The sequence below is a fragment of the Pseudofrankia inefficax genome (assembly GCF_000166135.1).
In the GTDB taxonomy this organism is placed as follows: domain Bacteria; phylum Actinomycetota; class Actinomycetes; order Frankiales; family Frankiaceae; genus Pseudofrankia; species Pseudofrankia inefficax.
Map to the genome: position 1 here is coordinate 5,557,202 of NC_014666.1, position 115,343 is coordinate 5,672,544.

Sequence of the window (115,343 nt, forward strand, 5' to 3'; positions counted from 1 at the left end):
CGCAGCGCGCGACAGCCGGGTGGCGCTGGAGGACAGCCTCGATCTCGCCCAGCTCGATCCGGAAACCGCGGACCTTGACCTGGTCGTCCGAGCGGCCGGACACGACCAGCTCGCCGGCCGTGGTCCAGCGGGCCAGGTCACCGGTGCGGTACATCCGCTCGCCGGTCGCGAAGGGGCTCGCGACGAAGCGGGCGGCGGTCAGCCCCGGCCGGGCCAGATAGCCGTGCGCGACGGCGGTGCCGGCCAGGTAGAGCTCGCCGACGACACCGGGCGGCACCGGCATGAGCGCGCCGTCCAGCACGTAGGCCTGGGCGTTGCGCAGCGGCCGCCCGATGGTCGGTCCGGCGACATTGGGCGCAGGAGCGGCGCCGGCGACATTGGGCGCAGGAGCGGCGGCGACATTGGGCGCAGGAGCGGCGCCGGCCCCGTCGGCCTCGCGGACCTGGCCCGTCGTCACCCAGACTGTGGCCTCGGTCGGGCCGTAGACGTTGGTCAGGCTCTCCGCGCGGGCGGCGAGCTCCCGGGCGACGTCGGCCGTCAACGGCTCGCCGCCGGCCAGGACCCGCACCCCCGGATAGGTCCCGGTGCCGGCGGCCAGGATGGACCGCCAGCGGGACGGAGTCGTCTGGGCGACCGTGACCGCGCCCGAGCCCAGCAGCCAGGCCAGCTGCGCGGGGTCGCGGACCGCGTCGCCGTCGACCAGCCGGATCGAGGCGCCGACCGTCAGCGGCGCGAGCAGCTCCACCGTGCTGATGTCGAAGCCCAGCGTCGTCATGGCCAGCACCCGGTCGTCCGGCCCGATCCCGACCGCCGCCGTGAACGAGGCCAGGAACTCGGTCAGCGACCGGTGGCCGACCAGGACACCCTTCGGCTGGCCGGTCGAGCCCGACGTGTAGATCAGGTACACGGGGCTGTCAGGGGCGATCCGCGGAGGCCACGGCCCCGCGGCTCGCGCGGGATCGGGCTCGGACTCGGGATCGGGATCGGGATCGGGCTGGTCGACGAGCACGAGCCTGGTGCCCGGCGAGACCGGCAGCCGGGGGGCGAGCGCCGCCGTGGTCACCAGGACGGTCGGCGCGGCGTCCTCGATCATGAAGGCGATCCGGGCGTCCGGGTAGTCCGGGTCGATCGGGAGGTACGCGGCGCCGGCCAGGCCGGTGCCGGCCAGCGCCACGACCAGGTCGGCCGCGCGGGGCAGGGCGATCCCGACGATCGAGCCCGGCCCGGCGCCCAGGCCGGCGAGCCGGCGCCCGAAGGCGTCGGCCGCGGTGGACAGCTCGCCGTAGGTCAGGGTCCGCGCGGCCGTGACCAGCGCGGTGCGGTCCGGGTCGCGCTCGGCCCAGGCGGCGAACCGCGCGGCCCACGGCTCGCTCGGCAGCGGCTCCGCGAAGCCAGCGGGGCTGGCTGGGTCGTTTGGGCTGGCTGGGTCGTTCCAGGTGGTCACGACCTGGTGGCGCTCGGCCGGGGCGAGCAGGTCGATCCGGCCGAGCGGCGCGTCCGGCTCGGTCAGCGCCGCGACCAGCAGCCGCTCCAGCCGCGGGCCGACGGAGCGGGCGAAACCCGCCGACACCGCGCCGGGCTGGTAGGTCGTCTCCAGCTCCAGCGGGCCGGCGGCGTCCTCGCCGCCCAGCTCGGCGACGACCATCAGCGGGGTCTGGGCCGTGCCGTTGTGCAGCGGCCGGCGCTCGCCGCGCAGGTCCCGGCCGGCACCGCGCAGGCCGGCGGCCGCCGGCGCGCGGACGGCGAACATCGTGGTGAACAGGCTGGAGACGCCGTCGGCTCGGTCCGGGTTGAGCGCGCGGACGACGTCGGCCAGGTCGGCGTCGGCGTGCGCGAACGCGCCCAGGCAGACCGCGCGGGTCCGCTCGACCAGCTCGGTGAAGCTGTCGCCGGGCGCCACCGCCAGCCGCAGGCAGACGGTGTTGCCGAAGTAGCCGATGACCCCCTCGGTCGCCGCCGCGTCCCGGTTGACGACGGGCGAGCCGACCGTGACGTCGGTCGCGCCGGTGACCCGGTGGACCAGCGCCGCGTAGGCCGCGAGCAGCACCATGAACGGCGTCGCGCCCTGGCTGGCGGCGAACGCCCGGACCGTCCCGACCAGGTCGGCTGGCGCGTGGTGGACGACCTGGCGGCCCGCGTCACGCCCGTCGGGCCCGTCGAGCTGGCGGTCGTCGGGGGTCGGCCGGGGAAGCCGCACCGCCTCGGCCAACGGGAGCAGCTGGTGACGCCAGTAGGCGAGGCCCCGCGCCTCGGCGGGCGGGTCGGTCACCGCTGCCGCGTCGAGGAACGAGACCGTGGCGCCGGGCTCGGCCCGGCCGTCGTACGCGGCCAGCAGGTCCGCGAAGAAGACGTCCCACGAGGCGTCGTCCCAGGCGATGTGGTGGGCGGCCAGCGCGAGCGTGTGTCGGTCCGGGCCGTGACGCAGCACGGTGACCCGCAGCGGGGACTCGGCGGTGAGGTCGAACGGGCGCCGGGCCGCGCGCAGCGCGATCTCCCGCGTCCGGCCGTCCCGCGCGCCGGCGCCGCTCTTGCGCCCAATGTCGCCGGCGGGCTCGGTCGAGAGGTCGACGCTGAGCCAGGCCGGCTCGACGTCGTCCCGGATGACCTGCTCCAGCCCGCCGTCCGGGGTGGCGCGGTAGGTCGTGCGGAGGATCTCGTGGCGCCGGGCGACGGCCAGCAGCGCGCGGCGCAGCGCCGGCACGTCGAGCGGGCCGGTCAGCTCGAACGCGGCCGAGATCGTGTAGGCCGCGCTGTCGGGGTCGAGCCGGGTCAGGAACCACATCCGGCGCTGCGCCGGGCTGACGGGGTACCCGCGGCCGGGCTCCCGGCGCGGCCGGGGCCCGGCCGAGGCCGCCGGCTCGCGCGTCAGGCGCTCCGCCGCCAGCCGGCGGCGGAGCAGCTCACGCTTGCGCTGCGCGGAGTCGGGACTCGCCACGATGTTCGTCCTTCCGGTGGTGCTGCCCGGGATGAGGGCGTCGACGGGTGAGGCGGGCGCGCGAGGCGCGAAACAGGCCTGGTGTGAGGGCGGTGGCCGGCGCTAGCCGAGGCGGCGCCGCAGCTCCCGCTTGTCGATCTTTCCGACGGGGGTGAGCGGCAGCGCGTCGAGCACCGTCAGCAGGTCGGGGAGCATGAAGCGGGCGAGCCCCCGCTCGCGCAGAAAGGCCTTGACCGCCTTGAGGGTCGGCGCCGCCCCGGGGACCGGGACGATCACCGCGCGGACGCTCTCGCCGACCTGCTCGTCGGGCGCGGCGATGACGGCGGCCTGGGCGATCGACGGGTGCGCGAGCAGGTGCTCCTCGAGCTCTGTCGCGGAGACGTTCTCGCCGCCGCGGTTGACGACGTCCTTGATGCGCCCCTCGACGACCAGGTTGCCGCTCGGGGTGAGCCGGACGAGGTCGCCGCTGCGGTAGAAGCCGTCCGGGGAGAAGGCCGTGGCGTTGTGCTCGGCGGCCCGGTAGTAGCCGCGGATCGTGTAGGGGCCGCGGGCCCACAGCTCGCCGACGGCCCCGGCCGGCACGTCGGCGCCGTCGGGGCCGACGACCCGGATCTCGTCGGCGGCGGCGAGCGGCCGTCCCTGGGTGGTGAAGGCCAGCTCGTCGTCCTCGTCGAGGCGGGTGTAGTTCAGCAGCCCCTCGGCCATGCCGAAGACCTGCTGGACCTGGGCGCCCAACGCCCGCGGGATGCGCCGGGCCAGCTCGGCGTCGAGCCGGGCGCCGCCGACCTGCAGCAGGCGCAGGCTCGACGTGTCGGGCCGCTCCCACTCGGCGGCGTCGACCCAGATCCGGGCGAGCGCCGGCACCAGGGCCGTCACCGTCACCCGTTCGCCGCCGATCAGGCCGAAGGCGGTCTCCGGGCTCGGCGAGGCAGCCAGGACCACGGTCGCGCCGACGCCGAGCGCCCCCAGGATCCCCGGGCAGGCCAACGGGAAGTTGTGCGCGGCTGGCAGCGCGACCAGGTAGGTGTCCGCGGCGGTCAGCCCGCACAGCCGGGCGCTGGCCTCGGCGTTGTAGCCGTAGTCCCAGTGGGTGCGCGGGATCAGCTTGGGCTTGCCGGTGGTGCCGCCCGAGATGAGCAGCACCGCGACGCCGGCCGGGTCTGGCGCCGCCGGCACCGGCCGCGCCGTGCCGTCGGCCCGGGCGGCCGCTCCCGCCGCGGCCAGCGCCTCCAGGCTGGTGAACGGGCCCGGAGCCCCGGCCACCAGCACCTGGCGGACGGACGGGACCGCGGTGACGATCTCCTGGGCCAACACCCGATGGTCGAAGCCCTCGTGCGTATCCGGGATCGCGTAGGCCACCGCGCCGGACAGCCGGGTCAGGTGCTCGATCTCGACCCGGCGGTGCGCGGGCAGGGTGAGCACCGGGATCGCGCCCAGCCGGCAGAGCGCGAACAGCAGCGTGACGAACTCGGCCCGGTTGGGCAGGTGGACCACGACGCGGTCACCGACGGTGAGGCCGGTCCCGGCGAGCCCGGCCGCCAGGTCGTCCGCCGCCCGGTCGAGATCCGCGTAGGAGAGCCGGACCGGACCGGCGACGAGGGCGGTGGCGGTGGCGTACCGCTCGGCCCAGCCGCGCAGCCGCTCGCCGAGCGAACCGCCCCGCCAGTAGCCCTCCGCCACGTAGCGGTCGGCGGCCTCGTCCGGCCAGGGAACCCAGCCCGCCGCCGCGGTCGAGCCGGCAGCGGTCTCGGTGACCAGCGGCGCGCTCACCGGTCCGTCCCGGCGTCCACGCCGTCGAGCAGCCGGGCCTCGATCTCCTCGTCGGACAGCAACGCGATCTCCAAGGCGATCGAGGCGACGCGGTCGAGCCGGCCCGGCGTCGTCTCGGCCGCGCGCAGCCGCTCGGCGAGCCCGGCCACCGTTGGAGCCGCGAACAGCGTCCGGACCGTGACCTCGTCGGTGTCGAGCTCCTCGCGCAGCCGCGCGACGACGGCGGTGGCCAGGACCGAGTCGCCGCCGAGGGCGAAGAACTCGTCGAGGACCCCGCACTCGCCGACGCCCAGCACCTCCCGCCAGACCGCGAGGATCACCCGCTCCAGGTCGGAGGCCGGCGGCCGCGAGGCCGGGCGGGGTGCGTCCAGCTCCCGGGCCAGCAGAGCGCCGACGGCCTTGCGGTCGATCTTGCCGTTGGCGCTGAGCGGCAGCTCGGCCACGACGACCACCCGGTCGGGGACCATGTGCGGCGGCAGCACCGACCGCAACGCGGCCCTGATCGCCGCCGCGTCCTCCTGTGGCGGGGCCGCGACGACCGCGCCGAGCGTGGCCGGGCGGCCGTCCGCGCCGGCGGTCAGCGCTGCCACGCCGGCCCGGATACCGGGCAGCGCCGCCAAGGCGGCCTCGACCTCGCCGAGCTCGACCCGGAAGCCCCTGATCTTGACCTGGTGGTCGCGGCGGCCGAGGAACTCGACGGTCCCGTCCGGCAGGTAGCGGGCCAGGTCGCCGGTCCGGTACCAGCGCTCGCCGCCGTGGGTGACGAACCGGTCGGCCGTCCGCTCGGGGTCGGCCCGGTAGCCCCGGGCGACCCCGGCGCCGCCGATCCACAGCTCACCGGCCACGTGGTCGGGGCAGTCCCGGCCCAGCGCGTCGACGACCCGCAGCCGCACGTTGCGCAGCGGGGTGCCGTACGGGACCGAGCGCCATTCCGGGCGCGCCGCGCCGCCGACGACCTCGCAGATCGTCGAGTGGATGGCGGTCTCGGTCGTGCCGCCGAGCGCGAGGAACCGGCAGCCGGGCACGGCCTTCGCGAGCCGGGCCGGCAGGTCGACACCGACCTTGTCCCCGCCGAGCAGCACCGCGCGCAGACTCGTGCCCAGCGGCGCGCCGGTGGCGAGGACCAGATCCAGCACGGCCGGCACGCAGTTGAGGATCGTGACGCCGTGGCCGGCGATCAGGTCGGCCCACCGGGCCGCCTCCCGCCGGGACTCCTCGTCCACGAGGACCACCGCGCCGCCGGCGGACAGCGGAGCGAACAGGTCGAACACCGACAGGTCGAAGTCGAGCGCGGAGACGCCCAGCGTCCGGTCCCCCGGGCCGATCCCGAGCCGTTCGACCAGGTCGTCGAGCGTGTTCATCGCGGCCCGGTGCCCGACCTCGACGCCCTTGGGCTGCCCGGTCGACCCCGAGGTGAACAGGACGTAGGCCGGTTCGTCCAGACGCGCCGGATCGTCGGCCGCCCGCAGGACGAGCCCGGCCACCGGCTCGGTAGGTGCGCCTGCCAGGGCGTCGTCGAGGCTCAGCGGGGTCACGCCGGCCGGCCAGTCGGAGCCCGGCCGATCGGTGACGACCGTGCGGAAGCCCGCGGTCGCGACGATCCGTTCGATCCGCGCGGCCGGCTGGTCGACGCCGATCGGCACGTAGGCCGCGCCGGCCGCGAGCACCCCGAGCACGGCGACGACCTGGCCCGGCCCCTTCGGCAGGCTGACGCCGACCAGGTCGCCCGGCCGGACGCCACGGGCGGCGAGCGTCCCGGCCACGGCCGTGGCCCGCGCGGCCAGCTCGCCGTAGGACAGCGACCGCCGCCGCGGTCCGGTGCCCGCCTCGTCCCAGCGCAGGGCCGGGGCGTCCGGGCGCTGCGCCGCCGCCGCGAAGAACCCCTCGTGCAGCAGCCGGGTGGATGCCGGGCCGGCCACCGCGCCGACCCGGCGGCGCACGTCCCGTACCGAGGGGTCGAGCAGCCCGTCGACGGGCTGTTCCCAGACCGTCGTGTCCGGGAGGCCGGTGGTGTCCGGGCCCGGCTCGGCCAGGCCGCGCACGAGTCGCTCGAACGCGGCGAACATCGCGTCGACGACGCCGGGCGCGAACGTGCCCTCGCGAATGTCCCAGTTGACCAGCAGCCCGCCGTCGAGCTCGGTGACCTGGGCGTCCAGCAGGACCTGCGGGCCCTGCGAGATGATCCACACCGGCCGGCCGAACTCCCGGCGCACCGGGGCGTCGAACAGCTCGCCGAGCCCGAGCGCGCTGGTGAACACGACCGGGGCGAGGGCCGGCTCGCCGTGGTGGCGGCCGAGGTCGCGCAGCACCTCGACGCCGGAGTAGTCGGCGTGGGCGGCGTCAGCGTGCAGCCGGGTCTGGACCCGGCGGGCGCGGTCCACGAAGGGCACCCGGTCGGTCAGGTCGATCTCCAGCAGCACCGAGCTGGTGAAGTCGCCGACGATCCGGTTGACGTCGGGGTGCAACTGCTCGCGGTCGAACAGCGGGACGTTGAGGAGGAACCGGGGCTGGGCGCTCCAGCCGCCGAGGACCTCGGCGAACGCGGTCGCGACGGCCATCGCCGGCGTGACGCCGTGCCGGTGCGCGGCCCGGTCGAGGGCCGCGCGGGCCGACGGCGGCAACCGGAAGTGGCGCCGGGACACCCGCGGCGCCGCGGCCGGGCCGTCGCCGCCAGCAGGATTGTCAGTGGCAGGGGCGAGCGCGAGCTGGGGCGGGCCGGGTAGTCCGGGCAGCCGGTCGAACCAGGCCCGCCGGGCCCGGGCCGCAGCCTCGCCGCGGGCGGTCCCCCGCTGGCCGAGGCGGGCGGCCGCGCGCTCGGCGCGGTACCGGCGGTAGCTGTAGGCCGGTGCGGGGGCGACCGTGTCCGGGCGGCCGTACAGGTCGGCCAGGTCGGCCAGCAGGACGCGGTAGCTGCCCGCGTCGGCGGCGACCATGTCGACGTCGAGGTGCAGGCGGGTCGTCCCGTCCGGGCGCAGGCTCAGCTCGGTGGCGAACACCTCGCCGCGCTCGATGTCGAGCAGCTGGTGGGACAGCCGGTCGCGGACGGCGGCCAGCCGCTGCTCGGCGGCCTCGTCGTCCAGGTCGCGCAGGTCGTGCACGGCCAGGCCACGCCAGCCGGCTACCTGCTCGACGACCTGGCCGCCGAGGTCGGTGATCCGGGTCCGCAGCGCCTCGTGCCGCTGGATCAGCCGCTCGACCGCAGCGGCCAGCCGGGCCGGGTCGACCCCGTCGCCGTCGAACTCGCTGTACAGGTGGGCGGCGACGCCGCCGTAGGACTGCCCGGCGCCGCGCCCGATCCAGTAGGCGTGCTGCATGACGGCCAGCGGGAACTCGCCGGCGTCGTCCGGGCCCGCCGCGGTCTCGGCCGGCCCGGCGCTCACCGGGTCGACGCCGGCCGGCCCGGCCACGGCCTCGGGCGCGGCGGCGGGGCGCCGGGCGGACAGCAGCTTGAACCAGCCGTCCAGGGTCGGGGTCTCGGCCAGCTCGGCGAAGTTCACCTCGAGGCCGGCCCGGCGCCACTGGCCGATCGCCCGGATCAGCGCGATCGACTCCAGCCCGCGCTCGAACAGGTTGTCGTCGTCGCCGAGCGAGGCCGGGTCCTCCTCGATCAGCTCGGCGACGGTGCGCCGCAGCGCCTCCAGCTCGTCGCCAGTGCCGGCCACCCCGGCCGGAACGGGCTGGGCCGGGACGAGGAAACGGCTGACGCTGCGCAGCTTCTCCCGCGTCTCCTCCAGCTCCCGTTCGGGGCGGGACGCGCCGACGATGCCGGCGCCGGCCCGCAGCCAGGTCTGGCCGTCTCGCTGGAAGACGGTCCGCAGGACGAGGGCGGCGTCCAGCGCGCCGTCGGCGGTGGCGCTGATCACGGCGCCGCTGTAGAGGCCTCGCGGCCGCGACTCGTAGCGCCGGATCGCCGCGCAGGCGAGGTCCTTCGGCACGCCCGTCGCGGTGATCGACGGGAAGACGGCGGCCAGGGCGTCCCAGGCGTCCCGCCCGGGAATGAGCCGGCCGCTGACCCGCGAGGCCAGATGCTGGACGCTGCCCCGCTCCAGCACGTTCATGAACTCGTCCACGACCAGGGTGCCCGGCGCGCACAGCGGCCGCAGCTCCTCCTGGGCCGCCTGCACCGAGACCGCGTGCTCGTAGATCTCCTTCGGGTCGCGCAGCAGCGCCTCGCGCCGCCCGCGGTCGCCGGCCGCTCTGTCTGTATCGGTACCGCTGCCGGTGGCCTCGAGCGCCGCGGTGCCGGCGAGCGGCTGGGTGGAGACCTGGCCGGCGGTGTCCACCTCGACGACCATCTCCGGGCTGAAGCCGATCGCGCGCAGGCCGTCCAGGTCGAGCAGGAACGAGCGGGCCGGCGTGTTGCCGCGCCGGCCGCGCTCGAAGCTCGCGACCAGGTCGATCTCGCCGTCGACGGGGACGACCCGGGAGAGGATCACCTTGCGCAGCCGGCCGGCGTGGATGTCCTCGACGGCGCGGGCGACGATCCGCCGGTACCCGTCGGCGTCGTACTCCAGGTCGGCCAGCGGCTGGGGCTCGGCCCGCTCGGGGGCGGCCGGGCCGCCGACCAGCTCGGCCAGGACGTCCAGGTCGGCCGGGTCGACCGCGCGCAGCAGCGCGCCGGTCGCCGACAGCCGCGCCTCGCGGGCCGGGATGACCAGATGGACGAGCGGGTCGGGGCCGACCGGGCCGGTCAGGCCGAGGGTCCGCGGGCCCAGCTCGAAGCCGGCCCAGCCGCAGGCCCGCCAGTCGGCGACCGGGACGTCGGCCAGCACCCTGGCGAGGACCCGCAGCGGCTCGTCGTCGACCGGCTCGACCCGCCAGCGTTCCCCCACCCGGTAGCGGATCTCGTCCCAGTGCAGGACGATCTCGGCCAGCGCGCCCGACCCGCAGAGCCACTCGCCGTCCCGCTCGTACACGGAGACCGGCCCGGCGGCGCGGCGGGCGAAGGACGCCGCCACCGCGAGCGGATCGCCGCCGAGCGGCACCGTCCGTTCGCGGTAGACCACCGGGGCCGTCATCGCGACGCGCCGGAGTCGGCACCGTCGCGGGTGCCCTCCGTGGCGAGCGCCATCCGGGCGATCAGGCTGGCCGGCCGCAGGTCCGTCCAGTGGGCCTCGACGTACTCCAGGCAGTCCGACCGGCTCGCGGCGCCGTGCGCCGTTGTCCAGCCGGTCGGGACCGGCGCGAACGTCGGCCACAGCGAGTGTTGGCCCTCGGCGTTGACCAGGACGTAGAAGCTGCCCATTTCGTCGTCGAACGGGTTGGTCGACATGAGGTGCCGTCTCCTTGGATCTCAGCCATCTACTTAGGTCCGCTTCACTTTAGGTAGGTAAGGTTTACCTAAAATGCACATGGTTGTCTACCCCCAATGCGTCGTCGGGCTTGTCCCTTTTCGACGCAGGGGGGTGGGGGTCAGTTCAGGCGGCCGCTTTCGACCCGGACGATCCGCGGCAGGCGTTCGATCGTGGTGGGCCGATGCGCGATGACGACCAGAGTTCGGCCCGGCCGCAGCCTTTCCACCGCCGTTTCCAGTCGCCGAGCGGCGTCAGGATCCAGGTCGGCTGTCGCCTCGTCGAGCAGCAGCACCGGCGGGTCGACGAGCCCGGCCCGCAGCAGCCCGACGATCTGCCGCTCGCCGGCGGACAGCCGGGAGCCGCGCATGCCGACGTCCGCGTCCAGGCCGCCGAGCCGGGCCGTCCAGTCGCCCAGGCCAAGCAGCTCGACCGCCCGTTCCATGGCCGCCCGGTCCGGCTCCCCCGGCGCGAGGGCCAGGTTCTCGGCCAGCGTGCCGGTGATGATGTGCACCTGCTGCGGGATGAGCACGATGCGGGCCCGGACCTGGTCCGGGTCGGCCACGCGCAGGTCGACGCCGCCGTAGCGCACCGTCCCCACGTCCGGCTCGTAGAGCCCGGTGAGCAGCTTCGCGAGGGTGGTCTTGCCCGACCCGGTGACGCCGACCAGGCCGGCCCGGTCGCCGGACGGGAAGGTCACCGAGACGTCGCGCAGCACGTCGGCGCCCTCGGCGTAGCCGAAGCTCAGCCCGTCGGCGACCAGGTCCCCCCTGGCCGGCAGCTCGGTCCCCGCGAGCAGCTCGGTTCCCGCCGGCGGCTCGGCTGGGGCACGGCCGGCCGGGGCCAGCGCGTCGAGCAGGTCCGTCAGCCGGGCCAGCCCCGTCCGGGCGAGCTGCGCCTGGCCGGCCAGGCCGGAGAGCGTCAGCATGCTCTCGAACAGGTTGCGGGTCGCGACCACGAACACGACGACCGTGCCGACGCTGACCTGACCGGCCCGCACCAGCCAGACGCTCAGCAGCAGCAGCGCGGCGGTGGCCAGGCCCTCGATCATCCCGAACAGCTCCAGCCGGCTCTGGACGGCGATCGTCCGGTCGGCCGCGCGCAGCAGCTCGTCGTTGTCGACCCGGAAGCGGCGGACCCACTCCTGCGGCCGGCCCGGCGCGACCAGCGCCTCGTGCGCGTTGAGCGTCTCGGTGAAGGTCGCGGTCATCGTGGCGTCCGCGGCGGCCTGCCGTCCGAACGCCCGCGGCGCGCCACGAGTGAACCAGGCCACGACCAGGATCGCGACCGGCATGAACAGCGCGAGCAGCAACAGCGCGAGCAGCAACGAGTACACCAGCAGCAACGCCGTCGTGAGGGCCACGGTCAGGCCGAAGCCGAGCAGGTTGGGCAGCTGGTCCCGCAGGAAGAGGGTCAGGTCGGAGATCTCACCGGTCGACCGGCGCAGCAGGTCGCCGGTGCGGTGCGCCTCGATGAACCGCAGCGGCGCGCGGCCGAGCCGGTCCACGACGAGGTCGCGCAGCCCGCGGATCGTCCGCTCCCCCGCCGCCGAGAGCAGCACCTCCGACGAGCGCAGCAGCACCATCCGGGCCAGCACGAGCCCGGCCATCAGCGCGACCGCCCACCACAGCCGGCGCTCGTCGCCATCCGTGACCGCGTCGACCCCGAGGCCGATCGCGGGCGCGATCCCGACCACCGCCGCCGAGCTGGCCACGTTCGCCAGCAGCGCCGCGGCGAAGATCGCGCGGTGTGGCCGCAGGTAGGGCCAGAAGCGCCGGAACACCCGCGCGGTCGACGGGTCCTCGGCCAGTACCCGGATCTCAGCCATTGCCGCCACCCACCCGGACGATCTGCTCAGCCGTCGTCTGTTCGTCCGTCGTGTGCTCATCGAGCGCGGACCGTGGGGCCGGCCCGGCCACAGCCGCGGGAAAGCCGGGCGGTTCCAGCCGCAGCACGCGGTCGGCCGCCGCCAGCACGCTCGGCCGGTGCGAGATCACCAGCAGCGCGGTGCCGGGTGCCCAGGCCCGCAGCCGCCCCAGGATCGTGGCCTCGGTCTCCGCGTCGACGGCCGCCGTGACGTCGTCCAGGATCAGCACGTCCGGGCGGCCGACCAGGCCCCGGGCCAGGGCCAGCCGCTGCGCCTGGCCGCCGGAGACGCTCGCCCCGCGCTCGCCGAGCTCGGTGTCGTAGCCGTCGGGCAGGCTGTCCACGAACTCGTCGACGGCGGCGACGGCGCACGCCGCCCGCAGCTCGTCCAGGCCGAGCTCGCGCCCGACCCGCAGGTTGTCCGCGACCGTGCCGGCCAGGATCAGCGGCCGCTGCGGCACCAGGCCGACCCGGTTGGCCAGCTCGAGCCGGGAGACCCGCCGCAGATCGACGCCGCCCAGGCTGACCGAGCCGGTCGCCGGGTCCTCCAGCCGGCACAGCAGCCGGGCCAGCGTGGTCTTGCCGCTGCCGGTCGGGCCGGTCACGGCGACGAACTCGCCGGGACCGACGCTCAGGTCGACCGGGCCGAGCACCAGGCGCCCGTCGCGCCGGGCCGTCACCCCGGCGGCCACCAACGCCGCGTCCAGCGGCGGGCTCTCCGCGTCGGCGGGGTCGTCGTCGGTGCCGGGGGTGTCGAGGATCTCGGCGATGCGCCCGGCGGCGACCAACGCCTGGCCGCGCTGGGAGAGCAGGTCGACGGCGATCGTGACGGCCAGGGTCAGCGTGGTCATCCAGGAGGTGAAGGCGACCAGGCCACCGACGGTCAGGCCGCCGTGCAACACGGCCAGGCCCCCGATCGCGAGGCCGGCCGCGATCGCCAGCCTGGGCACGGCCGGCGGGACGGCCGACCACGACGCGGAGATCCGCGCGGCGGTCATCGTGTGGTCGGTGACGGTGGCGCTGCGCTCGTGGTGGCGACGCACGAGGGTCGCCTCACCGCCGAGCCCGCGCACCGCGGCACTGGCCGACAGCAGGTCCTCGACGGCGTCGGCCCGGGCCGCGAACGCGGTGGACAGCTTCTCGTTCGCGGCGTCGAACCGGTCGGGGAAGTAGGCGTTGGCCAGCGCGACGAGCGGGATCGTGGCCACCCCGACGACCAGCAGCGGCCATTCCAGCAGGGCGAGGGCGGGCAGCACCAGCACGATCGTGACGACGATCCGCACCCAGATGGCGAGGCTCTGCACCCACAGCCGGATCAGGTCGACGTCCCGGGTGGCCCTGGTGGCCAGGTCGCCGTGCCCGTAGCGGGCCAGCGCGGCGCGGTCGAAGGCGGCGACCCGCTCGACCAGCGCGGCCCGCAGCGCGTGCGAGACCCGGTTCGCGGCCCGGCCCGACCAACGAAGCCCGCCGACGCCGCCGAGCATGAACACCACGGCGACCAGCGCCGTCGGGATCGCCCAGGTCAGCGTGCCGCGGACCGAGTGCGCGGTGACGCCGCGGTCAAGGGCGCGCTGGATGCACCACGGGAGGGCGAGCATCGCGGTCTGCTGGACGACGGTGGCGGCGGCGCCGAGGGTGAGGTCCCCCCGCCGCCCGCGCAGTTGCGTTCTCAACAGCCGGCTGCCCGTCGAGCTGTTCAACCCAGCACCGTCCCGATGGATGTCGATTACGCCACGTACCGCTTATGTCACTATCCGTCTAGCGACTAAAGCTAGGTTAACCTACCTCCCTGGGAGCCGCCAGCCCCGTGTCGATCGGTCGAGGTGGGCCGGTCGCAGCCGGCGAGACGGGCTTGACACCCCGCGAGGGCGCCCCGAATATAGGTAAGGTTTCCCTTAGTAGATCTTGCGTACGCTTCTCGTTACCGACGGGAAAGGGCGGCGCCCACGGACCGGAGGTTCTGGCGTGGTGAGAGGTCCGGCGTCCACGGACATCGGCATTCTGGACATCGTCGGAATTGGATTCGGTCCATCGAATCTGGCACTGGCCATAGCGGCGACGGAGCACAACGCGCAGGTTCCGCCGGAGGCGGCCCTGAGCATTTCGTTTCTGGAGCGCCAGCCGCGGTTCGGCTGGCACCGGGGCATGCTCCTCGACGGGGCCACGATGCAGGTGTCCTACCTGAAGGACCTGGTAACCCTGCGCAATCCGGCCAGCGATTTCAGCTATCTGTCATTCCTGCACGACCGTAACCGCCTGGTCGACTTCATCAACCACAAGACGATGTTCCCGCTGCGGGCCGAGTTCCACGACTATCTGGAATGGGCCGCCCGCCGGGTCGACGGCCTCGTCGAGTACGACACGCGCGTCGTCGACATCCGGCCGGTCCTGGTCGACGGCGAGGTCACGATGGTCGACGTCGTCGCCGTGCGGGGCGAGACCGGGGAGACGGTCGTGCGCCGGGCCCGGGGCGTCGTCATCGCCGCCGGGCTGGAGCCGGTGCTGCCGCCGGGCATCGAGCAGTCCGAGCGGGTCTGGCACAACCACGACCTGCTCGGCCGGGTCGAGCGGCTGCCCTCGATGGTGCGCGACCGGTTCGTCGTCGTCGGCGCCGGCCAGAGCGCGGCCGAGGTCACCGAGTTCCTGCACACCCGGTACCCGCGCGCCGAGGTCGTCGCGCTGTTCTCCCGGTACGGCTACAGCCCGGCCGACAACAGCGCGTTCGCGAACCAGATCTTCGACCCGACCGCCGTGGACGACTTCTACGCGTCGCCGCCGGCGGTGAAGGACATGCTGAACGGCTACCACCGGTCGACCAACTACTCGGTGGTCGACATCGACCTCATCGACGAGCTCTACCGCCGGGTCTACCAGGAGAAGGTGCAGGGCCGGGAACGGCTGCGGATCATGCGGGCGTCCCGGCTCGCCGAGCTGCGCCCGATCGAGGCCGGCGTCGCCGTCGACGTCGAGTTCCTGCCGACCGGCAAACGGGAGACCGTCGAGGCGGACGTCATCGTCTTCGCCACCGGGTACAAATCCCGGGACCCGCGCGCCCTGCTCGGCGCCATGTCCGGGTACTGCCTGGACGACGCGGCCGGGAAGCCGGCGCTGGACCGCGACTACCGGCTGGCGACGACCCCCGACGTCCAGGCCGACCTGTACGTGCTCGGGGCGACTGAGCACTCCCACGGCATCTCCTCGACCCTGCTGTCGAACGTCGCCGTGCGGGCCGGCGAGCTGGTGCGCTCGATGGCCTGCCGAAGCTAGCCGCGTGAACGTCATCGAGCGGCCTCGGCCGGCCGCGCCGCCGGCGCCGGTCCGGCGCGCCGGCCGGACCGGAGCGCGGGTCACGGGCCTCGCCGCTGCGGTCGCCGTGCTCGCGTTCGTCACGATGGCGAGCCTGGCCGTCGGCGCGAAGCCCATCCCACTCGGCACCGTCGTCCACGAGCTGTTCCACTACGACGGCTCGGGCGACGGGGTGATCATCCGGACCCTGCGGGTGCCCCGCACGCTGCTCGGCCTCACGGTCGGCGCCGGGCTGGGGCTCGCCGGGGCCGTGATGCAGGCGCTGACCCGCAACCCGCTCGCCGACCCGGGCCTGCTCGGCGTGAACGCCGGCGCGTCTGCGGCCGTGGTCGTCGCCATCGGCGCCCTCGGCCTGCACTCGCCGGCGGCTTACGTCTGGTTCGCGCTGGCCGGCGCGGCCATCGCCGCGGTCGCCGTCTACCTGCTGGGCGCGCGGGGCCGCTCGACGGCCGCCCCGGTCCGGCTGGCGCTCGCGGGCGCGGCCGTCAGCGCGGTGCTCATCGCGCTCGTCTGGGGGCTCGCCCTGACCAACCCGGTGACGTTCGACGGCTACCGGTTCTGGTCGGTCGGCGGGCTGGCCGGGCGCAACCTCGCGGTCGTCTGGCAGACCGGGCCGTTCCTGCTGGCCGGCGCCGTGCTCGCGCTCGGGCTCGCCCGGCCGCTGAACGCGATCGCGCTCGGCGACGAGGCCGGCCGGGCGCTGGGCGTCCACCTCGGCCGGACCAGGGTTCTCGGGATCGGCGCCACCACCCTGCTGTGCGGGGCCGCCACCGCCGCGGCCGGCCCGATCGGCTTCGTCGGGCTGACCGTCCCGCACGTGGCCCGCGCCCTCACCGGCCCGGATCAGCGCTGGGTGCTGCCCTACTCGATGGTCCTCGCGCCGATCCTGCTGCTGGCCGCCGACATCGTCGGCCGGGTCGTCGCCCGTCCCGGCGAGATCGAGGCCGGCATCGTGACTGCCTTCGTCGGCGCGCCAGTGCTGGTGCTGCTCGCCCGCCGCCGACGACTGGCCGCCCTGTGAGCGCCCTCGTCGACGTCCGCGCGCCTGGTCGCGCCGCGCCTGGCCGGGCTCGGGTGCTCGGCACGCCGCGGGGGCGGGTGTCGCTGCTGGTCCCGGTCCGGTCCTGCGTGGTCGGGGCCGCGCTGGTCGCGCTCATCGTCGCCGTGGGCTGCGTCGCGCTGACCACGGGCGACTACCACATCCCGCTGCCCGACGTGGTCCGCGCCCTGCTCGGCGGCGGCGACGGCTCGACCCGCTTCATCGTGATCACCCTGCGGCTGCCCCGGCTGCTGACCGGTGTGCTGGTCGGCGCGGCGCTCGGGGTCGGCGGCGCGATGTTCCAGAGCCTGTCGCGCAACCCGCTCGGCTCGCCGGACATCATCGGCTTCGACACCGGCGCGGCGACCGGGGCCCTGCTGGTCATCCTGGTGCTGCACGGGACGATGGCCCAGGTCGCCGCCGGGGCCGTCGTCGGCGGCGTGGCCACGGCGCTGCTGGTGTACCTGCTGGCGATGAAGCGCGGGGTCCAGGGCTATCGGCTCATCCTGGTCGGGATCGGCATCGCGGCCATGCTCTCCTCGGTCAACGACTTCCTGCTGACCAGGGCCAGCATCAACGACGCCCAGTCCGCGGCCGTCTGGCTGACCGGCAGCCTCAACGGCCGCGGCTGGGAGCACGTCCGCCCGGTCGCCCTCGCGGTCGCCGTGCTGCTGCCGCTGGCGAGCTGGCTCGGCCGCGACCTGCGGATGCTGGAGCTCGGCGACGACACCGCCCGGGCCCTCGGCGTCCACGCTGAGCGGGCCAGGGCGGCCTCGGTCGTCGTCGGGGTCGGGCTGAGCGCCGCCGCCACCGCCTGCGCGGGACCGATCGTCTTCGTCGCGCTGGCCGCGCCGCAGGTCACCCGGCGGCTGACGAGGCTGCCCGGGCCCAACATCATCCCGTCCGCGCTGACCGGGGCCCTGCTGCTGACGGCGAGCGATCTCGCGGCGCAACGGGCCTTCGCGCCGACCCAGCTCCCGGTCGGCGTCGCCACCGGCGTCGTCGGCGGCCTCTACCTCGCCTGGCTGCTCAGCCGGGAATGGCGCCAGGGACGTGGCTGACGGCCTGTGGATGAAGGAGACGATGAAGGACAAGAGGCCATGAGCCGGCTGCGCGCCGAGCGCCTGGAGCTGGGCTACGACCAGCGCAGCATCGTGCACGACCTGGACGTCACGATCCCGGACCGGTCCTTCACGGTCATCGTCGGCGCCAACGGCTGCGGCAAGTCGACCCTGCTGCGCGGGCTCGCCCGGATGCTGACGCCGCGGGCCGGGCTGGTCCTGCTGGACGGCAAGCACATCCGGTCGCTGCCGTCCAAGGAGATCGCCCGGCGCCTCGGCCTGCTGCCGCAGGGCCCGATCGCCCCGGACGGCATCACGGTCGCCGACCTGGTCGGCCGGGGCCGCTACCCGCACCAGGGGCTGCTGCGGCAGTGGTCGGCGACGGACGAGCTGGCCGTGGTGGACGCGATGGCCGCCACCGGGATCACCGACCTGGCCGACGCCTACGTCGACGAGCTGTCCGGCGGCCAGCGCCAGCGGGCCTGGCTCGCCATGGCGCTGGCCCAGCAGACCCCGATCATGCTGCTGGACGAGCCCACGACCTTCCTCGACATCGCCCACCAGGTCGACGTCCTCGACCTGTGCGCCGACCTGCACCAGTCCAGGGGGCACACGCTCGTGCTCGTCCTGCACGACCTCAACCAGGCCTGCCGCTACGCGACGCACCTGATCGCCATGCGAGACGGGCGGATCGTCGCCGAGGGCCACCCGTCCGAGATCGTCACGGCCGACCTGGTCGAGCGGGTCTTCGGGCTGCGCTGCCGCGTCATCACCGATCCCGAGTCGGGCACGCCGCTGGTCATCCCGGCCGCCCGCCGGACCGCGACCGGCCCATCGCCCGCGCCCGTGTCACCCCCCGCGCCGGAGCCGCGCCGCGACGCCGCCGAGACCGCCTCATGACCGCCGGCACCGCCAGGGCCGACCTGGCAGCGTTGCAGCGGCCGGTCCTGGCCCGGATCACGGTCGCGGCCGTCCTGCAGGGCCTGGCCACCGTGCTCGCGGTAACCCCGGTGGTCGTGCTGGTCGAGATCGCCCGCCGGCTGCTGGCCGAGCCGGCGCGGCCGGTGTGGCCGCTGGCGTGGCTGGCGGTCGGCCTGCTGGTGGCGCGGTTCGCGCTGTACGCCGGGGCGAGCCTGCTGGCCCACCTCGCCGACGCCGAGCTCTCCTACCTGCTGCGCCGCCGGCTGACCGACCAGCTCAGCGCGCTGCCCCTGAGCTGGTTCGCCGGCGGCGTCTCGGCCCGGGTGCGTTCCACCGTGCAGGACGACGTCGCGACGCTGCACCACGCCGTCGCGCACGCCAGGGGAGACCTGGCCGAGGCGGTCGCCGGCCCGGCGGTCGTCGTCGGCTACCTGCTCTGGGTCGACTGGCCGCTGGCGCTGGTCACGGTCGCGCTGGTCGGCCTGGCCCAGGCGATCCGGATGCGGCTCGCGGCCCGGGCCAGCGAGCAGGTCGACCGGATCGCCGCGGCCGGCGCCGAGCTGACCGCCGCCGTGCTGGAGACCGTGCGCGGCATCAGCGTCGTCAAGGCCTACGCGGGCGGCCGTGGCGCGGCCCGGTTGCGCGCGGCCGCCGCCGAGCACGCCGACGCCGACGAGCAGGCCCAGCTCATCTTCGTCCGGCCCCGCGGGGTGGCCCGGGCGACCGTGGCCCCGGCGACCGTGGTGTTCGTGGTCACCGCCGTCGGCGTCGGGCTCGTCGCCGCTGGGTGGACCGACCCGGTCGACCTGGTGGCCTTCGCGTTGCTCGGGGTCGGGCTGTTCGAGCAGCTCACCCCGCTCTACCTCGCGCACGACCAGCACCAGCGGGCCCGGAGCGCGGCCCACCGGATCGCCGAGTTGCTGCGCGAGCCCCCGCAGCCGGCCGTCGTGCCGGAGCGGGCCGCCGCGGTGGGCACGCCGCTCACGGTGCGGCTCGACGACGTCCACTTCAGCTATCCGGGCGGCCACGAGGTGCTGCGCGGTGTCAGTGCGACCCTGCGGCCGGGGACCGTGACCGCGCTGGTCGGGCCGTCCGGCGCCGGGAAGTCGACGCTCGCCATGCTGGTCGCCCGCTTCGCCGACGTCACCTCCGGGACGATCCGCCTCGGCGGGGTCGACCTGCGCGACCTGGACCGGGACGAGCTGTACCGCCACGTCGGATTCCTGCTCCAGGACGTCGTCCTGCTGCGCCGCTCGATCCGCGCCAACATCGCGCTGGCCGTCCCCGCCGCGACCGACGCCGCGGTGCACGCGGCGGCCCGCGCCGCCAGCATCGACCACCGGGTCCGCGCCCTGCCCCGGGGCTACGACTCGGTGGCCGGCGAGGACGCCCACCTGTCCGGCGGGGAGGAACAGCGGGTCGCCATCGCCAGGACGCTGCTGGCGGAGACGCCGGTCGTGCTTCTCGACGAGGCCGCCGCGTTCGCCGACCCCGACTCGGAGGCCGCCGTCCAGGACGCGCTCGCCGAGCTGGCCGCCGGCCGGACCCTGCTCGTCATCGCGCACCGCCTGTACACGATCACCGAGGCCGACCAGATCCTCGTCCTGGACGAGGGGCGCATCGTCGAACGCGGCCGCCACGAGGACCTGCTCGCCGCCGGCGGGCGCTACGCCCAGCTGTGGCAGGCCCAGAACGGAGACCGGTCGTGACGGGTCACCTGCGTGCCCTGGTGGCGGCCGACCAGCGCCGGCCCCTCGGCCGCTACCTGGCCGCGTCGGCCGGCTACGCCGTCAGCGAGGGCGTCGCCTTCGGGGTGCTCGTCCCGCTGCTGACCGCGCTGTTCGCCGGCCACACCGCCACCGCCGGACGCTGGCTCCTGCCGCTGACCGCCGCGGCGGTCGCGGGCTGGTTCGCGCACTACTACCTCGGCTCGCGGGCGCTGCGGTGCTCGTCCGCCTGGCGCCGCGCTCTGTACGCCCGCCTGGGCGACCGGCTGCTGACGCTCCCGCTGGGCTGGTTCGACGGGCCGCGGGCCGGCGAGGTCCCGCAGCTGGTCATCGGCGACGTGACCCGGGTCGCGACCACCGTGTTCCTCGCGCAGGCGCTGATCGGCGCGGTCCTGACCCCAGTCACGCTCGGGGTGTTCCTGCTCGGCTACGACTGGCGGATCGGGCTCGCGGCGCTGCTCGCCGTCCCGGTGGTGCTCGTCGCGCTCACGGTCGGGCGCCGCGTCACCGAGCGCCTCGAGGCCGCGCAGCACGCGGCGACCACCGAGGCCGGCGCCCGGCTGGTCGAGTTCGCCGGGGCCCAGCCGACGCTGCGGGCCGCCGGCCACACCGCCGCCGGCCGGGCGGACCTGGACGAGGCGCTGGCCGGGCAGTACCGGGCGACCCGGCGCGACGTCCTGGGCGCGCTGCCCGGCCAGTACCTCGGCCAGCTCGGCATCCACCTGACCTTCACCGCCCTGCTGGTCACCGGGCTGGCCCTGGCCACGCACCACCAGCTCGGCCCGGGCCGGATGGTCGCGCTCGTCGTGCTCGGCATCAGCCTGCTGCGCCCGCTCGACACGCTCGTCGACCTCGGCTCCGGGCTGCGGTCCTGCCAGGCCTCGGCCCAGCGGATCGCCGAGCTGCTGGCGGTCGAGCCGCTCCCCGAACCCGCGACCGGCGGGGTGATCGCCCACAGCGGGATCGAGATCACCGACGCCCGTTTCGGCTACCCCGGCGGCCCCGACGTGCTGACCGGGCTGACGCTGACGATCCCGGCCGGCCGCACGACCGCCCTCGTCGGTGCCTCCGGGGCGGGCAAGACCACCGTCACCAAGCTGATCGCCCGGTTCTACGACGTCACCGCCGGCTCGGTCCGGGTCGGCGGCGTCGACGTCCGGGAGCTGACCAGCGGCGACCTGCTCGACCACGTCGCGCTCGTCTTCCAGGACGTGTACCTGCTCGACGCGAGCATCGAGGACAACATCCGGTTCGGCAACCCGGACGCCACCCCGGAGCAGGTCCGCGACGCGGCCCGGCGGGCGCGGGTGGACTCGATCGTCGCCCGGCTCCCGGACGGCTGGGCCAGCCGGGTCGGCGAGGGCGGCCGGCTGCTGTCGGGTGGTGAGCGCCAGCGCGTCGCGATCGCCAGGGCGCTGTGCAAGGACGCCCCGATCGTGCTCCTCGACGAGGCGACCGCCTCGCTCGACGCCGAGAACGAGGCCGCCGTGCACGCCGCCCTGGCGGAGCTCGCCGTCCGGCGCACCATCCTGGTCATCGCGCACCGGCTGGACACGATCACTCGGGCCGACCAGATCGCCGTCCTCGACGGCGGCCGGGTGGTCGAGTGCGGACCGCACGCCGAGCTGCTCGCCCAGGACGGCAGGTACGCCGCGTTCTGGCGGGAACGCGAGCGCGCCCGCGGCTGGCGGCTGCGCGCCGAGGGCGCTGGTCCAGCCGGCGCGCCAGCGGGTCCAGCCGACGCGCCAAAAGAGGGTCTGTCAGTTAGCGGATAGCACCCGACAGGCGTCGGATAGCTCCCTTTTGGCTACCATTTGCGCTCGGACGAGGTCGGAGCCCGGCGAGAACACGCGACGGGGTGCATGGCGCCGACCAAGCGGATCGGGAGGCTTGGCTGTGCCGATCGTCGACCGTGGCCGAATCGCCGCGGCGTTGCCGGGCCAGGCGCTGGGCCGGGAACTCGGCTCAGGCGCGTTCGGCCTGGTCCTCGCCGCGCGACAGCATGACCTGCACCGCGACGTCGCGGTGAAGGTGATCGACCTCGGCGCGGCCGGCCCCTCCCCCGCGTTGCGGGCGGAAGCGAGCGGCGCGCACCCGCTGACGGGGCTCGACCATCCGCACCTGAGCCGGACCTACGCCGTCATCGCCGTCGAGCGGCTGCTGCTGGTCGTCACCGAACTGGTGCCCGGCGGCAGCCTGGAGCGCCAGAACCTCAGCCCGCAGGCCGCCTGCGCGGTCGCCCTCGGGATCGCCGACGGGCTGGCCCACGCCCACGCGGTCGGCATCCTGCACCGCGACCTGAAGCCGGCGAACATCCTGTTCACCGCCGACGGGCAGCCCAAGCTCACCGACCTGGGCGTCGTCGCGTTCGCCGAGGACTCGGGCCTGACCGCCGGCCGGATCGTGGGCACCCCTCAGTACCTGGCACCCGAGCAGATCACCGGCGAGGCGCTCGGACCGCCGACCGACCTCTACGCGCTGGCGGCCACGCTCTACGAGCTGCTCGCCGGAGCGCCGCTGTTCGGCGCGGGCCGCGCGGCGCAGGACCTCTTCCGCCATCACTGCGAGGTGGACCCGCCGGCCCCGCCGGGCGTCCCGGCGCCGGTCGCCGACCTGCTGCGCCGCACGCTGGCCAAGCGGCCGGCCGACCGTCCGCAGTCGGCCGCCGAGTTCGCGATCAGCCTGGCCGAGGCCGCCGGCCGCGGCTACGGGCCGGGGTGGCTCGAGACGGCCGGGATGCCGCTACACGTCTCCGCCGCGCTGCGCGCGCTCGCCGTCCAGCCGGCGACGCCTGGCGGAGAGGTCGACCCCGACGCGACGTTCAGGCGGCCGCCCGACGCCACGCTCACGCCCCTCCCGGGGCAGCCCGAGGTCGACCAGGCCGCCGCGGCCCAGCCGGCAGCGGCCATTACGGCCCTGGGCCCGGACGGCACCGCGGCGGCGGACCGGACTCGCTTTCTGTGGCCCGAAGTGGCGCCCGAGACGGCGGCCGTCAGCGACGCCGCGGCCGGCCAGCCCGGCGACGCCGCCGCGACCGCCCTGATCACACCGGGCACGACCCGGACGAGCGAACCACCGAGCGCGGTCCAGGGACCGCCGACTCGGACCAGACGGTCCCCGCGCCGGCGGACGGTCGTGCCGATCGTGGTGGTCGTGGTCGTCCTCGCCGTCGCGGCGGCGGTCGTCCTGCCGCGGACCCTCGGCGGCAAGGAGACGAAGACGCCCGTCCAGGCCCAGGCCACGCTCGCGCCAGCCGGCCCCACCGCTCCCCCGACGGTCCACCCCGCGGCCGACTCCGGGCCGCTGCCGACGCCCACCCCGCCCTCGTTCCCCGTCGTCGCCATCGCGGGGACCGGGCAGGCCGGGTTCGCCGGCGACGGCGGCCCCGCCGCCCAGGCTCAGCTCGACCATCCGTACGGGCCGGCGATGGACGGCTTCGGCAACCTCTACTTCGCCGACTTCGACAACAACCGGGTCCGCCGGATCAGCCCGGACGGCACGATCACCACCGTCGCGGGCAACGGCCAGCCCGGGTTCTCCGGCGACGGCGGCCCCGCGACCGCCGCCATGCTGAACAAGCCGGTGGCCGTCGCGATCGGCCCCGGCGGGACCCTCTACATCGTCGACACGTTCAACATGCGGGTCCGCCAGGTCAGCCCCGACGGGATCATCCAGACGATCGCCGGCTCGGGCGAGCGCCCGTGGAACCCGGCGGACGACGGCGGCCCGGCGACGAACGCCGCCCTGTGGTACCCGAGCGGCATCGCCATCGACAGCGCCGGCGACCTGTTCATCGCGGACAACGGCAACGACATCGTCCGCCGGGTCGGCGTCGACGGGATCATCACCACGGTCGCGGGCCGGTTCGGCTACGGGTCGTGGGGTGACGGCAAGCCGGCCACCCAGGCCATGATCAGCAAGCCGTTCAACGTCGCCCTCGACCGCCAGGGGCGGATCTACATCGCCGACTCCTACAACCACAAGATTCGCCGGATCGGTCTCGACGGGGTGATCGAGACGATCGCCGGCACCGGCGTCGCCGGCTACTCGGGCGACGGCGGGAAGGCGACCGCGGCGACGCTGCGAGACCCGCGCGGGGTCACGGTGGACGCGGCCGGCAACGTCTACATCACGGACTCCGGCAACAACCGCGTCCGCAGGATCGACACAGCCGGGATCATCACGACGGTCGCCGGCACCGCGCCGCCCGGGTCCAAGAGCACGGACACCTCCGCCACCGCGCTGCGCCCGGACGGGCCGGTCGCGGTGGACAACGCGGGCCACCTCTTCGTCGCCAGCCGGGCGCAGAACCGGATCGTCCGGATCGATCTGTCTGGATGACGCCTACGGGTCCGGGGCATTCAGACCGCCCGCGCCGAGCGAGATCGACAGTCGGATCGACACAGCCGAAGCCGAGCGAAAGGGCCGACCGGATGGCCGCGCAACACAGGGAGCGGTGCCGTGGCGGTCGTTGACCGTGCGCGGGTGGCCGCCGCGCTGCTGGGCTACACGATCGGCGCCGAGCTCGGCGCGGGCGCGTTCGGCCTCGTGCTCGCCGCCCACCACCAGGACCTCGACCGCCAGGTCGCCGTGAAGGTCCTCGTCAACGCCGAGCCCCAGGCCGCGGCCGAGTTCCGGGCCGAGGCCCGGCTGCTGGCCCGCCTCGACCACCCGCACATCGTGCGCACCTACGACTACGTGGCCCGCGGCGACCTGTGCCTGCTGGTCATGGAGCTGCTCGGTGGTGGCACCCTCTCGGGCCGGCGGCTGCGCCCGGATGCCTCGTGCGCCGTCATCCTGGCGCTGGCCGACGCGCTCGCGGCGGCGCACGGCCACGGGGTGCTGCACCGGGACATCAAGCCGGCCAACGTCCTGTTCACCGAGGCCGGCCAGCCCAAGCTCGCCGACTTCGGCATCTCCAAGGTGATCGAGGGGTCCGCCTCCACCGCCAGCCGGGTCATCGGCACCCCGAAGTACATGGCGCCCGAGCAGATCACCGGCGGCCGACTGAGCCCCGCCACCGATCTGTACGCGCTGGCCGCCGTCCTCTACGAGCTGCTGTCCGGCACGTCCCTGGTGCCACCCCGGGTGCCGCTGCCGGTGCTGCTGCGCCACCACCTCGAGGTGATCCCCCCGCCGCCGCCCGGGGTGCCCAAGCCGCTGGCCGACATGGTCATGCGCAGCCTGGCCAAGCGCCCCGAGGACCGCCACCCGGACGCGCGCGCGTTCGGCGCCGACCTCGCCCGCGCCGCCACGAAGGTCTTCGGCCGCGGCTGGATCGACCGGTGCGGCGTCCCGATCCGGATCTCCGACGACCTGCGCTCCCTCACCACCAGCCGGCTGAGCGCGCTGGCCGGTGGCGTCGGGACGACGGGCGGCCGGTCCCGGCCCCGGCCGCTGGCGTGGGCCGGGGTGGGCGCCACCGCGGCGCTGCTGGTGGTCACGCTCGGCGCCGGCGCCGCCGCGGGCGGCGGGGTCGGCTGGGCGGTCTGGGGCGGGAAGCCCGCGGCGACGCCCACTCCCCCGCCACCGCCACCCGCGTGGCAGCCGGCCAACCTCGCGCTCGGAACGATCACCTCGGTCTTCGGCACCGACGGCAGCGGGTTCGCTGGCGACGGCGGCCCGGTGACCTTCGCCGAGTTCAACTCGCTGGGCGGCATCACGCTGGACCTGAAACGCGGCTACTTCTACATCGCGGACTACTACAACGAGCGCGTCCGGCGCGTCGACCACAACGGCATCATCACGACGGTCGCCGGCAACGGGATCGCCGGGTTCGCCGGCGACGGCGGCCAGGCCACCAGCGCCCAGCTCGACTCGCCCACAGACGTCGCCGTGGCCGCCGACGGCTCGATCTACATCGCCGACAGCGCCAACAACCGGGTTCGGCACGTCGACACCCACGGGATCATCACCACGGTCGCGGGGACCGGAACCGGAGCCAACGGCGGTTACAACGACCCGATCGGCGATGACGGGCTCACGTACGCCGGTGACGGCGTGCCGGCCACGAAGGCCATGCTCAGGTCGCCCAACGACCTAGCGGTCGACGGCCGGGGCAACCTCTACATCGCCGACGGCGAGAACGAGCGGGTCCGTCGGGTCGACACCCACGGCATCATCACCACGGTCGCGGGCAGCGGGGTCGAGGCCGGCGGCGACGGCGACGGCCCCGCGACGGACGCCTTCTTCAAGTACACCGAGGGGCTGACGATCGGCCCGGACGGCAGTCTCTACGTGGGCGACCAGGGCAACAGCCGGATCCGGCGCATCACCCCCCAGGGAAGGATCATCACGATCGCCGGGACGGGAACGCGTGGGTACTCGGGCGACGGCGGCCCGGCCACCAAGGCGCAGATCGACTCGACCGGCACCGCCATCGCCGTGGACTCGGCGGGCAATGTCTACTTCTCCGACCAGTCCCGGGTTCGCCGGGTCGACACCCATGGGGTGATCACCACCGTCGTCGGGACCGGCGAGTCCGGGTTGGCCGGTGACGGCGGACCGGCGGTCAAGGCCAAGATCGGGCTGGCCTACGGACTGGTGCTCGACGACAAGCAGGGAATCCTGTACCTGTTCGACACGGTCGGCGGCCGGATGCGGGCCGTCCGCGTCGCGCCGCCCCCGTGCACGGCCCCGCCCTGCCCGTCGGCTACCGCCTCGTCGCCGGCGCGCCCGACGGCCCCGCCGTCGGTCAGCCCGACCGCACCGCCGACCCCCACCGTGACCGCGACCCCCACCGTGACCGCGACCCCCACCGTGACCGCGAGCGCCTCGCTGCCGACACCGCTGGCCGCGGCGAGCTCCTGACGACCTGAGGGATCCCCGTGCCCGCCATCGACCGCGCGCGTGTGGCCGCCGCGCTGCCCCGTTACGCCCTCGGCGAGCAGCTCGGCTCCGGCTCGTTCGGCCTGGTCCTGGCCGGCCGGCACCTCGACCTCGACCGCGCGGTGGCGGTGAAGGTCCTGCCGATCGACGACCCGGCGAACGGTCCCGCGCTCGACGCGGCGTTCCGGGCCGAGGCGCGGCTGCTCAGCCGGCTCGATCACCCGCACATCGTCCGGATCTACGAGTACATCGGGCAGGACGAGTTCTGCCTGCTCATCATGGAGCTGCTCGGCGGCGGCACGCTCGCCCAGCACCGGCTGCCGGCCGCCTCGGCCTGCGCCGTCGGGCTCGCACTGGCCGACGCGCTCGGCCACGCCCACGCCCACGGCGTGCTGCACCGCGACATCAAGCCCGACAACATCCTGTTCAGCGTCGCGGGCCAGCCGAAGCTCACCGACTTCGGCATCGGCCGGGTGTTCGTGGACACCTCCGCCTCGACCAGCCACCTGGCCGGCACGCCCCGGTACATGGCGCCCGAGCAGATCACCGGCAAACACCTCGGCCCGGCCGTCGACCAGTACGCCCTCGGCGTCGTCCTCTACGAGCTGCTCGCCGGCAGGCCGCCCTTCCACTCCGGCCTGCCGGTGCCCGAGCTCCTGCGCCACCATCTGGAGGAGGCCCCGCCCGCCCTGCTCGGGGTCCCCACGCCCGTCGCCGACGCCGTGATGCGGGCCCTGGCGAAGGCCCCGGCGGACCGGCACCCGGACGTCGGCGCGTTCGGTGCCGCGCTCGCCGACGCCGCCGCGGTGGCCTATGGGCCGGACTGGCTGTCCCTCACCGGCCTCATCGTCCGGTTGCAGGGAGCCAAGGACGGCCAGCAGCCCCGTCAGCAGCCCGACTCCGAAGGCCATGTCTTCAGGCCGGCCACGGCTCAGCTGGACACGCCGCCGACCTACCTGACCGTCCCCCCGCCGTCCGAGCCGGCCGTGGCCTGGGCCGCCTCGACGGACCAGCGGACGCGCCCGCAGGAGGCCACCGACGTCAGCGCCGGCTTCACGACGGCGGCCGGAACCGGCGCCGCGGGTACCGGGCTCGGCGAGCCGTCGGGGCCCACGGGCCTTGAGGCCAGCCGGGCCGAGGACAGCCACCCCTTCGCCGGCACCCCGTTCGCGGACCGCCGGTTCGGCCTGGCACGGCTGCGGCGGCGGCCGGCCCTGCTCGCTCTCGCCGCCTCCCTCGTCGTCGTAGCCGTGGCCGTCACCGGCGTCGTGCTGGCCACGGCCGAGGGCAAGCCGACGGCCGGGGCCGCCGTGGTGGTGACCTCGCCGACCGCCAGCCAGGTCACTGGGGGCGGCGTCTCCGGCCCGATCGCGATCCCGACGCAGTTCAGTGGGTGGGCCGCCGGAGCGGGCGGCGTTCTCTACTTCTCGGACAAGGCGAGTAGCCGGATCTTTCGCCGCGGCCCGGACGGGAAGGTCAGTGTCCTCGCCGGCACGGGTATCCGGGGATCGAGTGGCGACGGCGGGCCGGCCACGGCGGCCATGCTGAACGGCCCGACCGGCCTGGCGCTGGGCCCCAAGGGGGATCTCTACGTCCTCGACGGCGACCGCGTGCGGCGCATCGCCACGTCCGGAAAGATCACGACGGTCGCCGGTGGCGGTTCCGACTCGGGTCCCAGTCCGACCGGGCCGGTCCCAGCGACGTCGGCGTCTCTCGGCTTCCTGTTCGAGGACATCGCCGTCGACACGAACGGTGACGTCTACTTCGCGGACACGTCCGTCCTCTACAAGGTCGACGCCGCGGGCACGCTGACGCACGTCGCCCGCGTCGGCGGTACCGACTCCGTCGTCACACCCCTGCCCGGTGAGACCGACCCCGACGCGGGTCTGACCATGCTCACCAACGGTTATCTCGGGGGCCTCGCCGTCCACGACGGTCGTGTCTACGCCGCGGACTACCCCAACAACATGATCTTTGTTCTGAACACGGACGGATCGAAATCGCCAGTCGCCGGGACCGGGCAGAAGGGGTATTCGGGGGACGGCGGCCTGGGAACCAAGGCGTCGCTCAACCTGTCCAGCCTGGCCCCCTACAAGACCTCGACCCTGGCGTTCGACAGCGCCGGCGACCTCTACATCACCGACGCCGGTAACTACCGGGTTCGCCGCGTCGACATTCACGGAATCATCACGACGGTCGCGGGCAATGGCTTCGGCTCATACACCGACGGCCAGAAGGCCGTCACGCAGCCGTTGTACGGGCCGGACAGAATCGCGCTGGCCGACGACGGCTCACTTCTCATCGAGAACGGCACGGAGATCGCGCGTGTCGACGCCAGCGGAAACATCGCGACGGTCCAGAAGCTCTGATCGAGCCGCGTCGGTCGCCGGCCAGCGCCGATGGTAGGTTTGATTTTCGGACTCACTCGACGCCGAGTCCGGCCGGCGAGCGCGCCAGGGCGCCCCGGCCCGCGCGGAGGGAGCCGATCGCGATGGCCCAGAGCGGGCGGGAGTGCTCGATCGCGAACGCGCTCGCGGTCGTGGGCGAGCGGTGGGCGCTGCTGGCGCTGCGCGAGATCAACCTCGGCGTGACGAAGTTCGACCAGATCGCCCGTAACACCGGCGCGAGCCGGGACATCCTGGCCGCCCGGCTACGGGCGCTGGTCGCGGCGGGCGTCGTCGAACGCCGCCAGTACCAGGACCACCCGCCCCGCTTCGAGTACGTGGCGACCGAGTCGGGCGTGGCGCTGCGGCCGGTGCTGCACGCGCTGATGGCGTGGGGCGATCGGTACGCGACCGAGGGCGAGCCGCCGACCGTGCTGGCGCACGAGTGCGGCGCCGAGCTGCACACCCAGACCGTCTGCGCGCACTGCGGCGGGCAGGTCGCCTGGGGCGAGAACACCCGCGCCCTGCGGCTCGGCGCGGTGCGCTGACCCGCGGTCGTCACCAAGGTCACAACCGAGTCAGTTGCGATTTCCAACCCACGCGGGGTACACCAGTACCAGGCAGTGAGTTGGATTCTCCAACTGTCAACGGAGGAGGCCATCATGCGGGACGCCGTCATCATCGACGCGGTGCGCACCCCGGTCGGTCGCGGCAAGCCGGGCGGGGCGCTCGCCGGGGTACACCCCGTCGACCTGCACGCGCACGCGATCCGCTCCCTCGTCGAGCGGACGGGCATCGACCCGGCGCTCGTCGACGACGTGATCGGCGGGACGGTCGGGCAGATCGGCGAGCAGGCCGGCAACAACGCCCGGTGGGCCGCGCTCGCCGCCGGACTGCCCGAGAGCGTCCCGGGCGTGACCGTCGACCGCCAGTGCGGCAGCAGCCAGCAGGCGATCCACTTCGCCGCGCAGGGCGTGATCGCCGGCGCCTACGACGTCGTCATCGCCTCCGGCGTCGAGTCGATGAGCACCGTGCCCATCGGCAGCTCGTCCGCCGGCCGGGACGCCTCCGGGCCGGGCGTCGCCGCCCGCTACCCCCAGGGGCTCGTCCCGCAGGGCATCTCCGCCGAGCTGATCGCGCGGCGCTGGGACCTCTCCCGCACCCGGCTCGACGAGTTCGCCGCCGAGAGCCACCAGCGCGCGGCCGCCGCCTGGGCCGACGGCCGTTTCGACGCGGAGGTCGCGCCGCTGAAGGCCCCCGCGCCCGACGGCTCGGGCTCGCTGGTCCAGGTGACCCGCGACCAGTCGATCCGCCCGGCGACGACGGTCGAGGTCCTCGCCGGGCTGCGGCCGGCGTTCCGCACCGACGCCTGGGCCGCCCGCTTCCCCGAGCTGGACTGGCGCATCACGGCTGGCAACTCCTCGCCGGTCAACGACGGCTCCGCCGCGGTCCTGATCACCGACAGCGAGACCGCGGCCCGGCTAGGGCTGCGGCCCAGGGCCCGGCTGCACAGCTTCGCCGTCGTCGGCGACGACCCGCTGCTGATGCTCACCGGCGTCATCCCCGCGACGGAGAAGGTCCTGCGCCGGGCCGGCCTGAGCCTCGCCGACATCGATGCCTTCGAGGTCAACGAGGCGTTCGCGAGCGTCGTGCTGGCCTGGCAGGCCGAGACGGGGGCCGACCTGCGCCGGGTCAACGTCAACGGCGGCGCCACCGCGATCGGCCATCCGCTGGGCGCCAGCGGCGGGCGTCTCATGACGACCCTGCTGTCGGTCCTGGAGCAGACCGGCGGGCGCTATGGCCTGCAGACCATGTGCGAGGGCGGCGGCATGGCCAACGCCACCATCATCGAACGGCTCTGACCTCGTACGACCCGCAGCCCTCGGCTTCGAAGACGAGCGGCCGTCCTGATCTCAGGGCGGCCGCTCGTCCTGTGCGGCACCGGCTCAGCTCCCTGATCCCAGCCTCGACGGCTACCATGCGCACATCACCTGAGCGCGGATTTACCCCCATTTCGCGTGACAGCTGAACCCCGTCTTCGTGGATCGTGGAGGCCGTCGTGGTCGAAGTGCCCGTGCAGCGACGCTGGAGCGCGGTCGATGTCCCTGACCTGACCGGGAAGTCGGCCGTCATCACGGGAGCCAACTCGGGGATCGGCTTCGAGACGGCCAAGGTCCTCGCGAGCCGCGGCGCGACGGTCGTGCTGGCCTGCCGCAACCCGTCCCGGGCGCAGGACGCGCTGGACCGCATCCGCGCCCTGACCCCCGACGCCGACGTCTCCACGCTGGAGCTGGACCTCAACTCGCTCGCCTCGGTGCGCAAGGCCGCCGACGCGCTGCTGGCCGACCGCCCGGTCATCGACCTGCTCATCAACAACGCCGGCGTGATCATGCTGCCGCACGGCCGGACCGAGGACGGCTTCGAGCAGCACCTCGGGATCAACCACCTCGGGCACTTCGCCTTCACCGGGCTCGTGCTCGGCGCCGTCCGGGCGGCCGGCGCCGGCCGGGTCGTGACGGTCGGCAGCAACGGGCACCGGATGGGGAAGCTCGACTTCGAGGACCTCGACTTCACGCAGGGCTACAAGCCGCTGCGGGGCTATGGCCGTTCGAAGCTCGCGAACCTGCTGTTTTTCTACGAGCTGGACCGTCGGCTCACGGCGGCGGGCCTGTCGACCCGGTCGCTCGCCGCGCACCCCGGCGGAGCGAACACCGACGCCGGCGGCTTCGGCGGCGACAGCGCGGTGCAGCAGCGCCTCAAGCGGTTCATCGACCACGTCCCGAACCCGATCGTGCACCCGGCGCACAAGGGCGCCCTGCCGATCCTGCGCGCGGCGACCGACCCGGCGGCGAAGGGCGGCACCTACTACGGCCCGTCCGGCCTGCTGAAGATGACCGGACGCCCGGTCGTGACCTCCTCCAACGCGGCGTCGCGCGACGCCGCCGTCGCCGCGCTCCTGTGGGACCACTCGGAGCGGCTGACCGGGGTCACCTACTCGTTCTGACCGCGTCGAACGGCCGGTGATCGCTGCGATCACCGGCCGTTCGCGTCCCGGCTACCAGGTCCGCTAGTCTGTGCATCATGGATCAAAGATCAATGATCCGTCGCCCTGGCGGAGCCGGTCGCGGTGACGGAGCCGGTCGCGGTGACGGAGCCGGTCGCGGTGACGGAGCCGGTCGCGGTGACGGAGACCTCGCGGAGGTGAGAGGTCCTCGTGGACGCTCCCTATGACCTGACCGGCCGGGTCGCCATCGTGACCGGCGGTGGCACCGGTATCGGCGCGGCGACGGCCCGGCTGCTCGCCGCCTACGGCGCCGACGTCGCCATCGCCGCCCGGACCGTAGCCGACCTGGAGCGCACCGCCGCCGCGGTCCGGGAGGCGACCGGCCGGCGTTGCCTGCCCGTGCCGACGAACATCAAGGACGAGGACCAGGTCATCGCCCTCGTGGCCCGCACGGTCGACGAGCTGGGCCGCGTCGACATCCTGGTCAACAACGCCGGCGGCACCCGGATGGGCCCGCTGCGGACGCTGCCGACCAAGGGCTGGGACGCGAGCTTCGACCTCAACGTCCGCTCGGCCTACCTCTGCTCCCGCGAGGCCGGGAACCACTTCCTCGCCCAGGGCTCCGGGGTGATCGTCAACGTGTCGTCCGACGCCGGCGTGTACGGCGTGAAGGGCGGGGCGCACTACGCGTCGGCGAAGGCGGCGCTGCAGATGCTCACCAAGGTCGCCGCCGCCGAGTGGGGCCCGCACGGCGTCCGGGTCAACTGCGTCGCGGTCGGCGGGGTCGCCTCCGAGCGGGCGAGCGCCGCCTGGGAGGTGGCCGGCATCGACCCGAACGACATCGCCGCCGGCGTGCCGCTGGGCCGGGTCGGACGGCCCGACGAGGTGGCCCAGGCAATCGTCTTCTTCGCCAGCGACGCCGCCTCGTACATCACCGGCCAGACCCTCTCCGTCGACGGCGGCCCGCACATCGGCGGCATCGACACGGCCTGAGATCCGGTCTCCAGGGACGCCCCAAGGCGCCCCGACCCGCGACATCCGCCCCGAAACGCCCTGTGGTGGTTGGATGGCTTCATGGTCCGTCACCGGTTGGCCCGACCGAGCCCGCGTCTGGTGACGGGGGCGTTCCTGGTCAGCGGGGTGACGCACCTGGTCCGGCCGTCGGTCTTCACCTCGGCGATCCCGCCGGCGCTGCCGCGCCCGCGCGACATCGTCTACCTCAGCGGGGCCGCCGAGCTGGTCTGCGCGGTCGGGCTCCTGACGAAGGCGCGCTGGGCCGGCCCGGCCAGCGCCGCCCTGCTGGTCGGGGTGTGGCCCGGGAACCTGCAGATGGCGCTGGACGCCACCTCCAGGGTCCGCCAGCGTGGCGCCCAGCCTCTCGACCTCGCGCTCGCCGCGCTGGCCTGGGCCCGGATGCCGCTGCAGGTCCCGATGATCCGTGCGGTGCTGTCCAACGCCGGGCCCGTCGTCGACGCCCCCGAGAAGTCCTGAGCCCACCCATGGCCGAGGTCGACGGCTTGTGCGCACCGGGGTTCGGCCCCGTGCGCGCGGCACTCGCCGAACTGCTCGCGACGCAGGACGTGGGCGCGTCCGCGGCCGTGTACGTCGACGGCGAACCGGTCGTCGACCTGTGGGGCGGGTACGCGGACGAGGCCAGGACGGTCCCGTGGCGCCGCGACACGATCGTGAACGTCTTCTCGACCTCGAAGACGATCACCGCGTTGTGCGCGCTGATGCTCGCCGACCGCGGGGAGCTGGACCTGGACGCGCCGATCGCGCGCTACTGGCCGGAGTTCGCCGCGGCGGGCAAGGAGCGGGTCCTGGTCCGCCACGCGCTCGCGCACACCGCGGGCCTGCCGACGCTGCACGCGGGGCGCACCGCCGCGTACCTCTACGACTGGCTGGCCGTGACCGCGCAGCTCGCCGCGCAGGAGCCCGAATGGGAACCGGGGACCGACGCCGGCTACCACGGCCTCACCCAGGGCTTCCTGGTGGGCGAGGTCGTCCGCCGCGTCACCGGCCATACGCTCGGCGCCTTCGTCGCGGCCGAGGTCGCCGGCCCGCTGGGGGTGGACTTCCACATCGGGCTGCCGGCCGAGCTCGATGCCCGGGTCGCACCCGTCATCCCGCCGCCGTCCGACCTGGCGGAGCAGCCGGACGAGGCTGAGACCGAGGACGAGAGCGGCGGCCCGAGGTTCCACGCCCTGGACGCGAACACACCGGCCTGGCGCCGCGCCGAGATTCCCGCCGCGAACGGCCACGGGAACGCCCGGGCGGTCGCGGCCGCGCTGTCGGCGCTCGCCTGCGGCGGCGTCAGCCAGGGAAAGCGGCTGCTGTCCGCGGCTGGCTGCGCACGCGCCTGGGAGCAGCAGTTCCACGGCGTGGACCGCGTCCTGGGCGGCCCCAGGGCTCGCTACGGCATGGGGTTCCGCCTGGAGGGCTCGACCTGTTCGTGGGGCGGCTGGGGCGGCTCCCTCGCCCTGTTCGACCCGGATCGCCGGATGGCCGTCGCCTACGCGATGAACCGGATGCGCGACGCGGACACCCGCGGCCTCGAGATCATCACGGCCGTCTACGAGTCGCTCGGCTAACCGCCGCCCGACGCGACCGGCCGGCGCCGAGTGGGATCGTGGCGCGGCCGCTGACTGGGCGCCGCGGTCGTGGTCGCCGCCGAGCTGGCCGAGGTCGGGTCCACCGTGGGTTCGGCCGGCATGGTGGCGGTACCGGACGAGGCCGACACGGCGGGGCTGGTCGGGGACGGCACCGCCGACGGGACCGGTGGCTCGGCCGGGGACGGGGACTCCACCCGGTCGACGGGGACGGCCCGGGGCACGTCCGCGTCCGGCGGGAGCGCGTGTTGGACGCTGAACCACGAGACCAGGACGGCCAGCCCGGTCGCCAGCATCCACAGAGCTACGCGACGCAGCGACCTGGCCACGCGGGCATGGTACATGGCGGACATTCGGGGCAGTGAGCGCTACCGTCCGCGCTATGGCGACAGTGCTCGTGGTCGAGGATGATCCGGCGGTGCGGGCGGCGCTCGTGCGTCACCTGACCGCCGCCGGGCACGCGGTGCGCAGCGCGGGCGCCGCGCTGGACGCGGTGCGTGAGGTCACCCAGGTCGGGTGCGACCTGGTGCTGCTCGACCTCGGGCTGCCCGATCTCGACGGCGCGGTCGCGCTGCGCATGCTGCGCGGCGTGACGGACGTGCCGGTCGTGGTCGCGACGGCCCGCGACGACGACGCCACGATCGTGCGGCTGCTCAACAGCGGCGCCGACGACTATCTGGTCAAGCCGTTCACGCCGCAGCACCTCAACGCCCGGGTCGCCGCCGTGCTGCGCCGGGCGCGGCCCGGGCAGCACGCCGGCGACCTGGGTGAGGCGGCGGTGAGTCCCCCGCTGCGGGTGGGCGAGCTGGCCGTCGACATACCCCGCCGGGCCGCGACGTTGGCCGGCGCGCGGCTCGACCTCACCCGGCGCGAGTTCGACCTGCTGGCCTACCTCGCCGCCCGGCCGGGCCTGGTGGTCGGGCGGGGCGAGCTGCTGACCGCGGTGTGGCACCAGGCCTACGGCGGTGACCAGACCATCGACGTCCACCTGTCGTGGCTGCGGCGCAAGCTGGGCGAGACCGCCGCGCGCCCGCGTTACCTGCACACGGTGCGCGGGGTCGGCGTCAAGCTCGAGGCGCCCGAGTCATGAGGGGCGAGCTGATCCGCCTCGCGATCGCGGTGACGTCGATGGTGGCGCTGGCCTTCCTGGTCCCGCTCGCGCTGATCGTGGCCCAGACGGCCCACGACCGGGCTCTCGCCCAGGCGGAGCGAACGGCCGCCGAGCTCGGCCCGGCCGTGGCGATCACCACCGACCGGTCCGCCCTGGAACGGGCGCTCGCCGCGAGCCAGGGAGGCGCCGACGGCCTGGCCGCGGTGCACGTGCCGGACTCGGACGGCACGCTGACCACGATCGGCCCGTCGCACGTCGGGCCGGACCAGCTGGCCGTCGTGACGATGAGCGGCCAGGAGTCGGTGGTCACCGTGCCGGGCGGCTCGGTGCTGCTCGGCCCGGTGGCGGTGAGCGGCGCGCGCATCGCGGTGGTCGAGGTGTTCGTGCCCGTGTCGGCCATGAGGCAGGGGGTGCGCGCGGCCTGGCTGGTGCTCGGCGGCCTGGCGGCGACGCTCGTAGCGATCTCGGTGGTGGTCGCCGACCGCCTGGGCAACCGGATGGTGCGGGCCACCCGGGCGCTCGCCTTCACGGCGCGCCGGCTCGGCGCGGGCGACCTGAACGCCCGCGTGCCCGCGTCGCGGGGCGGGGCTCCGCCGGAGGTGCGGGACGCGGCCGTCGCGTTCAACGCCATGGCCGACCGGGTGCGCCAGCTCGTCGCCGCCGAGCGGGAGCTGGCGGCCGACCTGTCCCATCGGCTCCGGACGCCGCTGACCGTGCTGCGGCTCAACACCGCGGCGCTCGGCGGGGCCGAGGCGGCCGACCAGGTCCAGCTGGCCGTCGACCGGCTGGAGCACGAGGTCGACCAGATCATCCGCGCGGCCCGCGACCGCGGCGCCAGCGGGCCGGTCGCGGTCGGCTGCGACGCGGCGGAGGTGGTGCGCGACCGGGTCGACTTCTGGTCGGTGCTCGCCGAGGACCAGGGCCGCCCCTGGCGGCTGGCCGGGGCCGGCGACAGCGCGCAGGTGCCCGTCGCCAGGGCGGAGCTCGCCGCCGCCCTCGACGCGCTGCTGGGCAACATCTTTCACCACACCGGCGAGGGGGTGGCGTTCGCGGTCGCGCTGCGGGTCACGGCGGGCGCCGCGACGATCAGGGTCGCGGACGCGGGGCCCGGGATCGCGGACCCGGCCGAGGCCATGCGGCGGGGCGCCGGCGCGGGCGGCGCGGGCTCGACCGGGCTCGGCCTGGACATCGCCCGGCGGGTCGCCACGTCGACCGGCGGTGAGCTGACGATCGGGCGCTCCCGGCTGGGCGGCGCGGACATCCGGCTGCGGCTGCGCACGGGAGCCGGCCAGACGGCGGTACGCCCCCGGCGGCAGTCACGCCGGCAGGCGCGCCGCCACGCCGTCGTCCCGGCGCGCCGGACACGCGGTGGCTCGGGCGGTTCCCTAAGCCAGCCCTAAGAGACCTTCTCGGCTCCCTCAGGCCGGGCGGTGGCGGCCTACCGGCCGGTTAGCGTCGACGACGAGCCCACATCGAGGACGTCCCCCCACGATGTGCTCGAAGCACCGCTTCACCGGCTGAGCGGTCAGGCGGCGGCCACCCGGCCGTCGCCCGCGTCGGCGGCGTCCTTCCCTCCCCCCCGGGGACGCCGTCGCCCCGGCCCGGCGGCGTCCTCACCTCCCCCCCAAGGACGCCGCCGGCCCGGCACCGGCACCGGCACCGGTGCCGCTGCCGCTGCCGCACGAACTTCTGCCCTACGAACCTCGGGTTCGGTCACGTCACGCGGTAGAGGCTCAGCACCACCCGCCGGGGCTCGCGCCGGCCGACGCCAATCGCGACCGTCCGGTTGAGGTGCAGCCAGGCCGGCGCGCCGGTGGTGAAGCGCACGATGGTGCGAAAGACATACGCGTCCGGCTCGATGGGTTCGCCGCGGGCCAGCCGCGCCATCACCTCGGGCGGGCCGTGACGCAGGCCGTCGCTGCGGACTTCGATCAGCGCCCCGTCGTCGGCGCGGATGACGTAGTGCGCGGCGATGTCCAGGACGCCGTCGGCCCGGGCCACCTGCCAGTCGACGCCGCCCTCGACCAGGGTCCCGTTGAGCTCCGGGCCGCGCACGGTGCCGCCGGCGAGCGGGACGAACCGGCGCTCGCCGTAGGCGGCCTGGCCGAGTGAGACGACCGCGCCGACGTCGCAGCGCACCTGCGCCATCGGCAGCAGCGGCGGCGGGGGTGGTAGCTCGGCCGGTGCGGCGGGCTCGGGGGTGCTGCTCACGGGGCGTGAGCCTAGGAGCGGCGAGCCGGATCGCCCGTCGTTCGGTTCCGCTGAGCGGAAGGCCGGAGCGGCCGGGCCCGGAGCTCGCCGGGTCGTGAGCCGCCCCTCAAGTTGACCCGACCAGGCCCGAGGACGTCTACTGTGACCTGGTCTCTGATATATCAATCCGGAGAGGGGCGAACGTGTCCGCTGGGCGCGACGACCAGATCACCCTGGTCGCTTTCATGCAGGCGTCGAACGTGTCGGTGTACTCGGGCTCCTGGCGGTACCCGAGCTCCGCGCCCGACTTCCTCGACCTGCGCTACTACCAGCGGATCGCGCGCGTGCTCGAGGAGGGCACGTTCGACCTGATGTTCTTCGACGACCGCCTGGCGATGCCGGCGATCTACGGCGGCTCCCCCGCCGAGGCGGTCCGGTACGGCGCCCGGCCGGTCAAGCTCGACCTGACCGCCGTCCTGGGCGCTGCCGCGGCGGCGACGACCCACCTGGGCCTGGGTGCCACCTACTCGACGACCTACTACCCGCCGTTCCACGTCGCGCGGACGTTCGCCACCCTCGACCACCTCAGCGGCGGCCGGGCGGCCTGGAACGTCGTCACGTCGGTCAACGACGCCGAGGCGCGGAACTTCGGGGTCGAGCAGCACCTCGCCCACGACGAGCGCTACGACCGCGCCGAGGAGTTCATCGAGGTCGTCACCCAGCTGTGGGACTCCTGGGAGGACGACGCGATCCTGTTCGACCAGAAGTCGGGCGAGTTCGCCGACCCGGCCAAGGTCCACGAGATCGACTACCAGGGCAAGTACTTCAACGTCCGCGGACCGCTGACGGTCCCCCGCTCGCCGCAGGGGCGCCCGCCGATCATCCAGGCCGGGCAGTCGGGCCGTGGGCAGCAGTTCGCCGCCAAGTGGGCCGACCTGATCTTCACCGCCGACCCGAGCCAGGCCGTCGCGCAGGAGCACTACAAGGGCCAGAAAGAGCTCATCGTCGCCGCGGGGCGCGACCCCAAGGCCGTGCGGCTGCTGCCGATGGTGTACGCCGTGGTGGGTGAGACCGAGACGATCGCCCGCGAGAAGGAGAACATCCTGCTCAACGAGCTCGTGCACCCGCTGGCGTCGCTGACGCTGCTCTCCGAGCTCACCAACCACGACTTCTCCGGCTACTCGCTCGACGACGAGGTCACCGACGAGCTGATCAACTCGATCTCCGGCATCCGCGGGCTCGTCCAGGGCGTGAAGCGCCACCTGGGCGGTGGCAAGGTGACCCTGCGGACGCTGGCCAACCACCGGGCCACCCTGCTGCAGGGCCCGCGGTTCGTCGGCACCGGCGAGCAGATCGCCGACCAGATGCAGGACTGGTTCGAGACCTACTCCTGTGACGGCTTCGTGCTCGCCGCGACCCACTTCCCCGGCGCGTTCGAGGACTTCGTCCGGCTCGTGGTGCCCGAGCTGCGCAAGCGCGGGCTGCTGCGCACCGAGTACGCCGGCTCGACGCTGCGCGAGAACCTGGGGCTGGCCCGCCCCGCGAGCAGCTTCGCGCCGACGGCAGGCGAAGCCGCCGATGCCTGACCCGACGGAGTCCCAGCCGGCCGGGCCACGGCCGGCTGGGGGGCGGCCGGGCGCCATGCTCGGCGGCATCCGGGTCCTGGACATGGCGTCGCTCGCCGCGGCGCCGCTGGTGGCGACCTACCTCGGCGAGTTCGGCGCCGACGTCATCAAGATCGAGCAGCCGCGCGGCGGCGACCCGATCCGCGGCTGGGGCGCGCGCAAGGACGGCGTCGGGCTGATGTGGAAGAGCGTCAGCCGCAACAAGCGCTCGGTGACCGTCGACCTGCGGCTGCCCGAGGGGCAGGAGCTGGTCCGCCGGCTCGCGGCGACCTGCGACGTCGTCGTCGCCAACACCCGCCCGCGGACCCTGACCCGCTGGGGGCTGGACTACGCCCGGCTGCGCGAGGTCAACCCCCGGATCGTGATGCTGCACGTGACCGGCTTCGGGCTGACCGGGCCGAAGGCGGACCGGCCGGGCTTCGGCACCCTCGGGGAGGCGATGAGCGGCTTCGCCCACGTCACCGGCGAGGCCGACGGGCCGCCGACCCTGCCCCCGTTCATGCTCGCCGACGGGGTCGCGTCGCTGAACGCCGCCTACGCGGTGCTGACGGCGCTCTACCACCGCGACGTCCACGGCGCGGACGGCCAGCTGATCGACGTGAACCTGATCGACCCGCTGGCCCGGCTGCTGGAGCAGTCGGTGCTCGCGTACGACCAGCTCGGCACCGTCCAGCGCCGGTCCGGCAACCGCTGGGACATCTCGGCGCCGCGCAACACCTACCGCACCAAGGACGACCGGTGGCTGGCCATGTCGGGCAGCGCGCCGACGGTCGCGCTGCGGATCTTCCACGCCATCGGGCGGTCGGACCTCGCCGCGGACCCCGACTTCGCGGATCCGGTGCGCCGGCTGACGCGGGCCCGTGAGGTCGACGAGGTGGTGGCCGAGTGGGTCGCCGGCCAGACCCTCGACGCGGCGATGGCGGTCTTCGAACGGGCCGAGATCGCCGCGGCGCCGGTCTACGACGTCGTGGGGCTGCTCGAGGACGAGCAGACGGTCGCTCGGGAGGTCTTCCGGCGGGTCGAGGACGCGGAGCTCGGCTCGATGCTCGTGCAGGGGCCGGTGTCGCGGTTCTCCGACCACGTGGGCGTCGTCGACAGCCTGGGCCCCCGGCTCGGCGAGCACACCGACGACGTGCTCGGCGAGCTGCTGGACCTGTCCGCGGCCGACCTGGCCGGGCTGCGGGAGCGTCAGGTCATCTGACCGCGCCGGCGCCGGTCCCCGAGGCGGGGCCGGCGCCGGCCACCGGCTCGGCGCCGAACAGCCGGGAGACCAGCAGCTGACCGGCGCTGACCACGTGCTCCTCGGACACCCGGCGGGCCCGGGCCGCGTTGCCGGCGGCGAGCGCGTCGACGATGTCGTCGTGCTCCCGCAGGGCGCAGCCCACCTGCTCGGGAACCATGTCGAAGAACGACCAGGGGATGATCCGCCCGGTCTGGCGGATCAGCGCGATCAGCCGCACCGAGTGGCTCGCGCGGTTGATCGCCCGGTGGAACAGGAAGTTCGCCGTCTTCAGGTCGCCGCCGGCCTCGACCGCCGTGCGGACGTCGGCCGCGAGCCGGCGCACCTCGGCCAGGTCCGGCCCGGAGATCCGTTCCGCCGCCCAGGCGGCCGCGGCGCCCGAGAGCAGGGCGATCAGGGCGAAGTTGTCCTCCACGTCGCGCTGACTCAGGCCGACGACGGTGACCCCGCTGCGGGGCGCGACGTGGACCAGTCCCTCGAACTGCAAGGTCAGGCAGGCCTCGCGGACCGGGGTCCGGCTGGTGCCCAGCCAGGCGGCGGTCTCGTCCAGGTCGATCCGCGTGCCCGGCCGGAACCGGCCGCTCATGATCTCGTCACGGAGCACATCGGCCACCCGGTCCCGCGCGGTCGCGCCCAGCCGCAGCCGGCGCGGGCCGCCGGCCGCCTCGTCGCCGGCCTGGCCGTCACCCGCCGGCGCGGAGGTCACGGCCAGGCTCGGGCCCGCCGCCATCCGGGCGGGTCCGCTGTCAAGCGGATGTGAGTGACTGGGCGTTGACACGGCGATCAGCGTATATCAGAGTCGAGCCGACCTCACCCGGCTCGGCCCGCTCAGGCCACGTCACCGATCAGGTGGAACCGGCGCCGGAAGTAGAGGGCCGGCGGGTCGTCGTTCACCGAGACCCGGCCCACCCGGCCGAGCAGGATCGAGTGGTCCCCCGCCGGCTGCACCGCGTGGGTGACGCAGCTGAGCGTCACGCAGGCCCGGTCGAGGACCGGCAGCCCGTGCTCGTCGGACTGGAAGCCGGCGTCCGCGAACTTGTCCGCTCCCCTGGTCGCGAACCGGACGGCGAGGCCCGCGTGCTCCGGTGGCACGACGTGCACGATGAACCGCTCGGCCGTCTCGAACACCGGATGGCACTCCGCCGTCGCCGCGAGGCAGACGAGCACGAGCGGTGGGTCCATGGAGACCGAGCAGAACGAGCTGGCCGTGAACCCCCACCACCGGCCGTCGCCGTCCGCCGTCGTCACGATCGTCACGCCGCTGGGGAACAGGGCCATGGCCTCCCGGAAGAGCCGGGGCGTCTGGTCCGTCATGCCCGCCTCGGGGGCGTCTGCCGCACTCGTCACCGGATCAGCCTGGCAAATTGATATATCAGGTGTCAAGTGAAGCCATCCCGGGTTGGCCAGCGGCCCCGGGTCCAGCGGTCAGGCAGCGATCAACGGGTGCCGGCGATCAACGAGCGGCGCTGTCGGCCGGCGGCCGGCGGCGAGCGCGCAGGCCGGCGATAAGAATCGTCCATTTAATCAGAAAGAATCAATCAAGCACTCTTCAGCCCACCGACCACGCGCGTGGCAAGAACTGGCCACCCCTACTGGGCCACCCCTACAGAAACCCGGCGGGACCCGCACGATAGCGTTCATTACGACGCTACGTAAAGAATTTGTTACGGCCCGGTGCTGCCCCACCCGACAGGAGACAGCGCGTCATGAACCTACGCCGACTGCCCGCGCGGACAAACACAGTCGTCACCGCCGCCGTGGTGCTGGGGTCGTCCATTCTTCTCGCCGGCTGTGGCGCGTCGTCGACCAGGAGCGCCGACGGCGCCGGGTCCTGCCCGACGCGGACGCCGGGCGTGACGGCGGGCTCCGTCAAGATCGGCCTCATCTACCCCGACACGGGACCGACCGCCGTCGCGGCCACCTTCAAGGGGACGCGCAGCGCGGTCCAGGCCCGCATCGACCAGCAGAACGCCAGCGGCGGCGTCGGCGGCCGCAGGATCGACGTCGTCTGGGGCGACGACGAGTCGGATTCCGGGAAGTTCACCGCGGAGGCCCACGACCTCGTCGACACCGAGGGCGTCTTCGGCCTGGTCGCGCAGTCGATCGTCGTGGACGGCTCGGCCCCGTGGCTGCAGGCCCAGGGCATCCCGGTGACCGGGACGGCCACCAGCGCCAGCTGGAGCACCCACCCGAACCTGTTCCACTTCGGCAACGTGTTCAACCCGGGCAGCGCCTCGACCATCGGCGACTACGTGAAGGCGCAGGGTGGCACGAAAGCGCTGGTCGTCATCGACTCGAGTACCGCGACGTCGCAGAACCTCGCGGCCCAGTTCACCCCCAGCCTGCGCAGCCGGGGGATCCAGGTCGTCGGCGAGGTCCCCTTCACCGACGGGCTGACGAGCCCGTCGCACGTCGCGCACGAGCTGGCTGACGCGGGCGCGAACACCCTCGTGGCCGCGACCCAGGCCAGCACCTTCATCGACATCTACACGCAGGCGAAGGCACTCGGAATCACGCTCGCCGCCGCGCTGAGCGCCACCGGCTACGACCCCGGCCTGCTCACCCAGCGCGGCGGCGACATGGCGGGGATCTCGATCATTTCCGGCTACTCCGCGGTCGACTCGCCGGCGATGCTCGCCTATGACCGGGCGATGAGCACCTACGCGCCGGAGCTCGCCGACCCGAGAGACGACCTGGCGCTCGCCGGCTACGTCGCCGCCGACGAGATGATCCAGGGCCTTCGCCTGGCGGGAACGTGTCCAACCCGGGAAGCATTCATCCAGAATCTGCGAAAGGTGACGAATTTCACCGGTGCCGGTCTGGTCGCCCCGGTGGACCTCAGCAAGCCGCTGGAGCCGGACAACTGCTTCAACTTCGTGAAGGTCGACCACGCAGGCCGCGCCTTCACCTCGGTACCGCCGCCGGCGGCTCTCGACAAGAACGGCTTCTGGTGCGGCGCGCCGCTCACGTAGCGACCGGCGGGCCACCGCGGACATACCGTGGCAATGCGATGCTCCGTCCGCGGAGATCGCGAAAGCCTGGAGGTCGCGGCCAGCGGCACCGGCAGCACTGGCCGGCCACCGGACAGCGGACGGCCACCGGACAGGCCACCGGCAGAGGAGGCAGCAGTGCGCTTCGCCGCGCTTGGGGACAGCTTCACCGAAGGCGTCGGCGACGAACGGGCCGACGGAAGCCCCCGGGGCTGGGCCGACCTCGTCGCGGCCGGGCTGGCCACCCACCACCCGGCGGAAACCTGGTATGTCAACCTCGCGATCCGCGGCCGGCTGCTCGAAGCGATCGTGACCGAACAGCTCAACGCCGCCCTGGCCCTCGACCCGCTTCCGACGGTCGTGACCATCAACGGCGGCGGGAACGACATGATGCGCCCCGGAGCCGACCTCGTCCGGCTCATCTCCCTGCTCCTGGACGCGGTCGACCGGTGCCAGCGGGCCGGGGTCACCCCGGTCCTGCTGGCCGGCGCGGACCCGTCCGACCGGCTCCCGTTCGGCCGCGTGCTGCACCGCCGGGCCGCCGAGCTGACCGACGCGACCGCCAGGCTCGCCCAGGAGCGCCGCGTGCTGTTCGTCAACGCCTTCGGGGACACGGAGATCCGCGCGCCGAAGTACTGGTCGGAGGACCGGCTCCATCTCAACCCGTTCGGCCACCAACGGGTCGCGGGCCTCGTGCTGGCCGCCCTCGGCGCCGAGGCACCCGGGCCGGCACCGCTCGCCGTGGAGCCACCGTCGCCCGGTCCGCTCGCGGAGGCGCGGTACTACTGGCGGCACGTCCGTCCGTGGATGACGCGCCGGCTCACCGGCCGCTCCTCGGGCGACGGGCGCACGGGGAAGCACGCGGGCTGGACCCTGATCGAGCCCGCGGCGGTCTGACCGGCGCCGCCGCCGGGGGACGCGGCGGCGCCCGCCGGGCTAGGCGGGGGTGAACGTGACGGGCAGCGTGGCCAGGCCGCGGACCCAGATCGCCGGGTTCCAGACGAGGTCCTCGGCGGGCACGGCGAGGGTCAGGTCCGGCAGCCGGTCGAGGAGCACCTCGACGGCGGTCTGCGCGACCACCTCGGCGAGCTCCTGCGCGGGGAACGGGCAGCGGTGCTCGCCGTGGCCGAAGGTCAGGTACGCCTGGTTGCCGCCGGGGCCGGCGGCGCTGTCGGGGCGGACCTCCGGGTCGTTGTTCGCCGCGGCGACGCTGAGCACCAGCATGTCGCCGGCCTGGATGCGCTGGCTGCCGAGCTGGCCCGTGCGCACCGCCCAGCGGCCGGTGAAGTTGGCGACCGGCGGGTCCTCCCAGAGGACCTCGGACATCGCCTGCCCGACGCTGCGGCGCCCGCCGGCCAGCGACGTCGCGAACCGGGTGTCCGCCAGCAGCAGCCGCAGGGTGTTCCCGATCCAGTACGCCACCGGCTGCTGCGCGGAGGCGATGACCGCGAAGAGATCCTGGAGCGCCTCGTCGTCGGTGTAGGCGGCCCGGTGGCGCAGCAGCCGGGAGATCGTGTCGAAGCCTTCCCCCTGACGCCGCTGCTCGATGAGCCGGGTCATCAGCCCCATGAGCCGGCCGTAGGCGGCCAGTGCGCCCGCCCCGTGGTCGAACAGCGTCACCAGGTCGCGGACCAGCCCTGCGGTCTCCTCGGCCGGGATGCCGAAGGTGTTCGCCATCACCTGGACCGGGATCAGGTGCGCGTACATGTACATGAGCTCGGCCTGGCCACGGTCGGCGAACGTGTCGATGAGCTCGTCGGCGACCCGTTCGCACCGGTCGCGGATCTCGAACAGGTCGACGGCGGCGAGCACGTCGTGGATGGCGTCGGAGCGGCGGGTGTGCTCGGCGCCGGTCACCCACGTGATCGAGTCGCCCTTCCCGACGGCCGTCCGCATCGGCCAGTCCGGGGGGACGAGGTCCCAGGCGTTCCAGCGCGCCGAGTCGCGGTCGTAGAGGTCGCTACGGCCGGCCACGAAGTGCGCCTCCCGGTAGCCCAGGACCAGCCAGGCCGGGATGTCGCCCTCCAGCAGGACGGGCGCGACCGCGCCGTACTCGGCGCGCAGCCGGCGGTATAACACGTCGGCGTCCTGACTGATCGAGTCTCCGTACAGACGAGCGGCGCCGTCATGCGCCGGGTAACGCGCCGCGACCACCTCGGCCCGCTGGTCGGCCGGGACGGTCCGGACACCGGCGTTCGCCGCGGCCTCGGTCGTCAGATCGGTCATCACGTCATCTCCCCCTGCGCCCTGGTCCTGGCGCCGCGCTCCTGTGGCAATGTCGGCGATCATGCCAGGTCGCGCGCAACGGGGTCGGCAGGGTCACCCGGGCTACGACACGCTGACCTGGAGATCGTCAGGCCAGGCCGCCCGCCCGCTCCGGCCCACGGCCGCCGGCAGGGCGGACCGGACCGGCGGCGGGGCCGCGGTGACCGTCGGTGGCCACCGCAGGACCGCCGACGCCTCCGGCAGTGGCGTGGCGGGCCGGTCCGGCCCGGCGGGCCGACCGGTCAGGTAGTGGGCGACGATCCCGGCGACGTCGTGCAGCGCGGCGCCGGTGAACAGACCCGGCCGGTCGGTGGCCACGACGTGCAGGCGCAGCCCGGCCACCGGGACGCGCTCCCAGCCGAGGCAGGGCGACGTGTGCCGGGCGATCTGGGACGGCAGCCCCCAGACGTTGGACCAGTCGGCCGACCGGATCAGGACGACGCGCAGGTCCGACGGCCCCGGCTGGTAGGCCGCGAAGGCGCGCAGCGCCGAGGTGTAGACGTCGATCGCGTCGAGGATGTGCTCCTCGTAGCGGTTCGGGTCGACGGCTCCCAGGGCGCGGGCGATCCGGGCGCCCTGGGCGGCCAGCGGCGCGCCGTGGTCGACCCCGCAGCGGCAGGCGCCCTGCCAGCCGCAGGCCAGGTGCCGCATCCGGGCCAGCTCGCGGACCGCGAGCACCGAGTCGGCCGACAGCGGCGGATGGCCGGCCAGCGGCAGCACCGTGTCGAGCAGGATCACCGGGCCGACCGGCTGGCCGAGGCCACGCAGCAGCCGGGCCAGCTCGTAGGCGACCAGGCCGCCCGAGCCGTAGCCGGCGAACTGGTAGGGCCCGAACGGCTGCGCGGCCAGCACGTGCGGCAACTGGTGTACGGCCATCGCCAGGACGTCGTCGAGCGGGCGGCGCTCGCCGCCGCGGCCGGGCAGGTCCAGGCCTCGGCACGGCACCTCGGGGCCGAGGGCGCCCGCCAGCGGCAGGCCCGGGTGTGGAGGCCCTTCCAGCCCGCCGACGAGGAACAGCGGGGCGGGACGGCCTCTGGTCAGACGGGCCGGGTCCATTCGACGCCGACGCACCCCGCCGCGACCCGGCCCAGGCCCGCTGCCTTCGCGACCGCGAACGCGGCGGCCGCGGCCGACGACCCGGGTGTGGCCGCCCGCGCGCGCGGGCTGGCGGGAGACGGGTAGGGGACCCGGACGGCCGTGGACAGGCCCATCCGGCCGATGAGCAGGGTCACTCGGTTGCCGCGGGCGCGCACCGCGGCGCGCCACTCGGTGGGAATGGTGTGCGGGAGCCGCTCGATCCCGACCCCGCCGCCGCGCGGATGGACCAGGTCCAGGAGACGGGGGCCGATCCGCACCGACCAGCCGGCGACGAGCGGCGGCTGGTCACGCAGCGAGGTGTGCAGGGCCAGGCCGGTCGCGAGCGCGTGCGAGAGCACCGGGTCGACCAGCTCCCCGGGCAGCAGGGCCGCCGGGTCGCGGTGCACGGCCGGGTCGGTCATGATCAGGTCGTCGTCGTCATCGACGACCAGGAGTGGCTCGGGCCGGCAGCCCGCCAGCGCGGCGAGCCCGCCGTCGACGAGGTGCGCGTAGACGACGGTCCGCCCGCCGGCGAGCTCCTCCTCGGTCAGGATCGGGGGCGCCACCGTCACCGCCGACGGGCCGCAGCCGGCGTGCATCAGCTGCACCCGGCGTACCCGGCGTTGCGGGTAGCGCCGCAGGACCAGCGACGTCGGGTCACCGCCGGCCAGGTCGCCCTCCTCCAGGCAGAGCTGGCACCGGTACCGGCCCGGGTGCGGGCCGCAGCGCAGCTCGTCGAGCAGGTCGGCCGGCAGCAGGCTCGCGACGAGCGGGTCGACGCGCAGGTCACGCATCGCCGCCGCCTCCCGTCACCATGCCGCCCCCCGCCACGATGCCGCCAGGGCGCTCGCCGGCCAGCGGGTGGTGGACGAGGTCGCCCAGCTCGCCGGACGCGGCCCCGGCGGGCGCGGCCACCCGGGCCGCGGTCAGCAGCGCCTGCGCCGCCGGCACCCACTCCGCGCCGGGCGCGCCGAGCATGCCCCCGATCGCGGCCCACTGGTCGACGATGTGGGCGAGCATGGCCGCGACGTAGGGCGGCATCCGGACGACGACGGCGGGCAGCAGGGTGCCGGCCGGGTACTCGGCCTGGATGAGCTGGCGCCGGTCCACCGCCACCTCGAACTCCAGGCCCGGCTCGTCGTCGCCGCCGTCGGGCAGCGGGAGCGCGAGGTCGACCAGCTCGGGCACGTCCCGGGCCAGCGGCAACGCCTCCCGCCCAGCGCGCAGCAACGCCTGGGCCATGGCCAGCCACGGCGACGCGCACCCGCTCATGATCGCGAAGATGGTGTTCCAGTCGTCGACCAGGTGGGCGAGGCCGCCGGCGGTGTAGGGCGGCATCCGGACCGTCACGGCGGGCAGGACCGTGCCGGGCGGCAGGCCGGCCCGGATCAGGTGCACCCGGTCCACGTACAGCTCGGCCTCGACCGTCTCCAGCCAGGTGGCGGCCACGGTCAGCACCCTTCCGCCGTGAGCCGCGCGGCAGTGTTCTGGCGACTGGTCTGGCGCCTGTTCTGGCGACTGGTCTGGTGACGCCGCGGCGGGGTCAGGGCCGCGTCACGCGCCAGCACCACCAGATTCGCCCGGGCCCCGGAGGCCGGCGCCGGCGTGTGGTCGGGCCCGTCCGCGCCAGCCGCCGCCGTGGTGGCCACCGCGGCGGAACTGGCCGCGGCACCGGTGATCAGGGCGCGGCGGGACAGCGCGGACGGCATGGGTCAGCTCCTCGTTGGAAGTGGGCTGCCGGCGGCGCGCGCCTCCTCGGCGAGCGTCGCCTCCAGGGCGTGGCGCACCAGGGCGACGAGCGCGGACCGGGTCGACGGCTGGTTGCGCGCGTCGCAGGTCAGCACCGGGTGGTCGATGTCGAGCGCGCCGCGGACGTCGCCCAGCGGGTGGACGGTCGCGCCCTCGAACTGGTTGACCGCCACGACGAAGGGCAGCTTGCGGTCCTCGAAAAAGTCGATCGCCGCGAAGCTGTCCTCCAGCCGCCGGGTGTCGGCGAGCACGACCGCGCCGACGGCACCGAGGGTCAGCTCGTCCCACATGAACCAGAAACGGTCCTGGCCGGGCGTGCCGAACAGGTAGAGCACGACGTCCTGCTCGGGCAGCGTGATCCGGCCGAAGTCCATCGCCACGGTCGTCGTCGTCTTGCCGGCGACTCTGGAGGTGTCATCGACGCCGACCGAGGCCGCCGTCATGTGCGCCTCGGTCCGCAGCGGGGGAATCTCGCTGATGGACCCGACGAACGTCGTCTTCCCGACGCCGAACCCGCCGGCGACGATGATCTTCAGGGGGATGGTGGTGGGCTCGGTATCTGGTCTAGAGCCGCTGTAGGCCATCGAGGACCTTTCGGAGCAGTTCGGAGTCGGGCCGCCAGTCGGGGCGCTCGGGCCGATGCACCGCGACGAAGCCGGCGGAGGCCATGTCTGCGACCAGCACCTGCGCGACGCCCAGGGGCAGATCGAGATGGGCCGAGATCTCCGCCACCGACTGGAGGTGGCGGCAAAGGAAAGCGATCTCGCGCTGCTCGGGAGGCATGGACGGGCTGCGCGCGGCACCCAGGCCCCGGCTGGTGGTGGCCACCAGGGCGACCATCTCCAGCGTCGAGGTGGGACGGGTCCGCCCGCCGGTCACGGCGTACGGGCGCACGACCGGACCGGCTTCCTCCTCGGGCAGCTCGTCGTCGCCCCGGGACACCGCAGGCTCCTACGCGGTCGCGCGGATCGGTGGAGTCAGCGCCTGACCAGCCCTGGTCACCAGCCGCGCCATCTCGAAGGCGATCAGCCCCGGGTCGGCGGTCCCGGCGGCGGAGACGGCCAGGCACGCGCCGTCGCCGATCGCGGAGACGAACAGGTAGCCACTGTCCATCTCGACGATCGTCTGGCGGACGTCGCCGCCGTCCATGTACCGGGACGCGCCGAGCGCCAGCGAGCGGAAGCCGGAGGCGACGGCGGCGATCTGGTCGCCGCCCTCCCGGCTGAGTGCCGCCGAACGGGCGAGCTGCAGGCCGTCGGCCGACAGCGCGACCGCCCAGTGGACGTCGGCGATCCGCCGCTCCAGGTCGTTCAGCAGGAAGTCGAGGTTACCGGTGGGTGGCATCGCCAGTCCTTTCGTCATCGCGGGCCGCGGGCAGTCCCTGCCCCTGCTGGAAACCGGCGCGGAACGAGGTCACCAGCCGTCGGGCCTTGTCCGGGTCGGGCTCGTTGCGGGCCGGGCCGCCGGGCGCGGGTACCGGGCGGCCGCCGCGCAGCGCCTCGGAGAGGTTCGCGCCTCGCCGCCGATGGGGCAGGTGGCCCAGCGGCGGGTCCCCCGGCACCGGCCGGACCGCGCGGGGTGCCGGGAGGTCCGGAACGGGGACGGGCAGGTGCGCAGCGGGGACAGGCCTGGGTGGCACCGACCGGGTTGGGGGCGGCGGTGGCGGTGGCGGCACGGCCACCGGTCGGGGCACCGCCCTCGGGGCGGCCGGCGGCGGAGCCGGTAGTGGAGCGGTCGGCGGCGACTGGGGCGCCACCGGCACCGGGCCGCGGGTCCAGTCGGCGGCGACCATGTCGAAGACGGGCAGCCCGTCCGTCCGGCCGCCGGGCGCTCCGGCCGGGGCACCGTTCCCAGGGCCATGCGGCCCACCGTTGGGAGCGCCGTTCGCAGCGCCGTTGGGGGCGCCGTTGCGCGCGGGCGGCGGGGCGAAGAAGGCGGCTCGGACCACCGCGGCCTCCGGCACGTCGTCGGCGTCGGCGAGCGGCCTGGGCCGCCGGTCGACCGGTCGGTCGTCCAGACGGTCGGCCGGTCGAGGCTCCTCGTACACGCCGCTCGGCCAGACCTCCTCGCCGGGCCGGCCGCGGATCGGCATCGGCGGCAACGGCGGCTCCTCGTAGCCGGCGCCGACCATGTCCAGCCGGTCGAACGCGTTCATCCGGGCCAGCGCGGCCTTCAGCGGCTCGTCGTCCGGCACGTCCGGGGTGTCGACGAGGTCGGCCTCGGCGAGCACGTTCGACGGCAGCAGCGCGATGGCGGTCACGCCGCCGTACGGGTTGCGGGCCAGCTGCACGGTGATCTGGTGGCGGGCCGCGAGGTTCGCGACGACCCACAGGCCGAGCTTGTCGCCCTCGGACTCGGAGTTGAACGGCGGCGGGTCGGCCAGCCGGCGGTTGAGCTCGGCCATCGTCGCGGGGGCGATGCCGACGCCGCGGTCCTCCACCTCGACGGCGACCCCGGTGCCGACCCTGCTGCTGGTGACGAGCACCGGCGTGCGTTCCGGGGACATCTGGCAGGCGTTCTCGATCAGCTCGGCGAGCAGGTGGATCAGGTCGCCGACGACCGGGCCGACGAGCCGGTCGTCCACGGTGGTGGACGCCTCGACCCGGGTGTAGGACTCGACCTCGGCGACCGCGGCCCGCATCGAGTCGATCACCTTGACGGGCGACCGGAACACCCGGGACGGCCGGCCGCCGGACAGCGCGATCTGGCCCTCGACCTCGCGGCGCATGCGGGTCGCGAGGTGGTCGAGGCGGAACAGCCGCTCCAGCATGTCCGGGTCCTGCTGGTCGCGCTCCAGGTCGGTGATCAGCTTGAGCTGGCGGTGGATCAGGGCCTGGCTGCGGCGGGCCAGGTTGCGCATCGACGAGGACAGCGAGTGCTGGGCCGCGACCTCCGTCGCCGAGTTCACGGCGGCGGTGTAGACGTCGTGCAGCGCCCGGGCGACGTCGCCGATCTCGTCGTCGGACTCCAGGTCGGAGTTGTCGTCGAAGTCCTCGGCCAGTGGCCGGCGGGCCCGGATCGCGGCGGTCACGGCGGGCAGCCGCTCCTCCGCGACAGCCACCGCGCCCTCCCGCAGCGCCCGCAGCTGGCGGACCAGCCGCTGGGCGATCACCACGGACACGCCGATCGCGACGGCCATGATCGCGGCGGCGGCGAGCGCGACCAGCCAGGCCCGCGCGGTGGCCGCGGAGGCCAGCGAGCTGCTTCGGTTGGTCAGGTCGGTGGTGATCTGCGCCTCGACGGTGCGGAGACGGTCGATCTCCGTGGTGACCGTGGCCTTCCACACCTCGGGATCGATGTCGATCGCCTGGCCGGACTGGGCCTCGGTCAGCACCTTGTCCCGGATCGCGACCGCGGGCGTCCTGGCCGGCGCGACCTGCTGGTCGTAGAACTGGCGCTGCCCGCTGTCGGCCGCGGCGTTGAACTGCGACAGCCAGGCGGCCTCGCCCCCGACCGCCGCCCGGATTCGGGCGACGTTGTCGGCGACCTGGTCGTGCAGGAACACCGTCAGCGCGACGTAGCCGCGCTGCTGGGCGACCTGCTCGGTCAGGTTCGAGATGGCGGTCAGCGCGGTGACCGTGCGGGCCACCTCCTGGTCGCTGGTGCCGACGCCGACCTGGGCCGCGGTCACGCCGAGCCAGGCCGCGACGATGCCGTTGTAGGTGTCACCGACCCCGCTGATGCCGGCCGTCTTCGCGTCGATGCTCTTGCGCACCACGGACAGCTGGCCCATCTGCTTCTCCGCCGTGGCCAGCGCGAGGCGCAGCCGCGGGTCGTCGGGGAAGCTGGCGGCCTGCACCTGGGCGAAGGCCTTGTCGACGGGCGGGCGGGCCGCGGAGTTGTCGGCCGAGCCGACGCGGTAGGCCGAGGCCACCCACGTCGAGGCCGTGTACCGCTCCTGCCCCAGCGCCCGGATGAGCCTGTTGACCTGGATCGTCAGCTCGGCCGCCGACCTGGTCCTGGAGGCCGCGTGCGCGGTGCGCACCTGCGCGGCAATCAGGAACGCGCTGAGCGCGACGACGGTGAGAAGCGGCACCACCAACGCGGCGGCGAGCCGGTACCGAACCGGCCATCGCTCCATGTCCACTCCCCTCACCGGCACGCAAATGCCGCAAATCGGGCAGGCAATGCCGGAGCCGACCGCGAACGGTCGAAGGAGTCCCGAGCCGCAACAGGAATGGTCTCGGTGGGGCTATGGCCGCTGGCGCCTACACGGACGGGGGACCACCGCGTGGGTGCCGAAAGCCGGCCCCGGCGTGGCCGAACATAACCGGTCACCAAACGTGCGCATAGGTCGCGGATGTGGCCAGAGTCCGCCAACTTTTCGTGACATGGCGTGACCCCGCCACCCGGGAGCGACGGCGGGCGGCCAGAACGACGCACGGCGGCGGCCCCGGCGAACCCCCAGCACCGGTCGCCGGACGCCCGCGGAAGGCGCCCAGTTCACCGCTGCCGTCGATAGACAGTACGGAGAGTTAGACACCTTCGCGATGACGCAACGTTTGACAGGAAGCGGCCACCTCCGGCGTCAGCCCCCGAGCCGTGCGCCAATCCCAGGCCCCGGCCGCGACAGCCAAGGGCCCGACGGCGACAAACACGACAAACCCAACCCGGGAACGACCAGCTCCCACGCAGTGGGCGCGCCACGCGACACGCCGAGTACGGGGCGCAGTGACCCATACGTGGCGCGATCACGCCAGGTTGTCCTGACCACGCCAATTACGGACCATAGGGATAGCACCGACCGGCGCAATCGCGGTACCGTCCGCGCACACCAAGCAGCTGGCCGTGGGCCAGCCACCACCGTCCCCTGCCCCGGAGCGCGGTGCGACGCAACACCGACCGTCGTCAGGACCAGACCAGACCAGACCACAACGACTCGTAGAAGAGCACCAAGTGAGCGACCTGGACCTGGGGTTCCTCGGCCTCAGCCCCACCGGCCTCGCGATCTGGGAGCAGGTGGCGCTGCACCCGTTCTCGTCCGCCGACGCCATCGCCGAGCTGCTGGGCACCACCTCCGAAGAGGTGGAGGCCGAGCTGCGCGCCCAGATGGAGCGCGGCCAGGTCCGCTGCGTCGGCGGCACGTGGGTCGCTCAGGACCTCGCGGCCTGGCTGGATGCCCTGCATGCCCGGGAGCAGGCCGAGCAGGCGACCGCCGCCGCCGCGCGGGCCCGGCAGCGCGCCGACCTGCTGCGCAGCCACCTGCCGTCGATGCACCGCCAGGGCACCCGCAAGCTGGTCGGCGGCGACGGCAGCGAGATGATCAGCCACGCCGACGTGAGCGTCCGCATCGTCGAGCTCATCGAGCAGGCCACCCACAGCCTGCGCTTCATGCTGGCCGGCCTGATGAGCTTCGGGCAGAACACCCCGGTGATCGAGGCGATGATCCGCGCGGCCGGCCGCGGCGTCCAGCTCAGCAGCGTCTGGACGCCCGAGTGCATCGAGGCGGCGCGGCGCGGCGCGGCCGGGCGGCTCCCTCCGCTCGGCTGGGTCCGGTCCAACCCTGACGTGCCGTACCGCGCCGTCCTCAAGGACGACGAGTCGATCCTGGTCCAGCGCTTACCCAACGACCTCAGCAGCGGCGCTCTCGTGATCACCCACCCGCCGACCGTCGCCCTCTACGCCCAGCAGATCGACGCACTGTTCGCCGACGGGGAGCACCTCGTCCCGTCGGACCCGGCCGAGTTCCGCCAGCGCCAGAAGGACAGCCAGATCATCCAGCTGATCGCCGCCGGCACCACCAACAAGGGGATCGGCGCCCAGATCGGCTACTCCGAACGCACCGTCCAGCGACGGATCAGCGAGCTGATGGCGAAGTACGAGGCCAGCAGCAGGATCGAGCTGGTCGTCAAGGCCGGCGATCTCCTCCCTCCGTCTCAGTCAGCCTGAATCGATGACCTGGCGGCCGGCGCCACCCCGGAACGGTGGCACAGCGTAATGACCCACGACGCAAAGCGAGGCTGACGAGGATGAGAACGACGAAGCGACCCGAGCATCCCGTCCTCGTGGCCGCCCTGGCCGGCGGCGTCGCGGCGGCCACCGGCCTGCTCACGGCTGGGCCGGCCTCGGCCGCCGACGTCTCGCCGACCCCGCCCCCGCCGACGGCCACGGCGCCGGCGGGCACGCCGGACGACGCCCCGACCAGCATCACCATCCCCGCCTTCGTCCTGACGCCGGTCGCCTCGCCGGCCGCGACCAGCCCGGCCGCCGCAGGGACCGACGCGCCGGCCCCCAGCGTCGCGCCGACCCCGGACGCGTCCCGGACGCCTTCGACGCCGAACTCCCCCACCACCAGCGCCGCGCCCACCAGCCCGGCCCGGCCGACCATGCCGACCCGCCCGACGACCCCGGTCCGGCCGACGACCCCCGCCAGCCCGACCGACGCGCCCGTCGCCGAGCCCACCGCCGCCCCGACCACAAGCCCGGCCCCGTGGACGCCGACGGTCGTCGACAGCGGTCCGGCCGCCGAGCCCGCCGCCGGCGGCCAGGCCGCGGCCCCGACGAGCACCGGCTGGCCGAACCTGGCCCCGCCGTACAGCTCCGTGCCGACCGCGGGGCCCACGGCGGAGCCCACCGCCGGGCCCACCGCGACGCCCACGTCGGCGCCGGCACCCGCCGCGGCTCCCGCGCCGTCGGCGCCAGCCGCGTCCGGCGCCGCCCAGGTCGTCCAGCGCGGCGACTCGCTGTGGACGATCGCCGCCCGCCACCTCGGCCCGGGTGCGACCGACGCCCAGATCGCGGCCGAGTGGCCGCGGTGGTGGGACGCCAACCGGGCCCTGATCGGCTCCGACCCGAACCTGCTGCACCCCGGCGAGCAGCTGCAGTCGCCGGCAGCGGCCTGACCGGTCCGATGCCGCCACCGCGCGCCCAGACGGGCCAGCGCCCGCAGACCGGGCCCGCCGACCCGCCGCCGTCGGTGCCCGGGGTGGCGGCCCTCGGCCCGTCCTCGGGCGACGCGGGCGTCGGCCAGGACTGGGCCGGCACGTGGGAATCCGGCGACCTGCCCTGCACGGTCCGGCTGACCCGGGTCCCGGCCGGCCCGGCCGACCGGGAGAACGCGACCGACGCCGCCCGCCGGCTCACGTCGCTGAACCATCCCCATCTGGTGCCCGTCCTGGCCGTCCTGGAGACCGACCGCGGCCTCGCCGTCGTCTCGGCCGCGGTGCCCGGCGCGGTGAGCCTGCGCCGGCTGCTCGCCCAGCGCGCGCAGCTGGAGCCGGGTGAGGCCGTCACGGTCGGCCTTCCGATCGCGCAGGCGCTCGCCGCGGCGCACGCGCTCGGCCTCGGGCACGGCAGCCTGACCGCGGCCGACATCCTGCTGGAGCCGAACGGCCGGCCGCACCTCATCGGGGTCGGCATCGCCGAGCTCGCCGTCCCGCGGCCCGGGCCGGACCCGGTGACCGGGCCGGCCGACGTCTACGCGCTGGCCGGCCTGCTGCGCGACGCGATCAGCGGCGCCGCCGGCCCGGACGCCGCGGCGGTCGCCGTCGTCGCCGCGACCGCGCTGGTGCCGGAACCGGCCAAGCGGCCAACCGCCGCCCAGCTGGCCGACGCCCTGGCCCACAGCACCCGGCCCCTCCCGGTCCAGCTCGCCGCCGCGCCACCCACTCCGGCCCCCACGCCTCCAGCCCCGCCAGCCACACCCGCCCCGCCGGCCGCTCCCGTCGCGCCGCCTGCTCGCCCCCGTCCGGCGGGTGGCGCGACGGCTCCCGGGCCGCGCCCCCCGCGGCCACGCCAGCCCGCGGACAGCCCCGCCGACGCGCCCGTGAGCCTCACCTGGGCGCCGCGCGGGCCCACGGCGCGGGTGCGCCCCAGCCGTCGGCCGTCCGGGCGCCAGCTCGCCGTCGGGGCGGCGACCGTCGCGGCGGCGGTGATCGCCGTCGCCGTCATCGCCACCATCGTGGCGCACCTCGCCAGGCCCTCCGGTGGCTCCGGTGCCGCCGCGCCTCCGAGCCAGTCGGTCGAGCAGGCCTGGACCGGCATCCTCGCCGGGCTGGAGACCGCCCGCGGCCGGGCCTTCCAGCAGGCGGACCCGGCGGCGCTCGACAACGTCGACCAGAACGGCAGCGCTGTCTACAACGCCGATCTGGCCCTGATGCACGACACCACCAGCAGGGGGGCGCACGTCTCCCAGCTGACGACCCGCATCCTGGCGCTGCGGGTGCAGCAGACCAGCGCGGACCAGGTCTGGCTGGTGGTCACCGAGCAGACCGGCGCGTACGACTTCCTCGGCGCCGACGGGTCGGTGCTCGCCCACCAGGACGCCGGTGCCCCCGCCCGCAGCAACGTCACCCTCGTGCGCACCAACGGCGGCTGGCGGATAGCCGAACGCGTCCCCGTCAGCTGAGTACCGCCCTCGCCGCGGCCCATAAGCTCGGCGAGCCGGCTCATTGTTAGTTTTTCTACGTTGATGTCGATTTCATTAATAGGTATTGTCAACGATGGCCCTGCCTCGAGCCTCTCCGATCCCCTGACCAGCCCCGTCAGGGGAGCCCGCGGCAGGGCCGACCCCTGGGACGACACGGCCGGCCGGCAGGCCCTCGACGCCGTAGTGGATCTTCGACGCCCGAGAGCGGCGTACACCCAGGCGCGGGCACCCTCACTACGATGAGCAAGATCCTGTCCAGCGAGGACAGGCAGCGGCAGCCGTGCCCGCACGGTTCGTGTCGCCCAGAAAGGATCCACCGTGTCCGAAGGAACCGACCGCGTCGAGCAACGGGCGGCCATCCCGAACGCCACCAGGGGCTGGCAGGGCGCGCCCAGGAGCAAGCGGCGCGGAACCGGGCGCACCAGCCGGGGCCGCCAGACCCGGGACCAGCTGCTCGACGCGGCCCGCGTCGTGTTCGAACGCGACGGCTTCCTGCAGGCCCGGGTCGCCGACATCTGCGACGAGGCCGGCGTCTCGCACGGCTCCTTCTACACGTACTTCGTCTCCAAGGAAGAGATCTTCCGCACCCTCGTCGACTCGATCGAGCTCGATCTGCTCACCGTCGAGCCCGCGTCCGACAACGACCACGACCCGGTCGAGCGCATCCGGGCGGCCAACGAGCACTACCTGCGGGCCTATGCCGCCAACGCCGGGATCATGCGGGTGATCCACCAGGTCGCCACCATCGACGTCGAGGTCTGGCGCATCCGCTTCCAGCGCCAGGACGCCTTCGCGCACGCCATCGAGCGACGGATCCGCCAGCTCCAGGCCGACGGCCTGGCCGACCCGGCCGTCGAGCCCTACTACGCGGCCCAGGCGCTCGGCGGCATGGTCGCCTACTTCGCCGAGCTGCTGTTCAACGCGCACGACCCGGTCGAGGCCGACCCCGACACCGCCATCGAGGCGCTCACCCGCATCTGGATCAACGCCCTCGGCATCGGCGACCGCGGCCCGCGCGCCTAGCGGTCCGCGGTCGCCGACAAGAGAGGACCGGGTGGACGCGCAGGACCGCCTAGACCGACCGGTCGCGGCCCGCCATGGGTGGCGCGCCGGCCTGCTGCTGCTCGCGCGCAACCCGGCCGGGTCGATCTACGGAACGGTCCTCGCCGACTCGGTGCTCGCGGTCGAGGCGGAACGCCAGACGACGCTGCGCGACCTGATCTACGCCGAGCTCGTCACCGTGATCATCTACTGGCTCGCCCACGTGTACGCCGAATTCCTCGGCTCCCAGCAGGGTGTCGGGCGTCGGGGCTGGCCGCGCCGGCTGGCCGAGACCATGTCCCACGAGTGGTCGCTGGTCACCGCGTCCTTCGTCCCGCTGCTCGCGGTCCTGCTCGCGTCGGCCGCCGGCGCGTCCGTGCAGACCGCGTCGCTCGCCGGCATGTGGACGGGCGTCGGCGCGCTGGTCCTGTGGGGCGAGATCGCCGGCCGCCAGAGCGGCAGCGGCACCTGGGCCTCGCTGGCCTACGGCCTCGTCTCGGGCGCGTTCGGCGTCGCCCTCATCCTGCTGCGGGTCCTGCTGCTGCACTGACCCCGCCGGACAAGCCGCGCACCGGGCGTGTGATCGCCCCGAGCGCGAGACCCGACCATCGACACGTTGACCGCGATACGTGTTGATCAATTGCGGGTACTACCGGACGGCCTCGCCGGAGCCGGCCGCCAGCTCGTCGCCCACCCGCGGTGCCGGTGTGGCGGGGGTCGCGGGTGGCTCCGGCACCGCGGCCACGGCGTGGCGCGGCCGCAACAGGACCGTGGCCAGGACGATGCCGGCCGCGACACAGCAGGCGGCGACCAGCAGGCCGAGCCGGTCGCCGCCGACGAGCGCCGACACCGGGTCGTGACCCGCCCTGGTCAGGGTCGCGGTGCGGCCCGCCGCGACCGTGCCGAACACCGCGAGGCCGATCGCCGCCGAGACCTGCATGGAGACGTTGACGATGCCCGACGCCAGGCCGGCGTCCGCCGGGGGGACGTCGGCCAGCGCCAGCGTCGTCAGCGGGACGAACGCGCCGCCGCCGCCGAGGCCGAGCATCACGGTGACGATCAGCAGGCGCGGGAAGTACGGCGTCCCCACCCCGCCGGTCGCGAACAGGACCAGGCCCGCCAGCATGATCGTCATACCGGCGACCAGGACCCGGTACGGCCCCAGGCGGGCCGTCAGCCACCGGGCGAGCCCGAGGGACATGACGGCGACGACCCCCGTCTGGGGCAGGAACGCGGCACCGGTCGCGACCGCGCCGTAGCCGAGCACCCGCTGCAGGTAGAGCGCCCCGAAGAAGAAGTAGCCGTACATGCCCGCGGCCATCACCGCGCGCACGGCGCTGCCGGCGATCAGGCTGCGCTGGCGCAGCACCCGTGGCGGCAGCATCGGGTCGGCGACGCGCGCCTCCCAGCCGGCGAAGGCGGCGAGCAGCACGACGGCGACCGCGCCGGTTGCGAGGGTGCGCGCCGAGCCCCAGCCGACGTCCGACGCCCGCACGATCGCGTAGATGCCGATGATCAGGGCCGCCGTGACGAGGACGGCGCCCAGCACGTCGATCCGAGGCCGGGTCGCGCTGCCGTCGCCGCGGCGCCGGTCGAGCAGCAGCACCCCGCCGGCGAGCGCGACGATCCCGATCGGCACGTTGATCGCGAAGATCCAGTGCCAGTTGAGGGCCTGGGTCAGCAGGCCGCCGACGATCAGGCCGAGCGAGCCGCCGCCGATCGACACGAGCATGTAGCGGCCGATGGCGCGGGCGCGCTCGGCCGGGTCGGTGAACTCGGCGACGACGATCGCGAGCACCGAGGACGACGCGAACGCGCCGCCCGCCCCCTGCACGAACCGGGCCGCGACGAGCGTCGCCACCGAGTCGGCGAGGGCGCAGCCGATCGAGGCAACGGTGAAGACGGCGATGCCGCCGAGGAACAGCTGGCGACGCCCGATCAGGTCACCGAGCCGCCCGGCGACGAGCAGCAGGCTGCCGTAGGTGATCAGGTAGCCGTTCAGGGTCCAGGTGAGGTCGGCCTGGGTCACGTGCAGGTCGGTCTGGATCGCGGGCAGCGCGACGTTCACGACCGTGGTGTCGAGCATGACCATCAGCTGGGCCAGCAGGACGACGATCAGCGCCAGCCATCGGCGTGGGTCCGGGCCCGCCGTCGGATTAATGTCGCTCATGAGATAGTCACTATAGCGTGACTATCTCGAGGCCGACACCACCCCGGCTCTATAACCACCCCGGCTCCACGACCACCCCGGGCACATAACCATCAACAGATCTTGATGGGCATGGTCATGTTACGCTCGGACAGCCATGGCACTCTCGATGAGTCCTGTCGGCCCGAGCCCGGTCGACACGGACACCCCGGTCAGCGCGGCCACCCTGAGCGCCCTGGTTACTCAAAGTGACGACACTGCTTCGGTGGACGCCCAGAGCCCGGGTGCGCTCGTCCTGATGACGCGGCTGAGCCGGCAGGTCTACCAGGCCGCCACCGAGGACATCCTCGGCATGAGCCTCAAGCAGTTCGTGCTGCTCAACCAGCTCCACGAGGACACCGGCGTGCCCCAGCAGCAGCTGGCCGAGTACCTCTGCCTGGGCGCGAACATCCTGGTGCTGCTGCTCAACACCACCGAGTCGGCGGGCTGGGCCGAGCGCCGCCGCGACCCGGCCGACCGGCGCCGCCACCTCGTCCACCGCACCCCGGCGGGCACGGCCGCGGTCGCCCGCGCCGAGGAGGCGATGGACAGCGTCGAGCACAGCGTCCTCGGCAACCTCTCCCCCGCCGAGCGCACCGTCCTGCGCGGCCTGCTCGCCCGCGCCCTCGGCGACTGAGCCCGCCTCGGCGATCTGGTCGCCTGGCGGGGCGATGGCGCGCTACAACTTCGACATGACGACCGCGACACCGCGCACGCCCACGCCAGGAGCCGAGCCGGCCTCGGGACTCGGGCCCCTCGGCGCGCCGCCGCCGTTCGACCTGGAGATGGCCGCGGCGCTGGAGGCGCTGGCCGGTGTGCTGCCGACGGCGATCACGCCGGAGATGATCCCGCTGATGCGCGGCCGCCCCCAGCTCGGGCCGACGAACGAGGAGCTGGCCCGCGGCGGGGCCTTCACGATCAGCGAGGTCGCCGTGCCCGGCCCGGCGGGCGCGCCGGAGGTGGGGCTGCTCGTCTGCCGGCCGACGGCCGCGACGATCGAGGCGGCCGGGGCCGACCCGGCCGCGGCCCAGCCGGTGATCTACCACGCGCACGGCGGCGGCATGATCATCGGGGATGCCCGCTCCGGGCTGCCGGACATCCTCGACTGGGCCGAGGACCTCGGCCTCGTCGTCGTGTCCGTCGACTACCGGCTCGCGCCCGAGAACCCACACCCGGCCCCGGTGGAGGACTGCTACGCCGGCCTGCTCTGGACCGCGGCGCACGCCGCCGAGCTCGGCGGCGACCCCGAGCGGCTGCTCGTCGCCGGCCTGTCCGCCGGTGGCGGCCTCTCCGCGGCGCTGGCCCTGCTCGCCCGCGACCGCGGCGGGCCGGCGCTGATCGGCCAGGTCCTGATGTCCCCGATGCTGGACGACCGCAACGACACCCCGTCGGCGGTCCAGCTGGCCGGCCTGGGCGTCTGGGACCAGTCGTCGAACGCGACGGGGTGGGGCGCCCTGCTCGGCGACGCGGCCGGCGGCGCCGACGTCTCGCCGTACGCCGCGCCCGCCCGGGCCACCGACCTGTCCGGCCTGCCCCCGGCCTACATCGACGTGGGCTCCGCCGAGACCTTCCGCGACGAGGACGTCGCCTACGCGTCCCGGCTCTGGCGGGCCGGCGGCCAGGCCGAGCTGCATGTCTGGCCCGGCGCCTTCCACGGCTTCGACCTGCTCGCCCCGCAGGCCGCCCTGACCCGCCAGGCCAAGGCCGTCCGCCTGCAGTGGCTCACCCGGCTGCTGGCCCGGTAGCCGGGCCCGGCCCCGCGGTCCCGGGAGCCGCGCCCACGGCGAAGTCTGCGATCAGCCGGCTGGCCTCGTCCAGCGCGGTGGGCCGGTGCGGGTAGTCCAGGGTGGCGAAGGTCACGCCCCGCATCCAGCGAGTGAGGAAGTCGAACTCCCGAGCCGCGTCTCCGACCGGTATCAGGGCGGTCCGCATCAGGCCCGCGCGCAGCAGGAGCAGGCCGTCGACCGGCCGCATCACCGCCAGCGCGGCGGGCGCGGGGCCTCCCGTCGCCCGATCGGGTTCAGGCCGGCTGTTCACCAGGATCACCGCCGCCACCGGCACCGGGCGGTCGGCCGGCCCGGCGAGCGGATGGCGGCTCTTCGTGCCGTAGCGCGGCAGTGGGATGCCGCCGTCGAGACCGAGCAGCTTCCCGGCATCGTCCCAGAGCCGGACCTCGCGGCTGCACGACAGCACCTGGGCCTCGCCGCCGGCCAGTCGCAGCACCGCCGCGTCGTCCCCGAGCAGCGGCCAGCCCAGCCGGCGGTGCAGTGCCGTGCTCAGCGTGGACTTCCCGGCCCCGGACCGGCCGACCAGGAGCACGGAGCCGGTCGGGCCGACCAGCGTGGCCGCGTGCAGCACCGGTGTGCCCGAGCCGGAGGCCAGCGCCCACGGAATGACGGCCGCGACGAAGTGGTCCGCCTCGGCTTCGCTCGGCGCCCGGGCCGGCAGATGCCAGCTGACCCGCCGGCCAGCGTGCAGGGTGTACGCGGCGAGGCCCTCCGGCACGACGACCCGGTCGTTGCCGCCCGCCGCGTGGACCTCCAGCGGCCCGCGCCGGGTGCTCAGCCGGGTCAGCAGCGCCCCACGCGGCGCCGGCACCGGGGTACCGCGCACGACGACCGTCGGCAGGTCCCCCCCGCCGCCCCGGCCGCCGCCACCCATCAGGTACTCGTCGTAGCCAGGCAGGGCGACGTCGGACCGGACCTCGACCGCGCCGAAGCGGTAGCACAGCGGTGCCCGGCCGGCGGCGGCGACAGACCCCCGGGGCGCTGGCCCCGGGGGTCTGTGTGACGCGGCCCGCTGCGACCGGACGTCGTCCTGGGTCAGCTCGGCTGCGCGATCTGGATGATGGCGTCCAGCAGCAGGCCGGGCTGGCCGGCCGTCCGCACCGCGAGGCTGCCATGCTCGGTCAGGCTGGGCTTCTGGTAGGCACGCCGCGCGGCGATATGGCCCTCGGCGGTGCCGGTCTTCTCGGCGATCATCACACTCTCCAGGATCGACTACGGATACTGCAGACAGTAATGCTTAGTGACCTGTCGGTTGCAGAGAGTAGCAGCGCGGGTCGCCTCAGAAGCGCACCCCGCTCCGCGCGAGCCACATGTCCAGGCCGACCAGCTGCCACAGAGCCACCAGCCCGTGCTGCGGGTCGGGAGGCTGCCGGCCGTCGCGGGCCGCCGCCACCGCTGTCGTCCACGCGGCCTTGGCGATCCCGAGGTCCACCCACCCGTCCGCGACCAGCGGTCCGCCAGCCAGCAGGCCCATCCCGCCGGCCTCCTCGACGGCGTCGACCAGCTCCAGGTCGAAGTGGGCCTTGCCCCGCCGGGTCCGCACCGACTCGGGCAGCACGTCGGCGGCCGCCGCCCGCAGCACCGGCTTGGTCTCCCCCGGCCGGTACATCGTCAGGCCCGGGGTCGACAGGGCGACCTCGATCACCCGGCGGTCGTGGAACGGGTGGCGCCAGTCAACGCCCGCGCCCGTGTAGATCGTCCGCGCCGTGTCGAGCAGCGGCAACGACGCGCGCACCACCGCGAGCCGCCACCGCTCCCGCTGGTCGTAGGACCGAAACAGGGCGGCGTCGGCGGCGTCCGCGGCGGCGAACCGGCCGTCGAGGTCCAGCCCGCGCAGGCGTGCCGGCCGGATCCACGGCAGGGTCAGGCGTTCACCCGCGATGCCGCGGGGAAACGGAGCGAGCGCGTGGCGGCGCGCGACGGCAAGCCTGGTCCGTACCGACCTGGGGCTGATCCCGGCGCCCGTCTGCCGCCAGAGCGGGCCGAGCCGGCCGGCCCGCCACAGGTCGGGCCAGTGGCTGCGCCACCCGGTGAGCCAGTCGTCGCCGCCCTCCCCCGACACCAGCACGTCGAGGCCCTCCTGGCGAGCGGCGGTGCCGACCGCCTCGGTGAGGGCGAGGTTGGGCCGGGGCGGCATGTCGAGGGTGTCGGCTGTCCACTGCCGCCAGCGGTCCCAGTTGTACGGCTCCGGCTTGACCCGCAGCACGGCCGTGCCGGTGTGCTCCTCGACCGCGTCGACCCACCGGGACTCGTCGTGTGACCGGCCCGGGAACACCATGCTGATCGGCACGACCCGGGCCGGGCCCCCGTCCCGGGCCGCCAGCCGGCTCGCGATCCCGGTGATCGTGCTGGAGTCGAGGCCGCCGGACAGCCCGATGGCGACCGGTGCCCGCGCCGTCGCGTCGTGGACCGCGGCCTCCAGCGCCGTGCGCAGTTCCCGGGCGGCGACGGGCAACGGGGCGGCGCGCAGCGGCGGGACCACCGACAGCAGCGAGGTGAAGGGCCGGCGCGACGGGGCTCGGCCCGGGGCCACCTCGAGCACGTGGCCGGCGGGCACCCGCTCGACCCCGAGCAGCAGCGTCTCGTGCAGGGAGGTCAGGTCGCGGGTCAGCGTCTCGGCCAGCACTGCCTCGTCGACCCGCAGCGGGATCCCGGCGGCCCGCAGCTGGGCCGGCTCGGTGCCGAACAGCAGCCGCTCGCCGGTGTGGTGCACCACCAGCCGGCGCATCGAGTGCGGGGAGCGGGCCAGCACCAGCCGGCTGGTGGCCGGGTCGAACACGGCCAGCGCCCAGTCGCCGAGCAGGTGGTCGAGGCAGGTCAGGCCGTATCGCCCCCAGGACTCGACGACCCGGCCGGACACCCCGCCGCTGCCAGGTCCGCCCGTGGACCAGCCGTCGACGACGGCGAGCAGCCCGTTCGGCGGGTGCGCGAGGTCGGCGGCGGCGCCGAGGCCCGGCCCGGGCGCCGCGGCGACGGCCAGCACTCCCGCGGCCTGCAGGTGGACCGGGCCGCCGGCCGGGGTAGCCGACGCGGCGAGCATGGTCGCGGCCAGCTCGGTCGAGCCCGGCTTGCCGTCCAGGCGGAGCTCTCCGCAGAAGCTCATGACATCGGCCTCCGGTGCGTGGCGCCACATCGGCCGGGACCACGCCGAGACGGACACCGAGTATGGATACTAAGAGTGTTAATCAAAGCACTCTGTGTTCGGATCGCGAGGTGCTGGCGTCCGCGAGTCGCAGCGCGTCGCGGAAGTAGCCCTCGGTCTCGGCGAGCTCGCCTGGGCTGGCCAGCGCCGTCAGCCGACCGTCCTCAAGCACCGCGACCCGGTCGCAGCCGAGCACCGTGGACATCCGGTGGGCGATGACGATGACGGTGGTCGCCGGCCCGATCGTCGCCACCGCGGCGCGCAGCGCCTCCTCGGCGCGGGCGTCGAGCGCGCTGCTCGGCTCGTCCAGCACCAGGAGATCGGGCAGCCGGACCAGCGCCCTGGCCAGCGCCACGCGCTGGCGCTGGCCACCCGACAGCGCGGTGCCGTGCAGGCCGGCCGGATGGTCGAGACCGTCCGGCCAGGACGCCAGCTCCGGTCCGAGCCCGGCCCGGACCGCCGCCGCGCGGACCTGGGCGTCGCCGAGCCCGGAACGCAGGAACCGGATGTTCGCCGCGACCGTGCCCGTGATCAGCGTCGGCTGCTGCGGCACCACCCCCACCCGGCCAAACCACTCCCGCGGGTCGACGTCGGCCCGGTCGACCGGCCGGTCACCGGGGCCGACGAGCACCTGGCCCCTGCTCGGTTCGAGCAGGCCGAGCAGCACGCCGGCGAGGGTGGTCTTGCCGGCACCGCTGCGCCCGACCACGCCAAGCCGCTCGCCCGGCCGCAGCGTCAGCTCGATGCCGGTCAGCGCGGGCCGGGCCGTGCCCGGGTAGGTCACCTCGACGCCGGCGAGCCGGATCGCGCCGGCGTTGGGGCAGGACCGCCCCCCTGGGGCTCGGCCGGTCGCCCAGCGGTCCAGGTGCTCCTCGACGCGGTCCAGGTGGGTCAGCCGTTCCCGCAACTGGTGCGCGGTGGCGCCGAGAGCGGAGGCCTGGCCGAGCGCGCGCATCACGAGCAGCGTGACGAGCCCGACGGTGCCCAGCGGCAGCTCGTCGAGCCAGAGCACCAGCAGCAGGACGGCGATGAGCGCGAGCACCGCGAGGTCGCGGGCCAGCCGCGGGGTGACGGTGGCCCGGAACATCGTCTCGCCGTGCAGGCGGCCGGCCCGCCCGGACGCCTGGGACAGCGCCTCGGCCGCCTCGTCGACGACACCGAACACCCGCAGCTCGGCGGCGACGGTCGTCGTCTCGGTCAGCGCCGTGCCCAGCGCGCTCGCCGCCTCGACCGCGCGCCGGTTCACCGCCTGGGTGTGCCGGCCGGCCAGGCGGACCGATCCGAGAACGGCGGCGACCACGACGGCCAGCGCGCTGGTGGCCAGCGGGCTCACGGCGAAGGCCGCAACGGCGAACGCGCCGAGGCGCAGGGCGGCGGCCACCGCGTCGCCGCAGCGCTCGGCGCCGAGGGAGATCTGCGCGGCGTCGCCGAGCGCGAGCTCCTGCAGTCGGCCGGTCGGCTCGGCCCGCTGCGCCGACCAGTCCGCGGCCAGGTAGTGGCGGGCCAGCCGGTCCCGGACCGACGTCAGGGCGGACGCGCCGATCCGACTGGTGACACGCGCGCACACGACGGTCGTCGCCGCCGCACCAGCCGCGGCCAGCAGCGCCGCGCCAGCGAGCGTGCCTCGCGAGGATCCGAGCCAGGGGACCACCCGCGAGCCGCCCCGAGCCGACCCGGTCGCGAGCGTGATCATGAGGACCATCGTGAGCAGCTCCAGCAGGCCGGAGACCAGGCCGAGCACCGCCATGGTGGCCACCTGGCGAGCCGGGTGACGCACCCCGTCGGTGCTGCGCGACCACCAGTGACGGGCGCTGGCCAGCGCGCGCCGGAAGGTGGCCGCGCGGCGAGTGGGAGTGGCCATGGCGCCGAAGATAGTCAGTGGTGGTCACATAGTTACTCCACGTAGCGACCGTGTTGGCTTCCGAAGGACGTCGCAGCCTATGTCCCAGCCGGCCGACATAGGCCGACAAAAATCGGACCATGCCATTCGGTGAGGAAACTCCATTACCTCGCCGAGACCCCTGTTCGGCCGGGAAGAGCGTTACCTTCGGCCCGGGAACAAAGTCCCGACAGCGCCGTGCGGGGGTTCCAGGTTTTCAGGCCCGCTGGCGCCCAGGTGCCGTTCTCATCAGTCCTGAACCGTGCAGAAGGGAACTGTCATGAAACTGTGGGCGAAACGCGCGACTCACACTGCCGGGGTGCTCGTCGCCGCCGCCGGCCTGGCACTGGCCGCCTCGGCCCCCGCCTCGGCGGCGCCGCCGAACACCGCGACCGGCCTCAAGGCGACCGGCCTCATCCCGGCGAACCCGCTGGTGGCCAGCGCCTTCCCGGGCACCTCGCCGAACCACGCCGCGAGCCTCAACCTGCCGCCGCTGCTCACCACCGGCGCCGTTGACACCGCGGCAGGACCGACCACCGCGAGCGCGACGGTCAGCGGACTGAACATCTCGCTTTCACCGCTCGCGAGCCTGACCGCCGGAACGCTTACGTCGAACTGCTCGTACAACTCCGTCACCGGTGTCGTCAGCGCCGACTCCAATATCGAGAACGGAAAGGTCGTGCTGCTCGGAACACCCATCTTCCTCACGCCGCACCCGACCCCGAACACCACGCTCACCCTGCCCGGCCTGGCCACGCTCATCCTCAACCGGCAGACCACCGGGCCGGACGGCACGGTGACGGTCGACGCATTGTCGGTCAGCCTCGTCAGTGGCCTGGAGAACGTCGTCCTCGCGACGTCCACCTGCAACGCGGCAACCCTTTCCTGACCGACCGAACCGGTTCACCGGCGCCACGCGCCACGCCGCGGCACAGGCTCGGCGTGGCCCACGTGGCGCTGGTGCCGGCGGTCGTCGCCGGGACAGGATAAATTGACGATCATGACGGCGTTCTCGGGACCGGAGGTCGACGACGCGCTGGTGGCGGACGCTCCCGGCGAGGCGTCACCCACCTCGGCCGGGCCCGCCGTGGCCAGCGGGCGCACGTCGCGCCAGGCTGACCTGTTCGACGCCCTGCTGCGGATCTTCCTGGCCGAGGGGTTCGCGCGGTTCACCCTGGCCGAGCTGGCCGGCCGGCTGCGCTGCTCGAAGAGCACGCTCTACGCGCTGGCCCGCAGCAAGGAGCAGCTCGCCGTCGCCGTCGTCGGCCACTTCTTCCGCGCGGCCGCCGAACGGATCGAGCGTGACGTCGCCCAGGTCGCGGCCACGAGCCCGGCCGACACCGTCGGCGCCTACCTGCGCGGGGTCGCCCGGGAGCTGCGGCCGGCGTCGGCCGCATTCCGCCACGACCTGGCCGCGAACCCCGCGACCCGGGCCGAGTACGAGCGCAACACCCGGATCGCCGCGCGCCGGATTCGCGAGCTGGTCGCCGACGGCGTGACCGCCGGCGTGTTCGGCGGCGTCAACGCGACCTTCGTCGGCCAGGCGGCGACCGCGGTCATGGTGGCGATCCAGCGCGGGGACATCGCCGCCGCGACCGGCCTGTCGGACGCCGACGCCTACGCGGAGCTCGCTGACCTGCTGCGTCACGGCCTCGCCGGACCGCTCGGCGCCTGACCCACCGGCACCAGCGCGAGCCCCGTCACAGGCCCGGCAGGCACCAATGTGCTGCCGGCGCAACCGGTGCGCCCGAAGGAGGTTGTCGGGCTCGCCCCTTGCCCCCACCATGTGCCTGTGCCGACCTGCGAAGAAGTCGCCTCAATAGCCGATTCCGTCGACCGGGCCGCCCGCGCGCACGAGCTGATCGGGGGGAAGACCCCCCGGCCCGGCCAGCTGCGCGAGCTGCGGGCCAACGCGCTGCGGACCGCCATCGGCGAGGGCCGCGACGCGGCCGAGCTGGCGACCCGCCTCGGCGTGCGCGCCGCGGACATCGCCTGGATGACCAGCCTCGAGAAGCCCACCTGGCCAGTCCGGGCAACGACGCGCTGACCCGGGCCGGTCGGCCGGCCCGTAGCTGGTCCAAACGTCCCGACGCCGCGCTACTTGTGGCGGCGGGCGTGGTGACGCCCACCGAGGATGCTGGAAGGGTCGGCAGCGCGCCGGCCCGACAGCGCCGAGGAGGGCCGATGACCGGTGACGGGACCGCCACCGCCTTCCAGGCCCGCCCGGCACCGCGGTGGGACCTGGCCGCTCTGCCGCCCGGCGAGGTCGTCGAGACGCACTCGGCGACGCTGACGTTCGTCGACGACCTCGTCTACAAGGTCAAGAAGCCGGTCGACCTGGGCTTCCTGGACTTCTCCACCCGGGCGAAGCGCCTGGCCGCCTGCGAGCAGGAGGTCGCGCTCAACCGACGGCTCGCGCCCGACGTCTACCTGGCCGTCGCCGACCTGGTCGACGACCGCGGCCGGGTCGTCGACCACGCGGTCGTGATGCGCCGGCTGCCCGAACGGCGCCGGCTGACCTCCCTCATCCAGCGCGGCCAGCCCGTCGGCGCGGCGCTGCGGGCGATCGCCCGGCGGCTGGCCGCCTTCCACGCGGCCTGCGCGACGTCCGAGCAGATCGCGGCCGCGGGCAGCAGCGCGACCCTCGCCGGCCTGTGGCGCGAGGGCGTCGACCAGGTCGCCCAGTACCGGGACAACATCCTCGACGGCACGGTGATCGCCGAGATCGACCGGCTGTCCGCGCGATACCTCGCCGGCCGGGCGCCGCTGCTGCGCGCCCGGATGGCCGCCGGCCTGGTCCGCGACGGGCACGGTGACCTGCAGGCCGACGACATCTTCTGCCTGCCGGACGGCCCGCGGATCCTCGACTGCATCGAGTTCGACCAGCGGCTTAGGGTCGGCGACGTGCTCGGCGACGTCGCGTTCCTGGCCATGGACCTGGAACGGCTCGGCGCCCGCGCGGAGGCCGACCAGCTGCTCGGCTGGTACCAGGAGTTCGCCGGCGAGACCCATCCCCCGTCGCTCGCGCACCTCTACGTCGCCTACCGCGCGTTCGTGCGGACGAAGGTGACCTGCGTCCGGGCCGGCCAGGGCGATCCCGACGCGGCCGACCTGGCCCGCCGGCTGGCCGACCTCGCGCTCGACCACCTGCGCCGGGGCCGGGTGCGGCTGGCGCTGGTCGGCGGCCTGCCCGGCACCGGCAAGTCGACGCTGGCCGGCCGCCTCGCCGACACGGAGGACGGCTGGGTGCTGCTGCGGTCGGACACCGTGCGCAAGGAGCTCGCCGGCCTGCCGACGGACCGGCCCGCGTCCCCGAAGCTGTACGAGGGCGGCCCGTTCCGCGGCCTGTACTCGCCGGCGGCGACCGAGGCGGTCTACGCCGAGCTGCTGCGCCGGGCCGGCCACGCGCTCGCCCGCGGGGACAACGTGCTGCTCGACGCCTCCTGGTCGGACGCGGCGGACCGGGCGGCGGCGGCCCGGCTGGCGGCGGCGGCACACGCGGACCTCATCGAGCTGCGCTGCGTGACGGCCCCCGAGGTGGCCGCGGCGCGGATCGCCCGCCGGGCGGCGGCCCGCACGGACGCCTCGGACGCGACGGCGGCGATCCACGGCGCACTGGCGACCCGGGCCGACCCGTGGCCGTCGGCGGCCGTCGTCCACACCGCGGCGCCGATCACCGAGGCGGCAGCGGCCGCGCGCCGCCGGCTGCACTGACCGCGTCGGCTACCGTTCGAGGACATGGAGCCTGAGCCGCCGACGCTCGCACCGGTGCCGCGCGCCTCGGCGGACTCCCAGTTGGGCCGCGACCAGCTGGACTACGTCGGCGTCGGCCGCCTGGAGCTCGACGAGTTGCTCGCCCAACTTGTCGAGCGCGCGCAGGACGTGATGGAACGCGCCCAGGACGTCATGTCCACCCAGGGCCGGCTGCGCGGCCTGCTGCGCGCCACGACGACCGTCGCCGCCGACCTGAGCCTCGACGTGGTGCTGCGCCGGATCGCCGAGGCCGCCTGCGAGCTGGTCGACGCCCGCTACGGCGCGCTTGGCGTGACCGCGAAGGACGGCGACGGGCTGGAGCAGTTCATCCACGTCGGCATCGACCCTCGGCTGGTCACCGAGATCGGCCACCTGCCGCGCGGCGAGGGCGTGCTCGGCGCGCTGATCCGTGACCCGAAGCCGGTGCGGCTGGCCGACATCGCCGAGCACCCCACCGCGGTCGGCTTCCCCTCGGGCCACCCGACGATGCGCACGTTCCTCGGGGTGCCGATCAGGGTCCGCGGCGAGGTGTTCGGCAACCTCTACCTGACCGAGAAGCGCGGCGGTCGGGCGTTCACCGCCGAGGACGAGGAACTGGTCCAGTCGCTCGCCGCGAGCGCCGCCGTCGCGATCGACAACGCCCGCCTGTTCGGCCAGGCGCAGCACCGCGAGCAGTGGCTGCAGGCATCGGCCGACATCACCCGCCACCTGCTCGGCGACGGCGACCGGCCGCTGGAGATGATCGTCCGGCGCGCCCGCGAGGTGGCCAGGGCCGACACGGCCGCGCTCGCGCTCGGCGCGGACGACGCCGGGCACCTGAGCCTGGATATCGCCGTCGGGGACGGCGCGGACCGGCTGGCCGGCGGGCTGCTCGCCGTCGACGACTCGCTGGCCGGCCGGGCGATGCGGGAGCGCGCGCCGCTGTTCGCCGCCGGGGCTCCGGCCGAGATCGCCCAGTTGCTCGACGGCCAGCCCGCGCTCGGCCCGGTCATGGTGGTGCCCCTGGTCGCCTCCCACCGGACGTCGGGTGCGGTCATCCTCGGCCGCCGGCTCGGCGCCGAGCCGTTCACCGACACCGACCTGGAGATGGCCGCCGCCTTCGCGGGCCACGTCGCGATCGCGCTGCAGCTCGCCGAGTCGCGGTCCGCGCGCAGCCGGCTGACGATGCTGGAGGACCGGGACCGGATCGCGCGGGACCTGCACGACCACGTGATGCAGCGGCTGTACGCCGTGGCGCTCGGGCTGCAGGGGCTCGCGGAGGGCGAGAGCCAGCCGAACCGGGCGCGGCGGCTGGCGACCTACGTCGACGACCTGGACGCGACGATCCGCGAGATCCGCCAGACGGTCTTCGAGCTGCGCGGCCGCTCGGCGGCGGGCGGCACCGGGCTGCGGATCGCGCTGCGCGGGGTGGTCGACGAGATGACCGACGCGTTCGGCTTCGCGCCGCGGCTGCTGGCCGACGGGCCGCTGGACAGCGCGGTCGACGCCGAGGTGGCCGACCACCTGCTCGCGGTGGTCCGGGAGAGCCTGTCGAACGCGGCCCGGCACGCCCGCTGCCGGACGGCCTCGGTGACGGTGACGGTGGCCGACGGGCAGGTCTGCGCCGAGATCGTGGACGACGGGGTCGGCGTCGGCGAGCCGGTTCGCAGCAGCGGCCTGGCGAACATGCGCAGCCGCGCCGACGAGCTGCGCGGGTCGTTCCAGATCGGCCCCGGCCCGGACGGCGCCGGCACCCTGGTCCGTTGGACCGCGCCCTGCTCCCTCGATTTGCGATAATCGCCCCACCATGACCAGCGAGCCGACGTGGGTGCTACCGGCCCCGGAGTCGATCGCTCGGCGCGCGCCGTTCTCGGACAACCCGGCGGTCGGCCGGCGCGGGCAGCGCACCCAGCAGCGCATCCTGGCCGCCGCGCTGCAGGTCTTCGGCGAGGGCGGCTACCACACCTCCAGCATCGCCGAACTGGCCAAGCGCGCCGGCTGCTCGCGGGTGTCGTTCTACCAGTACTTCTCCAGCAAGGAGGACGTGCTGGGGCACCTGGCCGGGCAGGTCGCGCGGCAGGTCGGCGCCTCGGTCGAGGCGATGGCGCCGCTGACCCCGGACGCGGCCGGCTGGGCGACGATCCGCGAGTGGGTCCAGCGGTACGGCGACATCTACGAGCACTTCGGCGCGGTCTTCCACGTCTTCGAGGGCGCGGCCAAGGAGACGGAGAGCCTCAGCGCCCTCAACGCGCAGGCCGCGGCGCTCAACATCGCGCTGATCCGCTCCAAGCTCACCTCGACGACGCTGGCCCCTCGCGAGGTCGACGCCGTCATCGGCCTGGTCCTCGCGACCACGGCCCGCTCGTGCTACTCCGCGAAGATCTTCCGTCAGGCCGCGCCGGAGGCCTACACGCGGGAGCGCCTCGACGACGCCATCGCCGACTTCATCCACCGGGCGTTCTTCGGCCTGCTGCCCGAGGTGAACGTGCACGGGCCCGAGGCCGCGGTGGCGCCGCTCATCGAGTTCGACCGGCCGGCCGCCGAGGCGCTGGCCAGGCGCGCGGCGCTCACCGACGGCGCCCGGGCCAGCTATGACGCCCTGCTGACCGCCGGGCAGGAGGTCTTCGTCCGGCGCGAGTACCACGGCACCCGGATCGACGACGTGGTCGAGGCCGCCGGCGTCTCGCACGGCCTGTTCTACCGGTACTTCGCGAACAAGGCCGACTTCGCCCGGACCCTCGTCCTGACGGCGATGACCCCGCTGTCCAGCACCCTCGCCAAGATCCCCGCGCCCGCGCCCGGGACCGGGAAGGCCTGGTCGACGGCGACGCTGCGGGCCTGGCTGCGCACGTACAACGAGGTGCAGGTCTCCGAGGCCGGCGTCATCCGGATCTGGGTCGACGCGACCCTGCACGAACCGGCCCTCGGGACCGACGCGGCCGCCGCCCTGGACTGGGGCCGGCGCCATCTCGTGCACTTCCTGGCGCCGCGCGGCTTCGGTGACGTCGACGCGGACGCGATCGTGGCGATGGCCCTGCTGGACGCGTTCGGTGACGGTCGCCGCTCGGCGACGACGCTGGAGGCCGCGGTCCACGTGATCGAGCGCGGCCTCCTGGGCCGCTAGACGCCGGCGGTGGCGTCGACCTTCGCGGGGTAGCCCATGAGGGTGGCGAGGTTGCCGCCCATGAACTTCGCGACGCGTGCCTCGTCGTTGTAGGCCAGCAGGTCGTCCGCGTACTTCGCCGGCTCCGCGAGGCCTTCCGGGTGCGGGTAGTCGGATCCGAACAGGACGTGGTCCTCACCGAGGAGCTCGGCGAGGTCGGCGTAGTTCTCCTCCCAGAACGGGGAGATGTAGATCGCGCGGCGGATCGCCTCGATCGGGTTCTCCGGGAAGTCCTGCGGCATCTTCTTGTACAGGTCCTTCAACGACTTCAGCAGCGGCGCGACCCAGCTGGCCCCGTTCTCGATGAACGCGACCTTCAGATCCGGGAACCGGGTCAACGCGCCGTGACAGACCAGCGCGGCCACCGAGTCCTCGACCGGGCGCCAGCCCGACAGCATCCGGAACGCCTGCGGCTGGAACGGCAGGAACTCGCTGTTGCTACCCATCCAGTCGTTCGTGTACCGCTCGTAGCCCGAGTCCGACGAGTGCATACCAACAACCAGACCGTTGTCGACGATCTTCTGCCACACCGGATCGAACTCCGGGAACCCGAACGAACGCGAACCCTCGAAACCAGGCACCGGCGCCGGGCGGATCAACACGACCTTCGCGCCGCGCTCGATCACCCAGTCCAGCTCCTCCAACGCCTTCTCCACGATCGGCAACGTGATCACCGGCGTCGTGAAGATCCGGTCGGCGTAGTTGAACTGCCACGTCTCATACAGCCACTCGTTCAGCGAGTGAACCACCGCGTGGATCGCCCGCGGATCATCCCGCAACCGCTCCTCCACCAGACTCGCCAACGTCGGGAACATCAACGTCCGCTCGACACCCTGCTCGTCCAACAACTCCAGACGCGCGGCCGGCTCACGGAACGCCGGGATCGACCGCATCGGCTCACCGAAGATCTCCCGACGGCTCTTACCATCCGGATTGCCCTTCCGGTAGTACTCCTCCTGCGCACCCGGCCGAGCCACCACATCGAACGTCGGGTTCGGAATGTAGTTCGAGATCTGCCCCCGAACCACGATCTTCGTCCGGCCCCTCACCTCGATGTAGTCGATCAGGCCCCTGTACCCGTCAGGCAGATGCCTCGTCAGAGCGTCACGCGTCTCGTACAGGTGGTTGTCAGCATCGAACACAGGAAACCTGGGACTGGTCATATCGGAACCATAGGTCGTTTCTAACACCTACGTCAACGGACTAACAGTGGCGTCAGTCACGGAGGTCCCGGAACAGCGCGTAGGACGGGTCGGCGGTGTCCCGGCTGCCGCCGCCGGGCAGGTGGCCCGTCACCGGGCGGTCGAGCTCCCCGAAGTCCAGGACCCAGACCCGGTGGTCGACGGCCCACCGCCCGTCCCGCCGCGACCAGCGGTCCAGGTACCGGCCGGCGTACAGCTCCTCGGTGAAGCCGTCGCCCGCCGCGGACACCAGGCGCACGGTCACGTACGCCTCGCTGGCGGCCCGGTCGCCGGCGACCTCGATCCCGACCGTCGCGATCTGGTGGGAGTGCGCCAGGCGCCGCAGATGGTTGCGGGAGACCTGGTCGACGAAGTCCCGCCCGCGACCCTGGAAGATCCCCGGGCCGTAATCCGCGGTGCCGTCGTCGTGCCAGACGGCGTAGCCGAGCGGGTCGTCGCGCCGATCCATCGCCCGGCAGTAGTTGTGCAGCTGCTGGCGGATCGCCTCACGCGCCGCCAGCTCCTCCAAAGCCTCGATCTCCACCCCGGCCACGCTCTCACGCCCGCCGGCCGGCGCCCCTGAAACCTGGGTGTCTGAAACCTGGGGGTCTGAAACCTGGGCCCTGCGTACGGCCGACTACCGGACGGTGCCCAGCAGCGGGACCGCGGCCGGGCCGGCCGCCGCGCGGCAGCGGGCGGCGTCGGACGGGTGGCCGGCGTAGTCGAACAGCCGGCCGGCCGCCGTCAGCAGCTCGTGCGCGCGAGCCTGGTCGCCCTCGGCCTGGGCCAGCCAGGCCTCGGCCTCCTGGGTGGCCGCCTGCCAGGCGGTGCCCTCCCACAGCGCCGCCGACCGGCGCGCGGCGGCGAGATGCCGGCGGGCCCGGTCGAGGTCACCGGCCTGCGCCGAGACGATGGTCGCCGGCACGGCGAAGGCGACCGCGCAGAACAGGCACCCGTCGTCGACGCCGAGCGCGTCCTGCGCCTGGGTGACGACGGCGTAGGCGGCCGCCGTGTCCGGCGCGGCGGCGACCATGGTGCCGTAGATCCGCTGCACCAGGTGGGCGGCGATCGGCGACCACCGGGCCATCGGCAATGCCCGCAGCAGCAGCCGGTTCGCCTCGGCGCCGTCCCCCAGCGCCAGCCGCGCCTGGGCGAGCCGCTGCAGCGCGTGCGCCTCGCCGGCGGTGGAGGCGACGTCACGGTGTCGGGCCACCGCCCTGGTCAGCCGCCGCTGGGCGAGGTCGAGGTCACCGGCCAGCAGCAGCGCCTCGCCGGCCAGGCACTCCGCGAACGCGACCGCCCTGGCCGCGCCGGCCGTCTCGGCTGCGTCCCGCAGCTGGTCGGCGAGCCGGACCACCTCGGCGTAGGGCGTCGAGCCGTAGAGCAGGTACTGGGCGATGCACAGGTGGGCGTCGAACACGGTCGCGGCCAGCGCCGGCAGCTGGCTGGTGCGGCGCAGCTCGGCCGTGAGCTGGGCGAAGAACTCACCGCGGTCGTGCGCGACCAGGCCGACGAGGGCGACCAGGTCGCACACCGTCCGGTCGGTCTCGGCGGCCACGATCCGGCGGCGGGCCTCCTGGGCGATGGCGGCCGCCCGGTCCAGGTCGCCCGCGAAGTAGGCGAGCAGCCCGAGGGTCAGGCTGATGCTCGCGTCGGCGGGGCCAGAGCCCTGCTCCAGGCCGTCGAGCGCCGCGGCGGCGCCGTCCAGGTCGCCGGCCATGAGCAGGGCGCGGGCGAGGCGGGCCCGCAATGCCCGCGCGTCGTCCGGCGCGGCCAGCCCGATCGCCGCCCGGTAGGCGCCCGACGCTCCGGGGTCGGCGAGCACGGCGAGCAGGTCCGCGCGCAGCGCCAGCAGCCGGGCCAGCTCGTCGCCGGTGGCCTCGGCGTGCACCTGGTCGACCAGCGCGAGCGCGTCCCGGTAGGCGCCGAGCGCAGCCTCGGTCTCGGCGGCCCGCAGCGCGTACGGCACGGCGCGCGCACGTTCGCCGGCCTGGAGGAAGTGGTGGCCGACCCGCGCCGGCGCGGCCCCGAGCGCCGCGAGCCGTTCGGCGATCTCGCGGTGGATCGCGCGCAGCCGGTAGGGCGCCAGTCCGGCGAGCAGCGCGTCGCGGACGAGGTGGTGCCGGAACCGGAAGCCGGTGTCGGTCCGTTCGAGCGCGCCGCGCCCGATCAGTTCGTCGAGCACCACGCACGCCTCGGGCACCGGGCGGCCCGCGAGCGCGACCAGCTCGTCCAGGTCGAACGACCGCCCGACGACCGCCAGCCGCAGCAGCACGTCCCGGGCCGCGGCCGAGAGGCCGTCGATCGCGGCGGCGTCCACCGAGAACGGGTTCGCCGGCTCGGCGGCCGCCCGCCGGGCGAGCTCCAGCGCGGTGAACGGCAGCCCCTGGGACACCTGCCAGATGCGCTCGACCAGCGCCGCGCCGACCGGGCCGGACTCGGGTGCCGGCGACGCCGGACGCCCGGCCGCAGGCCGCAGCTGGCGAGCGACGAGCGCGGCGATCGCGGTCTCGTCGAGCGGCCCGAGGTCGACGGCGACGGCGATTCCCCGGGACAGCAGGCTCGCGCGCACCTCCGCGAACGCGGGCGGCGCGGCGGCGTCGCCCGGTGGCGCGCGGTGGGCGAGCAGCAGGACGACCGGCAGCCCGGCGAGCGACCTGGCCAGGTAGTGCAGCATCCGCAGGGTCGCGTCGTCCGCGTCGTGCAGATCGTCGACGACCAGCAGGGCGCCTGCCCGCCCCGGCGCGGCACGCTGCCCGCCCTCGGCCGCGTAGCGCAGCAGCTGGGCCGCGGCGACGAAGACCTGCTGATGGCCGCCCGCGCCGGCCCAGCTGAGGTCACGGCTCGACATCGCCCGCTCGACGCCCGCGCGGCAGTCGTCGTTGAGGTCCGCGAGCAGGGACGGATGCCGGCGGAACAGGTCGCTGAAGGCCTCCAGCAGCGGGCCGTAGGGCCAGCCGCCCTCGATCGGCGCGGCCGCGCCGAGGCCGACCCACCAGCCCGCGGCCGCGGCACGCCGGGCCGCCGCCGCGAGCAGCGCCGACTTGCCGACGCCGGCCACACCGCTGACCAGGACCACGCCGGCCTCCAGCGCCGGACCACCAGCGGACGCGTCGTACGCCCCGCCGCGGGCCGCGGAACGAGCCAGCAGCTCGTCCAGGAGACGCAGCTCGTCGTCGCGTCCGACGAGACCGTCGTCGGGCGGCGGGCCCGGCTCAATCTGTCCTGGTCCGGTCTGGGGCGCTTCGGTCCGGCCCGGCGCGTCCGGTGGCCGGGCCAGGATCTCGGCGCGCAGCGCGAGGGCCTCGGGGCTGGGGCCGACGCCCAGCTCGCGGCGCAGCGCCCGGTCCATCCGCCCGAACTCGCGCAGCGCCGCGTGCCGCTCGCCCCGGCCGGCCTGGCCGCGGATCAGCGCCAGGTAGGCCTCCTCGTCGGCCGGGTCCTCGGCGAGCAGCTCCTCCCACCGGCCGGCGGCGCGCAGCAGCCGGGCGTACAGCAGCCGCAGCCGGTCCCGCTCGTCCTGCGTCCACTGCTCGTAGAGGTCATCGGGCAGCAGCGGCCCGCCGTAGGCGTCGGCGGCCGTGGCGGCTCCCACCGGGTCGGCGGCCAGGCGCGCCGTCTCGTCGCCGCTCTCCCGGCGCAGGGCCCGTTCGGCGAGGTCACGGAAGGCCCGGGCGTCGACGGTGACGTCCCGGTCGGGGCACAGCGCGAAGGTGTCGCCGCGCAGCTGGATCGCGTCCGGGCCGCCCAGTGCCCGGCGCGCATAGTGGGTCGCCTTGTGCAGCCGGGGCGCCGCCTCGTCGACCGGGACGCCTGGCCACAGCGTGGCCAGGACCTGCTCGCGGTGCAGCCGCCGGTCGGGCGCCAGGGCGAGCAGCTTCACCAGCGCGGCCGCCTGCCGGCGTCGCCACACCTGCGCGGGAACGGGCACGCAGACGGTGGGTTCCGGACGCGGCCCGCCGGCCTTCGCCGCCCGGCCGGGGGCCACGGGCGGGCGGCAGAGCAGTACCTGAAAGCCGCCGAGCATCCGAATCCGAACCGCCGGGGGTGCGACGGCAACCGAACCCGAAGCCGAAATCGCTCGAGCCAACTCCATGGCTTGATTGTCGGCCGTCCTGCGGGCCTTCGACCCGCGCCGAAGGTGCGGGGCCAGTCGCCTTCGCGACATCAACTGCCCAGGTCAGCGCCGCGCCGCCGCGGACCCGACGGCCGGCGGGGGGTCGCGCGGCCGCCGGGCCTGCACTTTCCCGCGCGTCTTCCCCGCGTCTTCCCTGACCGGTGCCGCGGCCTTCCCGCGGCAGGCCGGGCATCGGCCCGCGCGAGGAAGTGCGCGGGAAGCGCCGGTTCCTAGCGTCTGCGCCGTACCGCTTCGCCATCAGGGCCGGAGCGAACCCGAACGAGAGGCCACGTCCATGACGTCCTTTCCCGCCGTCAACCACGTCGCCGTCACGGTGAGCGACCTCGCGACCAGCGTCCCCTGGTACAGCCGGCTGTTCGGCGCCGACCCGGTGCTCGACGAGGACACCGGGCCGTTCCACCACGTCGTCTTCGCGCTGGCCGGCGGCCAGCAGCTGTTCGGGCTGCACTACTTCCCGGGCAACGCCTGGGCGGGCGAGTTCAGCCCGCGGCGGGTCGGACTCGACCACGTGGCCTTCGGCTGCCTCAACCGCGCCGAGCTGACCGCCTGGCGGGACCGCCTCGACGGGCTGGACATCAAGCACGGCGAGATCGTCGACTCGCACTACGGCTCGGGCCTTGCGTTCAAGGACCCGGACGGCATCGCGCTGGAGTTCTTCGCCCCGCCTGCGGCGTAGCCGGGCGGCAGCGGACAGGTGGGCCACGTGGCGCGCGCGAGTTCGGCGCGTCGGCGGACCTAGCGTCGTGAGCTGGGCATTCCGCCCGGACACGTCGACGCCGCCGGGGGCCCTGCCGCCGGCGGCTGCTAGGGGGGACCGTGATCTTGTCACTGGCCGACGCGCGGCGGGTCATCGCGGCGGGCGAGCGGCGGGCGCACCAGCTCGGCCAGCCGATGAACATCGCCGTCGTCGACCGGGACGGCAACCTGGTCTCCCACGTGCGCATGGACGGGGCGTGGACCGGCAGCGTCGACGTGTCGATCCGCAAGGCCGTCGACGCGTGCCGGTCCCTGCCTCGGCTGGCCAGTGGCCGGGTGTTCGACCTCGCGGCCACCGGCGCCCGCTGGGACTCCCCCAACGGCGGCCCGCGCCAGGACGACGCCCGCTCCGGTTCCGGGAGGGACGGAGGTTCTGGGAGGGACGGAGGTTCTGGGAGGGACGGCGGTTCCGGGAGGGACGGCGGCCCGGCCGCGGCCGGCGGCGTCCCGCTGCTGCGCGACGACGCCGTCGTCGGCGCCGTCGGCGTCAGCGGCGGCTCGCCCACCCATGACCAGGCCGTCGCCCAGGCCGCCGTCGCCGCGCTCTAACCTGCCGCCGGCGCCGCACCTGACCTGCCGCCGCCGCCGCACCTGACCTGTTTGCTCCCTGGCTCAGGTCAGCGCGGCGCGGCGGGCGAACAGTTCCTCGGCGGCGGCCTGGGCTCGGGAGCGGATCACGGCCTCGTCGGCTGTGAGGAGCCTCCCGCCGGCGAGCAGCCGGCGGCCGTCGGCCCAGACGCTGTCGACGTCCTGGCCCGACGACGAGAAGACCAGGTGCGCGGCCACATTGGCGTCTGCGCCCGACAGCAGCGGCGTCGTGTGCAGCTTGCGCAGGTCAACCATGATCACGTCGGCGCGCTTGCCGGGTTCGAGGCTGCCGGTGAGCTCGCCGAGGCCGAGGCAGCGGGCCCCCTCGATCGTCGCCATCGCGAGGATGTCCCAGGGATCGCCCGCGGTCGGGTCCAGCCCGACCAGCTTCTGCAGCAGCGACGCGATCTTCACCTCTTCGAGGATGTCGAGCGAGTTATTCTCCTTCTCGCCGTCGCTGCCGATGCCGACGGTGACGCCCGCGGACCACAGCTTCGGGATCGGCGCCGGCCCGGACGCCAGCTTCATGTTCGAGGCGGGGCAGTGCGCGACTCTGGTGCCGGTCGCGGCGATCAGGTCGATCTCGGCGTCGTCGAGCCAGACACAGTGCGCGACGACGGCGCGCCCACCGTCCAGCGCGCCACGCCGGGCGATCTCCGCCAGCGGCCGGTGCCCGTACCGGCGTAGCGACTCCTCGACCTCCCAGCGGCTCTCGCTGGAATGCACGTGCAGGCCGGTGTCGTACTCGGCCGCGAGCGCGGACGCGTCGGCGAAGGCCCGTTCGGTGCAGTAGAAGAGGTGCTCCAGGCCGACCCAGGAGCGGACCCGGCCGTCGTACGACTCCCGGTGTTTCGCCAGCAGCGCGCGGGTCGACTCGATCGACTCGAAGTAGTCGTAACCGGTCTCGTCGGCCACGTACGGGACAAGGGTCGCCCGGATGCCGAGCTCCCCGGCCACCCGCGCCGAGCCGTCCAGGAACCGCCACATGTCCATGACGGACGTCGTGCCCGACCGCAGCGCCTCGGCGTAGCACAGCCAGCTCGCCGCCTCGGCGATCTCGGGGGTCAGCGCCCGGTGCGCGGGATCGACGTAGGTCTGCAGCCAGTCGAAGAGCGCGAGCCCTTCCGCGGTCCCGCGCAGCAGTCCGGAGTGCAGATGGCAGTTGTGCAGGCCCGGGAGCACCGCGAACCCGGTCGCGTCGATCACCTCGACGTCCGGGCCGGTGGCCCGCGGGTCGGCGTCGAGCTCCTCGACGGTCCCGACGGCGACGATCTCGACCCCGTCGAACAGCACCGACCCCGGCTGCAACAGCCACCGCCGGCGCTCCGGCGCCATCGGCAGCACGACCCCGCCCCGCAGCAACGTCCCCATGACGCCTCATTCAGCCGAGCCGGCCGGACCCCGGCAAGCCTTCGGGGGCCTACTGCGTCGAACGCCACCCCCGCGACCTGCCCGGAAACGTCGCTTGGAGAGGATTGCGGGATGACCTCGAACCGGCGGGCCGCACGGATACACCGATCCGCCCTCCTGCTGGCCGCGGCCGCCGTGCTGAGCGTCGCGACGACGGCCTGCGGCTCGTCGGGCCCGGCGCCCCAGGCCGTCGCACCCTGCTCGCTGCTCACCCCCGCGGAGATCAGCGCCGCCGTGGGATCGACCTTCGGCCCCGGCAAGGCGCAGGTCTCCGTCAGCAACGCGAAGACCCTCGGCTGCTGGTTCTCCTCGCCGAAGGGCTACGCCAGCCTCTGGAGCTGGCGCGGCGCCGGGCCGGGCGCGAGGTCAGCCCCCAGCTGCGACAGGAAGATCGAACAGGCCGACGGCTCCGGGTATCGGGCCCTCGTCTGCACGAACAGCGCGAACATCCAGACCGTCTACGTCTCCAAGGGCAACAACTACCTGAGCCTGGAGATCGGCGCCGACGCCCGGCCCGGCGCGGCCCGGACCCTCGGCAGGCTGGCCGCGACTCGCCTGCCCTGACGCACCGGGGGGCTGATGATCCGTAGTCTGTCGGGAGACGGTCCCTGACCGCGAGCGTGAAGGGGGCAGGCCGTGACACGCCGGTTCAACACGTCGGGGCCGTGCCTGCCCGACCTGCACTACATGATCCCGGCTCTTACCCGCCTGCCCGCGGCTCCGGCACTGGTGGACGAGTCCGAGTACTTCGTCGTCCACGCACCCCGCCAGACCGGCAAGACGACCGCCCTGCGCGCGCTGGCCACCGAGCTGACCGCGAGCGGTAAGTATGCGGCGCTGCATTTCTCGTGCGAGGTGGCCGAATCCGCGGGCGATGACTATGTCGCCGCGCAGCAGGCGATCCTGCAAACGATCGAGCGACGCGCCCGGATCTCACTCCCCGAGGAACTGCGCCCGCGTTCCTGGGCGAAGACACCGGACATCGGGACGCTCGGAGGCGCGTTGACGGCTTGGGCCGAGGCCTGTCCGCGCCCGCTGGTGCTCTTCTTCGACGAGATCGACGCGATTCAGGGCGAGAGCCTGATCAACGTGTTGCGCCAGCTGCGCGAGGGCTTCAACGAGCGACCGGCGCACTATCCCGCGTCCATAATCCTGTGTGGCCTAAGGGACGTCCGCGACTATAAGGCCGCCTCGGGCGGTGACCCGAGCCGCCTCGGCACCGCCAGCCCGTTCAACGTCAAGGTGGAGTCGCTGCGCCTGGGCGACTTCACCGAGGACGAGGTGCGCAGCCTCTATGGCCAGCACACCGCCGACACCGGCCAGGAGTTCACCCCCGACGCCCTGAGCCGGGCCTTCGAGCTGACGGCCGGACAGCCCTGGCTGGTCAACGCGCTGGCCCGCGAGGTCGTCCGGAACATGGCCGTGCCGGTGGACGTGCCCATCACCACCGCCCATCTGGACCGGGCCAAGGAACGGCTCATCCAGGCGCGTGCGACCCATCTGGACTCGCTCGTCGACAAACTCACGGAGCCCCGGGTCCGTCGAGTCATCGAGCCGATGCTCGCCGGTGGGCTGACGAAGGTCGATCCGTACGACGACGATCTCAGCTATGTCCGCGACCTCGGCCTGATCAAACAGACCGACCCCGTCCAGGTCGCGAACCCGCTCTACCGGGAGGTCATTCCGCGGGTGCTGTCCGCCGGGGTACAGGCCAATGTGACGGCGAGCCCGAGCTCGTTCGTCCGCGCCGACGGCCGGCTCGACTTTCGCGGGATCCTTGAGTCGTTCGCCGACTTCTGGCGCGAGAACGGTGACATGCTCGCCGCCGCGCAGCTGTACCGCGAGGCCGCTCCCCACCTGATCCTCATGGCCTTCCTCCAGCGGGTCGTGAATGGCGGGGGCTACGTCGACCGCGAGTACGGCGTCGGCCGCGGCCGGGTGGACCTGCTCGTGCGCTGGCCTTACCAAGACGCCGAGGCCAACGCGGCCCTGCAGCGTGAGGCCCTGGAGATCAAGGTTCACCGCCCCGACAAGGGCGACCCCACTCGTGACGGCATCGGCCAGCTCGACGCCTACCTCGACGCCCTCGGCCTCGACACCGGCACCCTCGTCATCTTCGACCGCCGCCCGACCGCTGCCCCCATCGCCCAGCGCACTCAGTTCGGCATCGTCACCACCCCCCAGGGCCGCCCCGTCACGCTGCTCCGCGCCTGATTGCGCCCTCGCGACCGGTTCTGGTGGGTCCCCCGGCCATTGCGCCACCCACTCAAGCCGCCACGACCTCCGGAGCCTCCCAGGTTCCGGTGTAAAGCTGGTCGAGATCGCGGTGAAGTGGATTTCGGCGTGGCTGGCGCGCCGGATCGACGGAATACGGCGGCACGAAGCTCGGATGACTGTCGGAGCCCATCACGACGGCCCATTCACCCCGGTGGAGGACCCGGTGATGGAAAGGGCACAGCAGCACGGTGTTGCCGAGGCTGGTATCACCGCGAGCAGACCATGGGACGATGTGGTGGGCGTCGGCCCAGGGCGCTGGCTTCGGGCATTGCGGGAAGGCACATCCGCCGTCCCGGGCGACCAGCGCTCGGCGTAGCCAGGGCGGCACGATGCGACGAGTGCGGCCAAGTTCCAGGGGCATGCCTTCCTTGGAGAGCAGGATGTGCGTCAGGTCCGCGTCGCAGCCGAGCCGTTCGAGCGCGGCACGGGAAAGCGGCAGCCCGTAGCCCGTGGTGGCCGGCGCGCCGCCCGACCGGCCCAGCAGCCCATCGACCGTCGTGAGGACGGTGAGGTGCGGACGGGTCCCTCTAGACAGCGGCAGGGTGCCCGCAGCCAGAACCCGTTCGATGAGCTCAACCAGGGCATCCGCCCGCAGCTGGGGAACCGTGCGGCGGTCCTCGGGGCTCTCGCCGAGGGGGCGAGGCCTGGCGAGTGGTTCGAGCGCGGCGCGTATCGCCGCTGCGGCCTCGGCGTCCAGGGTTCCGGTGACGCGAGTGGTTCCGTCGGGCTGGTCGGTGAGGTGCAACTCCCGGCGGCGGGCCTGATCGCCGTCGTCGCCAGGGTCGCTGCCAGGAGGGTGCAGCTCGTCGCGGATGCGGGCACGAATGGTCTTGCCGAGAATGGCGAGCTGGCCCGCGTCGAGAGTTTCGGCCTGGGCCAGCAGGAAGGTCTCGACCCAGTCGCGCTGTTCGGTCGGGGTGTCGGCGGGCAGGGAGTTCAGCGCGGCGACGATGGCGTCCGCCTGGCCATGGCTGATCGCGGCCCCGGTCAAGGCTGCGCCGACCCGGGGATAGGTCGTGTCGAGATCGCGGGCCAGGCCGACCGTGCGGCGGGCGTCCACGGCCCGCAGCTTGAGTTGCTGGCGCAGGAGATCTTCGACAGAGGGCAGACACTCGTCGCCGTACACCGGGTGCTGGTCGCGGCCCTGTATTTCGCGGACCGCGGCCAGCTTCAGCGCGGACAGCACCCGGGAGGCCCGCTCGGCGCGGTCCAGGAACTCCAGCGTCTCGATGTCAGTCAACGCCCACAGGTTCGCGCCAGTCAGTTTCTCAAGGGCGACGACCAGGTCATCCAACTCGGCGAGCGTGTGGTGTCGCGGACTCCTTACCCCAATCGACATGCCACAACGAAAACACAGGGCCGAACAGCCGTCCAACCCGCATTATCCACAACCCCGTGCACACTATTTGACGGATCCCGAGAAACATGCGTCGCCGGATCGACCGGCTACCGCGGCCATGCGAAAGAAATATTGATTGACGAGTGGGAAACACCAGGATTCGGAGCACCGACCCTCAGAACCAGAAAACGGTGCCCTTCGACGGCGGGATTCCCGGCCAGCCCAAGCGCCGCGCAGTGCCGGGCCCCGCCGCCACCGCCGCCACCGCCGCCGCCACCGCCACGACCAGCACCAGCACCAGCACCAGCACCAGCACCGACGAGCCTGATCGCCTCCGCACAGAGATTTCTCAGCCATCTCCAAGGGTTGAGGCTCACCCTGGTGAGGTAGGCAACCGTTGCACGCGCACCGATGCGCCGACAGGCCCGGCTGGGCCCGGCGGCCTGGCGGCCTGGCGCGGGGACGGTCCGCGAGCAGCCGACGGAGGGACAGTCCATGGCATCGCGCGACGCGGCGGCCCGGCCGTCCCGGGAGGACGGGCTGCGCCGGACGGGACGGGTCACGACCGGCGTGGTGGCCGCCAGTGCCGCCGCCGTGGTCACGTTCGGTCTCCTCGCCCACGAGCACAGCGCCGCCGCGGCCAGTACCTCCGGCACCTCCTCCAGCGACGACCAGACCGGCAGCGGAACCGGGACGACGTCCCAGGACGGGACGCTCCTCGACAACAGCGGCGGCTCCGGCCTGGTCTCCGGCGGCAACGGCTCCGGCGGCACCTTTCACGGCCAGACGGGGGGCAGCTGACATGCCCGACCGAACTCCGCGCCCCGGCCCAGATCGCAGCCCAGCTCACGCGCCCGAGCCGGCCTCGTCCGAGTGGCCGGTCTGGAGCACGAAGGCCCGCCTCGTCGTCACCGACCCGGCGGCGCTCGACGAGGCGCACCGGATCGTCGTCGACCAGCTCGCTTCGGTGGACGCGGCCGCCAGCAGGTTCCGGGACGACTCGGAGGTCAGCCGGCTCGCGTCGGCCGGCGGCGAGCCGCGCCGGGTCAGCCCGGTGCTCGCCGAGCTGATCGGCGTCGCGCTGACCGCGGCCGCGTCGACCAACGGGGATGTCGACCCCACGCTCGGCGGGCCGCTCGCGGCGCTCGGCTACGACCGGGACATCGCCCTGATCCCCGTCGACCGCCGCCGCCCGGCCCATCGCCGCGGGCCGGATCACCGCGAGGAGCCCGCCGCCGGCGGCGCGACCGTCGCCGCGGCGGTCCGGCGCGGGCCGGCCTGGCGGCGGATCACGCTCGACGGTGACCAGGTCACCGTCCCGGCGGGCATCCAGCTGGACCTGGGCGCGACGGCGAAGGCGCACACCGCCGACCGCTGCGCCGCCCTCGTCGCGGACCGGCTCGGCACCGGCGCGCTGGTCAGCCTGGGAGGCGACCTGGCCACCGCGGGCGCGCCACCGGCCGGAGGGTGGCGGGTGTACGTCCAGGACCGGCCGGGCGAGCCGGCCGGTTCGGTGACGCTCGCCGCCGGCGGCGCGCTGGCCACGTCGAGCACGATCGGCCGGCGCTGGCGGCGCGATGGCCGCGTCCTGCACCACATCCTCGACCCGCGTACCTGCCGGCCCGCGCCGGTCGTCTGGCGGACGGTCACCGTCGCCGCGACCAGCTGCCTGGCCGCGAACACGGCGACGACCGCCGCGCTGGTCCGGGGCCGTGGCGCCGTCGGCTGGCTGAACGCCCTCGGTCTGCCGGCCCGACTGGTCGGCGCGGACGGCGCCGTCGTCACCGTCAACGGCTGGCCCGACGACGACCCGACGCCGACCGACTGGCTGCGCACCGGCCCGCTGGCGCTGTCGCGCTCCGAGGCGGCCCGATGAGCCAGAACGTGCTCTGGTACACCGCTCGCGGTACCGGGCTGACGCTCCTGCTGGTGCTGACGCTGACACTCGTGCTCGGGATCGTCGCCAGGAGGGGCCAGCCGGCGGCGGGGCTGCCGGGCTTCGCGCTCGCGGCCGTGCACCGCAACGCGAGCCTGCTGGCACTGGCCCTGCTGGTGATCCACGTGACCACGCTGGTGCTCGACCCGCTGGCCCACATCGCGGTGATCGACACGGTGGTGCCCTTCGCCGCCGGGTACCGGCCGCTGTGGGTCGGGCTCGGCACCTGCGCCGCCGACCTGCTGCTCGCGGTGGTCGTCACCAGCCTGCTGCGCCAGCGGATCGGCGCGCGGGTCTGGCGCGGCGTCCACTGGGCCGCCTACGCCGCGTGGCCGGTGGCATTCCTCCACTCGCTCGGGACAGGCACCGACGTCGGCACCTGGTGGCAGCTCACCGTCGCGGTGGTGTGTGCGCTCGCGGTCGCGGTCGCCGCCGGCTGGCGCTGCTCGGCGTCCTTCCAGGCCGACCGGGCCGGCGCCGCCCGGCCAGCCGCGACCGGCCCGGCCCAGCCGCTGCCCCGCCCGCTCGGCCAGCTCTACCAGCCGGCGGTGCCACGGCAGAACGCCACGGACCCCGCCGACGGGGAGCTGGCCCGATGACCACCCCGACCGAGTCCGGCCCGGCTCCGGCGACAGCGTCGTCGCCGGAGCCGGGATACGGCGGTCGACTGCTCGCCGCGGGCGCGGCGAGCCTCGCCGACCACGTGGCCCGGCTCGGGCCGGTCCCCTACCGCGGCCGGCCGGCACAGCTCGTGGACGAGCTGCGCGCCGCCGGCCTGACCGGCCGGGGCGGGGCCGGCTTCCCGATGTGGCGCAAGCTCGCCGCCGCCCTCGGTCCGGACACCTCCGGCGGCCAGGCGTGGAGCGGGCCGGCGAGCGTCGTCGCGAACGCGGCCGAGAGCGAGCCGGAGAGCGCCAAGGACGCCTGGCTGCTCACGCACGCTCCACACCTGGTGCTCGACGGGCTCGCGCTGGTCGCCGAAGCGGTCTCCGCCGCCGACGCCTACGTGTACGTGAAGCCCGGCCCCGGGGCGGAGTCCGCCGGCCGGGCGCTGGCGGAACGCCGCGCCGCCCGCGTCGACCGGCGGCCGGCCGAGGTCAGGCTGGCGCCGCCGGGCGTCTTCGTCGCCGGCGAGGCCTCCGCCGCGGCGGCGGTCGTCGACGGCGGCGCGGCGAAACCGTTTCCCCAGTTCGTGCCGCTCGCCGCGCCGGCACCCCGCGGCGCCGGACGCCAGGGCCGGTCGCGCAGGTCGCTGGTCGTCTGCAACGCCGAGACGCTGGCCCATCTGGCGCTGCTGGCCCGCCACGGCGCGGCCTGGTTCCGGGAGCGGGGCACCGTCGACGAGCCGGGCACGATGCTCGTCACGGTCGGCGGGGCGGTCGTGTCCCCCGGGCTGGTCGAGGTACCGATCGGCGCGACGCTCGCCGAGGTCGTCGGCCTGGCCGGTGGAGCGGCCGAGCGGCCGGGCGCGATCCGGGTCGGCGGGTACGGCGGATCCTGGCTGTCGGCGGACCGGACACCCGACGTGCCCTTGTCCCGTGCGGGCCTCTCCGCCTGGGACGCCGCCCCGGGGCCTGGCCTCGTCCACGTGCTGCCGGCGCGGGCCTGCGGCCTGGCGGAGACCGCCCGCCTCGCCGGCTACCTTGCCGCGCAGAGCGCCGGCCAGTGCGGCCCGTGCCGCGCGGGGCTGCCGGAGCTGGCCGCGGCCGCCGGGCAGCTGGCCGGCGGCGGCCTGACCGGCTCCTGGGCACGGCAGGCGGCCGAGGTGGCCGAGCTCGTCGACGGCCGTGGCGCCTGCCGCCACCCCGACGGCGCGGCCCGGCTGGTCCGCTCCGCGCTGCGCGTGTTCGCCGCCGACCTGCACGCCCACGCCGCCGGCCGCTGCGCCGGCTCCGGCAGCTGATCTCTCCCGTCCGGAAAGGACCGACCATGCAGTCAGCCTCCTCCCGCACGTCCGGGCCCAGTCTGGTGCCGACCGGGTGGATGCTCGGCGTGGACTGGTCCGTGTGCGACGGCCGCGGCTGGTGCGTCGAGCTGCTGCCGGAGCTGCTGGTCCAGGACCGCTGGGGCTACCCGCTCGCCCAGTCCGACGCGGACCGGGCCGCGGCAGCCCGCGACGGGGCGCCCGGCACCGGTCGGCCAGCCCGCGAGATCCCGGTCCCCGACCACCTGGCTCCGCACGCGCGGCGCGCCGTCGAGACGTGCCCCCGGTTGGCACTGCGCCTGCGTCGCGCCTCCTGACGGGTCGCTGACGGTCCGCACCACCACCCGACGAGAGTCTTGCGTTAAGTTCTAACGCGATATATCGTGAGCGTGTCGCTGGAAGACCGGCCCGCTCGGATGGGCCGAGGCCGGATGGCCGGCGGCACCCGCGGTCCGGCGTCCCGGTCGCGCTGACGGCCCACCGGCCGCCCGCCACCCACCGCACACCTTCATCACGCGCGCCTCGCGCGCATCTCATCAAGGAGAAACCCCATGAGGTCCCACCACCACGGACCAGCTCCGGACGACTCCGGCGCTGACCCACGGCTGCACCACGGCCCGTTCCGCCGGCACGGTCACTGGCACGGGCATCACCCTGGTCCGGGCATGGGCCCGGTTCCGGGCGACCTGGGCCCGATTCCCGGCCCGCCGCCCATGGGCCCCGGCCCCGGCGCGGGTCCCTGGGGGCCTGGCCCCTGGGGGCCGCGGCTGCGGGCCGGGCACCGCGGCGGCGGAGGCGGCCGTGGCCGCGCCGGTCGCGGTGACGTGCGCGCCGCCGTCCTGCTGCTGCTGGCCGACGGCCCGCGGCACGGCTACCAGCTGATGCAGGCGATCGCGGAGCGCACCGGCGGCGCCTGGCAGCCCAGCCCCGGCGCGGTCTACCCGACGATCAGCCAGCTCGAGGACGAGGGCCTGGTCACGGTCACGGCCGACGGCGGGCGCCGGCTGGTCACGATCACCGAGGCCGGGCAGGCCTACCTCGCCAAGAACCGGGACACGATCGGCGACCCGTTCGCGGCGTTCACCGCCAGGGCCGGCCGCGCCGGCGGCGTCGACCTGCTCGGCGCCGTGCAGGAACTGTCCGGTGCCGTCTGGCAGGTGGCCCGAGCCGGCGACGCGGGCCAGACCGCCGCCGCTCACAAGGTGCTCACCGACGCCCGGCGCGCCCTCTACCTGCTGCTCGCCGGCGAGCCGTCCGACGCTGCCGAGACCGGAGCCACCGGCTCCACGGCCACGGCGTCCGAGGCCCCCGCCGCGGCGCAGGAGCCACCGGCGACCGAGGCTCCGGCCGAGTAGCCGCCAGCCGGCCCGGCCGCACGGCCGGGCCGGCCCGCCGGCCGCCGGGCCGTATGGCACCGATTGGCGCGACAAAGGACCGGTATCCGGCGCGGGACAGGTCACCAAACCGCCGCGTTGTCACGAATTCCCAAGCGGGTTCCCCGCTCCGCGCGCGGCTTACCTCGTGATTGTCGGCGCACGAGACCGGTGTCGCTGGAAACCACAGGACATCCGGGCGGCCCGCCGGCCCGGATTGTGTGGCGCGACCCGCGCACCATCAAGGCCGTATAAAGGACACCATGACCTCCGCCGGGCCCATACCTCTCCTGATCGTTGGCGCCGGCGGACTGTCACGGGAGGCGGCCGAGGCCGCCCGCGCGTCCGGCGATCACCACGTCGTCGGCTTCCTGGACGACAACCCGTCGCTGTGGGGCGCGCCGATCGGCGGTGCCCAGGTGCTCGGCGGGATGGACCGGGTCGCCCAGTACCCGCGGGCCCGGCTGTTGCTCGGCCCGGGAACCGGCCGCTCGCGCGCGGTGCTGCGCCACCGGCTGGAGGAGATGGGGGTGACGGGCGACCGGTACACCAGCGTGATCCACCCGCGGGCCGTGATCCCACCGTCCTGCGCGGTCGGCCAGGGCTCGATCCTGCTCGCCGGCGTGGTGCTGACCGCGGACGTCACCCTCGGGGAGCACGTCGTGGTGATGCCGAACGTCGTGCTCACCCATGATGTCGTCGTCGAGGACTACGCGACCGTGTGCGCCAACGCGTCACTGGCCGGCAGCGTGCGGGTCCGGGCCGGGTCCTACATCGGCCAGAACTGCACGATCCGCGAGGGCCTGACCATCGGCGCCTGGTCGCTGGTCGGGATGGGCGCGGCCGTCACCCGGGACGTCGGCGACGCGGAGGTCTGGGCCGGAGTGCCCGCCGAGCTGATCCGTCCGTCCGCCGGGCCGCCGCCGGTCTGGACCGGCCCCGCGCCGGCCCGGGCCAGGGGCCGGTACGCGCTGCCCGGGCCGCCGAGCCGGGGCGTGTGACGCGGCTCCGGCCGTTGATCTCGCGCGCGGCCGTACGCAGCAATTCGTGACTCAGCGCATTGAAACAATGACGCTGCGCGAAGCATTGGGCCGCGCGAGGAATGCGTTCCGCTAGGTGCCGGCGGCGTCGCCTTTGGCTACCACAGCACCCGGCGGCGCAGTTATCGGATTCTTGACCAGGCACGGGCCCGGGGGACGTTCGCCCCGCCGATCCGCGCAGGTAGAGTCTCGACAGGGCCTAGGAGTCGTGGTCCGTGGCGCGCGGGAGGGAGCGGCCTTGGAAGCATTGGGGCCGAACGACCCGACGACCGTTGGTAACTATCAACTCGCGGCCGTATTGGGCAGCGGCGGTATGGGACGAGTCTATCTGGCCTTCTCGCCGAGCGGGCGCCGGGTAGCGATCAAGATTATCCGCCCTGATCTCGTCCAGCAACGACACATTCGGCTGCGGTTCGCCCGCGAGGTGGCCGCTTCCCGGGCCGTGAACGGTTTCTTCGCGGCGGGTGTCATCGACGCCGATCTGGAAGCCAATCCGCCCTGGCTCGCCACGGCCTTCATTCCGGGCCCGTCTCTCAACGCCGCCGTGCGTGACGCCGGGTCGCTTCCGGTCGCGTCGGTGCGTGCCCTCGGCGCCGCTCTGGCGGAGGCCCTTTCCGCCGTCCATTCCGCCGGACTGATCCATCGGGACCTGAAGCCGGCGAACGTGCTGCTGGCCCCCGACGGTCCCCGGCTGATCGATTTCGGAATATCGGCACTCGAGGACTCGGGATCGCTCACCCATGCCGGCGCGGTGATGGGCTCCCCCGGTTACATGTCGCCGGAACAGATAAACGGCGAGACGGTGACAACAGCCACCGACATCTTCGCGTTCGGCGCCGTCCTCACGTTCGCGGTCACCGGCACCGGCCCGTTCGGGGTCGGATCGCTGCCGTCGATGCTCTACCGCAGCGTGCACAACCCACCGGACCTCACCAAGGTCCCGGACGAACTGCGCCCCCTGCTCGCTCGCTGCCTGGACAAGGATCCCGCGCGGCGGCCAGACCTGAACACGATTCTGCGGGAGCTGACCGGGGGCCGGCCGGCCGCCGACATGTTCCCGCCGGGCTGGCTGCCCGCCGCCCTCTCGAAGACGCCGATCCCGACCGGGCCGATGCCGATACCGGCGGTAGGCCCGACGCCGACGCCGATCGGCACCACGCCCGTCCCGATGCCCTGGCTGGAAGACAGCCCGGTTCCGTCGGCGGCGCGTGAGTCCGGTCGGCCGCCGAACGAGGCCACCCGGGAACTGACCATCCCGTCCACGCCGCCGGTGCGGACGAGCGGACTGCCGACCCAGCTCGCGCCGGTGCCGTCCGTGCCGTCCCTGGGCAGCACCACTCCCGAGCCGGCCTCGGAGCCGGCCAGGCAGGGGCCGAGCCGCCGCCTGCTCCTGGGCGGGGCGATCGGTGTCGTCGCGGCCGCCGCGGCCGGGACGACGGCCTGGCGCCTGCTCGACGACGGCGGCCAGCCGTCCACCCCCGCGAGCCCGCCCGGGACCGTCCGCTGGCGGCTGTCCACGACGGGGACCGTGCTGGGCCGTCCCCGCGTCGCCGGCGACCTGGTGTACGCGGGCAGCAACGACGGAACCCTTTACGCGGCCCAGATCTCCAGCGGCAGGCAGGTCTGGAAGTTCACCACCGGCGGCGCGATCGGTTCCACCCCGCTGGCCCTCGGCGGCATCGTCTACCTCGGCGGCGACGACGGCTACCTGTACGCCTTCGACGCCGCCACCGGCCGCACGCGCTGGAAGTACCACACCGACGGGATCGTGCACTCCCCCGCTGCCGGCGGCGGCCTGGTGTACGTCGGAAGCGCCGACGCCCACCTTTACGCGCTGGACGCGACCAGCGGTGCGTTCCGGTGGAAGTTCAAGGCCCAGAACGACACCCATTCACCGGCCCTGGCCGGCGAGACCGTGTACGTCGGGAGCAGCGACACCAACCTCTACGCCGTGGACGCCTTCTCGGGAAACCCGCGCTGGGCGTTCCCCACCAAGGGCGCGGTCTCCGGCACGCCGGCCGTTCTCGGCGGAATGGTCTACTTCGGCAGCACCGACGGAAGTCTCTACGCGGCCGACATCGGCGGCGGGAACCGGGCCTGGCAGTTCGACCACGCCGCCGTCGGCGCCGGGCCGGCCATCGCGAACGGCACGGTCTACGTCGGCGGCGCCCAGAGCAGCCTGTACGCGCTCAGCGCCACGACCGGCCAGAAGGTGTGGACGTTCGCTGCCTCAGGGGACGTCGGCGCACCCGTGGTGGTGGACGGCACCGTCTACTTCGGCACCAGCGACGCCAATCTCTACGCGGTCGACGCGGTCAAGGGCACCCTGCGCTGGAAGGTCACCGCGTCCAGCGGCGTGCACTCGGTCGCGGTCGCCGACGGCACCGCGTACTTCGGGACCGACGACAACAACCTGTACGCGGTCAGCGTCCGCTGAAAAGGGGGAGGACGCTTGGCGGTCGCCAGGCACAGAGCCGCGCGGCGGCTGGTGAGAGGCACCCGTCGTAGCACCGCGGTCCGGGTCGCCTATGCCCGCTGCGCCGAGGCCTGTGGGCCGCTGACCACGCCGCGGGGCGACAACCCGCGGGTGGAGTTCCGCTCCGTCGTGCCACCGGGCCGCCGGTTGGCACTGACCCTGTTGTTCCTGTTCACCGCGCTGGTGAACCTGATCTTCGTCGGCTGGCTGCTGCTGCCGGCGCATGTGCCCGGTGCCGGCGTCGCCGGCACGGGCGACTGGCGGCTGTTCCTGGCCCGCGTGAGCTTCTGCCTCGTAGTCCTCGTCGAGGTCATCAGGATCGTCCAGGTCTCCATCATCGGGATACTCGCCTGGCACGCCCGGGACCCGGTGCCCCTCGTCGCGCCGCCCGGGCTGCGGGTCGCGGTGCTCACGACGATCGTCCCCTCGAAGGAGCCCGTCTCCGTCGTGGCGAGAACGCTGGGCGCGATGCGGGAGATCGCCTATCCGGACGGCTTCCTGACCGCCTGGATCCTGGACGAGGAGAACGATCCCGAGGTTCAGCGAGTCGCCGAGGACCTGGGTGTCCTGCATTTCAGCCGCCGCGGCCGCCCGGAGTACAACCAGCCGGCCGGGGAGTTCCGGGCCAGGAGCAAGGCGGGAAACCACAACGCCTGGCGTGCCGAGCACGAGAGCCACTACGACGTGGTCGCCCAGATGGACCCCGACCACGTCCCGCTCACCTGTTTCCTGGAACGCACCCTGGGCTATTTCCGTGACCCGGACGTCGCCTTCGTCGTCGCTCCCCAGGTCTACGGGAACATGCTGGAGAACCTGGTGGCACAGGGCGCCTCGATGCAGCAGTACCTGTTCAACGGGGTGATCGAGCGCGGCGGGAACGGCCTCGACGCGCCGCTGCTCATCGGCACGAACCACCTGTACCGGCCGGCGGCCTGGCGACAGATCGGTGGCTACCAGGACTCGATCATCGAGGACCACCTGACCAGCATGCGCGTCCAGGGGACGATCAACCCGGCGACCGGGAACCCCTGGAAGGGCGTCTACACCCCCGACGTGATCGCGATCGGTGAGGCGCCCACCACCTGGACCGACTACTTCAACCAGCAGAAACGGTGGGCGTACGGCGTCTGGGACGTCAAGCTGCGCCGCCGGGCGAAGGCCGGGATCAGGCTGCGGGCCCGCCAGCGGCTGCTGTACGGAATGGTGCAGTTCTACTACCCGAGCGTCGCGACGAGCCTGCTGTTCGGCAGCCTGGCGACGGTCGGCTACCTCGTTTTCGGCGCCTCAGCGGTCCACCTGCGCGGGGGATCGTGGCTCACGCTGTGGACGGCCGCCCTGGGCAGCTGGGTCAGCATGTGGCTGTGGCTGCGCCGGTTCAACCTCGCCGAGCACGAGAGGCGTGAGATCGGCCTACCGGGCATGGCGCTCGCCCTGTTCGCCGGTCCGATCTACCTGTCCGCCGCGTGCGCGGCGGTGCTGCGCCGGCGCCTGGCCTACGCGGTGACCGCGAAGGGCGAGCTGCGCAGCACCGAGTCGCTCCGGACCTTCCGGCTGCACCTGGCCTGGGCCGTCGTCGCCGCGACGCTGCTGTGCGTCAACCTCACCGTGAACCACGGCCGCTTCGCCCCGCCGCAGCTCTGGGCGCTGCTCGCGCTGCTGATCGGGCTGTCGCCACCGTTGCTGTCCGTGCGCCGGACGATCGCCGCGCGGCGCAGGGACCCGGCGGCCGGTGGCCCGGCCGGGACGGTCCCGCCCCCCGCCCGCGTGCATGTCGCGGCTGAACCGAGGGAGTCCCAGCTCCTGCTGACGGCTCGGCTCGCCGAGGAGAGCTCCGTCACGGAGAACGGCCCGTGAGGCTGACGGTGCCCCGGGTGGTCGCGGTGGTCCTGGTCGTCGTGCTCGCCGGCTACGTCTTCCGGGTGGCCCCGCACCTGTCCGGGCCTCGCCGGCCCGGGGCGTCGGTTCCAGCCGAGCTCCTGGCGCCGTCGACCGAGCTGGCCGCGGCGCCGAGCCAGTTCCCGGATCCGGGAAAGACGTTCGTCGGCATCATGACCACCGCCGGGGTCCACGACTTCACCAATCTCCTGAACTTCACCCAGAAGACGAGCTACAAGCCGAGGGCCTACCAGTTCTCCGAGGGCTGGGCCGAGGACAAGTTCAATGCCAGTGACCTGAACAAGGTCGCGAGTCTGGGCATGATGCCGATCGTCGCCTGGGAGCCGTGGGACTTCTCCAACAAACCGCAGAGTGACAAGCTGCGCGGCGCCCAGCCGAAATACCGGCTCAGCAACATCATCGACGGCTCGTTCGACTCGTACATCCGCTCCTGGGCCCGCGGGGTCAAGACGCTCGACTACACGATCGGCCTGCGGTTCGCGCACGAGATGAACGGCTACTGGTACCCCTGGGCCGAACAGGCCAACGGCAACCAGCCTGGACAGTACGTCCAGGCCTGGCGCCACGTGCACGACATCTTCGCGCAGGAGGGCGCGACCAATGTCGTGTGGATCTGGAGCCCCAACGTCACCTACCCGAACTCCACCCCGCTCGCCGAGCTCTACCCGGGCGACGCGTACGTGGACTGGATTGGTTTCTCCGGCTACTACGGCACCGTGGGCAACGAGACCTACAAGTCCTTTGACGAGATCTTCGCCAGCAGCATCGCCGAGGTCCAGACCATCACCGAGAAACCGATCGTGATCACGGAGACCGGTGCGGCCGACAACGCGGGACTGAAGGCCGCGTGGATCGCCCAGCTCTTCGCCTCGCTGCCGCGCTACCCGGAGATCATCGGGGTGATCTGGCAGGAGTCGACGAAGGAGGTCGACTGGCGGGTCGCCGTGTCCCCGGCGGCCTCCCGGGCCTTCGCCGTCGGCGCGGCCAACCCGCGCTACGACACGACCTGGCGCTGGACGAGCAGACCCGAGCTGACCCTGCCACTGCGCCCCTGACCAGCCGAAAGCCCGGGAACCCCGATGGGGCTCCCGGGCTGATTCGCCTTAGGCGGCGAGGACCGCGTCCCGGCTGGAGTCGTAAGCCGGCTCCAGGGCCAGGTCGAGGACCTCACGGACGTCCGAGACCAGGTGGACGGTGAGCGCGTCACGCACCGCCGCCGGCACGTCGTCCAGGTCCGGCCCGTTGCGGCTCGGCAGCAGGACCGTGGTGATGCCGGCCCGGTGCGCGGCGAGCAGCTTCTGCTTCACCCCGCCGATCGGCAGCACCCGCCCGGTCAGCGACACCTCGCCGGTCATCGCCACCTCGGCCCGGACCGGCCGGCCCGACAGCAGCGACGCGAGCGCGGTCGTCATCGTGACGCCGGCGCTCGGCCCGTCCTTGGGCACCGCTCCGGCCGGGACGTGGACGTGGACCCCGCGCTTGGCCAGGTCACCGACCGGCAGCTCCAGCTCGGCGCCGCGTGACCGCAGGTAGGACAGCGCGATCTGCGCCGACTCCTTCATCACGTCGCCCAGCTGGCCGGTCAGGGTCAGGCCGGAGGCGCCGGTCTCCGCGTCGGCCAGCGACGCCTCGATGAACAGCACGTCGCCGCCGGCGCCGGTCACCGCGAGGCCGGTCGCCACGCCGGGCAGCGCCGTGCGCTCGGCCGACTCGGGGGTGTGCCGCGGCCGGCCCAGGTAGCCGACCAGGTCCCCGGCGCCGACCGTGACCGGCTCGCGGGTGCCCGTCCCGTCAAGCGCGACCTGCGCGGCGATCTTGCGCAGCACCCTGGCGATCGCGCGCTCCAGGTCACGCACGCCCGCCTCGCGGGTGTACTCGCCGGCCAGCAGCCGCAGCGTGTCGTCGTCGAAGGTGACCTCGCCCTCGGCGAAGCCGGCCCGCTCACGCTGGCGGGGCAACAGGTGGTCCCGGGCGATGACGACCTTCTCGTCCTCGGTGTAGCCGTCGAGGCGGACCAGCTCCATCCGGTCCAGCAGCGGCCCGGGGATCGACTCGATCACGTTCGCGGTCGCCAGGAACAGCACGTCGGACAGGTCCAGCTCGACCTCGAGGTAGTGGTCGCGGAACGTGTGGTTCTGCGCCGGGTCGAGCACCTCCAGCAGGGCCGCGGTCGGGTCGCCGCGGTAGTCGGCGCCGACCTTGTCGACCTCGTCGAGCAGGACGACGGGGTTCATCGTGCCGGCCTCGGTGATCGCCCGGACGATCCGGCCGGGCATCGCGCCGACGTAGGTGCGCCGGTGGCCGCGGATCTCCGCCTCGTCCCGGACGCCGCCGAGGGCGACGCGGACGAACTTACGGCCCATCGCGCGGGCCACCGACTCGCCGAGCGAGGTCTTGCCGACCCCGGGCGGGCCGGCCAGCGCCAGCACGGCGCCGCTGCGCCGCCCGCCCACGACGCCCAGCCCGGCGTCCGCGCGCTGGCGGCGAACGGCCAGGTACTCGATGATCCGGTCCTTCACGTCGTCGAGGCCGGCGTGGTCGGCGTCCAGCACCGCGCGGGCGCCGGCGATGTCATAGGAGTCCTCGGTCCTGGAGCTCCACGGCAGGTCGAGGACCGTGTCGAGCCAGGTGCGGATCCAGCCGCCCTCCGGTGACTGGTCGGAGGTCCGCTCCAGCTTGTCGACCTCCTTGAGCGCCGCCGCGCGGACCTTCTCGGGCAGGTCGGCCGCCTCGACGCGGGCCCGGTAGTCGTCGGTGTTCTCGCCGTCGCCGCCCTCGCCGCCGCCGGAGAGCTCGCGCAGCTCCTTGCGGACGGCCTCCAGCTGGCGGCGCAGCAGGAACTCGCGCTGCTGGCGGTCCATCCCCTCCTGGACGTCCTTGCGGATCGTCTCGGCGACGTCCAGCTCGGCGAGGTGCTCCCTGGTCCAGGCCAGCACCTTCTCCAGCCGGGTGGTGACGTCGGCGGCCTCCAGCAGCTCCAGCTTCTGGGCCGGCGTCAGGTAGGGGGCGTAGCCGGCGGTGTCGGCCAGCGCGGACGGGTCGTCGATCGAGGTCACCGAGTCGACCACCTGCCAGGCGCCGCGCTGCTGCAGCAGGGTGGTGACGAGGGCCTTGTACTCGCGGGCCAGCTCGGAGAGCTTCCCGGTCGGGGTCGTTCCGGTCGGCTCGAGGATCGTCGCCTCGACCCACAGGGCGGCGCCGGGGCCGGTCGAGCCGGTGCCGATCCGGGCGCGCCCGACGGCGCGCACGACGGCGGCGGGCTCGCCCCCGGGCAGCCGGCCGACCTGCTCGATCACGCCGAGCGCGGCGACGGCGGCGTACTTCCCGTCGAGCCGCGGGACGAGCAGCACCTCAGCCTTGCGGCCCGCGTCGGCTCCGGCCGGAGCGCGCGACTGGGTCGCCGCGCGGGCCGCGTCCACGGCGGCACGTGTCTCGGCGTCGGACAGGGCAAGCGGAACGACCATGCCGGGGAGCACGACCACGTCGTCGATCGGCAGGACGGGCAGCACACGGTTCTGAGTCACGTAGGCACATCCACTCAAGGTCGGAACGGTGGTCGGCAGACCCAATGAACTTGAGCCTGACCGACTAAAGTCACCGGAGCCGCCTGTTGTTCCTCCCGCCCGCCCATCCCGCGTTCGCCCAGAGGCGAACGGCGAACGCCTAGATCGTCGCGGCGTCGATCACGAACCGGTAGCGGACGTCGCTGGCCACCACGCGGTCGTAGGCGACGTTGACGTCGGCGGCGGTGATCAGCTCGATCTCGGCCGCGAGGCCGTGCTCGGCGCAGAAGTCGAGCATCTCCTGGGTCTCTCGGATGCCACCGATGTTGGAGCCGGTGAGGCTGCGCCGGGCCGCGATCAACGAGAACGCCCGGTACGCGCCGGGGTCGGCCGGGCCGCCGACGTTGCACATCGTGCCGTCGAGCCGCAGCAGCGACAGGTAGGCGTCGAGGTCCAGGTTCGCCGAGACCGTGTTGAGGATGAAGTCCAGGCTGCCGCGCAGCTCCTCGAAGGTCGCCGGGTCGCTGGTCGCCCGGTATCGGTCGGCGCCGAGGCGCAGGCCGTCCTTCTCCTTGGCCAGCGACTGGCTGAGCACGGTGACGTCGGCGCCCAGCGCGTGCGCGAGCTGCACGCCCATGTGACCGAGCCCGCCGAGGCCGACGACGGCGACCTTCGAGCCGGGGCCGATCTTCCAGTGGCGTAGCGGCGAGTAGGTCGTGATCCCGGCGCACAGCAGCGGCGCGGCGGCGTCGAGCGCCAGGGCGTCGGGGATCCGGAGCACGTAGGCCTCGCGGACCACGATCTGCTGGCTGTAGCCGCCGTAGGTGGGTTCACCGTCGTATTCGGTGCCGTTGTAGGTGAACACCGGGTTCGGGCCCGTGCAGTACTGCTCCTCCCCCGCGACGCAGGCGTCGCACCGCTGGCAGGAGCTCACGAAGCAGCCGACGCCCACCCGGTCCCCGACCGCGAACCGGGTGACGTCCGCGCCGACGGCCGCCACCACGCCGGTGATCTCGTGGCCGGGCACCATCGGGAAGATCGCCGGGCCCCATTCCTGGCGGGCCTGGTGGATGTCGCTGTGGCAGACCCCGGCGAACCTGATGTCGATCAGGACGTCGTCCGGGCGCGGGTCACGCCGGGAGATCGTGGTCGGCGCGAGGGCCGCACCGGCGGCGGGGACGGAAAGCGCCCGTACGGTGGCCATGTCTCTCCTTGGATGATCGTGGTCTCAGGTCGCGGGCGGTGGTGGCCCGGACGGGGTGGTGGACGGCAGGGGCCCGAGCAGCGCCACCGCGGCCGCGGCCATCGCGTGGGCATACCGGGTAGCGCCGGCGGACGGGACCGGGCAGCGCGTCATCGGCGGCTGCTCGACCGGGCAGAAGTGCACGCCGTCGGGGCTGCGCACCGTCACCTGACCGCCCGCCGGGCACACGTCGCCCGGGCCGCAGGGCACGGTCTGCGCGAACCGCCCAGCAGGGTCGGTCACGGCCCGGCCGGCGGGCACCACCGTCGTGTTCGGCACCTGGCCGGCGATCTTCTGCCAGAGCTGATCCAGCGAGGTGAGCCCCTGCGGGTCGACGGTCTGGTCCCGTCTCGGTGGGGCCTCGACGAGCACCACGTGGGCACCGTCGCGGGTGAGCCTGACGGCAGCGGCCAGGACGTCCGAGCGGTACGCGCTGGTCAGGTCCCGGCCCTTCATGCACTTCGTGCCCGTGTTGCCGGAGAAGGCCAGCACGGCGACGGTCGGGCGCCACTTGCGCGACTGCTTGCGGATGTCGGAGAGCCAGTCGCAGGGCGCGGTGCCGCCGTAGGTGTGCAGCAGCGACGTGCCACCGGCGGCCGCCACGTCCGCCGCGAAGTCGTCCTGCGCCTCCCACGCCATCGAGTCACCCCAGAGCGCGACCCGCCGCCCGCCGGAGCTGTGGTGCGTGTTGTGGCCCAGGACTCCCACCAGCGCGACCACGACCGCGACGATCAACAGCCAGCCGATCGGCCCCGGGCGGCCGGCCGGTCCGCGGCTCAACTGGCGGCGAGGAAGCGGTCCAGGACGCGGGTGCCGAACTTCAGCGCCTCGGTCGGGACACGCTCGTCGACGCCGTGGAACATGCCGGAGAAGTCCAGGTCGGGCGGCAGCTTCAGCGGCGAGAAGCCGAAGCAGCGGATGCCCAGCTGGGAGAACGACTTCGCGTCCGTGCCGCCGGAGAGCATGTACGGGACGGCGCGGGCGCCGGGGTCCTCGGCGCGCAGCGCGGCGGCCATCGCGTCCACCATCGGCCCGTCGAACGGCGTCTCGACCGCGCGGTCCAGCACCACCCACTCGCGCTGGATGTCCGGGCCGATCAGCTCGTCGATCTGGCGGACGAACTCGTCCTCGCGCCCGGGGAGGAACCGGCCGTCGACACCGGCCGTCGCCTCGCCGGGGATCACGTTCACCTTGTGCCCGGCGTTGAGCTGGGTCGGGTTGGCCGTGTCGCTGATCGTCGCGCCGATCATCCGGGCCAGCCCGCCGAGCTTGGCGACCGTCGCCTCCAGGTTGTCGTAGTCCATCTCGATGCCGAGGGCGTCGCCGAGGGAGTCGAGGAACTGGTGGACGGTCGGGGTGAGCACGACCGGGAACCTGTGCTGGCCGATCCGGGTGACGGCCTCGACAAGCTTCGTGACGGCGTTGTCCGTGGAGAGCATCGAGCCGTGGCCGGCCCGGCCGCGGGCGGTCAGCTTCATCCAGGCCATGCCCTTCTCGGCGGTCTGGATCAGGTAGAGCCGCAGGTCGTCGCGGACCGTGTAGGAGAATCCGCCGACCTCGCTGATCGCCTCGGTGCAGTCGGCGAACAGGTCGGTGTGGTTGTCCACCAGCCAGTGCGCGCCGAGCGGCCCGCCGGCCTCCTCGTCGGCGACGAACGCGACGACCAGGTCGCGCGGGGGCTTGCGGCCGGTCCTGGCCCGGTCGCGGACGACCGCCAGGGTCATCGCGTCCATGTCCTTCATGTCGATCGCGCCGCGCCCCCACAGGCAGCCGTCGGCCTCCTCGCCGCCGAACGGGTGGTGGCGCCACTCCGCCGGGTCGGCCGCGACGACGTCGAGATGCCCGTGGATGAGCAGCGGCGGCCGGCTCGGGTCGGTGCCCTCGATCCGGGTGATCACGCTGGTCCGGCCCGGCCGCGACTCCAGCAGCGTCGGTTCGAGGCCGACGTCGGCGAGCTTCGCCGCGACGTACTCGGCGGCGGCCCGCTCGAAACCGTCCCCGTTGCCCCGGTTCGTCGAGTCGATCATCAGGAGCTCCCGGCAGAGCTCGACGACCTCGTCCTGCGCCCCCGTCGACGGCAGCGCCCGCGTCGCCGCCGCGACGTCGCCCGCCTGCCTCGTCTGGGTTCCGGAGAAGGTCGTCGATTCGCTCGCCATGGCAGTAAGTCTGCCCCGGGCTTCGTCCGCGTGCCGGATCGGCCACGTATCCGGCCAGGCCTCGGTAACCTGCTGGCAACAATCAGAAAGGTAAGGCGGCGAGACCCGCCAGGTCCGCGCGGCTTCGGCCACGTGCCGCACGGGTAGAGGGCCTTCGCCAGCATGGGGGAGGGCTGATGATCGTCTACCGGTGTCCGCGCGCCGACCTGGGCTGCGACGGCGACTTCGCCTCATCGAGCGACCTGGACAACCACCTGCGCTGGCAGCACGGCTACCGGCGCTCGTCGCGGTACGCCGCCGCGTTCCGGCCGGCGCAGCTGCCGCCCGTCGGCGGGAAGGCCGCCGTGGCCGCGCTCGAGGCCAGACGGGCCGCCCGGGCGAGGCGAGCCGCGGCCGGCGCCCGCGGCTTCCGGCCGGCCGCGACGACGGGAGCCACCCGTGCGGCCGCCGGCCGCCTGCGCCGGCTCGCCCGCCGCGGCTGACCGCCACCGGCCACCTAACCTGACAATGTCGTAAGATTCGCAGGTGTTGCCTTCCCGTCGACCAAACTTTTCACCACGATCGTTCTGCACCGGGGGGTGGGCGGCTCACGCTGTTCGCCGCCCGCTGATCAGCTCCGCGGCTGGCCCGCAGCCGTCCGGCCGGGTATGCCGGCGAGGTGACTAGTCCGATGGCCACCCCGCTCTACGAGCTCAAGGCCCAGTTCTTCCGTTCCCTCGCCCATCCGGCCCGGATCCGTGTGCTCGAGCTGCTGCGCGAGGGAGAACGGTCTGTCGGGGAGCTGGTCGGTGACGTCGGCCTGGAGGCCTCGCACCTGTCCCAGCAGCTGGGGGTGCTGCGCCGGGCCGGGCTCGTGACGACCCGCAAGCAGGGCACCACCGTCTACTACGCCCTGTCGACACCGCTGCTCGCCGACCTGCTCGACCAGACCCGCCTGATCCTCACCGGCGTGCTGAACGAACAGGCGGAGATCCTGCGGGACCTGCTCGACGCCCATCGCTGACCCGGCCGGCGGCGCCGCGCCGCCGGCCGGCGCACGCCGGTCAACGTAACTCCAGGCAGACGAAACCCGGGCGTCCTGGGACGCCCGGGTTTCGCCGCCAGCTGATCGGCGGGAACTCAGTAGGACGAGGCGCGCGCCTCGTCCTCCTCGTCCTCGTACTGGTCGCCCCAGCCGGCGTGGCCGTCCACGCCGTCCGTCTGGTCGCCGAAGCCGTCGTCCGACACGGCCCCGAGGTCGGCGCGCAGCCGGTCGAGATCGATGTTCGGCGACTGGTACTTGAGCTCCCGAGCGACCCTCGTCTGCTTCGCCTTGGCCCGACCCCGCCCCATGGCCCGACTCCCTTCCGCGGCGCGGGGGCCCCGCCGCCGCGCGTCGTGCTTGTCGCCCGTGCCTGCCGAACGTCCCACGAGCCGCCACCCGCGCGCCGTCGCGTCGTCAGTGGCCGACCGCTGAATACCTTACAACCTTCTCAGATTGTGAGCGTTGCGGTGACCGGCGTTGCGGCCTGTGCCACCTCCGGCGCCGCCGGTATTTCCCGGCCCGCCGCCACGCCGCGCCACCACCTGCCCGGCGGCGGGTCAACCGGCGGGATCGGCGGTGGCCGAGTGCGGTGAAGATGCCACACTGAGGGCGTGACGGACGAGCGCAACGTCCTCGGCGGCCCGCTGGAGCCGTGCGGGACTGACCCGATGACCGGTTTCTCCCGGGATGGCTGCTGCAGCAGCGGGCCGGAGGATCTCGGCAGCCACACCGTCTGCGCCGTGGTCACCAAGGAGTTCCTGGATCACCAGCGCGAGGTCGGCAACGACCTGTCCACGCCGCGGCCGGAGTGGGCCTTCCCTGGCCTGCGGCCGGGCGACCGGTGGTGCGTGGTCGCCGCCCGCTGGCTGCAGGCCTACCGGGCCGGCGTCGCCGCCCCGGTGGTCCTCGCGTCCACCAACGCCCGCGCCCTGGAGCTCGTCCCGCTCGACGCCCTGCGCGAGCACGCCGTCGACGTTCCCGCCGACCCCCGGTCGCTCACCTGACCGGCGGGCGCTCGGCGCGCTCCCAGGCCGGCTAGCCCTCGATCCAGCCGTTCTTCTCAGCCAGCCGGGTCATGCCACGCCTGATGGCGAGGATCTGGGCGCCGGTCAGGGTCGGCTCGGTCTGCAGAAGGATCTCGGTGACCTCCCGGGAGAACTCCTTCGCCGACGGGACGTAGAAGAAGTCCTCGCCCTCGTCACCGGGCTCCCGCGCGGCAGCGCCCTCGACCGGCGCGCCGGGCGTGGCGGCACCGGGCGCGGACCGCACCAGCCGGGCACCGGTCGCCTTCGGCCCGCGGTCACCCTGCTCAACCTCGAACTCCATCGTCACGCCCGCGGTCACGAGATGCTTGTCGACCAGCAGGTCGTTGGCGTGCAGAAAGATGTCCTCTCCGCCGCCGGTAGGCGCGATGAACCCGTAGCCCCGAACCTGATCGAACCTCAACACCCTGCCTGTACGCACACATCACCCCGTAAAGCACCGAACACCGGACCGCTGACTGTGCCTCCAGCTCGGACGTCTCCAGCTCCGACATCCCAGCTTCGAGGTCACGCGCTCGGCTGCGCGCCGGCCGTCGCACGGTCAACGCACGAGTCTAGCCGGTTTGCCCGTCGGGCCACGGGTACCCACCGTGCGTGTGCAGCCAGGGTGGAACCCAGGAGCGTGCCGGCCTGGTCGCCGGGCTGCTCCAGGACGTCAGCGAGCTGACCGAGGCGCACCACCGCCTCCAGCTGCTCCTCGACAACGCGCCGGTCGGGCTGGCCCTGTTCGACGAGGACGGCCAGGTGCTGGCCTCCGGCGGCTCGGTTCCGGCGGCGACCACGGCGGCGCTGGCGGTGGCCAAGCGCTCGTCCGCGTTCGTGGCACTGCGCCGCCAGCCCGACGCCCTGGCCCTGCTCAGACAGGCCCTGGACGGCACCCGGGGCCACGACGTGCTCAGCATCGCCGGGCGCTGGCACTTCGCCGACCTGATCCCGGTGTCCGACGGGTCGGGCCGGCCGCGCGTCGTCGGCGTCGTCGCGGACGTCAACGACCTGCACACGGCGATGGCGGAGCTGCGCACGCAGACGGACCGACAGACCGCGATGGCCGACCTCGCGCAGCGTGTTCTGGAGATCTCCGACGAGCAGGCCCTCTGGGACCTCGGCGTCCGGACACTCGCCGAACAGCTCGACGCCGACGAGGTCACCATCGTGCCCCTCCGGGCGGCGGCGGCCGGGCCGCCTGACCCGGCGCAGGCGGCGGACGGCCCGGACCATCCGTTCGGCCAGGCCCCGCCCGGCGCCCGGGCCCCCGGCCGCCCGCGTGACGACGCCCAGGACCTGCGCGCCATGTTGTGGCGCACCGACGCGGCCGGGCGGGTACCCGCGCGGCCGTGTCCCGACGAGGGCTGGCTGCCGCGGGAGATGCGGGTGTCGGCGGGCCGCGTGGACGCGCCGACCGGCACGGTTGTCGTGCGGCGAGGGCGCGGGCTCGCCGCCGACGAGCAGGCGTTCGTCCGTTCCGCGGCGGCGCTGCTCGGCGCGGCCTCGATCCGGATCAGGATGGAGGAGGCCGCGCGCCACGCCTCCCTGCACGACGCGCTCACCGGGCTGCCCAACCGGGACGCGTTGCTGCGCCGGCTGCGGCGCGACCTGCGCCGGGAGCGGGCCGACGGCTGCCGGGTCGGCGTGCTGTTCATCGACCTCGACGGCTTCAAGGCGGTGAACGACACGCTCGGCCACCAGGCCGGCGACGAGCTGCTGCGCACGATCGGCCACCGGCTGGCCCACGGGGTCCGCCCCGGCGACGTGGTCGGACGGCTCTCCGGCGACGAGTTCGCGGTGCTGTGCGAAGGGGTCCGGGACGTCGACGACCTGGCCGTCATCGCGGAGCGGGTCCGCCACTGCCTGTCCAGGCCGGTCGAGCTGCGCCACGCGGTGAGCGTCGGCGGCAGCGTGGGCCTGGCCGTCTCCGGGCCCGACCTCGACGACGCGGAGGACCTGCTGAACGCCGCCGACATGGCGATGTACGAGGCGAAGCGACTGGGGCGCGGTGGCAGCGCCGCGTTCGACGGGCGGATTCGCGCGAGCCTGGCCACCCGCCTGCGGGACACCTCCGACCTGCGGCGCGCCCTGTCCGGCGACGCCCTGATTCTGCTGTACGCGCCGGTCGCCGCCCGCGACGGCACGATCGTCGGCGCCGAGGCGCTCCCCTGCTGGCCCCGCGCGGACGACGGCCTGGTCGGGCTGGACGCGATCGGCCCCATCGCGGCCGAGGCGGGCCTCACCGTCGATCTCGACCACTGGCTGGTCCACGCCGTCGGTCGCATGGCGGGACCCGCGCGAGCCGGCGGCCCCCTCGGCCAGCGCCCACCGCGGCTCTACCTGCGGATCTCCGAGCGCGGCGCCGCCGACCCCGATCTGCGGCACGCGCTCGCCGCGCTGGCGGCCCGGGCCGATCCGGGCGCCGCGATCCCGCACGTCCTGCTGCCCGACCAGTTCATCGAGCACGACCGGGGCCGGGCCGGCGAGGCGGTCGCCGAGCTGGTCGACGCGGGCGCGGCCGTCTGGTTCGACTTCACCGAGAACGGGCCGGTGCGGGCGGCGTCGAGACACACCCTGCCCTCGGCCGTCGCCGGGATCAGGCTCGGAGACCGTCAGGTCCGCGACGCGGACAGCGACGTCAGGGTCGAGGCGATCCTCGCCGGGATCGTGCGGTTCGCGCACGGGATGAGGCTGGAGGTCGCGGCGAACGAGGTCAACCGGCCGGCCGAGCTGGCCGCCGTGCGCGCGGTGGGGTGCGACGTCGTCGAGGGCGCGGCGGTGGGTCCGCCGGCGCCCGACCCACCCTGGTGACCGGCCGGCCCTCGGCGTCACCGGCCCTCGGCGTCACCGGCCCTCGGAGTCAGAGGAACATCGGGGACGGGGCGAACTCGGCCCGGATCTCCGGCTCCGGGTCCTCGACCAGCCGGGTCGGCCGGTCGAAGACCATCGTCGAGCGGGCCTCGGTCGTGTAGGCGGGCCAGTCGGGCAGGTCCAGGTGGTTCGGGTCGCCCTCGCGGGCGAACGCGATCCAGGCCCCGGCGACCTCGTCGACCAGGCGGTGCACGTCCGGGTCGGCGCCACCGATGCGGGCCCGGTCGTGGTTGTCGAAGACCAGCGGCAGGTCCAGGCAGTGCGGGGCGCCGAGGATGCCGTCGAGCACCGGGCTGCGCCAGGACAGCAGGTAGGCGTGGACGGGCGCGGTCGCCCCGTCGGCGCGCCGGTCCGCGAGCAGGAACGTGCTGGTCTGGAAGCCGATGCCCTGGCTCCAGGCCCGCAGGAACGACGGCGTCCAGTAGGGCCGCAGCCGGCGCAGCAGCTCGACCCGCTCCTCGGTCCGCTCGCCCCAGGCGTCGCGCAGTCCCGGCGTGACCTCGTCCATCGTGAACGCGCCGAACCGCGGGTGGAAGGCGGACATGAAGGCCGCCTCGTCGGCCGTGCAGCCGATCAGCACGGGCACGTCGCGGCCGGCCGGCGCGGGTCCTGGGTCGCCCGGGTGCGCAGGGATCGTCGTCCCGTCCAGCACGGGCGCGAACCCCAGCGGGCCCGGTCCCGCGCCCGCCAGCGTCACCTTCGCCGCCGCGGTCATCAGCGCCGCGCTCGGCACGTCCGCCAGCCGGTGCAGATCGCGGCGCGGGTCCAGGTCGAGGGCACGCGCCACGGCGTGCGCGGCCCGGTCGGCCCGGTCGGCGGTGACGGCCCTCAGCGCGGGCCCGCTCTGGATCGCGGCCCGGTGCAGCAGCCCGCGCGCGGCCGGCATGGCGAGCAGGTTCGAGACCTTCGCCCCGCCGCCCGACTGGCCGAAGACCATCACCCGGCCGGGGTCGCCGCCGAACTCCGCGATGTTGTCGCGGACCCAGGCCAGCGCGAGCGTGATGTCGAGCAGGCCCGCGTTGCCCGAGCCGGCCCAGCGGTCGCCGCCGGTCCCGGCGAGGTGCAGGAAGCCCAGGACGCCGAGCCGGTGGTTGACGGTCACGACGACGACGTCGCCGCGCCTGGCCAGCCGGTCCCCCAAATACACGGCGTTGTTCGCGCTGCCGCTGGAGAAACCGCCGCCGTGCAGCCAGACCATGACCGGGCGGCGGGCGTCGTCGCGGCCGGGTGACCAGACGTTGAGGTTCAGGCAGTCCTCGCTGACCGGGCCCTGGTCGCCGCCACCGGTCAGGTTGATCAGCGTGATGCTGCGCCGCAGGGTGGCCGACCGGTCGGCGCTCGGGTCGTCGGCGCCGTAGCGCGCCCCCAGCCGCAGCATCGACTGCTTGCACCGGGCGCCCCAGCGGGTGCAGTCGCGCACCCCGGCCCAGGGCTCGGGCGGCACCGGCGGCTGGAACCGCCGGCCGCCCGACGTCGGCCCGCCGTAGGGAACGCCCAGGAAGGCGAGCGTCCCGTTGTCCTCGACGCGCCCCGTCACCAGGCCGGCGGTGGTCTCCACGACGCCGGTCACGCGACCTCCAGGGCTGGGGACGGCCGGCTGTGGCCGGCGCCACGCCCAACCAGGGGCCTACCGGCCTCGTGGACGCGGCGGGAGCGGACGCAGGAGGATAGCATCCGGGCCATGGCACGTACACCCGTCAACGTAACCGTAACTGGCGCCGCCGGGCAGATCGGATATGCGCTCCTTTTCCGGATCGCGTCCGGCCAGCTCCTCGGCCCGGACACCCCGGTCAAGCTGCGACTTCTCGAGATCCCGCAGGCGGTCAAGGCCGCCGAGGGAACGGCGATGGAACTCGCCGACGCCGCTTTCCCGCTGCTTTCCGGGGTCGACATCTTCGACGACCCGACGAAGGCGTTCGCGGGCGCGAACGTGGCCCTGCTGGTGGGTGCGCGGCCGCGTACGGCGGGCATGGAGCGCGGTGACCTCCTCCAGGCCAACGGCGGCATCTTCAAGCCGCAGGGCGCGGCCATCAACGCCGGCGCGGCGGACGACATCAAGGTGCTCGTCGTCGGCAACCCGGCGAACACGAACGCCCTGATCGCCCAGACCAACGCCCCGGACGTCCCGGCCGAGCGGTTCACGGCGATGACCCGTCTCGACCACAACCGGGCGCTGTCCCAGCTGAGCGCCAAGCTCGGCGTCGGCGTCGCGGACATCAAGAAGCTCACCATCTGGGGCAACCACTCGGCGACCCAGTACCCGGACGTCTTCCACGCCGAGGTCGCCGGCAAGCCGGCCGCCGACCAGGTCGACGAGAAGTGGCTCGCCGACGAGTTCATCCCGACCGTGGCCAAGCGCGGCGCCGCGATCATCGCCGCTCGTGGCGCGTCGTCGGCCGCGTCGGCCGCCTCCGCCGCGATCGACCACGTCTACACCTGGGTGAACGGCACGGCCGCTGGTGACTGGACCTCGATGGCGATCCCGTCGGACGGCTCCTACGGCGTCCCGGCCGGCCTGATCTCGTCGTTCCCCGTCGTCACCAAGGACGGCGCGTACGAGATCGTCCAGGGCCTGGAGCTCAACGAGTTCTCCAGGACCCGCATCGACGCCTCGGTGGCGGAGCTGGCCGAGGAGCGCGACGCGATCCGGTCGCTCGGCCTCGTCTGAGCCGCCCGCCTGCCACTCGCCACACGGGCCTGACGGGCTGACTGCCCGCCGCCGGACCATCGCGTCCGGCGGCGGGGAGCGCCGCCCGGTGGCGGCGCGGCGGCCGGCCGGGTAGACCTCCAGGCACGACGGAGGTGGGCGATGGACGCGATCACGACCGTTCCGGTGCCGGTCAACGAGCCGGTGCGGACGTATCCGGCCGGGAGCGCGGCGCGGGCGGCGCTGGTCGCGCGCTGCGACGAGCTGGCCGCCGGGCCCACCGAGCTGACCGCCGCGATCGGCGGGGAGCGCCGGCCCGGTGGCGGCCCGGCCGTCGACGTCGTCCTGCCGCACGACCACAAGCACGCCCTCGGCACCTTCCACGCGGCCACCGAGGACGACACCCGAGCGGCGCTGGACGCGGCGCGGGCGGCGGCGCCGGACTGGCGGGCGCTGGGCCTCGACGGCCGGGCCGCCGTGTTCCTGCGCGCGGCCGAGCTGCTGGCCGGGCCCTGGCGGGACACGTTGAACGCGGCGACCATGCTCGGGCAGAGCAAGATCGCGCACGAGGCCGAGATCGACGCCGCCTGCGAGCTGATCGACTTCTGGCGGTTCAACGTCACGTTCGCCCGCCAGATCCTGGCCGAACAGCCGGCCTCGTCGCCGGGGGTCTGGAACCGGGCCGACTACCGGCCGCTGGAGGGCTTCGTCTACGCGATCACCCCGTTCAACTTCACCTCGATCGCCGGGAACCTGCCGACCGCTCCCGCGCTGATGGGCAACGTCGTCCTCTGGAAGCCCTCCCCCACCCAGCAGCTCGCCGCGCACTTCCTGATGGGCCTGCTGGAGGCCGCCGGGCTGCCGCCCGGGGTGATCTCGATGCTCCCGGGCGACGGCCGGGCCGTCTCCGCGGTCGCGCTGACCGAGCCCGACCTCGCCGGCATCCACTTCACCGGCTCCACGGCGACCTTCCAGCAGCTCTGGCGCCAGGTCGGCGAACGGATCGGGCAGTACCGCGGCTATCCGCGCCTGGTCGGCGAGACCGGCGGCAAGGACTTCGTGCTGGCGCACCCGTCGGCCGACCCGGCGGTGCTGCGCGCGGCGCTGCTGCGCGGCGCGTTCGAGTACCAGGGCCAGAAGTGCAGCGCCGCGTCCCGCGCCTACGTGCCCCGCTCGGTGTGGGAGCGGGTCCGCGACGACCTCGCCGACGCCACCGAGGCGCTGCGGCAGGGCGACGTCCTGGACCCGGCGGTCTTCCTCGGCGCGCTCATCGACGCCCGGTCCTTCGCCCGGGTGACGGCGGCCCTGGAACGCGCCCGGCGGGTCGACTCGCTGACGGTGCTGGCCGGCGGGCAGGCCGACGACAGCCGCGGCTGGTTCGTCCGCCCGACGGTTCTCGTCGGTTCGGACCCGGCGGACGAGGCGTTCACGACGGAGTACTTCGGCCCGGTGCTCGCCGTCCACGTGTATGCCGATTCCGACTATGACCGCGTGGTAGCCGGCCTGGCCGAGCCGGCCACCCAGCGTTATGCGCTGACCGGCGCGGTCATCGCCGAGGACCGGGCGGCCGCCGTCGCGGCGGCCGAGGCGCTGCGGTTCGCGGCCGGCAACTTCTACGTCAACGACAAGCCGACCGGAGCCGTCGTCGGCCAGCAGCCGTTCGGCGGCGCCCGCGCCTCCGGCACCGACGACAAGGCCGGCTCGCCGCTGAACCTGCTGCGCTGGACCGCTCCTCGGGCGCTCAAGGAGAACCTGCGCCCACCCACGGACCACCACTACCCGACCTGACCGCGCCATTCCCGCCGTCCTATTGGCGCAGCACGGGGTCGCGGCCACGGAAAGCGGCGGTGTGAGTCCGGTCTGAAACTCAGTTTTGATAACTCCGAAACCGAGTACGGCGGGAGCTGCAGCACCCTTGTTCGTGTGATGGACATTGGGCCGCACGGAACCGCCGCCTGGCGAGACGCCGCTGCCCGATGCCCGAAGACGATGGCGCACGGTCCCTGCGCCGGCGTCGACGCCGAAGGCGCCTGTGAGGTGCCCGGCTTTGGGGCCTGCACGTTCCTCGACGTCCGCGCCGCCGACTGGCCGTACGCGCGAAGCCTCGGCGCCACGCCGCCCAGCCCGAACGGCGTCGCGACCGCCCGCCCGCACCCGACGGTCGCCGCCTTCCGCGCGGCGGCGGCGACCCGGCCGGTCGTCGTCGCGGACCTGCCGGCGGCGCCGCTGTCGGCGGCCAGCCTGCGGGCGAGCGCCGCGATGCTCGCCGGTGCGGCCGACGCCTGCCTGCTCGGCGATCACGGCGGCGCCCGGGTCCAGTTCCCGCCGTCCTACCGGGCGCGGCTGCTCGCCGACGAGGGCGTGGCTGCCTGGGTGGGCCTCAACTGCCGGGACCGCAACCGGGTCGCGATCGAGGGGGAGATCGCCGCCTGCCTCGACGCCGGGGCGGTCGCGGTCCACTGCGTGACCGGCGACCACCCGGCCCTCGGCCACCGCCCGGACGCGGCGGCGGTGTTCGACCTGGACAGCGTCGACCTCGTGGCCCTGGCCGCCGCGGCGGCGGCCCGCGACGGCGGCGCGCTGTGCTCGGTGGCGCACGCCCCGGCCACCCCGCCGACCGACCGGCGGCTGGCCCGGCTGCTCACCAAGATCGACGCGGGCGCCGACGTGGTGTTCGTCGACCACTGCGGCGGGGCCGGGCCGGTCGCGGACGCCGTCGGCGAGCTGCGCGCGGCCGGGTTCGGCGGGCTGGTGCTCGCCTGCGTCCCGGTCGTCACGAGCGCGGCGTCGGCGGCCGTCGTCGCCTCGTTCGCGGGCGACCGGCTGCCGGCCGGCTACCTCGACCGGATCACGGGCGGGACCGCCGCCGACTGGACGCCCGGCGCGGCCGGCCACAGCGCGAACGGGAGCGGCCCGAACGGCCTGACGGCGGCCGAGGTGGCCGAGATCGAGACCGCCGGGATCGCGGAGGGCACCGAGCTCGCCGAACGGATGCTGGAGATCCCCGGCGTCGACGGCGTCAACCTCTCCGGCGGCGCCCCGCCCGGCCAGGAGGTGGCGCTCGCCGCCGCCATGGCCGAGATCGCGCGCCGGGTGCTGGGCGGCTCCGGGCCGCCCTCCCGCCGCCGGTCCCGCCCGACGGCCGCGAGGGTGGGGACTGGTGCACCTGGGGCAACCGGCGCATGAGTGAATAGGAACGAAACGCCTACGGACGGACACAGCCACCAAGCGAGACAGCCACCAAGCGAGACAGTCACCAAGCGAGACAGTCACCAGGCGGGACAACAGGCCAGACGGGAGACACGGTGGTCGGACGGCGACGCGGCACCGGCGGACGGAAGCTCGCATGAGCTGGTTGCGTTCCGCGCGGAGGACGATGGGCGAGACCGTCGACGTCGAGCTGGCGGACGGGGTGATCGCGCAGGTCGTGCCCGCCAGCGCGGCCGGCGCGATCACGGCGGCCGGGGTCGGCCCCGGCGATGTCGACCTGTCCGGCCACGTGCTGATGGCGTCGTTCGTCGAGCCCCACGCGCACCTGGACAAGGCGCTGACCGCGTCGCTGGTCCCCAACCTCACCGGGGACCTGCTCGGCGCGGTCGCCGCGATGGACACGCTGCGGCCGATGACGACGCGGGCGGACATCATCGCCCGCGCCGAGGCGGCCCTGCGCATCCACCTCGCGTTCGGCACCACCCACATCCGCACCCACGTCAACGTGCTGACCGGGGTGGGCCTCGAAGGGCTCGAGGCGCTCATCGAGGTCAGGGAACGCTGGCGCGGGGTCGTCGACCTGCAGCTGGCCGCCCTCGTCAACGACACGTCCGGGCCGCTGCTGCGGGCGGCGCTGCGCCTGGGCGCGGACGTCGCCGGCGGCTGCCCGCACATGGAGGACGACCCGGACCGGGCCGTCGCCGCGTGCCTGGACGCGGCCGGCGAGGCCGGGGTGCCGATCGACCTGCACACCGACGAGACCCTCGACCCGGCGGCGCTGAGCCTGGTGACGATGGCCGATCTGGTCAGCCGCACCGGCTTCCCGCACCCGGTGACGGCGAGCCACTGCGTCAGCCTCTCGATGCAGCCGGTCGACCGGCAGGAGGAGATCGCCGAGCAGGTCGCCGCCGCCGGCATCGCCGTCGTCGCGCTCCCACAGACCAACCTGTTCCTGCAGGGCCGCGGCCACCCGGTCGCGACACCGCGCGGGCTCACCGCCGTCGCGCCGCTGCTGCGGGCCGGGGCGACGGTCGCGGCC

Annotated in this window: 93 protein-coding genes and 1 pseudogene (2 of these 94 running past the window's edge); 56 read left to right on the forward strand and 38 right to left on the reverse strand. The window is 74.2% G+C overall.

Features of this window, described 5'->3' with window-relative positions; genetic code table 11:
- The 7 genes and pseudogenes from FRAEUI1C_RS22480 to FRAEUI1C_RS22505 form a co-directional block, all read right to left on the reverse strand.
- Positions 1–2,935, reverse strand: partial view of a non-ribosomal peptide synthetase gene (locus FRAEUI1C_RS22480; protein WP_013425644.1) — the beginning only. The gene continues 16,163 nt to the left of window position 1, outside the view; the window shows 2,935 of its 19,098 coding nt (coding positions 1–2,935); the start codon lies at positions 2,933–2,935; its stop codon lies beyond the left edge, outside the window.
- A gap of 102 nt (positions 2,936–3,037) precedes the next feature.
- Complete coding sequence (locus tag FRAEUI1C_RS22485; RefSeq protein WP_013425645.1) at positions 3,038–4,705, reverse strand: (2,3-dihydroxybenzoyl)adenylate synthase; 1,668 nt, start codon at positions 4,703–4,705, stop codon at positions 3,038–3,040.
- The gene (locus tag FRAEUI1C_RS22490; RefSeq protein ID WP_013425646.1) at positions 4,702–9,723 is read right to left on the reverse strand and encodes a salicylate synthase; all 5,022 of its coding nucleotides are present in this window, start codon (positions 9,721–9,723) and stop codon (positions 4,702–4,704) included. Before FRAEUI1C_RS22490 ends, FRAEUI1C_RS22485 begins: the two co-directional genes overlap by 4 nt.
- Positions 9,720–9,977 carry an MbtH family protein gene (locus tag FRAEUI1C_RS22495; RefSeq protein WP_013425647.1) on the reverse strand — a complete coding sequence of 86 codons (258 nt, stop codon included), beginning with the start codon at positions 9,975–9,977 and terminating at the stop codon, positions 9,720–9,722. Before FRAEUI1C_RS22495 ends, FRAEUI1C_RS22490 begins: the two co-directional genes overlap by 4 nt.
- Before the next feature lie 140 nt (positions 9,978–10,117).
- On the reverse strand, positions 10,118–10,924 hold the full coding sequence (locus tag FRAEUI1C_RS42205) for an ATP-binding cassette domain-containing protein (RefSeq protein ID WP_438270032.1): 807 nt from the start codon (positions 10,922–10,924) through the stop codon (positions 10,118–10,120).
- 66 nt (positions 10,925–10,990) lie between these two features.
- Positions 10,991–11,884, reverse strand: a pseudogene (locus tag FRAEUI1C_RS42210) (ABC transporter transmembrane domain-containing protein); the annotation flags it as partial.
- Positions 11,817–13,562, reverse strand: coding sequence for an ABC transporter ATP-binding protein (locus FRAEUI1C_RS22505; RefSeq protein ID WP_013425649.1), 1,746 nt, complete (start codon positions 13,560–13,562; stop codon positions 11,817–11,819). The gene FRAEUI1C_RS22505 and the pseudogene FRAEUI1C_RS42210, both read right to left, overlap by 68 nt.
- A 265-nt stretch (positions 13,563–13,827) precedes the next feature.
- Between FRAEUI1C_RS22505 and FRAEUI1C_RS22510 the strand changes: the two genes are divergently transcribed.
- From FRAEUI1C_RS22510 to FRAEUI1C_RS22580, 15 genes are all read left to right on the forward strand, one after another.
- A complete protein-coding gene (locus tag FRAEUI1C_RS22510) occupies positions 13,828–15,129 on the forward strand; it encodes a lysine N(6)-hydroxylase/L-ornithine N(5)-oxygenase family protein (RefSeq protein ID WP_013425650.1) in 1,302 nt (433 codons plus the stop codon).
- A gap of 4 nt (positions 15,130–15,133) precedes the next feature.
- Positions 15,134–16,189 carry a FecCD family ABC transporter permease gene (locus FRAEUI1C_RS22515; RefSeq protein WP_013425651.1) on the forward strand — a complete coding sequence of 352 codons (1,056 nt, stop codon included), beginning with the start codon at positions 15,134–15,136 and terminating at the stop codon, positions 16,187–16,189.
- On the forward strand, positions 16,186–17,268 hold the full coding sequence (locus FRAEUI1C_RS22520) for a FecCD family ABC transporter permease (protein WP_013425652.1): 1,083 nt from the start codon (positions 16,186–16,188) through the stop codon (positions 17,266–17,268). The genes FRAEUI1C_RS22515 and FRAEUI1C_RS22520 overlap by 4 nt, the downstream gene beginning before the upstream one ends.
- Before the next feature lie 39 nt (positions 17,269–17,307).
- Positions 17,308–18,168 (forward strand): ABC transporter ATP-binding protein, encoded by an 861-nt coding sequence (locus FRAEUI1C_RS22525; protein ID WP_013425653.1) that lies wholly within the window; start codon positions 17,308–17,310, stop codon positions 18,166–18,168.
- Complete coding sequence (locus FRAEUI1C_RS22530) at positions 18,165–19,898, forward strand: ABC transporter ATP-binding protein (protein WP_013425654.1); 1,734 nt, start codon at positions 18,165–18,167, stop codon at positions 19,896–19,898. Before FRAEUI1C_RS22525 ends, FRAEUI1C_RS22530 begins: the two co-directional genes overlap by 4 nt.
- The gene (locus FRAEUI1C_RS22535) at positions 19,895–21,691 is read left to right on the forward strand and encodes an ABC transporter ATP-binding protein (RefSeq protein WP_013425655.1); all 1,797 of its coding nucleotides are present in this window, start codon (positions 19,895–19,897) and stop codon (positions 21,689–21,691) included. Before FRAEUI1C_RS22530 ends, FRAEUI1C_RS22535 begins: the two co-directional genes overlap by 4 nt.
- Before the next feature lie 121 nt (positions 21,692–21,812).
- On the forward strand, positions 21,813–24,257 hold the full coding sequence (locus FRAEUI1C_RS22540; protein WP_013425656.1) for an NHL domain-containing protein: 2,445 nt from the start codon (positions 21,813–21,815) through the stop codon (positions 24,255–24,257).
- A 120-nt stretch (positions 24,258–24,377) separates the two neighbouring features.
- Complete coding sequence (locus tag FRAEUI1C_RS22545) at positions 24,378–26,726, forward strand: serine/threonine-protein kinase (RefSeq protein ID WP_013425657.1); 2,349 nt, start codon at positions 24,378–24,380, stop codon at positions 26,724–26,726.
- Positions 26,727–26,743: 17 nt separating this feature from the next.
- Complete coding sequence (locus FRAEUI1C_RS22550; RefSeq protein WP_013425658.1) at positions 26,744–29,113, forward strand: serine/threonine-protein kinase; 2,370 nt, start codon at positions 26,744–26,746, stop codon at positions 29,111–29,113.
- 122 nt (positions 29,114–29,235) lie between these two features.
- The gene (locus FRAEUI1C_RS22555) at positions 29,236–29,676 is read left to right on the forward strand and encodes a winged helix-turn-helix transcriptional regulator (RefSeq protein ID WP_013425659.1); all 441 of its coding nucleotides are present in this window, start codon (positions 29,236–29,238) and stop codon (positions 29,674–29,676) included.
- Between the two features lie 114 nt (positions 29,677–29,790).
- Positions 29,791–30,990 carry a thiolase family protein gene (locus tag FRAEUI1C_RS22560; RefSeq protein WP_013425660.1) on the forward strand — a complete coding sequence of 400 codons (1,200 nt, stop codon included), beginning with the start codon at positions 29,791–29,793 and terminating at the stop codon, positions 30,988–30,990.
- A 197-nt stretch (positions 30,991–31,187) separates the two neighbouring features.
- Complete coding sequence (locus tag FRAEUI1C_RS22565; protein WP_013425661.1) at positions 31,188–32,132, forward strand: oxidoreductase; 945 nt, start codon at positions 31,188–31,190, stop codon at positions 32,130–32,132.
- 210 nt (positions 32,133–32,342) lie between these two features.
- Positions 32,343–33,125 (forward strand): SDR family NAD(P)-dependent oxidoreductase, encoded by a 783-nt coding sequence (locus FRAEUI1C_RS22570; RefSeq protein WP_013425662.1) that lies wholly within the window; start codon positions 32,343–32,345, stop codon positions 33,123–33,125.
- 120 nt (positions 33,126–33,245) lie between these two features.
- Positions 33,246–33,623 (forward strand): DoxX family protein, encoded by a 378-nt coding sequence (locus tag FRAEUI1C_RS22575; RefSeq protein ID WP_232425082.1) that lies wholly within the window; start codon positions 33,246–33,248, stop codon positions 33,621–33,623.
- A gap of 8 nt (positions 33,624–33,631) precedes the next feature.
- Positions 33,632–34,723, forward strand: coding sequence for an EstA family serine hydrolase (locus FRAEUI1C_RS22580; protein WP_013425664.1), 1,092 nt, complete (start codon positions 33,632–33,634; stop codon positions 34,721–34,723).
- On the opposite strand, the gene FRAEUI1C_RS22585 is transcribed toward FRAEUI1C_RS22580, so the two are convergent.
- Positions 34,720–35,070, reverse strand: a complete 351-nt coding sequence (locus FRAEUI1C_RS22585; RefSeq protein ID WP_157735018.1) for a hypothetical protein — start codon at positions 35,068–35,070, stop codon at positions 34,720–34,722. The genes FRAEUI1C_RS22580 and FRAEUI1C_RS22585 overlap by 4 nt on opposite strands.
- A gap of 53 nt (positions 35,071–35,123) precedes the next feature.
- Between FRAEUI1C_RS22585 and FRAEUI1C_RS22590 the strand changes: the two genes are divergently transcribed.
- Both FRAEUI1C_RS22590 and FRAEUI1C_RS22595 read left to right on the forward strand, forming a co-directional pair.
- A complete protein-coding gene (locus FRAEUI1C_RS22590; protein WP_013425666.1) occupies positions 35,124–35,831 on the forward strand; it encodes a response regulator transcription factor in 708 nt (235 codons plus the stop codon).
- The gene (locus FRAEUI1C_RS22595) at positions 35,828–37,252 is read left to right on the forward strand and encodes a sensor histidine kinase (protein WP_013425667.1); all 1,425 of its coding nucleotides are present in this window, start codon (positions 35,828–35,830) and stop codon (positions 37,250–37,252) included. Before FRAEUI1C_RS22590 ends, FRAEUI1C_RS22595 begins: the two co-directional genes overlap by 4 nt.
- A gap of 313 nt (positions 37,253–37,565) precedes the next feature.
- Here FRAEUI1C_RS22595 and FRAEUI1C_RS22600 read toward each other — a convergent pair whose 3' ends face one another.
- A complete protein-coding gene (locus tag FRAEUI1C_RS22600; protein ID WP_013425668.1) occupies positions 37,566–38,063 on the reverse strand; it encodes a DUF3237 domain-containing protein in 498 nt (165 codons plus the stop codon).
- Positions 38,064–38,245: 182 nt separating this feature from the next.
- On the opposite strand from FRAEUI1C_RS22600, the gene FRAEUI1C_RS22605 reads away from it, so the two are divergent.
- Both FRAEUI1C_RS22605 and FRAEUI1C_RS22610 read left to right on the forward strand, forming a co-directional pair.
- On the forward strand, positions 38,246–39,628 hold the full coding sequence (locus FRAEUI1C_RS22605; protein WP_013425669.1) for an LLM class flavin-dependent oxidoreductase: 1,383 nt from the start codon (positions 38,246–38,248) through the stop codon (positions 39,626–39,628).
- Positions 39,621–40,868, forward strand: a complete 1,248-nt coding sequence (locus FRAEUI1C_RS22610; protein WP_232425083.1) for a CaiB/BaiF CoA transferase family protein — start codon at positions 39,621–39,623, stop codon at positions 40,866–40,868. The genes FRAEUI1C_RS22605 and FRAEUI1C_RS22610 overlap by 8 nt, the downstream gene beginning before the upstream one ends.
- On the opposite strand, the gene FRAEUI1C_RS22615 is transcribed toward FRAEUI1C_RS22610, so the two are convergent.
- Both FRAEUI1C_RS22615 and FRAEUI1C_RS22620 read right to left on the reverse strand, forming a co-directional pair.
- Positions 40,861–41,685: a GntR family transcriptional regulator gene (locus tag FRAEUI1C_RS22615; RefSeq protein WP_232425084.1), complete on the reverse strand. Its 825-nt coding sequence runs from the start codon at positions 41,683–41,685 to the stop codon at positions 40,861–40,863. The two genes, FRAEUI1C_RS22610 and FRAEUI1C_RS22615, sit on opposite strands and share 8 nt — an antisense overlap.
- Positions 41,686–41,735: 50 nt before the next feature.
- Complete coding sequence (locus tag FRAEUI1C_RS22620) at positions 41,736–42,254, reverse strand: flavin reductase family protein (RefSeq protein ID WP_198318619.1); 519 nt, start codon at positions 42,252–42,254, stop codon at positions 41,736–41,738.
- Positions 42,255–42,613: 359 nt separating this feature from the next.
- On the opposite strand from FRAEUI1C_RS22620, the gene FRAEUI1C_RS22625 reads away from it, so the two are divergent.
- Together FRAEUI1C_RS22625 and FRAEUI1C_RS22630 are read left to right on the forward strand one after the other, a co-directional pair.
- On the forward strand, positions 42,614–43,879 hold the full coding sequence (locus FRAEUI1C_RS22625) for an ABC transporter substrate-binding protein (protein WP_013425673.1): 1,266 nt from the start codon (positions 42,614–42,616) through the stop codon (positions 43,877–43,879).
- A 156-nt stretch (positions 43,880–44,035) separates the two neighbouring features.
- Positions 44,036–44,794 carry an SGNH/GDSL hydrolase family protein gene (locus FRAEUI1C_RS22630; RefSeq protein WP_013425674.1) on the forward strand — a complete coding sequence of 253 codons (759 nt, stop codon included), beginning with the start codon at positions 44,036–44,038 and terminating at the stop codon, positions 44,792–44,794.
- Positions 44,795–44,833: 39 nt separating this feature from the next.
- On the opposite strand, the gene FRAEUI1C_RS22635 is transcribed toward FRAEUI1C_RS22630, so the two are convergent.
- The 9 genes from FRAEUI1C_RS22635 to FRAEUI1C_RS22675 all read right to left on the reverse strand — a co-directional run bounded on the left by FRAEUI1C_RS22635 (position 44,834) and on the right by FRAEUI1C_RS22675 (position 53,069).
- Positions 44,834–46,123, reverse strand: a complete 1,290-nt coding sequence (locus FRAEUI1C_RS22635; RefSeq protein ID WP_013425675.1) for a cytochrome P450 — start codon at positions 46,121–46,123, stop codon at positions 44,834–44,836.
- Positions 46,124–46,225: 102 nt separating this feature from the next.
- Complete coding sequence (locus tag FRAEUI1C_RS22640; protein WP_013425676.1) at positions 46,226–47,218, reverse strand: thioesterase domain-containing protein; 993 nt, start codon at positions 47,216–47,218, stop codon at positions 46,226–46,228.
- On the reverse strand, positions 47,200–48,033 hold the full coding sequence (locus FRAEUI1C_RS22645) for a hypothetical protein (RefSeq protein WP_013425677.1): 834 nt from the start codon (positions 48,031–48,033) through the stop codon (positions 47,200–47,202). Before FRAEUI1C_RS22645 ends, FRAEUI1C_RS22640 begins: the two co-directional genes overlap by 19 nt.
- Positions 48,026–48,688, reverse strand: coding sequence for a hypothetical protein (locus FRAEUI1C_RS38575; RefSeq protein WP_157735019.1), 663 nt, complete (start codon positions 48,686–48,688; stop codon positions 48,026–48,028). The genes FRAEUI1C_RS22645 and FRAEUI1C_RS38575 overlap by 8 nt, the downstream gene beginning before the upstream one ends.
- Before the next feature lie 2 nt (positions 48,689–48,690).
- Entirely contained in the window at positions 48,691–48,948 is a 258-nt protein-coding gene (locus FRAEUI1C_RS22655; RefSeq protein WP_013425679.1) for a hypothetical protein, read from the reverse strand.
- A gap of 3 nt (positions 48,949–48,951) precedes the next feature.
- The gene (locus tag FRAEUI1C_RS22660; RefSeq protein ID WP_013425680.1) at positions 48,952–49,572 is read right to left on the reverse strand and encodes a GTP-binding protein; all 621 of its coding nucleotides are present in this window, start codon (positions 49,570–49,572) and stop codon (positions 48,952–48,954) included.
- Entirely contained in the window at positions 49,553–49,930 is a 378-nt protein-coding gene (locus tag FRAEUI1C_RS22665) for a DUF742 domain-containing protein (protein ID WP_013425681.1), read from the reverse strand. Before FRAEUI1C_RS22665 ends, FRAEUI1C_RS22660 begins: the two co-directional genes overlap by 20 nt.
- 9 nt (positions 49,931–49,939) lie before the next feature.
- A complete protein-coding gene (locus tag FRAEUI1C_RS22670) occupies positions 49,940–50,332 on the reverse strand; it encodes a roadblock/LC7 domain-containing protein (RefSeq protein ID WP_013425682.1) in 393 nt (130 codons plus the stop codon).
- Positions 50,316–53,069: a sensor histidine kinase gene (locus FRAEUI1C_RS22675; protein WP_013425683.1), complete on the reverse strand. Its 2,754-nt coding sequence runs from the start codon at positions 53,067–53,069 to the stop codon at positions 50,316–50,318. The genes FRAEUI1C_RS22670 and FRAEUI1C_RS22675 overlap by 17 nt, the downstream gene beginning before the upstream one ends.
- 815 nt (positions 53,070–53,884) lie before the next feature.
- On the opposite strand from FRAEUI1C_RS22675, the gene FRAEUI1C_RS22680 reads away from it, so the two are divergent.
- The 5 genes from FRAEUI1C_RS22680 to FRAEUI1C_RS22700 all read left to right on the forward strand — a co-directional run bounded on the left by FRAEUI1C_RS22680 (position 53,885) and on the right by FRAEUI1C_RS22700 (position 58,947).
- Positions 53,885–54,877 carry a helix-turn-helix transcriptional regulator gene (locus FRAEUI1C_RS22680; RefSeq protein ID WP_013425684.1) on the forward strand — a complete coding sequence of 331 codons (993 nt, stop codon included), beginning with the start codon at positions 53,885–53,887 and terminating at the stop codon, positions 54,875–54,877.
- A gap of 80 nt (positions 54,878–54,957) precedes the next feature.
- A complete protein-coding gene (locus FRAEUI1C_RS41230; protein WP_013425685.1) occupies positions 54,958–55,830 on the forward strand; it encodes a LysM peptidoglycan-binding domain-containing protein in 873 nt (290 codons plus the stop codon).
- 8 nt (positions 55,831–55,838) lie between these two features.
- On the forward strand, positions 55,839–57,335 hold the full coding sequence (locus FRAEUI1C_RS22690) for a protein kinase (RefSeq protein WP_013425686.1): 1,497 nt from the start codon (positions 55,839–55,841) through the stop codon (positions 57,333–57,335).
- Between the two features lie 339 nt (positions 57,336–57,674).
- Positions 57,675–58,379, forward strand: coding sequence for a TetR/AcrR family transcriptional regulator (locus tag FRAEUI1C_RS22695; RefSeq protein ID WP_013425687.1), 705 nt, complete (start codon positions 57,675–57,677; stop codon positions 58,377–58,379).
- Between the two features lie 31 nt (positions 58,380–58,410).
- Positions 58,411–58,947: a hypothetical protein gene (locus tag FRAEUI1C_RS22700; protein ID WP_013425688.1), complete on the forward strand. Its 537-nt coding sequence runs from the start codon at positions 58,411–58,413 to the stop codon at positions 58,945–58,947.
- Between the two features lie 99 nt (positions 58,948–59,046).
- On the opposite strand, the gene FRAEUI1C_RS22705 is transcribed toward FRAEUI1C_RS22700, so the two are convergent.
- Positions 59,047–60,567 carry an MFS transporter gene (locus FRAEUI1C_RS22705; RefSeq protein WP_013425689.1) on the reverse strand — a complete coding sequence of 507 codons (1,521 nt, stop codon included), beginning with the start codon at positions 60,565–60,567 and terminating at the stop codon, positions 59,047–59,049.
- A gap of 136 nt (positions 60,568–60,703) precedes the next feature.
- Here FRAEUI1C_RS22705 and FRAEUI1C_RS22710 point away from each other — a divergent pair, with 136 nt between their 5' ends.
- Positions 60,704–61,222: a MarR family winged helix-turn-helix transcriptional regulator gene (locus FRAEUI1C_RS22710; RefSeq protein ID WP_013425690.1), complete on the forward strand. Its 519-nt coding sequence runs from the start codon at positions 60,704–60,706 to the stop codon at positions 61,220–61,222.
- Positions 61,223–61,277: 55 nt separating this feature from the next.
- Positions 61,278–62,330, forward strand: a complete 1,053-nt coding sequence (locus FRAEUI1C_RS22715; protein WP_041261253.1) for an alpha/beta hydrolase — start codon at positions 61,278–61,280, stop codon at positions 62,328–62,330.
- Here FRAEUI1C_RS22715 and FRAEUI1C_RS22720 read toward each other — a convergent pair.
- From FRAEUI1C_RS22720 to FRAEUI1C_RS22730, 4 genes are all read right to left on the reverse strand, one after another.
- Positions 62,308–63,246: an AAA family ATPase gene (locus tag FRAEUI1C_RS22720; RefSeq protein WP_013425692.1), complete on the reverse strand. Its 939-nt coding sequence runs from the start codon at positions 63,244–63,246 to the stop codon at positions 62,308–62,310. The two genes, FRAEUI1C_RS22715 and FRAEUI1C_RS22720, sit on opposite strands and share 23 nt — an antisense overlap.
- A 161-nt stretch (positions 63,247–63,407) precedes the next feature.
- Positions 63,408–63,566: a lasso RiPP family leader peptide-containing protein gene (locus FRAEUI1C_RS39725; RefSeq protein ID WP_013425693.1), complete on the reverse strand. Its 159-nt coding sequence runs from the start codon at positions 63,564–63,566 to the stop codon at positions 63,408–63,410.
- Between the two features lie 85 nt (positions 63,567–63,651).
- Positions 63,652–65,475: an asparagine synthase-related protein gene (locus FRAEUI1C_RS22725; protein WP_013425694.1), complete on the reverse strand. Its 1,824-nt coding sequence runs from the start codon at positions 65,473–65,475 to the stop codon at positions 63,652–63,654.
- Between the two features lie 82 nt (positions 65,476–65,557).
- Positions 65,558–67,375, reverse strand: a complete 1,818-nt coding sequence (locus tag FRAEUI1C_RS22730) for an ATP-binding cassette domain-containing protein (RefSeq protein WP_232425085.1) — start codon at positions 67,373–67,375, stop codon at positions 65,558–65,560.
- Positions 67,376–67,673: 298 nt separating this feature from the next.
- On the opposite strand from FRAEUI1C_RS22730, the gene FRAEUI1C_RS22735 reads away from it, so the two are divergent.
- The 6 genes from FRAEUI1C_RS22735 to FRAEUI1C_RS22760 all read left to right on the forward strand — a co-directional run bounded on the left by FRAEUI1C_RS22735 (position 67,674) and on the right by FRAEUI1C_RS22760 (position 74,249).
- Positions 67,674–68,282: a choice-of-anchor P family protein gene (locus tag FRAEUI1C_RS22735; RefSeq protein ID WP_013425696.1), complete on the forward strand. Its 609-nt coding sequence runs from the start codon at positions 67,674–67,676 to the stop codon at positions 68,280–68,282.
- A gap of 111 nt (positions 68,283–68,393) precedes the next feature.
- Positions 68,394–69,068 carry a TetR/AcrR family transcriptional regulator gene (locus FRAEUI1C_RS22740; protein WP_013425697.1) on the forward strand — a complete coding sequence of 225 codons (675 nt, stop codon included), beginning with the start codon at positions 68,394–68,396 and terminating at the stop codon, positions 69,066–69,068.
- A gap of 117 nt (positions 69,069–69,185) precedes the next feature.
- Positions 69,186–69,440, forward strand: a complete 255-nt coding sequence (locus FRAEUI1C_RS22745; protein WP_041259610.1) for a hypothetical protein — start codon at positions 69,186–69,188, stop codon at positions 69,438–69,440.
- A 137-nt stretch (positions 69,441–69,577) separates the two neighbouring features.
- The gene (locus FRAEUI1C_RS22750; RefSeq protein WP_013425699.1) at positions 69,578–71,107 is read left to right on the forward strand and encodes a bifunctional aminoglycoside phosphotransferase/ATP-binding protein; all 1,530 of its coding nucleotides are present in this window, start codon (positions 69,578–69,580) and stop codon (positions 71,105–71,107) included.
- Positions 71,108–71,131: 24 nt separating this feature from the next.
- Positions 71,132–72,922 carry a sensor histidine kinase gene (locus FRAEUI1C_RS22755; protein ID WP_013425700.1) on the forward strand — a complete coding sequence of 597 codons (1,791 nt, stop codon included), beginning with the start codon at positions 71,132–71,134 and terminating at the stop codon, positions 72,920–72,922.
- 10 nt (positions 72,923–72,932) lie between these two features.
- Entirely contained in the window at positions 72,933–74,249 is a 1,317-nt protein-coding gene (locus tag FRAEUI1C_RS22760; protein ID WP_013425701.1) for a TetR/AcrR family transcriptional regulator, read from the forward strand.
- On the opposite strand, the gene FRAEUI1C_RS22765 is transcribed toward FRAEUI1C_RS22760, so the two are convergent.
- The 3 genes from FRAEUI1C_RS22765 to FRAEUI1C_RS22775 all read right to left on the reverse strand — a co-directional run bounded on the left by FRAEUI1C_RS22765 (position 74,246) and on the right by FRAEUI1C_RS22775 (position 79,496).
- The gene (locus tag FRAEUI1C_RS22765; protein WP_013425702.1) at positions 74,246–75,451 is read right to left on the reverse strand and encodes an amidohydrolase family protein; all 1,206 of its coding nucleotides are present in this window, start codon (positions 75,449–75,451) and stop codon (positions 74,246–74,248) included. The two genes, FRAEUI1C_RS22760 and FRAEUI1C_RS22765, sit on opposite strands and share 4 nt — an antisense overlap.
- Before the next feature lie 52 nt (positions 75,452–75,503).
- The gene (locus tag FRAEUI1C_RS22770) at positions 75,504–76,013 is read right to left on the reverse strand and encodes a nuclear transport factor 2 family protein (protein ID WP_232425086.1); all 510 of its coding nucleotides are present in this window, start codon (positions 76,011–76,013) and stop codon (positions 75,504–75,506) included.
- A gap of 93 nt (positions 76,014–76,106) precedes the next feature.
- Positions 76,107–79,496: an ATP-binding protein gene (locus FRAEUI1C_RS22775; RefSeq protein ID WP_013425704.1), complete on the reverse strand. Its 3,390-nt coding sequence runs from the start codon at positions 79,494–79,496 to the stop codon at positions 76,107–76,109.
- A gap of 385 nt (positions 79,497–79,881) precedes the next feature.
- Between FRAEUI1C_RS22775 and FRAEUI1C_RS22780 the strand changes: the two genes are divergently transcribed.
- Complete coding sequence (locus FRAEUI1C_RS22780) at positions 79,882–80,283, forward strand: VOC family protein (RefSeq protein ID WP_013425705.1); 402 nt, start codon at positions 79,882–79,884, stop codon at positions 80,281–80,283.
- Between the two features lie 140 nt (positions 80,284–80,423).
- Entirely contained in the window at positions 80,424–80,912 is a 489-nt protein-coding gene (locus tag FRAEUI1C_RS22785; RefSeq protein WP_013425706.1) for a GlcG/HbpS family heme-binding protein, read from the forward strand.
- A 63-nt stretch (positions 80,913–80,975) separates the two neighbouring features.
- On the opposite strand, the gene FRAEUI1C_RS22790 is transcribed toward FRAEUI1C_RS22785, so the two are convergent.
- Positions 80,976–82,322 (reverse strand): amidohydrolase, encoded by a 1,347-nt coding sequence (locus FRAEUI1C_RS22790; protein WP_013425707.1) that lies wholly within the window; start codon positions 82,320–82,322, stop codon positions 80,976–80,978.
- Positions 82,323–82,433: 111 nt separating this feature from the next.
- Between FRAEUI1C_RS22790 and FRAEUI1C_RS22795 the strand changes: the two genes are divergently transcribed.
- Together FRAEUI1C_RS22795 and FRAEUI1C_RS22800 are read left to right on the forward strand one after the other, a co-directional pair.
- Positions 82,434–82,925 (forward strand): hypothetical protein, encoded by a 492-nt coding sequence (locus FRAEUI1C_RS22795; RefSeq protein WP_013425708.1) that lies wholly within the window; start codon positions 82,434–82,436, stop codon positions 82,923–82,925.
- 72 nt (positions 82,926–82,997) lie between these two features.
- On the forward strand, positions 82,998–84,575 hold the full coding sequence (locus FRAEUI1C_RS22800; protein ID WP_013425709.1) for an ATP-binding protein: 1,578 nt from the start codon (positions 82,998–83,000) through the stop codon (positions 84,573–84,575).
- A gap of 52 nt (positions 84,576–84,627) precedes the next feature.
- Here the strand turns inward: FRAEUI1C_RS22800 and FRAEUI1C_RS22805 are convergent, their stop codons facing one another.
- A complete protein-coding gene (locus FRAEUI1C_RS22805) occupies positions 84,628–86,013 on the reverse strand; it encodes an HNH endonuclease signature motif containing protein (RefSeq protein ID WP_232425087.1) in 1,386 nt (461 codons plus the stop codon).
- Between the two features lie 139 nt (positions 86,014–86,152).
- On the reverse strand, positions 86,153–86,293 hold the full coding sequence (locus FRAEUI1C_RS39730) for a hypothetical protein (protein WP_013425711.1): 141 nt from the start codon (positions 86,291–86,293) through the stop codon (positions 86,153–86,155).
- Positions 86,294–86,472: 179 nt separating this feature from the next.
- Between FRAEUI1C_RS39730 and FRAEUI1C_RS22810 the strand changes: the two genes are divergently transcribed.
- From FRAEUI1C_RS22810 to FRAEUI1C_RS22855, 10 genes are all read left to right on the forward strand, one after another.
- Entirely contained in the window at positions 86,473–86,778 is a 306-nt protein-coding gene (locus tag FRAEUI1C_RS22810; protein ID WP_013425712.1) for a hypothetical protein, read from the forward strand.
- A 1-nt stretch (position 86,779) separates the two neighbouring features.
- Positions 86,780–87,853: an FAD:protein FMN transferase gene (locus tag FRAEUI1C_RS22815; protein ID WP_013425713.1), complete on the forward strand. Its 1,074-nt coding sequence runs from the start codon at positions 86,780–86,782 to the stop codon at positions 87,851–87,853.
- Positions 87,850–88,512, forward strand: coding sequence for a ferric reductase-like transmembrane domain-containing protein (locus tag FRAEUI1C_RS22820; protein WP_013425714.1), 663 nt, complete (start codon positions 87,850–87,852; stop codon positions 88,510–88,512). The genes FRAEUI1C_RS22815 and FRAEUI1C_RS22820 overlap by 4 nt, the downstream gene beginning before the upstream one ends.
- Positions 88,509–89,816: an NADH-ubiquinone oxidoreductase-F iron-sulfur binding region domain-containing protein gene (locus tag FRAEUI1C_RS22825; RefSeq protein WP_013425715.1), complete on the forward strand. Its 1,308-nt coding sequence runs from the start codon at positions 88,509–88,511 to the stop codon at positions 89,814–89,816. The genes FRAEUI1C_RS22820 and FRAEUI1C_RS22825 overlap by 4 nt, the downstream gene beginning before the upstream one ends.
- Before the next feature lie 26 nt (positions 89,817–89,842).
- The gene (locus tag FRAEUI1C_RS22830; protein WP_013425716.1) at positions 89,843–90,154 is read left to right on the forward strand and encodes a ferredoxin; all 312 of its coding nucleotides are present in this window, start codon (positions 89,843–89,845) and stop codon (positions 90,152–90,154) included.
- 234 nt (positions 90,155–90,388) lie between these two features.
- Complete coding sequence (locus FRAEUI1C_RS41695) at positions 90,389–91,192, forward strand: PadR family transcriptional regulator (protein WP_013425717.1); 804 nt, start codon at positions 90,389–90,391, stop codon at positions 91,190–91,192.
- Between the two features lie 281 nt (positions 91,193–91,473).
- A complete protein-coding gene (locus tag FRAEUI1C_RS22840) occupies positions 91,474–92,211 on the forward strand; it encodes a NeuD/PglB/VioB family sugar acetyltransferase (RefSeq protein ID WP_013425718.1) in 738 nt (245 codons plus the stop codon).
- A gap of 247 nt (positions 92,212–92,458) precedes the next feature.
- Positions 92,459–94,687 (forward strand): outer membrane protein assembly factor BamB family protein, encoded by a 2,229-nt coding sequence (locus tag FRAEUI1C_RS22845; protein ID WP_269724364.1) that lies wholly within the window; start codon positions 92,459–92,461, stop codon positions 94,685–94,687.
- Between the two features lie 51 nt (positions 94,688–94,738).
- Positions 94,739–96,580 carry a glycosyltransferase family 2 protein gene (locus FRAEUI1C_RS22850; protein ID WP_232425089.1) on the forward strand — a complete coding sequence of 614 codons (1,842 nt, stop codon included), beginning with the start codon at positions 94,739–94,741 and terminating at the stop codon, positions 96,578–96,580.
- Positions 96,577–97,677 (forward strand): glycoside hydrolase family 26 protein, encoded by a 1,101-nt coding sequence (locus FRAEUI1C_RS22855; protein WP_013425721.1) that lies wholly within the window; start codon positions 96,577–96,579, stop codon positions 97,675–97,677. Before FRAEUI1C_RS22850 ends, FRAEUI1C_RS22855 begins: the two co-directional genes overlap by 4 nt.
- A gap of 48 nt (positions 97,678–97,725) precedes the next feature.
- Here the strand turns inward: FRAEUI1C_RS22855 and lon are convergent, their stop codons facing one another.
- From lon to FRAEUI1C_RS22875, 4 genes are all read right to left on the reverse strand, one after another.
- A complete protein-coding gene (lon, locus tag FRAEUI1C_RS22860; RefSeq protein WP_013425722.1) occupies positions 97,726–100,146 on the reverse strand; it encodes an endopeptidase La in 2,421 nt (806 codons plus the stop codon).
- Positions 100,147–100,285: 139 nt separating this feature from the next.
- Positions 100,286–101,329: an NAD(P)-dependent alcohol dehydrogenase gene (locus tag FRAEUI1C_RS22865; protein ID WP_013425723.1), complete on the reverse strand. Its 1,044-nt coding sequence runs from the start codon at positions 101,327–101,329 to the stop codon at positions 100,286–100,288.
- Positions 101,330–101,353: 24 nt separating this feature from the next.
- On the reverse strand, positions 101,354–102,088 hold the full coding sequence (locus FRAEUI1C_RS22870) for a DUF459 domain-containing protein (RefSeq protein WP_198318620.1): 735 nt from the start codon (positions 102,086–102,088) through the stop codon (positions 101,354–101,356).
- A gap of 56 nt (positions 102,089–102,144) precedes the next feature.
- Positions 102,145–103,524, reverse strand: coding sequence for a M20/M25/M40 family metallo-hydrolase (locus FRAEUI1C_RS22875; protein ID WP_013425725.1), 1,380 nt, complete (start codon positions 103,522–103,524; stop codon positions 102,145–102,147).
- Between the two features lie 176 nt (positions 103,525–103,700).
- On the opposite strand from FRAEUI1C_RS22875, the gene FRAEUI1C_RS22880 reads away from it, so the two are divergent.
- Both FRAEUI1C_RS22880 and FRAEUI1C_RS22885 read left to right on the forward strand, forming a co-directional pair.
- Positions 103,701–104,006: a hypothetical protein gene (locus FRAEUI1C_RS22880; protein ID WP_013425726.1), complete on the forward strand. Its 306-nt coding sequence runs from the start codon at positions 103,701–103,703 to the stop codon at positions 104,004–104,006.
- A 188-nt stretch (positions 104,007–104,194) separates the two neighbouring features.
- Positions 104,195–104,527: an ArsR/SmtB family transcription factor gene (locus FRAEUI1C_RS22885; RefSeq protein WP_013425727.1), complete on the forward strand. Its 333-nt coding sequence runs from the start codon at positions 104,195–104,197 to the stop codon at positions 104,525–104,527.
- 116 nt (positions 104,528–104,643) lie between these two features.
- Here the strand turns inward: FRAEUI1C_RS22885 and FRAEUI1C_RS22890 are convergent, their stop codons facing one another.
- On the reverse strand, positions 104,644–104,856 hold the full coding sequence (locus FRAEUI1C_RS22890) for a DUF3073 domain-containing protein (RefSeq protein ID WP_013425728.1): 213 nt from the start codon (positions 104,854–104,856) through the stop codon (positions 104,644–104,646).
- A gap of 303 nt (positions 104,857–105,159) precedes the next feature.
- Here FRAEUI1C_RS22890 and FRAEUI1C_RS22895 point away from each other — a divergent pair, with 303 nt between their 5' ends.
- Positions 105,160–105,552 carry a DUF2237 family protein gene (locus FRAEUI1C_RS22895; protein WP_013425729.1) on the forward strand — a complete coding sequence of 131 codons (393 nt, stop codon included), beginning with the start codon at positions 105,160–105,162 and terminating at the stop codon, positions 105,550–105,552.
- A gap of 31 nt (positions 105,553–105,583) precedes the next feature.
- Here the strand turns inward: FRAEUI1C_RS22895 and FRAEUI1C_RS22900 are convergent, their stop codons facing one another.
- The gene (locus FRAEUI1C_RS22900; RefSeq protein WP_041259611.1) at positions 105,584–106,012 is read right to left on the reverse strand and encodes a cold-shock protein; all 429 of its coding nucleotides are present in this window, start codon (positions 106,010–106,012) and stop codon (positions 105,584–105,586) included.
- Between the two features lie 173 nt (positions 106,013–106,185).
- Here FRAEUI1C_RS22900 and FRAEUI1C_RS22905 point away from each other — a divergent pair, with 173 nt between their 5' ends.
- The gene (locus FRAEUI1C_RS22905) at positions 106,186–108,387 is read left to right on the forward strand and encodes a bifunctional diguanylate cyclase/phosphodiesterase (protein WP_013425731.1); all 2,202 of its coding nucleotides are present in this window, start codon (positions 106,186–106,188) and stop codon (positions 108,385–108,387) included.
- 49 nt (positions 108,388–108,436) lie between these two features.
- On the opposite strand, the gene FRAEUI1C_RS22910 is transcribed toward FRAEUI1C_RS22905, so the two are convergent.
- Entirely contained in the window at positions 108,437–110,017 is a 1,581-nt protein-coding gene (locus tag FRAEUI1C_RS22910; protein ID WP_013425732.1) for a carboxylesterase/lipase family protein, read from the reverse strand.
- Positions 110,018–110,128: 111 nt separating this feature from the next.
- Here FRAEUI1C_RS22910 and FRAEUI1C_RS22915 point away from each other — a divergent pair, with 111 nt between their 5' ends.
- The 4 genes from FRAEUI1C_RS22915 to FRAEUI1C_RS22930 form a co-directional block, all read left to right on the forward strand.
- The gene (locus tag FRAEUI1C_RS22915) at positions 110,129–111,115 is read left to right on the forward strand and encodes a malate dehydrogenase (RefSeq protein WP_013425733.1); all 987 of its coding nucleotides are present in this window, start codon (positions 110,129–110,131) and stop codon (positions 111,113–111,115) included.
- A gap of 141 nt (positions 111,116–111,256) precedes the next feature.
- Positions 111,257–112,882, forward strand: a complete 1,626-nt coding sequence (gene pruA / locus FRAEUI1C_RS22920) for an L-glutamate gamma-semialdehyde dehydrogenase (RefSeq protein ID WP_013425734.1) — start codon at positions 111,257–111,259, stop codon at positions 112,880–112,882.
- A 249-nt stretch (positions 112,883–113,131) separates the two neighbouring features.
- Entirely contained in the window at positions 113,132–114,280 is a 1,149-nt protein-coding gene (locus tag FRAEUI1C_RS22925; protein WP_368411117.1) for a methylenetetrahydrofolate reductase, read from the forward strand.
- Between the two features lie 160 nt (positions 114,281–114,440).
- Positions 114,441–115,343 carry the 5' portion of an amidohydrolase family protein gene (locus FRAEUI1C_RS22930; RefSeq protein WP_013425736.1) on the forward strand. Its footprint extends 375 nt past the window's final position, so 903 of the gene's 1,278 nt are visible here — the first part of the coding sequence; it begins with the start codon at positions 114,441–114,443; the stop codon falls past the right edge of the window.

Excerpts from the sequence above, each read along its gene's own strand:
- pruA (WP_013425734.1), top strand. The coding sequence starts at position 111,257 with ATGGACGCGATCACGACCGTTCCGGTGCCGGTCAACGAGCCGGTGCGG.
- FRAEUI1C_RS22915 (WP_013425733.1), top strand. The coding sequence starts at position 110,129 with ATGGCACGTACACCCGTCAACGTAACCGTAACTGGCGCCGCCGGGCAG.
- FRAEUI1C_RS22490 (WP_013425646.1), bottom strand. The coding sequence starts at position 9,723 with ATGACGGCCCCGGTGGTCTACCGCGAACGGACGGTGCCGCTCGGCGGC.
- FRAEUI1C_RS22880 (WP_013425726.1), top strand. The coding sequence starts at position 103,701 with ATGATCGTCTACCGGTGTCCGCGCGCCGACCTGGGCTGCGACGGCGAC.
- FRAEUI1C_RS22635 (WP_013425675.1), bottom strand. The coding sequence starts at position 46,123 with ATGACCGATCTGACGACCGAGGCCGCGGCGAACGCCGGTGTCCGGACC.
- FRAEUI1C_RS22675 (WP_013425683.1), bottom strand. The coding sequence starts at position 53,069 with ATGGAGCGATGGCCGGTTCGGTACCGGCTCGCCGCCGCGTTGGTGGTG.
- FRAEUI1C_RS22715 (WP_041261253.1), top strand. The coding sequence starts at position 61,278 with ATGACGACCGCGACACCGCGCACGCCCACGCCAGGAGCCGAGCCGGCC.
- FRAEUI1C_RS22760 (WP_013425701.1), top strand. The coding sequence starts at position 72,933 with ATGACCAGCGAGCCGACGTGGGTGCTACCGGCCCCGGAGTCGATCGCT.
- FRAEUI1C_RS22815 (WP_013425713.1), top strand. The coding sequence starts at position 86,780 with ATGCCCGACCGAACTCCGCGCCCCGGCCCAGATCGCAGCCCAGCTCAC.
- FRAEUI1C_RS22670 (WP_013425682.1), bottom strand. The coding sequence starts at position 50,332 with ATGCCACCCACCGGTAACCTCGACTTCCTGCTGAACGACCTGGAGCGG.
- FRAEUI1C_RS41230 (WP_013425685.1), top strand. The coding sequence starts at position 54,958 with ATGAGAACGACGAAGCGACCCGAGCATCCCGTCCTCGTGGCCGCCCTG.
- FRAEUI1C_RS22740 (WP_013425697.1), top strand. The coding sequence starts at position 68,394 with ATGACGGCGTTCTCGGGACCGGAGGTCGACGACGCGCTGGTGGCGGAC.
- FRAEUI1C_RS22730 (WP_232425085.1), bottom strand. The coding sequence starts at position 67,375 with ATGGCCACTCCCACTCGCCGCGCGGCCACCTTCCGGCGCGCGCTGGCC.
- FRAEUI1C_RS22625 (WP_013425673.1), top strand. The coding sequence starts at position 42,614 with ATGAACCTACGCCGACTGCCCGCGCGGACAAACACAGTCGTCACCGCC.
- FRAEUI1C_RS22555 (WP_013425659.1), top strand. The coding sequence starts at position 29,236 with ATGGCCCAGAGCGGGCGGGAGTGCTCGATCGCGAACGCGCTCGCGGTC.
- FRAEUI1C_RS22640 (WP_013425676.1), bottom strand. The coding sequence starts at position 47,218 with ATGGACCCGGCCCGTCTGACCAGAGGCCGTCCCGCCCCGCTGTTCCTC.
- FRAEUI1C_RS22645 (WP_013425677.1), bottom strand. The coding sequence starts at position 48,033 with ATGCGTGACCTGCGCGTCGACCCGCTCGTCGCGAGCCTGCTGCCGGCC.
- FRAEUI1C_RS22825 (WP_013425715.1), top strand. The coding sequence starts at position 88,509 with ATGACCACCCCGACCGAGTCCGGCCCGGCTCCGGCGACAGCGTCGTCG.
- FRAEUI1C_RS42205 (WP_438270032.1), bottom strand. The coding sequence starts at position 10,924 with ATGCTGACGCTCTCCGGCCTGGCCGGCCAGGCGCAGCTCGCCCGGACG.
- FRAEUI1C_RS22795 (WP_013425708.1), top strand. The coding sequence starts at position 82,434 with ATGACCTCGAACCGGCGGGCCGCACGGATACACCGATCCGCCCTCCTG.
- FRAEUI1C_RS22720 (WP_013425692.1), bottom strand. The coding sequence starts at position 63,246 with ATGGGTGGCGGCGGCCGGGGCGGCGGGGGGGACCTGCCGACGGTCGTC.
- FRAEUI1C_RS22840 (WP_013425718.1), top strand. The coding sequence starts at position 91,474 with ATGACCTCCGCCGGGCCCATACCTCTCCTGATCGTTGGCGCCGGCGGA.
- FRAEUI1C_RS22560 (WP_013425660.1), top strand. The coding sequence starts at position 29,791 with ATGCGGGACGCCGTCATCATCGACGCGGTGCGCACCCCGGTCGGTCGC.
- FRAEUI1C_RS22750 (WP_013425699.1), top strand. The coding sequence starts at position 69,578 with ATGACCGGTGACGGGACCGCCACCGCCTTCCAGGCCCGCCCGGCACCG.
- FRAEUI1C_RS22885 (WP_013425727.1), top strand. The coding sequence starts at position 104,195 with ATGGCCACCCCGCTCTACGAGCTCAAGGCCCAGTTCTTCCGTTCCCTC.
- FRAEUI1C_RS22710 (WP_013425690.1), top strand. The coding sequence starts at position 60,704 with ATGGCACTCTCGATGAGTCCTGTCGGCCCGAGCCCGGTCGACACGGAC.
- FRAEUI1C_RS22660 (WP_013425680.1), bottom strand. The coding sequence starts at position 49,572 with ATGGCCTACAGCGGCTCTAGACCAGATACCGAGCCCACCACCATCCCC.
- FRAEUI1C_RS22690 (WP_013425686.1), top strand. The coding sequence starts at position 55,839 with ATGCCGCCACCGCGCGCCCAGACGGGCCAGCGCCCGCAGACCGGGCCC.
- FRAEUI1C_RS22590 (WP_013425666.1), top strand. The coding sequence starts at position 35,124 with ATGGCGACAGTGCTCGTGGTCGAGGATGATCCGGCGGTGCGGGCGGCG.
- FRAEUI1C_RS22705 (WP_013425689.1), bottom strand. The coding sequence starts at position 60,567 with ATGAGCGACATTAATCCGACGGCGGGCCCGGACCCACGCCGATGGCTG.
- FRAEUI1C_RS39725 (WP_013425693.1), bottom strand. The coding sequence starts at position 63,566 with ATGATCGCCGAGAAGACCGGCACCGCCGAGGGCCATATCGCCGCGCGG.
- FRAEUI1C_RS22765 (WP_013425702.1), bottom strand. The coding sequence starts at position 75,451 with ATGACCAGTCCCAGGTTTCCTGTGTTCGATGCTGACAACCACCTGTAC.
- FRAEUI1C_RS22725 (WP_013425694.1), bottom strand. The coding sequence starts at position 65,475 with ATGAGCTTCTGCGGAGAGCTCCGCCTGGACGGCAAGCCGGGCTCGACC.
- FRAEUI1C_RS22830 (WP_013425716.1), top strand. The coding sequence starts at position 89,843 with ATGCAGTCAGCCTCCTCCCGCACGTCCGGGCCCAGTCTGGTGCCGACC.
- FRAEUI1C_RS22530 (WP_013425654.1), top strand. The coding sequence starts at position 18,165 with ATGACCGCCGGCACCGCCAGGGCCGACCTGGCAGCGTTGCAGCGGCCG.
- FRAEUI1C_RS22735 (WP_013425696.1), top strand. The coding sequence starts at position 67,674 with ATGAAACTGTGGGCGAAACGCGCGACTCACACTGCCGGGGTGCTCGTC.
- FRAEUI1C_RS22775 (WP_013425704.1), bottom strand. The coding sequence starts at position 79,496 with ATGCTCGGCGGCTTTCAGGTACTGCTCTGCCGCCCGCCCGTGGCCCCC.
- FRAEUI1C_RS22580 (WP_013425664.1), top strand. The coding sequence starts at position 33,632 with ATGGCCGAGGTCGACGGCTTGTGCGCACCGGGGTTCGGCCCCGTGCGC.
- FRAEUI1C_RS22595 (WP_013425667.1), top strand. The coding sequence starts at position 35,828 with ATGAGGGGCGAGCTGATCCGCCTCGCGATCGCGGTGACGTCGATGGTG.
- FRAEUI1C_RS22810 (WP_013425712.1), top strand. The coding sequence starts at position 86,473 with ATGGCATCGCGCGACGCGGCGGCCCGGCCGTCCCGGGAGGACGGGCTG.
- FRAEUI1C_RS22780 (WP_013425705.1), top strand. The coding sequence starts at position 79,882 with ATGACGTCCTTTCCCGCCGTCAACCACGTCGCCGTCACGGTGAGCGAC.
- FRAEUI1C_RS22495 (WP_013425647.1), bottom strand. The coding sequence starts at position 9,977 with ATGTCGACCAACCCGTTCGACGACGAAATGGGCAGCTTCTACGTCCTG.
- FRAEUI1C_RS22755 (WP_013425700.1), top strand. The coding sequence starts at position 71,132 with ATGGAGCCTGAGCCGCCGACGCTCGCACCGGTGCCGCGCGCCTCGGCG.
- FRAEUI1C_RS22790 (WP_013425707.1), bottom strand. The coding sequence starts at position 82,322 with ATGGGGACGTTGCTGCGGGGCGGGGTCGTGCTGCCGATGGCGCCGGAG.
- FRAEUI1C_RS41695 (WP_013425717.1), top strand. The coding sequence starts at position 90,389 with ATGAGGTCCCACCACCACGGACCAGCTCCGGACGACTCCGGCGCTGAC.
- FRAEUI1C_RS22610 (WP_232425083.1), top strand. The coding sequence starts at position 39,621 with ATGCCTGACCCGACGGAGTCCCAGCCGGCCGGGCCACGGCCGGCTGGG.
- FRAEUI1C_RS22655 (WP_013425679.1), bottom strand. The coding sequence starts at position 48,948 with ATGCCGTCCGCGCTGTCCCGCCGCGCCCTGATCACCGGTGCCGCGGCC.
- FRAEUI1C_RS22865 (WP_013425723.1), bottom strand. The coding sequence starts at position 101,329 with ATGGCCACCGTACGGGCGCTTTCCGTCCCCGCCGCCGGTGCGGCCCTC.
- FRAEUI1C_RS22525 (WP_013425653.1), top strand. The coding sequence starts at position 17,308 with ATGAGCCGGCTGCGCGCCGAGCGCCTGGAGCTGGGCTACGACCAGCGC.
- FRAEUI1C_RS22875 (WP_013425725.1), bottom strand. The coding sequence starts at position 103,524 with ATGGCGAGCGAATCGACGACCTTCTCCGGAACCCAGACGAGGCAGGCG.
- FRAEUI1C_RS22890 (WP_013425728.1), bottom strand. The coding sequence starts at position 104,856 with ATGGGGCGGGGTCGGGCCAAGGCGAAGCAGACGAGGGTCGCTCGGGAG.
- FRAEUI1C_RS22820 (WP_013425714.1), top strand. The coding sequence starts at position 87,850 with ATGAGCCAGAACGTGCTCTGGTACACCGCTCGCGGTACCGGGCTGACG.